Origin of the sequence: Sinorhizobium terangae (assembly GCF_009601505.1) — a bacterium.
GTDB classification, from domain to species: domain Bacteria; phylum Pseudomonadota; class Alphaproteobacteria; order Rhizobiales; family Rhizobiaceae; genus Sinorhizobium; species Sinorhizobium terangae.
Map to the genome: position 1 here is coordinate 1 of NZ_WITC01000078.1, position 100,532 is coordinate 100,532.

Sequence of the window (100,532 nt, forward strand, 5' to 3'; positions counted from 1 at the left end):
TAAAAACATGCAGCAATTCAAAGTGCTACAGCGTCCTTTGCGCGTCTGACGCGCGGCGCTGTAGTGGCGGTCCTTCGGGACTGCACCAAAAAGGACGCCCACGGCGGTCCCCGCTGCGGGCGTCTCTTTTATGTTGTGTGTCCCGAGAAGACCGGCGCTGGCTTTGGCATACCTATCGTGTCGTTCAGCCCGAACAGCACCTGCCGAGCAGCATTACCGCGGCGGGCTGGCGAAGGCGGCGAGCTCAAGAGTTGCCGCAGACGCCCTATTGGTTTGCCATCGTCAGATGCTCGAGGCGTCCGACATGCGGCGGCTGACTGTGAATATCTTCTCGATCTCGGGATGAAGTTCCATGCCGAGGCCCGGACCGGGGGGAACCGTGATCATCCCGTTCGTCACCTCCGGCAGCGCGGTTACAAGATCGCGATACCAGGTGTTGTAGAAGGCCCGCACGCTTTCCTGGACCAGCGCATTCGGTGCATTGAGCGACAGATGGGTCGAGGCGCAGAGCACCACCGGGCCGGTGCAGTCGTGGGGGGCGACCGGCAGGTGCCAGGCTTCGGCCATCGACGCGATCTTGCGGGCTTCCGAGAGCCCGCCGCACCAGGATATGTCGAGCATGACGACGCCGGCAGCGCCGGTTTCAAGATAGTCGCGGAAACCCCACCGGGTGGCGAGCGTTTCGGAAGCCGAGATCGGGGCCGGGGAGACTTCGGCATAGCGCTTCAGGCTCGAAAGGCTGTCCATCTTGATCGGATCTTCATGCCAGAAGGTGTTGAAAGGGGCGAGCGCTTTGGCGATCTGCATGGCCGGCAGCAACTGCCACATGGAGTGGAACTCGACCATGATGTCCATCTTGTCGCCGACGGCCGCGCGGATCTTTTCGAAGGGAACGAGCGCCCGCTTGAGGTCGGGAACCGAGATGTACTGCCCGCGCGTCTTTTCGGCGGCCGCGTCGAACGGCCAGATCTTCATGGCGGTGATGCCGTCTTCGAGCAGCGAGAGCGCCAGTTCGTCGGCGCGGTGCAGGAAGCCGTTCAGGTCGTCATAGTCCTTGCCGGTCGAAAGGCCGTAGTTGGCGGTCGTCTGGCCGGTCGCCTTCTTGATGTATTCGGTGCCGGCGCAGGTGTTATAGGTGCGGATCTCGCGGCGCGTGAAGCCGCCGAGAAGCTGGGCGATCGGCTGCCCCGTCGCCTTTCCGAAAATGTCCCAGAGCGCGATGTCGAAGGCGGAGTTGCCGCGCACTTCGGCGCCGGAGGAACGGAAGCCGATATAGCCGACGAGATCGGCCGCGAGGCGGTCGATCTCCAGCGGATCACGGCCGATCACGCGGGGCGCGATGTACTCGTGGATGTAGGCTTCGACGGTCTCCGCGCCGAAGAAGGTTTCCCCGAGGCCGGTTATGCCTTCGTCGGTATGCACGAGCAGCCAGAGGAGATTGGCGCGCTCGGCGACGCGCACGGTTTCGAGACCTGTGATTTTCATGGGAACTCCAGTTTCTTGGTTCAGGTCAGGCCGGCACGGGCGAGAGCCCTGAGGCTCTCGTCGAAATGCCGGTCCATGATGGTCGAGGCCGCCTGAGGGTCGGAGGCGGCGATCGCCTCGGCGAGGTCGAGGTGCAGGTGGTTCATGGCTTCGCGTTCGTCGTCGGTGGCACGCGCCTTCCAGCCGATCGGCCAACTCTCGACGATCACGCCCTGAAAGGCGCCGATGATGAGGGCGAAGACGGGGTTCTTCGAGGCGCGCGCGATCGCCAGATGAAGGGCGAGGTCGTTTTCCATGACGACGGCCGGCTGGTCGAGGCGGTTCTGCATGGCGCGGGCGAAACCGAGAATCGCGTCCGCCTCCTTGTCTGTGCGCAGCAGGGCGGCGAGCGTTGCCGTACGCCCCTCGATGGTGCGGCGCGCGTCATAGATCTGGCGGATGTCGATCTGGTCGGTGAACAGGCCGTGCCGGAAGGTCATGGCGATGGAACTGTCGTCGAGTTCGGCGACGGTGGGCCGCTTGCCGGCACCGAGGTCGATCAGTCGCATCGCGGCGAGCGAACGAAGGGCCTCGCGAACAACGGTGCGGGACACGTTGAGGCTTTCCGTCAGGGCTGATTCGGAGGGCAGGCGATCCCCCGGCTTCAACTGGCTTTCGCGAATGAAGGCGGAAATCTGCGAGACCGCGCCTGCGACGAGGTCGCCGGAAGATGGAGTGGCCGGGTCCGTTTCGCTCATTCTCTATCCTATGGCTTTTGAAAACCTGTATTATAGGTTTGTGCAAATGCCAAGGGCGAAAGGATAAGGCGAACGTAAAAAGAGGTCAGCCGTCGGCGAAGCCCGCTTGTGGACGTCGCCTGAAAGGTTAGCCCTCAGGTTCGTGGCAAACCGCCTCGATGTTGTGCCCGTCCGGGCCAATGACGAAAGCGGCATAGTAGTTGGCATGGTAGTGCGGGCGCAGACCAGGCGCACCATTGTCCTTGCCGCCCGCCTCCAGAGCCGCGCGATAGAACGCTTCGACTTGCTGGCGGTTCTCGGCCGTGAAGGCCAAGTGAAGATGCGCCGGCTTCTCCTCGGTTTGGTAGAGGCACAATGAAGCCTTGCCCTTTGGGCTAAGCTCGACGCCGTACGAAGGCGGCCCCTCCGCGACAACGGCTACGCCGAGCGGTTCGAGTGCCTTGAGGAAGAACGCTTTGCTCGCTGCATAGTCGCTCACTCCGAATTTGACGTGGTCAAACATGAGGTCTCCTGAAGGATGTGGCCTGCCCGACGGCATGCTCCCCGCTGCGCACCTTATAATGTCTGCTTGCGTGACATAATCCAAGAAATCCTCCCTTGTTTGATCGCCGTAGCCAATTCGCCCCTTTTCAAAGGAACAAGCATGGTGACCTCACCGTTAGACGACAAAGGCCTGCAGCGAGGCACGACCGATGAACATACGCTCCCAAGTCGTTTCGCGAATCTCGCTCTCCCAACTGCCACCGCAGATCTACTACGTGCATCCTTTGGTGTTGAAGGGGCTCGACGCGTGGAGAGAGGTTTTCACGCATGCCAAGGGCCTCGGTTTTGATACAGTGCTGACGGCACCCCTTTTTGAACGCGGCCAATATGCCAGTGTCTTCGTCACCCGGCATTTCGATCGGCTCGATCCTGAGCTGGAACTGGGTCAGTCTGTCGAGGATGGCGTCAGGGCGTTGGTTGAGGCAGCTCGGGAGAACGATCTCAAACTCATGCTCGACCTCGTCGCGGATCGGGTGGCCGCCGACGACAAGCTTGCGGGCGCCATCATCGCCGATCCGCGCGTGGCACCGCAGGAAAGCCGCAGCCGGCGCGTCGAATTCATGGGTGAAGCCAGGTACATCGAGGACTGGCGCCGCCGTATGACCTGGCTCACGGGCCTCGGCATTGCGGGCTATCGCTGCCTGGGGATCGGTCGCCTGGCGCCGGAGGCCTGGTACGATCTTATCGCCTCAGTCCGCAACCTGGCGCCAGAAACAATCTTTCTTGCCTGGACGCCCGGCACCGCGTTCGCAGACCGCAAGGCTCTCGACGGGGCGGGCTTCGACGGCAGCTTCTCGTCGCTTGCCTGGTGGAACCTGGAGGAACGCTGGATCACAGACGAATATCAGATTCAGAGGCAGATCGGGTATCAGGTCACCTTCCCGGAGGCGCCGTTCGGCAGGCGGATCGCCCATGGCAGCGACGGTTGTGAAGTGCTGCAGCGCAAGGCCGTCCGCGCGCTGAAGCTGGCTTCCACATTTGCCAGCGGCCTGATGATTCCGATGGGGTTCGAATATGGTGCTGTCACGCCGCTCGATCCGATGCATGGCGATGGAACCGGCCTGCTCGGCCTTCGCAAGCAGGGCTCGTTCGATCTTTCCGACGATATCCGCACCGTAAACGGCTGGCCCAACAAGACGGCCGCCGGCTTCGCGCGGCAGCCACTCAAGCTGATCTCCGCCAGCCAAACGCCGGCCGTCGCTCTGATGCAGACGGACGAGGCCGACATTCGCTCCTCGCAGAAAGTCCGCGTCGTTGTGCTCAACCGCGACCTCAGGCGCGTCGTCAATGCACCGTTCAACGTGTTGCGGGAGGCAGCGTCCCTGTTCCTCCCGCTCTCCGACCCGCAGGCCAAAGACGAGGTTCTCGATGCCAATCTCAAGCTGAAGCCGGGTGAACTGCGCATTTTCGAAGGACAATCATCCGTTCCGATCATCGATGCGGTTCAAGTAACCAGTGCCGACGAGGCCGCCGCGTCTTCGAGATTGGCAATCGAGAAGATCACGCCAGCGGTCGATGACGGCCGTTTCGTCGTCAAGCGCGTTGTCGGCGAGACGGTGAAGGTCGAGGCAGATATTTTCGGCGATGGCCACGACCCGCTTTCGGCCGCCCTGCTCTGGCGAGCCGTCGACGAAAGCGGCTGGAACGAAGTTCACATGGAGCTGATCGAAAATGATCGCTGGCATGCGGAGTTCACGCCCAGGCGCCTGGGAAGGCACGAATTCGTGATTGAAGCCTGGCGCAGTCAGTTTCAGATCTTCCGCTACGAGTTCACCAAGAAGCACGAGGCGCGGCTCGACCTCCGGCTCGAAATCCAGGAGGGCATCAACCTCGTGGTAGACGCGCTCGACTACGCGCAAGGCCAGCTCAAGAGGCAGCTCAAAACCCTGTTCGACAGGCTGACGGCGGCGCAGGATATCCAGCGCATCGAAATCCTGCTGGCGGCAGAAACCGCCGAGCTGATGGCGGCGGCGGATCGACGCCCCCATCGCCTCAGGTCGCAGACCATCCCTCTTGATGCAGAGCGTCCGGCCGCCGCCTTCGCAAGCTGGTACCAGGTATTTCCACGCTCACAGAGCGGCGATCCGACCCGCCACGGCACATTCGACGACGTCATCAAGCGGTTGCCGGCCATCCGCGCCATGGGTTTCGACGTGCTCTATTTCCCGCCGATTCATCCTATCGGCAAGACCAATCGCAAGGGTCGGAACAACAGCCTGCGCGCGGCGCCGGAGGATCCGGGCAGCCCCTATGCCATCGGCTCGCCGGACGGCGGTCACGACGCGATCCATCCTGAGCTCGGCACGTTCGAGGACTTCCGTCGTCTGGTGGACGCCGGCAGGCACGAGGGCCTGGAGATTGCGCTCGATCTCGCCATCCAGTGCTCGCCCGACCACCCGTGGCTGACACAGCATCCGGGCTGGTTCGACTGGCGACCGGACGGAACCATTCGTTATGCGGAAAATCCACCCAAGAAGTACGAAGACATCGTCAATGTGGATTTCTATAGCTGGGACGCGATCCCGTCGCTCTGGATCGAGCTGCGCGATATCGTGCAGAAGTGGATCGACACCGGCGTCAAACTCTTTCGCGTCGACAATCCGCACACCAAGCCCTTCCCGTTCTGGGAGTGGCTGATCGCCGATATCAGGTCGCGGCATCCGGATGTCGTCTTCCTGTCGGAAGCTTTCACCAAGCCGAAGGTGATGTATCGGCTCGCCAAGATCGGCTTTTCTCAATCGTACACCTACTTCACCTGGCGCAACACGAAGTGGGAGCTCGAGCAATACATGCGCGAGATCACCACGCAGGAACCGAAGGAGTTCTTCCGCCCGCACTTCTTCGTCAACACGCACGACATCAACCCCGACTTCCTGCAGAACGCACCGCGTCCGGCCTATCTGGTCCGGGCGGCACTTGCCGCGACACTCTCAGGACTTTGGGGTGTCTACAATGGCTTCGAGCTCTGCGAGGGTCGGCCGGACGCCAAGCGCAAGGAATATGCCGACTCCGAAAAGTATGAGATCCGCGCCTGGGACTACGATCGGCCGGGCAACATCAAATCCGAGATCACAATGCTCAACCGGATCCGAAAGGAAAACCCGGCCCTGCATTCGCATCTCGGCCTTGAGCTTCTCACCGCCTGGAACGACAACATCATGTTCTACGAGAGGATGAGTCCCGGGCGCGAGAACGCTTTGCTCATCGCCGTCAACCTCGATCCCTACAATGCGCAGGAAGCGGACGTGGAAATCCCGCTCCGGTCGTGGAACCTCCCGGACCATGGCACGCTCGACCTCGAAGACCTGATCACAGGTCGCACGTTCAGCTGGACCGGCAGGGTCCAGCACCTTCGGCTCGATCCGCATGCCGGTCTGCCGTTTGCGATCTGGCGCGTGAGATAAGGCAGGAGAAAGAAAATGGACATGGTGATCACAAGCCGCGACCAGGGGCAGGATCAGACCAGCCCGCAAGAACCCGATCCCCTGTGGTATAAGGACGCGCTCATCTACCAACTTCATATCAAGTCGTTCTTCGATGCCAATAACGACGGTATCGGGGACTTCAAGGGCCTTCACGAGAAGCTCGACCATATCGCTTCGCTTGGCGCCAATACCATCTGGCTCTTGCCCTTCTTTCCGTCCCCGCGTCGCGACGACGGATACGATATCGCCGACTACACCAATGTCAGCACGGACTACGGCACGGTGGAGGAGTTCACGGCTTTCGTGGAAGCCGCGCATCGACGCGGGCTCCGGGTGATCATCGAGCTCGTCATCAACCATACGTCCGACCAGCATCCATGGTTCCAGCGGGCGCGGCGCGCGCCCCCCGGCTCGCCGGAGCGGGACTTCTATGTCTGGTCGGATACCGATCAGAAGTTCCCCGAAACCCGGATCATCTTCCTCGACACCGAAAAGTCCAACTGGACATGGGATCCGGTCGCCGGCGCTTATTATTGGCACCGGTTCTATTCCCACCAGCCCGACCTCAATTTCGACAATCCGTTGGTGCTGGAGGAGCTTTTGGGTGTGATGCGCTTCTGGTTGGAGACCGGCATCGACGGCTTCCGGCTCGACGCGATCCCTTACCTGGTGGAACGAGAGGGCACGATCAACGAGAATCTGCCCGAGACGCATGCGATCCTGAAGAAGATCCGTGCGGCCCTTGATTCCACCCATCCCGGCAAGATGTTGCTTGCCGAGGCCAATCAATGGCCGGAGGACACGCGCGACTATTTCGGCGACGGCGATGAATGCCACATGGCCTTCCACTTCCCGCTCATGCCGCGCATGTACATGGCGATCGCCAAGGAAGACCGCTTCCCGATCACCGATATCATGCGGCAGACGCCGGAAATCCCTGAGACGTGCCAATGGGCGATCTTCTTGCGGAACCATGACGAGCTGACGCTGGAGATGGTGACCGATGAAGAGCGCGATTATCTCTGGAACATCTATGCCACCGACCGTCGAGCCCGCATCAATCTCGGGATCCGGCGCCGTCTTTCGCCGCTCATGGAGCGCGATCGCCGTCGCGTCGAGTTGATGAACGCACTCTTATTTTCCATGCCCGGCACGCCTGTGATCTATTACGGCGACGAGATCGGCATGGGTGACAATATCTATCTCGGCGACCGCGACGGTGTGCGCACGCCCATGCAATGGTCGCCGGACCGCAACGGCGGTTTTTCCAAGACGGATCCGGCACGGCTTGTGCTTCCGCCCATCATGGACCCGCTTTACGGCTTTGAGGCAGTCAATGTCGAGGCACAGGGCGCCGATGCTCATTCGCTGCTCAACTGGACACGGCGCATGCTGGCGCTGCGCAGCAAGCATTCGGCATTCGGGCGCGGTTCCCTAAGGTTCCTCTCGCCCGGCAACAGGAAGATTCTTGCCTATCTCCGCGAATATCGCGAGGACACGATCCTCTGCGTCGCCAACTTGTCGCGCCTGCCCCAGGCCGTCGAACTCGACCTTGCGAACTTTGCCGGCCGCACCCCCATCGAGTTGACCGGCATGTCGCCGTTCCCGCCGATCGGGCAGCTCACCTACATGCTCACTCTGCCCCCCTATGGCTTCTTCTGGTTCCTGCTCGCGAAGGAGGCGGACGGCCCCGCCTGGCGCGCCGAACCACCGGAACAGATGCAGGACATGGTGACTATGGTGGTACGCCGCAACCTGCAGGAACTGGTCGATGAGCCGCGGCTATCAGGCACGCTCTCGAACGAGATACTGCCAGCCTATCTTGGCAGGCGGCGTTGGTTCGGCGCCAAGGGCGAGAAGCTGAGGCATGCCTCGCTCGTCGTCGCCACGCCAATTCCCTTCGCCCGTGACCTCTCGCTTGGAGAGGTGGAAGCCGAACTCGACGGCCGCAAGGACACCTATTTGCTGCCACTTGCGGTGTCGTGGGATGACGGGCAGCCAACGGCGCTTGCGCAACAACTCGCGCTTGCCCGCCTCCGCCAGGGCCGCCGCGTCGGATTTTTGACCGACGGCTTTGCGATAGAGGCGTTGGCACGCAGCGTCATCCGCGGACTGCGCGAACGAGCGGTGATCTCCGACCGGGCGGGCACGCTCGAATTCCTCGGCACGGATCTGCTCGACCGCATGAGCATGAACGACGACCTGCCGGTGCGTTGGCTCTCAGCCGAGCAATCCAACAGTTCGCTCATCATCGGCGAGATCGCGATGGTGAAGCTCATCCGCCACGTCCTGCCGGGTGTCCATCCGGAGGTGGAGATGACGCGCCATCTGACGGAAATCGGATATGGGAACACCGCACAGTTGCTCGGCGAAGTGGGGCACACGACGCCGGACGGCTGCCGTTGCACATTGATCATCGTACAAGGAGCGATCCGCAATCAAGGCGATGCCTGGAACTGGATGCTCAGCAACCTGCGCCGCGCGATCGACGAGGTGATGGTGACCGGTGTCGAGGCAGACATGGCAGATGAGTACTTCAGGCCGCTCGTGGATTTCGCCGCGACGATTGGCAGGCGGCTCGGCGAATTGCATGTGGCGCTGGCACAACCGACCGAAAACGAGGATTTCAAACCGGTCCGCATGTCCAAGGAGGATGCCGGACGGTGGGGCGATGCCGTGAAGAAGCAAATTCAGGAAAGCCTCGCCCTCCTCGAGGAGATCCAGGAAAGCCTCGCTCCAGAAGTTGCCCAGCAGATCGGACCGCTCGTCGCACGACGCGAGGAGCTTTTGAAGTTGGCCGGGCACCTGTCAAAGGCCGCGGCAGGCACGCTGATGACCCGCAATCACGGCGACTTCCATCTGGGCCAGGTTCTGGTTGCGGAAGGTGACGCCTATATCATCGATTTCGAGGGCGAACCCGCCCGCGATCTCGCTGAGCGCCGCGCCAAGACCAATCCGCTGCGGGATGTTGCGGGGCTACTGAGATCGCTGAGCTATCTTGCAGCGGCCGCCAATCTCGAGCGGGAGCTGGTGAGCGAGGTGGACGATCGAAGACATGCCGCGCTCGTGGCGCGCTTCGTCGAAATGGCGGAACCTGCCTTCCTCGAAGGTTATCTCGACGCCATCGGCAAGACGCGAGAACTCAGCTTACGTCCGGTTTCGCGCGGTCGCATCCTCGACCTCTTCCTGCTGGAGAAGGCGGCCTACGAGATCGCCTATGAAGCGCGCAATCGCCCCACCTGGCTGCCGCTGCCGCTTGCCGGCTTCTCGGCTATCGCATCGAGACTCTTGGAGACGTCGCATGAGATATGAGCGCGCAGACCTGATGATCGGCACCGTCGCTGAAGGCCTCCAGGCTCTCGTCGAAGGCCGGCATGGCGATCCTTTCTCCATCCTCGGTCGTCATCGATATGACGATCTCAACGTCGTAAGGGCCTTGCTGCCCGGCGCCGTCTCCGTGGACGTGGTCGAGTCCGATACCAACCGCGCGCTGACGCGGCTGGAGCTGATTCATGAGGGCGGCCTTTTCGCCGGTGCGATCGGCAGCGTGGCCAGTTACCGCCTTCGCATCCACTGGCCTGATGCCGTGCAGGAGACGGAGGATCCTTATTCATTCGGCCTTTTGCTCGGCGACCTCGATCTGCACCTGATCTCTCAGGGCACCCACTACGATCTTGGCCGCACACTTGGCGCCATTCCGATGGACGTCGATGGTGTGCAGGGCGTGCGCTTTTCCGTATGGGCACCGAATGCGCGGCGGGTTTCCGTCGTCGGCGATTTCAACAGTTGGGATGGCCGCCGACATCCGATGCGACTGCGGCCGTCAGCGGGCATATGGGAAATCTTCATTCCGCGCCTCACGCATGGAGAGCGCTATAAATACGAGCTGCTCGACGCTCACGGCAATCTCCTGCCTCAGAAAGCAGACCCGGTTGCCCGCGCCAGCGAAGCCGCACCCTCGACGGCTTCGATCGTCGCGTCGTCCAAACCTTTCCGCTGGAGCGACGAGGACTGGATGCGCGCCCGCCGCGCCGAGCGATCGATCAACGGAGCAATCTCGGTCTATGAGGTGCATCCCGGGTCCTGGCTGAGGATCACCGAGGAGGGAAACCGGCCGCTCGACTGGGTCGAGCTCAGCCAGCGGCTGATTCCCTATGCGCGGGATCTCGGCTTCACCCACATCGAATTCCTGCCGATCATGGAACATCCCTTCGGCGGCTCCTGGGGCTACCAGCCGCTCGGCCTCTTCGCTCCCACCGGTCGTTACGGCACGCCGGAGGATTTTGCCTACTTCGTCGACCGCTGCCATGCCGCGGACATCGGCGTCATCCTCGACTGGGTGCCGGCCCATTTTCCCACCGATGTCTGGGGGCTCGCCCGTTTCGACGGCACCGCGCTCTACGAGCATGAGGATCCGCGTGAGGGCTTCCACCGCGACTGGAACACGCTGATTTACAATCTTGGCCGCAACGAGGTGAAAGGATTCCTGATTGCCAGCGCGCTGGAATGGCTGGAGCATTATCACGTGGATGCGTTGCGCGTGGACGCAGTCGCCTCGATGCTCTACCGGGACTACAGCCGTGAGGAGGGTCAATGGATACCAAATCAATACGGCGGTCGCGAGAGCCTCGAAGCAGTGGAGTTCTTGAAGCACCTGAACAGCATCATCCATCAGCGCTTCCCCCATGCCTTCACCGCCGCGGAAGAGTCGACCGCCTGGCCGGATGTGACCAAGGCGCCCGAGGAGGGCGGCCTCGGCTTTGATTTCAAGTGGAACATGGGTTGGATGCACGACACGCTGCACTACATGCAGGAGGATCCAGTCTACCGCAAATACCACCACGGCGCGATGACCTTCGGCATGATCTACGCCTATTCCGAACGGTTCATGCTGCCGCTCTCCCATGACGAGGTCGTGCACGGCAAAGGTTCCTTGCTCGGGAAGATGCCCGGCGACCAGTGGCAGAGGCTGGCGAACCTGCGCGCCTATTACGCCTTCATGTGGGGTCATCCAGGCAAGAAACTGCTCTTCATGGGCGGCGAGCTTGCCCAGGAAGCCGAATGGAGCCATGACGGCTCCGTTCATTGGGACCTGCTCGACCGGCCCGATCATGCGGGCATTCAGCAACTGATCCGCGATCTTAATGGGCTTTATGTGCGAGAACCTGCGCTTCAGTTCGGCGACCTTGACCCGGCTGGCTTCGAATGGGCGGTTGCCGACGACGCGGAAAACTCCATCTACGGCATGCTCCGCAGCTCACAGGACCGCTCCTCGCATATCCTCATCATGTCCAACTTCACGCCGGTGCCGCGGCATGATTATCGCGTTGGCGTGCCGATAGAAGGACGCTTTGAGGTGGTGCTCAACACCGATGCCGCGATCTATGGAGGATCCAATCTCGGCCAGGCTGAAGCCTGGGCTGAACGCCATCCGGCGCATGGCAGGGACTTCTCCATCCTTCTTACACTGCCGCCGCTCGCGACGATCTTCCTGCGGTGGAAGCGGTAGGAGGTCCGACCGGATGGGCTTGCGAAAGTCATCACGCACTTCAGCGAGGGATCGTCAAACGCGCGTTCGGCGCATCACGCCTTGCTCCTGCACATCATCCCGTATTGGCGAATCGTCTACCTGAATTCGATCGCGGCCGCCCCGCTGGAACGGGCGGTGGGGGCAGCGGTCCCGTCGTCAGCGCTCGCGTGCTTTTTCAGTTCGCTCATGAGATCCCGCACAATCTTCGAAGGCCGCCCGTTTGGCGGCAACAGCAGGAGTGTACGAAAATAGACGGCCCGTTCAAACGGGCGAATGACGATATTTTTGCCGAGAAATGGTTCGGCCGTGATCGGGTTCACTACGCCGCAACCCAGCCCCGCATTCACCATCGCGCATATCGTCGTCGAGTAGGGCGTCTCAAGCACGATCTTCGGCTTCACCGCCTCAGCCTCGAAGATCGCGTCAATCTGCCTCCGGGTGGTGTCCTCCGGGGCGAGTGCGATGAAGGCTTCGCCATGCAGGTCCTGGGGACATATGACCGTCCGCTCCGTCAGGTGGTGATTGGCTGGCAATGCAATGGCCGTGCGATAGTTCGCGAAAGGCTGAGCGTCGACACCGGCCAAATCGATCTCATCGGCCGCCAGGCCGATATCGAATTGCCCGGAGCTAACGAGATCCTTCACCATCGAGGACATTCGGGCCTGGAATGTAATCGCCACTTCGGGGTGCCGTTTTTGAAACGCGTAGAGCGCCTTTGGAACAACATTGGTGCTGAGTGCCGAAAGACTGGCCAGTCGAATTTCCCCGGAGCCGAAATCGCGAATGCGTGCCGCTGCGCTGCGCAGATGAATAAGTCCCGTGAAGGACTGCTCGACCTCGCGAAAGAAAAGCTGCGCCTCCGAAGTCGGCACCAGCCGTCCATTGATCCGATGGAAGAGTGCAAGCCCGGTGCCGCGCTCGAGTTCCTGGATGGCTTTGCTGACAGCCGGCTGCGAAATCCTCAGGACTTCGGCGGCGCGTGAGGCTGTGCCATTGGTCATCACTGCATGGAAAACTTCGATCTGACGCAGATTCATGGATTTCCCTATAACCCACAAGAATAGACGGCATCGATCTTAATATTAGACGGAATAGATAGCCAACTGCTTAAATCCTCCTTGCAACGAAGAGGAGCAGACAGGAATGAAGGATCACACGACGTGTGTGGTGACGCCGAAGGTAAAGACCGATGGCTTCGATCCGCTCGGGGTCGCAGTCCATCGCGGCTCGACGATCACGTTCAGGTCCGCCGAGGAATACGCCAACCGCGCTGCGCGCGGCATGGACGGTTATTCCTACGGCCTGTACGGAACACCAACGACACGCACGCTGGAGCGAAAGATTACTCAATTGGAGCAGGGCGCCAGGACGTTCCTGACACCCTCCGGACAAGCTTCAAATGCAATCTCGATGGTCGCGTTTGTTGGGGCAGGGGACAAGGTTCTCATTGCAGACAACTGCTACCCTCCAGTTCGCGATTTCGCGACCAATGACCTGAAACGTCTCGGGGTGACTGCAGGCTTCTATGATCCCTCCTCGCCGCGCGATCTTGAGCGTCGCATCGACGATCGGACACGAATGGTCTGGTGCGAGTCTCCCGGCTCGACCACAATGGAAATCCAGGACCTGCCAGCAATCGTCGAGATCGCCCATGGTGCAGGTGCGCTTGTCGGATGCGACAACACGTGGGCGACGCCGCTCAACTACAAGCCGCTGTGTCATGGCGTTGATATCGTCACGGAGGCTTTGACGAAATACGTGTCCGGCCACTCCGACGTCCTCATGGGATCCATCACAGTGTCCACAGAGGCCCTCGCCGGTTCGATACGCGGGGTGCTGGGACGATACGGGATCGGGGTGTCACCGGACGACGCGGCGTTGGTGCTGCGCGGCATGGAAACCCTCCCTGTCAGGCTTGCTTATGCATTCGAGTCTGCGTTGGAACTGGCAGCGATTTTCCGTGACCATCCGCTCGTCGATCGTGTCCTGTTCCCGCCGATGCCTGGCTGCCCGGGACATGAACTCTGGAAGCGTGACTTTCTTGGCGCAAGCGGCGTTTTCAGCGTGGTGTTCAAGCCTGAAGTATCCGCCCACGTCGCCGCAACGCTAGACACACTGCAGGTCTTCGCGATTGGGGCATCCTGGGGCGGCACGCGCAGTCTTGTTGCGCCGATGCAGGTGCGGGCAAATCGAAGCGCAACCGAATGGACGGATGACGACCTGCTTCTGCGCGTCAGTGCAGGCCTTGAGGCGCGCGAGGACTTGCGCGCTGACATCGAGCGGATGCTTGCCGCCTTGGAGGAGAAAGCCGCCGTGCGCGGCGCCTGGTAACCGCGCTGGAGAGAGCGCAATACACACTCAACAACAAAAGAGGGGAATGAAGATGAGTAAGAGGATTTCGTCGTTCACAATAAACCGACGCCATTTCCTGGGCGGATTGTCAGGGATTGTCTGTGTCACGGCGGGTGCAAGCTTGCTTCCCCGCATCGCATCGGCAGCAGTGGAGGAGGGCACACTAAAGGTGGCCATCGCCAAGGCTGCCGGCGATCTCAATCCGCACAAATACACCGGCCTCTTTGCCGTGCAGGATCTCCTGTTCGAGCCGCTGTTCAAATACGCTCATGACGGGAGCATCGAGCCCGGCCTGGCGACGGAATGGTCGGTGGAAGACGGCGGCAAGTTGCTGAACATTACGCTTCGCGAGGGCGTGACTTTCCACGACGGGGCGCCTTTTGATGCCGCGGCGCTCAAATGGAATCTCGACCGTTGGATCGGAATCGAAGCCAACAACTGGATGAACTCGTCGCGTCTTTTCGCCGGCCTTGACATCGTCGACGACCATCATGTGCGAATTCTGTTCCGCGAACCGGTGCTTGGTCTCCTGCAGGAGTTTTCCTATGTTCGGCCCGTCCGCTTCCTGAGCCCGCATTCGGTCGGCGAAGATGGAAGCTACAAGGAGCCCATTGGAACCGGTCCATGGCGCCAGGGCAGCAGTAGCAACGAGGCAAGCCTCTTCGAGCGCTACGAAGACTATTGGGGTGACAAGCCCGCCTTCCCGAAACTCGAAGTTAGAGTTCTGCCGGACTCCCGCGGTCGCATGGCAGCGCTCAGAGCTGGTGATATCGACCTGATCGGGGGTGCGTTCGCGTCGCCGCTCACCGCTACGGAGGCGCAAACCCTGAGTGCAGCGGGCGTCCAAGTCGTGATCGATCCGGGCACCACGACGATGGTGATGGCTTTCAATCCCGATCGTGTAGACGCTTTGAAGGATCCCACGGTACGCAAGGCTATCAATATCGGCATCGATCGAACGGCGATCTCCCAGGTTCTTTATCGCGGCCTTGCGGCTTCTACTGGAAACCTGTTCTCGCCGAACGTGCCGATGTCGGGCAACCGCTACGAAACGCCGGTCCGCGACATCGAGGCAGCGAAGGCCCTCCTTGAGGAAGCAGGCTGGACCGGTGAACCGGTGCGTTCGAAGAACGGCCAGCAACTGGCGCTCGAACTCGTCGTCAGCGAGGAGCAGATTCCGGGCTCTCGGTCCGTGGCCGAGGTCATCCAGTCAGAGTTGATGGAGCTTGGCATCCAGGTGACGATCCGCTCGGTCGATCACGCGTCACGGCACAGCGATATCCCCGAACGCAAATTCGATCTCGCCTTCTTTCAGACCTTCGGCGCTCCTTACGAGCCGTTCGGTACGATCGTCGGGCTGTTCCTTTCGACTTACGACAATGGCGTCGACGGAAAGCTGTTCATCGATGCGGAGCATCTTGACCCGCTGGTGACGGCCGCAATGTCTGCGTCGGAAGACGAAATGGGTGCAGCGCTTCAGAAAGTCTACGACTGGCTGCACGATAATGACGCGATCGCACCGCTCCTGCTTGTACCGGGCATCTGGGCCCATTCGGACCGCGTCAGCGGCTTCGAGGGTCCAGCGACCGAATACGACATGCCCTACGAGCACATTTCGCTGGTGGAATGAGGAGGAGACGGTGATCCGCTTTATCGTCAAAAGAGCACGCAATGCCGTCATCCTTTTGTTTCTGGCATCGCTGCTCTGCTTTACGCTGGTGGTTTCAGCGCCAGGCAATGTGGCAATCCTGATTGCCGAGTTGAGGACGCCGACGGCCACCAAGGAGGACATCGCCAAGGTGGCAGAGGAGATCGGCCTCAACAAGCCGCTTCTTATCCGCTACGCCGACTGGCTGACGGGCGCGGCGCAGGGAGATTTCGGGATCTCTTATAAAACCGGCGAGGAGGTCGGTGCGTCGCTCAGAAGCCGGCTATCGGTGACAGCGACGCTCGTCGCCGGAGGGGCGGCCGTCGCCTTCGTGCTCAGTCTCGTCCTCGGATTTGCTGGCGCGCTCGCTGCCCACCGGCTTCCCGACCACCTGACGCGGGGGCTGGCGCTTCTCGGCGCCTCCACGCCCTCCTTCTTCGTGGGAGCGTTGCTGGTCTATGCCTTCTCGGTGTCGCTGCGGCTCTTTCCTACTTTCGGCTACGACGGGTTTGCAAGCTTCATTCTTCCATGGCTCACGTTGGGGTTTCTGCCGGCCGCGGTGCTCAGCCGCGTAATCCGCGTCGGGCTGGAAGAAGTCATGGCGCGTCCTTTTGTCCAGACGGCCATGAGCAAAGGCTTCAGCCGCCCTCGTATTCTCATTCGAGACGCGCTTCCCAACATCGCCCCCACCTACCTTAACGCGCTTGGCACCCAAGTGGGCGTTATGGTGGTCGGAGCAGTGGTTGTTGAGCCGCTCTTTGCCTGGCAGGGGATCGCGGACCTGTTTCTCACCGGTGTGCGTTTCCGCGACTTCATGGTGGTGCAGGCCTGTCTGCTGATCTTCATCACCTTCTTCATCATTTTGAACGTGATCGTCGACATTGCGATGATGCTTACCGATCCTCGTCAGCGTCGTCAGAGGACCTAATCATGAATATTGCTTCCACGTTCCTCGGAGCGCTGAAACGGATGCCGCGCGCAGCGGTAGTGGCCATCGGCTTCTTCGTTTTTGCAGGCGCTTTCGCGCCGTTCCTTGCGCCACACGACCCGAACGCTCAAAACCTGCTGATTGCGGGAGAGGGCCCGTCAACGGCGCATTGGCTCGGCGTCGACCACCTCGGACGCGATACCCTGAGCCGCCTCATAATGGCTGCTCGCACTTCGCTCGTCGGCGTGTGCCTGGTGCTGGCCCTGGCCCATTCGATCGGCATCGCCATCGGCACGATTGCGGGTTATCGGCGCGGCTGGACGGATGAGGTCCTGATGCGCATCGTCGACGTCGGTCTCGCCATCCCCAGCTTGATTGTTTCGCTGGCGGTGATTGGCATCTTCGGGGCGAGCTATTGGAATATGATCCTCGCGCTGGCGCTCGCGTGGTGGCCGGGCAGTGCGCGCATCAGTCGAGCAGTTGCCGTGAACGCCATGAACAGGCCGCACATGGAAGCGCTGCGAGTTCTCGGTGCCAGCCCTTTGCGTATCTATTTCGTTCATTTGCTGCCGGCGACCCTCGGTGCTGTGCTTGTCTATGCCACGGCTGATGCCGGCGCCGTTGCGCTCGCCATTGCCACCTTGAGCTTCCTCGGACTCGGCATCCAGCCACCGACTCCGGAATGGGGACAGATGCTGGTCGACGCGCTTCCGTATCTGGAGGCCGATCCAAGACAAGTGATGCTGCCCGGAATTGCGCTGACCTTGGCGGTGATCGGGTTCAACATTCTCGGCGAAGCCGTTGCTCTGAACCGTGTGCCGAAACCGCTTGGCTCCGCTCTGCTCGCCAGCCGCCGCCGTGTAACGGCACTCTGGACAAAGGAAACTGCCGTATGACCAAGCAACCGCTTCTCGAGGTCACGAACCTTACCGTCGATCTTTTGACAGCACAGACAGCCGTGCGTCCCGTCGATGGTGTCAGCTACAGTCTCAATCGCCGCGAAACCTTGGCAGTCGTGGGGGAGAGCGGCAGCGGCAAGACCGTGATGAATTTCGCCCCGCTCGGCCTTGCGCCTATCGGTGTGGTGGCGGATGTATCGGGTTCGATCCGATTTGATGGAATGGAACTCGTCGGTGCTGGCGAGGACAGCCTTCGAGCCTTGCGAGGCAAATCGGTCGGTTTCATCTTTCAGGATCCGATGAGTGCGCTCAATCCCGCTCGTGCCATCGGAAGGCAGATTGCCGAGATGGCGGAATATCATCTCGGCATGACCGCAAGGGCGGCCGAAGCGCGGGCGCTCGACCTCATTCGCTTGGTCGGAATTTCAGATCCGTCCGCGCGACTGAGGCAATATCCGCACGAACTATCCGGCGGTCTGCGTCAGCGCGTCATGATCGCGATTGCCGTTGCCGCGGAACCCAAGCTTCTGATCGCCGACGAGCCGACGACCGCACTCGATGTGACCGTCCAGGCCCAGATCCTGAAGCTTCTCAAGGAGATCCAGGCAAAACTGGAAATGGCGATGGTGCTGATCACCCATGACATGGGCGTGGTCGCAAGTGCGGCCGACCGCGTCGTGGTGATGTATGCCGGACGCAACGTCGAAACAGGGCCTGTCGAAAAGGTTCTGGTGAGCCCACGGCATCCCTATACGATGGGTCTGATCGACGCGATTCCAAGTCGGTCGGATCCGGTCGGAGCGCCGTTCCGCGGCTTGCCCGGAATGCCGCCGGTGCTTTCTGCGCCCATTCCAGGCTGCGCTTTCGAACCACGCTGTCCACATTCAGTGCCGGCGTGCCGCACACATCGTCCCAAACTCGAACGCACCGTTGATGCGGCCATATTAGCTGCCTGTCCGGTGCTCAACACAAGCTGCAAGGAACGCATCGGATGAAACCTGTTCTGGAAGTTGACCATCTTGTTACGAGTTTCACCGGAACCGTCAGGGGTAAGCCGGTAAAGGCGGTCGATGATGTATCGATCGCTCTTCATCCGGGCGAGATCGTTGGACTGGTCGGCGAATCGGGATGCGGAAAGTCGACGTTGGGGCGCTCTATCGTCGGTCTTGAAACGCCAAGATCGGGAAAGGTCGTCCTGGATGGCGTCGATCTTGGTTCCCTGTCCGGCAAGCGATTACGCGAAGCACGTCGTGCGATCCAATATGTGTTTCAGGACCCCTATGCCTCCCTCAATGACCGCCAGACCATCGGTGAAGCCATTGAAGAAGCACTCATCATCGGCGGGATGACCTCTGCGGAGAAGCGCATAGCACGTACAGCGGAACTGCTCGATCAAGTCGGACTCGCTGCAGCGGTGCGTGACCGGTTCACACGCGAGCTTTCCGGTGGGCAGCGGCAGCGCGTCGCAATTGCCCGTGCGCTCGCGGTAGAGCCGCGAGTGCTGATCTGCGACGAGCCGGTCAGCGCGCTCGATCTGTCAATCCGTGCGCAAGTTATGAACCTGTTCTTGAGTTTGCGGCAGGACCTCGGCGTGGCCTGCCTGTTTATCGCGCATGATCTGGCGCTCGTCCGGCAGGCGGCCACGCGCGTCTATGTGATGTACCTCGGCAAGATCGTCGAGCTTGGTCCCTCGGCAGAACTTTATGAGCGGCCGAGTCATCCGTACACACAGCTCCTTTTGGCGTCGGTACCAGACGCGAACCCGATCGTGGAACGACAGCGCAAGGTTCCACTGATAGCGGGCGAAATTCCAAGCCCGACTAACCCGCCGTCCGGCTGCCGTTTCCGGACACGGTGCCCGCTCGCGGTTGATGCTTGCGCGCAAACGCCGCCACTGCACACGACCGTGTCGCCGGCGCATACTGCCGCCTGCATTTTTGCCAAGGAACTTTACGCCGGCCAAGTGAGTGCGATTCAACTGCCCGCGTGACGGGGATTGGCGAAAAACAGTGCCGGCCTCGCGGGGCCGGCGCTTTTTTCGCTCCTCTGCGTCAGCGCCTGCGTGCGGACGCGTGCGAGAGCATCGCGGTCGTCCCCCGTTGGACCAGCGGCCCATCGACCTTGATCGTCATGGGACGCGGCCTTTTTCCATGGATCGCCATATCGATCAGGATTTCCGCCGCCTTCTGGCCCATTTCATAGTTCGGCAGCACCAGCGTCGAGAGTGGCGGATGCGTGTAGCGCGCAAGTTCCTGATCGTCGTAGCCCATCACCGACAGGTCCTCTGGCACGCGCAGCCCGCGCTCGGAAGCTGCCTCCAGCACGCCGATCGCCATCAGATCGTTGCCGCAGAAGATCGCGGTCGGGGGATTTTCCATGGCGAGCAGATCGAGGCCCGCCTCGTAGCCGCGTAGCGGCAGCCAGTCGCCGTCGCGCACCAATGCCTCGTCGAAGGCGACGTCGGCCGTGGCGAGCGCCTGCTTGTAGCCCTTGAGGCGGTCGACCGCGGCGTCCATCCACGGTTCGCCGTTGATGAAGCCGATGCGTCGATGTCCGAGCGAGGTCAGATGCGCCGTTGCCGCGAAGCCGCCGGCGACCTCCCCCGGCACGATTGCCATATGCTGGCGCGGCTCGGCATAGCAGTTCAACAGCACAGTCGGAATGTTCGCGAGTTCGGGCGGGACGCTCACCTTGCGGGTGAAGATGGTCGCGTAGATGACGCCGGCGATCGCCGGGTCACGCAAAACGGCGCGCAGCACCGCGCTCTCCAGGTCAGGGTTGGAACGGGTCGCGTGGGCGGAGACGAGCAGGCCCTGCTCGAATGCATAGTCGCGAATCCCGTCGAGGCTGACGACCGGATGCGGGCTCGTGGAGATCTCGTCGACGACGAAAGCGATCGTATCCTTCTCGATCGCGGGCGCTTGGGCGAGATCCTGTCTTGTGTTGGGCAGCCTGTAGCCGATCTTTTGCGCTGCCTCGCGCACGCGCGCCCTGGTTTCAGCCGAAATGCGGGCGCCGGACATTTCGTTGAGAACGAGGGACACGCTCGACTGCGACACGCCGGCGATGCGCGCCACGTCCGTCATCGTCGGCCGGCCACCGCTCGCTTCCTTCCGTGTCACGTTGCGCCCGTTGTCTTTTGCCATTTCGGCCCCCTGCCGGCGCTGCAGCGCCGCATTGATTTTTTGCAAGTGCTAATAACTTTAGCCTTGACTGCTAATATTATTAGCGCAAGGTTTGCCCATGTGAAGCACAAAGTGCTCGCATCCGGTAGAGGAGTACCGGCAAACCGGGAGGAGAACTCACGATGAACAGGATTTCACGTCGCGCCTTCATGCTTGCCGCTACGGCGGCCGGCGCAATCGCCGTTGCCGGCACGGTCGCCTTCGCTGAGCTGCCGACGCTGGCACAGAAGGAAACATACAAGGTCGGCTTCGCACAGACGGAGTCCAACAATCCCTGGCGCATCGCCCAGACCAACAGCATGAAAGCCGAAGCTGAAAAGCTCGGCCATCAGCTGGTCTACACCGATGCCGCGGGATCCGCCGCCAAGCAGGTGGCCGACGTCAACTCGATGATCGCACAGGGCGTCGATCTGATCTTCCTCGCACCGCGCGAAGAAAAGCCCCTGATCCCGGCGGTCATGGCCGCCAAGAAGGCCGGCATTCCCGTCATCCTGCTCGACCGTAGCGTCGACCCGGCGCTTGCAAAGGCCGGGGAGGACTATGTCACATTCATCGGCTCGGATTTCATCGAGGAAGGAAAGCGCGTTGCCGAGTGGCTGGTCAAGAATGCCAACGGCAAATCCAAGATCATCGAGCTTGAAGGGACAACCGGCTCATCACCCGCCAATGACCGCAAGAAAGGCTTCGACGAGGCCATCAAGGCGGCAGGTGGTTTCGAGATTGTTGCCTCGCAGACGGGCGATTTCGCACGCGACAAGGGCAGGCAGGTCGCCGAAGCCCTGCTGCAGGCACACCCGGACGCCGATATCGTCTATGCGCACAACGACGAAATGGCGATCGGCGCCATTGCCGCCATCGAAGCGGCCGGCAAGGTTCCGGGCAAGGACGTGCTGGTCCTGTCGATCGACGGCGGCAAGGAGGCGGTTCAGGCCGTGATCGATGGAAAGATCGCGGCGGTCGTCGAATGCAACCCGCGCTTCGGGCCTAAGGCTTTTGAGACGATGCTGCGCTATGCCAAGGGTGAGAAGATCGATCCCTGGGTCATAAATGAGGACAAGTTCTACGACTCGTCCAACGCGGCGGCCGAACTCGCCAACGCTTACTGACACCTGCCTTATCCCGGCCGGCGCGGCAATGCCGCTCCGGCCATTGGCGCGATGCAACGAAAGCTCGGCGTGATACAATCAGCTATGCCCAGGCGGCAATTGTCGGCGGTCGGCGGCAGAAGACAGATCGGCATCCGGAGGGACTAATGCTTCTGTCCATGCAGGGCATTTCCAAGTCGTTCAATGGCATTCCCGCGCTGCGCTCGGCGTCGCTCGAAGTGGGCGAAGCCGAGGTGATGGCGCTTGTCGGGCAGAACGGCGCCGGCAAGTCGACACTGATCAAGATTCTCACCGGCGCCTACCGGCGGGACGAGGGGTCGATCGTCTTTGGCGGAAACGAGGTCTCTTTCTCCATGCCCGCGGAGAGCCAGGCCCAGGGTATCGCGACCATCTACCAGGAGATCAACCTCGCGCCGCAACGTTCCGTTGCCGAAAACATCTATCTGTCGCGCGAGCCGCGCCGGTACGGCTTGATCGATCGCCGGGCAATGCGAGAGGGTGCCACTGCGGTCCTTAGAACCTTCAACCTGGAGATCGATGTCGAGGCGCCGGTCGCGCGCTTCAGCGCCGCCACCCGTCAGATGGTGGCGATCGCCCGGGCCGTCACGCAAAACGCGCGGCTGGTCATCATGGACGAACCGACCTCGTCTCTCGATGAACGGGAAGTGGCCATTCTTTTCGAGACGATCCGAACGCTGAAGCGCCGCGGCGTCTCGGTCATCTTCATCGGCCATCGTCTCGACGAGCTCTACCGGATCTGCGACCGCGTCACTATCATGCGTGACGGGAAGACCGTCGCCACGAGCGCAATGGCGGACATGCCCAAGCTGGCCCTGGTGCGGCACATGCTGGGAAAGGAGCTTGCGGCTTTCGAGGCGATCGCGAAGGACGCCGACGAGAGCACGCAGAGATCCGTGCGATTGTCGGTAGAGAATGCCGGCTCCGGCGTCCGTGTCCGCGATGTCAGCCTTACGGTTCGCGAAGGGGAAATCTCAGGCCTTGCCGGCTTGCTCGGCTCCGGCCGAACAGAAACCGCGAACCTGATCTTCGGCGCCGATCGGATGGAACGCGGCGAAATCCGCTACGATGGCGAACCGCGCTCGTATCGCCAGCCCGCGGACGCCATCGCCGACGGCATTGGGTTCGTTTCCGAAGACCGGAAGGTCGACGGCATCATCCCCGACATGAGCATCCGCGAAAACATGACGCTCGCGCTTTTGCCGAAACTGAACCGCGCCGGCATCATCGACCATGCACGCCAGGACGAAATCGTCGAGCGCTATATCTTGGCGCTCGGGATCAAATGCGCCTCGCCCGACCAGCCGATCAAGGAACTTTCCGGCGGCAACCAGCAGAAGGTCCTGCTGGGCCGATGGCTCTGCACGGATCCGAAGCTCTTGATCGTCGACGAGCCGACCCGCGGCATCGACATCGGCGCGAAATCGGAAATCCTCCGCCTCTTGCGTCGGCTCGCCGATGAAGGTCTGGGGGTCCTGATGATTTCGTCGGAACTCGAGGAACTGTTGGCCGCAGCCGACCAGGTTACCGTCCTCAGCGACGGAACCTCGGTTGCCGTCCTCCCGCGCAAGGACTTGAGCGAGGCGGCGCTTTTCGCCGCCATGGCGCACCAGGTGGAATAGCATGACGACGATCGAAACGCAGGCCGGCGCAAACACCGTCCCCTCGGGCAAACGTTTCTTCAGTTTGGCCGGGCGCTACGGCACATTCGCCGCCTTCCTTGCGCTGATCCTGTTCAACGTCGTCTTCACGCCGAACTTCCTGTCGCTGCAGACGCTCAACGTCAATCTCACCCAGGTTGCGACCATCGTGATCGTCGCGATCGGCATGACGTTGGTGATCGCCACCGGCGGCATCGATCTCTCCGTCGGCTCGCTGATGGCGATTGCCGGCGCCCTTGCACCGATGATCTTCATGGGAACGCTCTTTCCGATTGCCAACATGCCGGTCGCGGTGGCGCTTGCGCTCGTTATGCCGGTCGCCGTCACCGGACTGCTCGGTCTGTTCAACGGCTTTCTGGTCACCCGCTTTGCGATCCAGCCGATCATCGCGACGCTCGTGCTCTTTATCGCCGGCCGCGGCATCGCGCAGGTCATGACCAACGGCAACCTGCAGGTTTTCAGGAACGAAGGTTTCCAGTTCATCGCGATGGGACGCGTCGCCGGCATTCCCGCGCAGGTGATCCTGATGGCGGTGATCGCGGCGATAGCCTGGGCGGCGATCCGCTACACGGTCTTCGGGCGGCAGATCATCGCGGTCGGCGGCAACGAGAAGGCAGCCCGGCTAACCGGCATTCCCGTGCACCGCGTCAAGCTCTTCGTCTACATGATCAGCGGCGCGCTTGCGGGGGTTGCCGGCCTGATCGTCGTCGCGCGCAATTCCGCGAGCGACGCCAACCTCGTCGGTCTCGGCATGGAGCTCGATGCGATCGCCGCAGTCGCCGTCGGCGGCACGCTGCTGACCGGAGGCCGGGCGAATATCATCGGCACGGTGATCGGCGCGCTGGTCATCCAGCTCGTGCGCTACACCCTGCTTGCCAACGGTGTCCCCGACGCCGCCGCGCTGATCGTCAAGGCGGCTCTGATCGTGCTTGCGGTGTTCATCCAGCAGCGCGCCGGAAAGTCGTGAAGGAGGTATCGATGAACGCGTTGCTCAAGGCTCTTGCGCTCAGATCTCCCGGCGACATGGCTCGTCTCGGCGTCATCCTGGCGCTGCTCGGCCTGATCCTGTTCGGAGCGCTGCGCTACGACAATTTCCTGTCTCAATACAACATCCTGAGCTTCCTGCGTTACAACTCGATGTTCGCCCTGATCGCGCTCGGCATGGCCTTCGTCATCATGACCGGCGGCATCGATCTCTCCGTCGGCGGCGCGGCGGCCATGGCGAGCGTTATCGCGGCGCTGTTGTCGCCCCATCACTGGGCGGCAGGTCTTTTCGGCGGTATCGCGGCGGGCCTTGCCGTCGGCGCGCTCAACGGCTTCATCGTCACCGCCATGCGCATCCAGCCCTTTATCGCGACGCTCGCGACCATGCTTGCGGCCTACGGGACCGCCTTGCTGCTTGCCGGCAATCAGTCGGTTTCGGTTTCCTACGACAGCGGCTTCACGGAGATTGGCCAGGGCGATTTTTTGGGCTTTCCCATCCCGGCCTGGATTGGCCTTCTCGCCTATATCGCCGGATGGCTGGTGCTGGAGCGCCTGCCCATCGGCCGTCACATGCTGGCGATCGGCGGCGGCGAGGCGACGGCTGCGCTGATGGGTCTCAAGGTCAGGCGAACGCTCATCGCCGTCTATCTCGGCTCCGGCGCGCTGGCGGGGCTTGCCGGAGTCATACTTGCTTCGCAGTTCGGCGCCGGTCAGCCTACCGAAGGTGTCGGCTGGGAACTCTTTGCGATCGCCTCCGTGGTGGTCGGCGGCACGCTTTTGACCGGCGGCTCCGGCTCCGTCGGCGCGACGCTGGCGGGCGCGCTGCTGCTGGCGATGGTGTTCAACATCCTGAATTTCGAGAACGGCCTCGGGTGGATTTCGCTTTCCGCCTATTGGCAATCCGTCATCCGGGGCGGCTTTCTACTCATCGTCGTTGTCCTTCAGGCACGATTAATGTCGCGCCGAGAGGAAAAGGCATGAGGCGTGGTCGAGACCGACGCTCCGCGCCGGGGAGACCCGAAACGAAGAGGAGATGCAATGCAAACGGCAAATACACACGAAGCCGACTTTGATTTCGCTGCGGCCGTCGAAACCCTGCAGCGGGACGGCGTCACCGGGCTGAAAGGTGCCTTCTCGCGTGAATGGGCGGAGGCGATGCGCGAGGACATGATGACAGCGTTCTGGTCCGCCATTCAGCGGCCGGGCGGCGCCGTCGGTCGTGGCCCGCGGCGTTGGTATGTCGAGATACATCCGCAGGATTTTTCCGGCTTCGTCGATCTCGTTACCCACCCCTTTGTCGTCGGCATGTGCGAGGCGGTTCTCGGCCCCGACTACCAGATCGTCGAAATCGGTTTCGACGTGCCGTTTCAAGGCGCCAAATACCAGCCGTGGCATCGCGACTTCCCTTCGCCGCCCGACACCTATGTCGAGCATCGCATCACTTCGCTTGCCTTCAACCTGACGGGCGTCGACGTCACCGAGGACATGGGCCCGTTCGAGGTCGCTCCGGGCACACAATGGCTCGACGGTCGCGAATGGAAACACGAGATGTTTCCGCCCAAGGAAGAGTGGCCCGAGTTTCAGAAGCTCGCGACCCGCAAATATCCGAAGCTCGGCGATATTTCGTGCCGCTCCGCGCTCACCATCCATCGCGGGACGGAGCACGGCTCCCCGATCGCCCGCCCCGTCATGGTTCTCGGCGCCGACGCACCCGGCGCAGGCCACGCGGAATTGCACGACATGATGGTGACCAAGGACTATTACGACGCCCTGCCGGAGGCGGTGAAGAAACATCTGGTGTGCAGGGTTGTCGAAGAGTTGATCCCGGTCACTCAGAAGCATGATATCGAAGGTTTGGTGATGGGTTCGACACCGACCTGATCGCCTTGCAACACGCAGCGCCGCGCGCCTTATCAGACGAGCGCCTTGAGGGCTTGGCGACTTCAACGGGCGATCGCGTGGTGCCCGTTTACGGACGCTGCGCGCCGTTCGTCTTCACATAGATCGAATAGAGCGACTGGGTGGCGGTGATGAAGAGGCGGTTCTTCTTCGGGCCGCCGAAGGTGAGGTTCGATACCGTCTGCGGCACCAGGATCTTGCCGAGCAGCTTGCCATCCGGTGCAAAGCAATGGACTCCGTCGGCCGCGCTGCACCACAGGTTCCCGACAACGTCAAAGCGGAAGCCGTCCGGATTGCCGCTGTCGATGGAGCAGAAATAGCTGCCGTTGCCCAGTGTGCCATCTCCGGCCACATCGAAAACTCGGATATGGCTCGGGACCTCATGCTCGGCCGATCCGGAGTCGGCGATATAGAGCCGCTTTTCATCTGGCGAGAAGGCGAGGCCGTTCGGCTGGATGAAATCGGTGACCACGGCGACGATTGCGCCCGACACGGGGTCGATGCGATAGACGTTACGCGTCTCCTGTTCGGGCTCTGCCTTGTGGCCTTCATAGTCCGAGATGATGCCGTAGGTCGGGTCGGTGAACCAGATCGAGCCGTCGGAGCGCACGACAACGTCATTTGGCGAGTTCAGCCGCTTGCCCAGGTAGCTGTCGGCGAGCACGGTAATGCGGCCGTCATATTCGGTGCGCGTCACGCGCCGCCCTCCGTGTTCACAGGAGATCAGCCGGCCCTGAAGGTCACGCGTATTGCCATTCACATAATTGGAGGGTGAGCGGAAGACCGAGGCGTGCCCTTCCGGCGACCAGCGCATCATCCGGTCGTTTGGAATATCGCTCCAGATCAGACAATTGAGGTCGGAAAACCAGACCGGCCCTTCCGCCCAACGGCAGCCGCGATAGAGCTCTTCCAGCGCGGCGCTGCCAACGATCAGGGAAATAAAACGTTCGTCGCGGATGTCGTAAAGCGGGTTTTCGGCCAAAGCGCTATTCCTCCCACGTCCTGCTGCCATTTCGCAGCGTCAAATCACACGGGGCCCACCGGCCCGGCTGCGCACAGCGATTGTGTCTGAGGAGTATCAATCTCATTGCTGACACTCAAGCAAGCGCGCGTGCGCCGCGCTCACTCATGGATATCTTTTTCCCCAGATGGTCGTCATGACTTCGAAGCCAGAGCAGTCGCCTCCTGTCTGATGAGCCGCCAGCGTTCCAACTCGAGCATGGCATCGGGGAGGGCGCGGTGGGGCCTTGTCGCTGGCTGCGTACGCGCCGTGACCGCTGACACGATTTCAGCAACGACCGTCTCGGCTACGTCGCGACCAAGCACAGCTCTCGCGGCGTCGGCAAAGGCGTCATCGGACACGTTGAGCCGAAGAGCATGCCGCGGAAAACCCGCGGCTCGCAGGAGCACGCTGAGCCACTTGCCATCCCAGGACGGCGCGCTCGCATACAACCGGTGGCCGGACAGGCTCTCCACCATTTCGGCCGCGATGATGTCGACGGATACACCCTCCGTCTCGAGTTGGCTTCTCGATATCCCGTGCACGGCTTCAGGCTCCGCGGCCCAATCGTCCCATGCGGCAGCCGGGCGGATAAGGCTCGTCCGCGCGTCGCCATTCTCGAACACCCAGGCGACTTCAATCGGAAAGCTGTTTTTCGCAAGCGACGATGCTTCGAAGTCCAGGAACACGATCATTCAAGCTACCTAGAGCCGTCTTGGCGCATGCATCCCCGCATTAAGCCCAACCGGCGCGGCTCGGTCAGGGCACGCAACTGAGCACATCGCTTTCCGGTTCGATCAACCATTTCCGCAAATGATGGTGGCGAGGGAACCCAAGAGGCCATCAAATGGAAATGTGCTTCACGCCGGCTGTTGCAAGCGCTTGATCATCGACAGCATAGTCAAAGTAGTGCGCAGGATACACGGCGAGCTGGGGAAGCACCTCCCGCCAGTCCCGGTCTTGCGTCGCTGCGATCAGCCAGCGCACGGCGCGCCCGACTCCTTCTGCATAGGTTGCTTTGCTCGGAACAGAAGAGGCGCAGACGATCGGCTTTTCGACCGACCACGGCGTTACGCCGCGGGTCGGAGGATAGGGCACGTCGGGAAGCCCCAGAAGATCGGCATGCCGGTCCATGGAATCCATGATCGCGCGAGCAATTTCAGCGACCGTCGGCGCGTCGGCGTCCACGACGTTCAGCACCTGCGACTGGTCGGAGTTCAGCGAGAAACACACCGCCTCAGCGATCGCCTGCGTCGAGGTCGTCTGAAACCGGCTACGGCCGCCATAGGCAAGCGGGATGCGCCTGCGACCATCGAGCAGACGCTTTACGAACCACCATTCCCTCGCGTGCTTGCTGTAAGGGCCGTGGATCGCGCAGGGTCGCAAGATCGTGACCGTAGCGCTCGCTCCATCCAGGATACGACGTTCGATCGCGGCTTTTCTCGTTGAATAGGTCTGTGGTCCCGGTTCCACCGTGCGGTGATTCTCGTGGATCGGCACCGGGAAGGCGGGAAAGCCGCACTGACTTGCCTCGTCAAGCGTCCGGCCCTGCGCATCGCAGTAAACGCTGGCGCTGGAGATCACAGCCAGGCGTCCGACATCATCCTGTAGCTCCAGCAACTGATCAGCATGTCGTTGATCAAAGGCGATGCAGTCGAGTAGCAAATCCGCTCCGCCCGCAAGCGCTTTGCGAAATGCATCGCGGTCCTCGCGATCTACGCCAACGTGCTGCCACGGACCAGAGATTGGCGGCGGCGCTCGACTGACCAGCCGAACCTCCCAACCGTCGCGGGCGAGGCGCTCCGCCACGGCAAGGCCGATCTGACCGGTCCCTCCGATGATAGAAGCAGTGGACATGGCCATATGGTTTCATACTGCGGCATTGCCGTCCATGCATGCTGGTTCTGATTGTCGTTACCATGCGGAAGCGGTCGTGAGCTTACGCCGTGTTATCCTTGGACACGGCGCAGCACCCGCTCGAGCGCATCAGTCAGCACCCGTGTTCCGCCGTGGTCGAAATCTTCGAAAACCTGCTCATTCAAGCCGCCTGGCGTCGAAAACTCACGCCTCAAAATGTCCAGTGGCGTTTGATCGGCGCGGACCGCTGTCTGCGCCAGGCTCGCAAAGAGCGGCGCCAGATAGCTACGTGCCTTCTCGCGGGCCATACCTTTCTCGGCCAGCCAATCGGTCGTGCGATCGAGGATGCCGAAGTAGGTTCCCATCAGGGAACTGGCGACGGCGAGCAGGTCATATTCGTCCTTCGTCTCGCATTCCACTGCACGGCCGATCGCGGCGAAGATCGCGGCAATCCGGGCGTTGGGCGGGTAAATCGCGGTAACGCCTTGCCGGTCGGCGACGAAGGGGAGCGGGATCGCCTGGGTGAGTTCGACCTCTTCCCCGATCCAGGTCATGAGCTTCGAACGATCCGTTGCCGCGATGACGCTGACGATGGTCTGGCCCTGCCGGAACGCCAGTCCGCCGATAACCTCTTCCGCGATCTGCGGCCGGACGGCGAGAAACAGAATGTCGGTCTTATCGACGACTTCCTGATTGTTCTTGGCGATCCGCACCGACGGAAACCGGCCCGCGAGCCGCGCGGCGGTCTCGCGGTTGCGCGGCGAGACGAGGATCTCCGCGACATCAAGATCGGAGCCGGCGATGCCCGTTACCATCGCCTCGGTAATCGCACCTGTGCCAACGAAACCGATACGCATCTATTCCGCTGCCTTTCGCCGCCCGAGAGAGACGTCCGTCGTGTAGTTCTCGCGCATGAAGTCGATGAAGTTCTGCTGGAATTGGCGCGTGTGGGCGTGGGCCAGCTCGTCGGCGAGGTCGACGTTCTTCGCCCGGATCGCCTCGAGCATCTGGTTGTGCTCGTCGGTCAGGAGATAGCCTTCATGCGTTCGTTCCAGATATTCGAAATGCAAGTGCAGCATGCGCTGGCCCTGGTTCAACAGCCGCTCGTAGAACGAAGCAAGGTAGAGATTCTTGCCGGCATGGGCGATCGCCAGGTGGAATTGCTTGTTCGCTTCCGACATCTGCAGGTGGTTGCCGGTTTTCACGGCCGCCTCGAATTCCTTCTGCCGCCTGGCGATCGCCTTCAGATCGGCGTCGGTCCTGAGCTCCGCTGCAAGCCGCGTGTTCATACGCTGCGCGATGTCGAGCGCCTCCACATATTTCGGGAAGGTTGCGACCTCGATCGGGGCCACGATCGTGCTGCGGTTCGACAGCGTGACGACCAGCTCTTCGCCGGCGAGCCTGATCAATGCTTCGCGGACGGGCGAGCGGGACATGTCGAACCGTTCGGCGAGCGTATTCTCGTCAAGGAGCTGGCCGGGGGGCAGCGTGAGCGCCAGGATCTCGTTTCTCAGCGTCTCGTAGACGCTTTTCCAGCCCGTACCCTTGGCCCGCTTGGTTTCCGCTTCGTCAGACACTTAGGTCCCTTTCCCATCATCCGGATTCATAAGGCCAGATTGGTCCTGCGCTGACAATGTAATTTTTCCGCTTGACTTTGTCGACACAAAGACGACATCATCTCGTGTCGACTTAGAGACGACACCAAATCGACGAAGATCGGCTGAAGCCGACGAGAGGAACCGCGCGTTACGCGCACGTCAAACAGAGGAACTGACGATGCTGTCGAAGATGCTTTCGCCCGTCCTGCGGGCGCTGCCTGCGCTTGCCCTGATCACTGGTCTTTCAACCACCACTGCTTCCGCCCAAACGGCCGATGGCTATTGGCAAGGCGTGCAGAAGGCAGGCGTCCTTCGTTGCGGCGCGGCCGTTGCCCCGCCCTATGTCATGCGCGACCCGGCGAGCGGCGAATATTCCGGCTTCTTCGCCGATCTCTGCCGCGAATTCGCGGACGCCTTGAAGGTCAAGCCGGAGTTCGTCGATACGACCTGGGACAACATCGTCGCCGGCCTGCAGGCGGGAAAATGGGATGTGTCGCTCGCGCTGAACAGGACGCCCGCCCGCGCGATGGCCGTGCAGTTCTCGATTCCCGCGATGGAGTACCAGATCTCGCTTGCCTACAATAAGGGGAACCCGAAGATCCCGGCCGGAGCGACCGCGGTTGCCGATATCGACAAGAAGGACGTGACGCTGGCGGTGATGTCGGGGACCGCCCAGGACAAGGCGATCACGGCCGCGGTTAAGAACGCAACGATCCTCCGGTTGCCGGGCAATGACGAAACGCGTCTCGCCGTCGTCTCGCGGCGTGCTGACATCCTCGTCGATGCCTCCGACACCAATCAGCTTTTCACCCAGTCCAACCCTGACTGGGCAGTAGCGCTCAATCCGAAACCGGCGCTGGCAAAGCAAGGCGTCGCCTTCGGCTTGCCGCATCAGTTGTCGGCCGCCGATGTCGAGGTGGTGAACATTTTCCTCGAGGAAAAGGTCGCAACCGGTCACGTGGACGAACTGATCCGCAAGGCTGTCGATCAGGTGTTGAAGAGCACGCAGTGACGACAGCCCGGCCGGGCGCGGGCACCGTGCCCGGCCACGTTCACCCCTTCTTTTGACCAGTGAGATCGGCAATGACCATGTCCTTCAGTGCCCCCCTTGTCAAAATCCAGTCGCTTCACAAGAGCTACGGACCGCACATCCAGGTTCTCAAGGGCCTCGACATCGAAATGAAGCCCGGCGAAAGGGTGGTCGTCATCGGCCCGAGCGGCGGCGGCAAGAGCACGCTGCTGCGCGTGATGATGGGCCTCGAGAAGATCGACCGCGGCTCGATCAGCTTCGGCGGCAAGCCCTATATCTCGTCTCAGGGGACCGACAAGAAAACCGTGATCGACACCGAGGTGCGGCGCTCGATCGGCATGGTGTTCCAGCACTACACGCTGTTCCCGCATCTCACCGTCATCCAGAACCTGATCCTTGCGCCTTGCAAGGTCAGGGGTGAAAACAAGGGCAGTGCCACCAGGCGCGCTGAGGCGCTGCTCGAGCGTTTCGGGCTTGGTGCGAAAGCGGGTGGTTACCCGGCGCAGCTTTCCGGCGGGCAGAAACAACGCGTGGCGATCGCCCGCGCCCTGATGCTCGATCCGAAACTGATGCTGTTCGATGAAGTGACCTCGGCCCTCGATCCCGAACTGGTTGCCGAGGTCGAGCAGGTCATCCTGCAGCTTGCCCGCCAGGACATGCCGATGATGATCGTCACCCACGACATGTGGTTTGCGAAGAACATCGCCTCGCGGGTGATCTTCTGCGCCGGCGGCGTGGTCGTCGAGGATGGGCCGCCGGAGCAGGTGCTCGGCTCGCCCAAGGAAGAGCGCACCCGCGAGTTCATCGATCGCGTCTTCCATATCCGGCACTAGGAGGGCGAGATGGGTTACTCCTTCGACTTCCAGTCCATCTCCTTCGCGCCGCTCTGGGAGGGACTGATCGTCACTCTTGAGCTGACGGTTGCCGCCAATCTGATCGGCGTGGTGCTCGGCTTTCCGCTGGCGCGTCTCATCATGAGCCGCCTCGCGCCGATCCGGCTTCCGGCGATGCTTTTCGTCGAATTCTTTCGCTGCACGCCGGCGATCGTGCAGATCGTCTGGTTCTTCTACTGCGTGCCGATGCTGTTCAACGTCTTTCTCGGTTCGATGACGATGGGCATCCTGGCGCTCGGCCTCAACCTGATGGCTTTCAATGCCGAGGCCTATCGCGCCGCGATCCAGGCCGTTCCGCGCGAACAGCTCGATGCCGGCATTGCACTCGGTCTCAATCCGCTCCAGCGCACGCTCTATATCGTGCTGCCGACGGCGGTTCGCGCCTCTGTCCCCGTGCTGCTCACCAACGGCATCGGCATCTTTCAGCAGACCGCCCTGGTCGCAATCGTCGCCGTGCAGGACCTCATGTACCAGGCGAAGACGCTTGCGACCGAGACCTATCGGCCGATCGAGACCTTCACCATCGTCGCGCTCGTCTACTTCGCCGTCTCGTTCCCCGTCTCCCAGATCGTCGGCTACCTCGAGCGCCGCCGCCAGCTGATGATGAGCTGAGGAGAAGACCCATGGCTCTCGACTTCTCCATCGTCCTTCGCTTCCAGAATGCGCTCGCGCTCGGTCTCTGGATGACGATCAAGCTGACGCTGATCTGTGTCGTTCTCGGCTGCAGCCTCGGTTTCTTCATCGGCCTCGCCCGGACATCGCGCAGCGCCATTCTGCGCGCGGTTTCCAGCGTCTATGTCGAGTTCTTCCGCGGCACGCCGGTGCTCGTCCAGCTCTTCTGGATCTTCTTCTGCCTGCCGCTGATCCTCGGCGTCGAGCTCTCCAATCTAACCTCCGGCGTGATCGCACTCACCCTCTATATGGGTGCGATTACCAGCGAGACCTTTCGGGCGTCGTTGAAATCAATCGGGCCGGAGCAGCTCGATGCCTCTGTCGCGCTGGGCCTTTCGCGCCGCGTCCAGGTAACGAGCGTCATCCTGCCCCAGGCGGTGCTGCGCGCCGTCCCGACGCTTCTCTCCAACTGCGTCAGCCTGTTCAAGGAAAGCGCGCTCGTCTCCGCCGTCGGCATGGCCGACCTGATGTTCGTCGGCCAGAACATTTCCAACAACACGGCGCGCCCGATCGAGGTGCTGACGGTGGTCGCCCTGATCTACTTCGTCATCGCTTTTCCTCTGACCCGTGCCGTCACGCTCGTCGAGCGGCGCGTGCTTGCCAAACTCGCGATCTGATCGCGGCCGAATTTGAAAAGGAGACCTTCGATGAAACTCTCTGGCGTTATGCCCGCCCTCATCACCCCGTTCGACGCGAACAATAGGGTCGACTTCAAGGCTTTTGAAAAGCTTCTGGCACATCTGCGGGAGGCCGGTGTCACCGGCTGGGTTCCGAACGGCTCGACCGGGGAGTATTTCAGCCAGTCCACGGAAGAGCGACGCGATGTGCTGCAATTCGTCAAGGATTTTGCCAGGCCGGGCGAAACTCTGATCGCCGGCACAAATGCGCCCGCCACCCGCGAGGTTATTGAGCAGACCGCGATCGCCAATGAGATCGGCTATAACACTGTGCTACTCGCGCCGCCATTCTACACCCGGCCGACGCAAGCCGAACTGATCCGGCATTATGAAACCGTCCTCGACGCCGTCGACGTGAACCTGGTCCTCTATTCCTATCCGGCCAAGGATGGCTCGGACATCAGTTTCGAGCTGATGGACCATTTCGCCGACAATCCGCGGGTGATCGGGATCAAGGAAAGCTCGGGCGTTTTGCAGCGCGCGATCGACATCGCCAGCCGCTACGAAGGCCGCATTCAACTGGTTTCCGGCTCGGACGACATCGCGCTCGACTTCATGTTCTGGGGAGCAGAAAGCTGGATCTGCGGGCCGGCGAACTGCATGGCCAAAGCCTGCTGCGATCTTGATAGCATCTTCAGATCCGGCGATCTCTCCAAGGCGCGGGCGCAGATGAAAACGCTCTACCGGGCGATGAACATCCTCGAAAGCGGTAAGTTCGTGCAGAAGATCAAATATGGCTGCGAGCTTCAGGGCCTGCCCATGGGCGAGTGCCGCGCGCCGCTCGGACCGCTGACCGACGATGAAAAGGCCGAGTTCCGGGCAGCCATGGAGCCGATCCTGAACTGGTAATCGCCGCCGGAGGGTGTGGAAATTGCCCTCCAGCTCTCCAACCTGTTTTGTCGAGGACAGCTCGTGTCTCCTATCGCAGTCGTCGGCGCCGGTGTGATCGGCGCGACCATCGCTTTCGAGCTTCAGCGTCGCGGACGGAGCGTCGTGCTGATCGACCGGGAAGGCCCCGGCAAGGGCGCTTCCTACGGCAACATGGCCTCGATCGCCGTCACTGAGTTCATGCCCGCATCGCGGCCGGGAATCTGGGCGCAGATGCCGACGTGGCTCCTCGATCCGGAGGGGCCGGTGCGCATCCGGCCGTCCTACCTGCCGAAACTCATGCCCTGGTTCCTGCGCTTCCTGGCGGCGAGCCGGCCGTCGCGCGTGCGAAAATTGGAAGCAGCAGGCGCGGTGCTTTGCCGCCGTGTCCACGAAGACCTCGATTTCCTTCTCAAGGCGGCCAGTCTGTCCGACATGCTGACGGCGGAGGGATGTCTGAGCCTCTATGCGAACGAGGCCGAGTTCAGGGCGGATCGCGAGCATATCGAAGTCCTGGAGCGCTTCGGCTTCCGCCACGAAGTCTTGAGCGGGAACGCGATCCGCGACCTTGAGCCTGCAGTGACGTCAAAAATCGAAAAAGCGGTGCTCTTTCCCGACAACCGTTCGATCCGCGACCCGTACCAACTGGTCGTCAAGCTTAGCGAAAAGTTTCTCTCGTCGGGCGGAAGGATCGAGCAGGGCGAGGTTATCGGCTTCGATCACGGCGGCGGCGTCAAGGCTGTCCGCCTCAAGGATGGCCGCTCGATAGCTGCTTCGGAAATCGTGCTTGCAGCCGGTGCCTTTACCTGCAAGCTGTCGCGGCTGCTCGGCGAGCCGATCCCGCTCGAAACCGAGCGCGGCTACCACACCCAGATCATGGCTCCGGGCATTTCGATGCGCCACTCGATCATCTGGCCGGCGCGCGCCTTCATGGTGACGCCGACGGCCGGCGGCATTCGCGTCGGCGGCACGGTGGAGATGGCTGGGCTCGACGCCGCGCCGGACTATCGGCGGGCGAAAGTGCTCGTCAAGCGCGCGAAGGGGGCCCTGCCGGATCTGCGGGTCGAAAAGGCGACGGAATGGATGGGCCATCGCCCGGCGCTTCCCGATACGGTGCCGATCATCAGCCCTTCGGCAAAGCACCGTGGCGTCTTTTATGCCACCGGCCACGGCCATCTGGGCCTCACCTACGCGGCGACGACCGCGCGGCTGGTCAGCGATCTCGTGACCGGTGCGCCGCCGCCGATCGATCTCAAACCATATCGCGTCGACCGGTTCTGACGTCAGGCCCGCCAGCGAGGAATCAAGGAGTGAACCATGCGCAGTGAACTCTACATCGATGGAAAATGGACAGCGGCATCAAGCGGCGCGATGTTCGATGTCGTCAATCCGGCGACGGAAGAAGTGATCCACGAGGTCGCCGCGGCCACGGCGAAGGACGTAGATCTCGCCGTGAAGGCGGCGCGTCGCGCCTTCGACAAGGATGGCTGGCCGAAGCTGTCGGGCGCGCAACGGGCAAAATATTTGCGCGCCATCGCTGACGGCATCCGGGCGCGACAGGCGGAAATCGCCCGTCTCGAAGTCATCGACAACGGCAAGCCGTTTCCGGAGGCCGATTGGGATGTCGCCGATGCGGCCGGCTGCTTCGATTTCTATGCGGGGCTTGCCGAGCAGTTCGACAACAATCCGGAAGAGCCGATCGCGCTTGCCGATGCTCGCTTTACCTCCAAGGCGGTCAAGGAGCCGATCGGCGTCGCCGGTGCGATCATCCCCTGGAACTACCCGCTTCTCATGGCGGCCTGGAAGGTGGCGCCGGCGCTTGCCGCCGGCTGCACGGTCGTGCTGAAGCCGGCCGAAGTGACGTCGCTGACGGCGCTCGAACTCGCGGCGATCGCCGACGAGACGGGCTTGCCGCCGGGCGTGCTCAATATCGTCACCGGGTCCGGCTCGGTCGCCGGACAGGCGATCATCGACCACAGGCAAGTCGACAAGCTCGCCTTCACCGGCTCCGGCCCGGTCGGCTCGAAGATCATGGCGGCCGCAGCTCGCGACATCAAGCGCGTCAGCCTCGAACTCGGTGGCAAGTCGCCCTTCGTCGTCTTCGACGATGCCGATATCGACGAGGCGGTCGAATGGATCATGTTCGGCATCTTCTGGAACCAGGGGCAGGTCTGCTCCGCCACATCGCGCGTCCTCGTGCAGCAGGGCATCTACGACCGCCTGCTGGCGCGACTTGTCGAAGAAACGAAGAAGATCAGGATCGGCAATGGTCTCGAAGAGGGCGTGCTGCTCGGGCCGCTGGTCTCCAGGCGCCAGCACGAGCAGGTGGTCGCTGCGATCGAAGCGGCGAAAGCTGCCGGGGCGACTGTCGCCTGCGGCGGGAAGCGCCCGGAAGGCTTCGAGAAAGGCTACTATCTCGAGCCGACGATCCTGACCGAAGCGCCGTTGGAGAGTGATGCCTGGCGCGAGGAGATTTTCGGCCCGGTCGTCTGCATCCGTCCGTTCGCAACCGAAGAGGAGGCGATCGAGCTTGCCAACGATTCCCGCTTCGGCCTCGCCGCAGCGGTGATGTCGAAGGACGATGTCCGCGCCGAACGGGTCGCGAGCGCCTTCCGCGCCGGCATCGTCTGGATCAACTGCTCGCAGCCGACGTTCACTGAGGCACCCTGGGGCGGCTACAAGGAATCGGGCATCGGCCGCGAACTCGGCCGCTGGGGCCTCGAAAACTATCTCGAGACGAAACAGATCACCCGTTTTGCCACCGGCGAGAAGTGGGGGTGGTACCTCAAATGAATGGCTCCGTCTCCATGAACTGGACCCGCTCCCTTGACCTGCTGTTGGTCCATTGCCAGGGCGAGATCGGCAAGGTGATCGTCGGTGGTGCGCCGGAAATTCCGGGCGCGACCATGCTCGACAAGATGAACCACATCAACGCGGTCGACGACAGCCTGCGCCGCTTCGTCACGTTCGAACCGCGCGCGAGCGTCGCCATGTCGATCAATCTGCTCGTCGCGCCGACGCGGCCCGGTACCGATGCAGGCGTCATCGTGCTGCAGGCCGACCGTGCCCATCCGATGTCTGGCAGCAATTGCATATGCGTCGTGACCGCTCTGCTCGAAAGCGGCCAAGTTGCTATGCAGGAACCGGAAACGATCGTCCGGCTCGACACGCCGGCCGGCTTGATCGTCGCCCGCGCCGCCTGCCGCGATGGCCGCTGTCTGTCCGTCAGCCTCGACAATGTGCCGAGTTTCGCCGAGGCGCTGGACCGGGAGGTCGAGACGCCGCGATGGGGTCGCATCAAGGCCGATATCGCCTTTGGCGGCGTCTACTACGCGATCGTCGATGTCGACCAGATCGGCGTCGAGATCGCGCCGGCGCATGCGCGCTATCTGGCGGAGGCGGGGATAGAGCTGAAGTCGCTTCTCGCCGAGCAGATGACCGTGCGCCATCCAGAACTTACGGGTATCGACGAGATCGCCTATGTGATGTTCCGCGCACGGGACCCGGACGGCGCCGTGCGCACCTGCACGACGTTGAAGCCGGGGCGCGTCGACCGGTCGCCCTGTGGCACGGGAAGCTCCGCAAACCTGGCGACGCTCCATGCCCGCGGCGAGGTCGCCATTGGAGATCGGCGGATATCGCGCTCGATCATCGGCGGCGAATTCATTGCCGAGGCGATCGGTACGGCGGAGGTCGGCGGCCGACCTGCAGTGCTGCCGCGGATCACCGGGCGCGGCTGGATCTATGGTCGGGAGCAGCTCCGCATCTCCAGCGACGACCCGTTCAGAAGCGGCTTTGCGCTCTCCGACAGCTGGGGACCGCAGGTCGATATGCTGGGCTGAAGGAGAAATGGCGATGTCTGCAAAATCTCTCGCGGGCCAACACGTGCTTGTCACGGGCGCTTCCGGTGGGATCGGGGCTGCGATCGTCGAGCGGCTGGCGAAGGAGGGCGCACGCCCGATCATCCATTACGGCCGCGACAGGGCGGCGGCCGAGGCGCTGCTCGCGCGGATTTCCGGCAATGGGCGGATCGTCCAGGCCGACCTTTCCAACACCGACGGGGCCTTCGAGCTCTGGCGGAAGGCGGAGGTCGAGGCAGGCCGCATCCACGCGCTGGTCAACAATGCCGGCATCCGCACCGAGGTTTCGATCGACGCGGGCTGCGACGCCTGGAGGGACGCCTGGCGACAAGAGTTCCAGGTGAATTTCTTCGCCGCCGCCGATCTCTGCAAGGAGGCACTCAGGCACTTCAAGGCGCATGCCGGCGGCCGCATCGTCAATATGGCCAGCCGCGCGGGCCAGCGCGGCTATGCGGCCGATGCGATGCCCTATGGCGCGACCAAGGCGGCACTGATCAATCTCACGAAATCGATCGCGCGCAGCTTCGGCGGGGACGGCGTCGTTGCGGTGGCGATCGCGCCCGGCTGGGTGAAGACGGAGATGGCCGAGGACTTTGTCGCGAAATTCGGCAAGCAGGCCGCTGTCGCCGACATACCGATCGGCGAGATGGCAGATGTCTCGGAAATCGCCGAGCTCGTTGCCTTCGCGCTCAGGCCATCGCAGCGTTCGCTGAATGGCGCAACGCTCGACGTCAATGGCGGCAGCTACATTCGTTAGATCTCAAGGAGCGGAACATGATGAGATTAGAGGGCAGGGTCGCGGTCGTTACCGGCGGGGGCGGAGGAATCGGTTCCGCCATATCGCGGCGGCTGGCGGAAGAGGGCGCGTTGGTGGTGGTCTCCGACGTCAACGCCGATGCGGGGAGGACCGTCGCCGCCGAAATCGTCGCGGCTGGTGGCTCCGCCGTCGCCATCGCCGCTGACATTTCTCATAAGGAGCCCTGCTTCGGGCTGATCGCCGAGACATTTGCGCTGAAGAAACGCATCGACATTCTCGTCAACAACGCCGGTATAAATCGGCGCGGCAACCTGTTGTCACTGACCGACGACGACTGGCACGCGAGCTTCGCGGTCAATCTCGATTCGATGTTCCATCTCTGCCGCGCCGCCATCCCGCACATGATCGAGGCAGGCGGCGGCGCGATCGTCAACACCGCCTCGCAATGGGGCCTCTACCCGGCGCCGAACCACATCGCCTACAACACCACAAAGGCCGCGGTTGCGGCTTTCACGCAGAACCTCGCCCGCGACTATGCCCCGCACAAGGTCCGCGTCAACGCGGTCTGCCCCGGCGAAATCCACACGCCCATGCTCGAGGCGGGGGTTAAGCGCTCGGGGCGCACTATCGCCGACCTCGACAAGCTTGTGCCGTTCGGCCGGATCGGCAAGCCGGAGGAAGTTGCCGCGCTTGTCGCCTTTCTCGCATCCGATGAGGCAGCCTTCATGTGCGGCTCGCTCGTCGAGATAACGGGTGCTCAGGCGGTTGCTTGAAGTGGCGAGCGGCAGCAACGGGCCGATCATTCAGGTTCCGTCTATCGCAGTCGGCTGGAAGAGACCATCGCTATTCAAGGTCCTCTTGCACAAATTTGCTCGCGACATGGAGATCCGTCGTCTCCAGGCGACCGGGACCCAGGTTGACAAATTTGTGTGGCGTGTTCGCAGGCCCGAAGACGATCTGCCCCGAAGTGGCTTCTAGCTGCTGGTCGCCAACGGTAAACAGAGCCCGGCCTTGGCGAACGATAAAAACTTCATCATACGGATGCTTGTGGAGTTTGGGGCCTCGGCCGATTTCATCAGTTGTGTAGAAGATAACGGAGATGTCGGTGCCAAACACGTTACCTTCGAATCCACCTTTCCAAACGTCCTCCTTTTCAGCCCATTGAGCACGGTTCAGGAGTGCCGGTTTCTTTTGCATGCATGTTCCTCTTGATGTCTCAACACCTCTTCAACATGACAATGCTTCCTCAAGTTACGTTGAGGTCAACGGTTGATTTCAACGTTCCGGTCACTTGGTCGGAATTCCAGTCGCTGCGTGCCTCCGCCGCCAATTTGAGGCTTCTGAGGTAAAGCCGAGTCCCACAGGAGCCGTCACCTGAGGGGAAGGTCCACATCGGGGCCTGGCTGCCGAGCGGTTGACAGAGCCATGCAGGTGGGCGTGAGATGGCTTGAGAACTGTGGCTCCGCGGCGACCGCAAGATTTTATCAGGAAAGAGATCGGGTCGGGCGGAGCTCTTCACATCTTGATGAGGACAAGGCCATCGCAGCTTCCAAGAGGCACCTGACGGCCTCTCAGGCGGGAAGTATCGCCGCAGCCGCAGGCGTCTCAAGATGCGTTCCCATGCATTTCTCGCCCCGCTATCTCGGTCGAGAGCAATTGTTGTTGGACGAGTTTCGGAGGGGACTTACCACAGGACTCGCCACCCTCTGACTACAGCGCCGCGCGTCTTTTCAGACGCACAAAGGACGCTGTAGCCCTTTGAGAAATCATGCTGTCTCATGCATGTCACCCAAAAGTGTGCAGCCGTATCGGGACAGCGACATGCAAGAAAGCCATGGCCTAACGCGTCGCATCAGTCCGATTGAACGCGACGCGCTTCAAGCATGCGACTGTGGGTGGCGATAGTCCCAGACAGCCCAGGCCGACAATGCTGCGACGAGCACGCCGAGGATGACGTGTGTCCACATCGCGTTCATGTTTGCCATGAAGCCGAGCAGCCAGGGAGAAACGATCAGCCAGAGGCCGATCACCATGTTCACCCATTCCTCCCATTCTGCGAAGGCTGAAAGCGCAGCAATCGCCAGCGCGCCGAGCACGATGCCGGCGATCCAGGCATTCCAGGTCGGCACGGCGTCAACCGCAAAACCGATGACCCAGGGAGAGAGGAACAAGCACACCCCAAGGACCAGGTTGGCCCAGTCCTGAGCCCTTTTTCCCGCAATGAGAGTGTTTGGCATGACAACCTCCACGTATGAAGTTTGGCCAAAGCGTCACCCTCGCGTGCGCCTGACGTTTCAGCTCCGCTGCATCGGTCGCACGGTCGCTGTAACGCTTTGAATTGCTAGGTTAATTTTACGCTCAAATCGAGCTCAATTCAAGAATCCCGCAACCCACGAATTTTATGGATTGTTCACCCGAAATCCGCGGCTCAGTTCCCTGATACCGTGGTTGACGTGTTTGTCCCGGCGGATAACCATCGCCAGTGAGCACAGCGGCCACACCGTTCAGAGACCCGCCAACTTGCTCAGGTCGTCGATCGCGCCCGGTGCCGCGGCGAGAACGGCGGCGCCCTTGGTCAGGCGCTCGCCCTCGACGGGGACGGACAGGTACCAGCCGCCCGCTGATGATGGCAATGCCGAAGGCGATTGACGACGTTCGCCCAGCCGGTAGAGGCGATCGCCCGGGAGGCGGTGACATGGTTCGGCAAGGAGAGCGCGGAAGATCCTTCCGCGCCAAATCATCGGTTTGACTGAACGCCGATCTCGCCTGGCGCTCCTCCGTCTGTGGCGGGTAGGCCCCGCAAATTCCGGACGCGCCGGCTGGCAATCGCGATCCAACGGGCGCATGCTGGCCGCTATCGCCCTCGATGATTGGCGATGCGAGCGCGCCGTCGCACTCTTCGCTGCTCGAGGGCGGTCTTCGGAATACTGCATGTTTAAATCGGAGCCGATTTAAACATGCAGCAATTCAGAGTGCTGCAGCGACCGTTCTGCGCCTGAAAAGCGCACGGCGCTGCAGGATCAATCAGAACCCGAGGAGGTTGCTGTGAGCGGGCACGTCTACAAGAAGATAGAGTTGATCGGAAGTTCAGAGGCCTCGGTTACCGACGCCATCGAAACGGCGATTTCACGGGCCTCGAAAACCATGCGCAATCTCGACTGGTTCGAGGTCGACCAGATTCGGGGGCAGATCGTCAACGGGGAGGTGGCGCATTATCAGGTCGTCATGAAGGTGGGCTTCCGCCTCGATGATTGATGCGCGCGGCCGATGGCATCCGGTGCCGGCGACCCTTGCTTAAAAGAGAGCCCTCCCCAACCCAACAAGGGGGAGGGGCTTACGATGCAGCGCCCGCTCCGTCTCGGCCCCGACGGTTCCATGGTTTGAGGGTGCTGGAGATTGGCACCTGCGTTGGCCGCGCGTGCCAAACTCCTCCCCCTTGTGAGGACGGTTGGGGAGGGGTCTTGATTTCGGACGCACCGTAGCCGGTCCCCTTCCTTTACATTTCGGCTTCCCATGCGCACACTCGCGCCCCAGGAAGGCGTTCCGTTGGGAGGCGGTCATGTTTTCACATTCCGACCATATCCGCGAAATCGAGCGCGTCGGCCGTGGCCTTCCGAGCAGTCGCGACGATATGGTCGTCAAATCCTGGCGACGCTGCCTGGAGCATCACCGCCTCGACCCGGCGCAGGCTTGCGAGGCCTATATCGTACCGGAGACGCGGCTCAAGGAGCATCGCCAGCAATCGGAAGACCTGATCACCATCGCCCGCTCCGGTCTCGAGCATCTGTTCCGGCAGGTGGCGGGCCAGAACTATGTGCTCCTGCTCTCCGACCGGCAGGGCGTGACTGTCGAGTTCCTTGGCGACCCGCTCTTCAACAACAGCCTTCGCAAGGCGGGCCTCTATCTCGGTTCCGAATGGTCCGAATGGCGCGCCGGAACCTGCGCTGTCGGCGCCTGCATCGAGACGGGCGAGGCGTTGACGATCCACCAGACCGACCACTTCGACAACACGCACACGCCGCTCTCCTGCACGGCGGCGCCGATCTACGACATCCACGGCGAACTTTCGGCCGTCCTCGACATCTCGCTGTTGAGCTCACCGATCCTGAAGGCAAGCCAGAACCTGGCGCTTCATCTCGTCACCGCCAGCGCAAGGCGGATCGAGCTCGCCAATCTCATGGCTCAGGCTCGGCACCAATGGGTGCTGCGTTTCTCGCGCTCGCCGGAATTCCTCGACGTCGATCCGGAGGCGGCGATCTCGATCGATGGTCTTGGGCGGATTGCCGGCATGACCCATGGCGGGGCGAAGATCCTCGCCCGATCGACCGGGCTTGACTGGCGTGATCCGCGCCAACTCATCGGCGAGCCGGTATCGCGCTTCCTCGACCTGGAGATCGACGACCTTCCCGAGCTCACGCGCCGTCGGCCGACGCAGGAGCGGCTCGTTTTCGCCCGCGACGGCAATGCGCTCTTTGCCCATGCCATCGAGCCGCATTCCGGCATCCGCGCGCCGGGCGTCTCGCGCGCTCAGATCCCGCCGCCGCTGCGCCGGCTCGGCGGCGATGCGCCCGAAATCGTCGCATTGCAGGCAAAGGCCGCGAAACTCGCCCGCACGGGGCTGCCGATCCTCATCCAGGGCGAGACCGGGACTGGCAAGGAATACCTGGCGCGCGCCATCCACGAGGGCAGCGGCCTCAACGGCCGATTCGTCGCCATCAATTGCGCGGCAATCCCCGAGCAACTGATCGAGAGCGAGCTCTTCGGCTATCTGCCGGGCGCCTTCACCGGCGCGTCCGCCAAAGGCCGCAAGGGCCTGATCGAGCAGGCGGACGGCGGCACGCTTTTTCTTGACGAGATCGGCGACATGCCTCTTGGACTGCAAAGCCGCCTGCTCCGGGTGCTGGCCGAGCGCGAAGTGCTTCCGGTCGGAGGCACGGTGCCGCGACCGGTCCAGATCAGGATCGTTTCGGCCTCGCATCGGCCGTTGCAGGCGCTGGTCTCGCAAGGCGCCTTTCGAGAGGATCTCTATTACCGGCTGAACGCTGCAACGCTCTCGGTCCCGCCGCTGAGAGACAGACGGGATTTCGACTGGGTGCTGGAGCAGATCCTGAAGCGGCATTCCGGTGCTCAAGGTGATCTGGCGTTCTCTCCGGCCGCGCTGGTCGCCCTCAAGGCGCATGATTGGCCGGGAAACATTCGCGAACTCGACAACGCCGTCGCGGTTGCGGCGGCGCTAGCCGATGGCTCTGTCATCGAAGTTTGCGATCTTCCGGACTATCTCGTAGCGAAGATCGAGCCGGACGAGGCGGGCAATGCGGGGACGGCGTTAAGCCTGATGCTCGACGCCTGCAACTGGAACATTTCCGAGGCGGCCCGCCGTCTAGGCCTCGACCGCTCGACGGTGCATCGGCAGATCAGGCGCTATCACCTGAAGCCGCATCGGTAAGAGTGGCGTCACCCGATTCTGGAGGGCACCTGCAACAGGTCGGGCGCCTCACTTGTGGCGACCGCATCGAGGCGTGCAACAGTCCTAATTCCTCCTGTTCCTGAAAACATTGCGGTTTTCCTGGCTGCGACGCTTGGCACGGCCATTGCACATCGCTGTTCGACCGCAGCGGCAGCGCTGCGCAGAAATACCCTCGCCGGCGGATGAGGAGTCGCCCGCGAGCCAGGCCCAACGAAGAGGAGGAGATCTCATGCTTGAAGAAAGTCCCAGCACCCGCGTTGACAGCGCGCTCGCCAAGCTCGGCAGGGCGCTCGAACAGGGCGATATCGAGGCCGCCGTCAACCTGTTCCAGGCGGACTGTTACTGGCGCGACCTCGTCACGTTTACCTGGAACATCAGGACGATGGAGGGGCGGGACCAGATCCGCGACATGCTGACGAGCCAGCTCGCAGTGGTGAAGCCGGCGCAGTTTCGTCACGACCCGAACGAACAGGCGAGCGGCGCAGACGGCGTAACCGACGGATGGTTCGAATTCGAGACGGACGTGGCGCGGGGCTACGGCCATATCCGGTTAAAGAACGGTCTGATCTGGACGCTTCTCACGACGATGACCGAGCTTAAAGGGCACGAGGAGCCGAAAGGCCTCAGGCGACCACTCGGCGCCGAGCACGGTCACGACCCCAATCGCCGGACGTGGACGGAAAAGCGCGAGCGGGAGGCGGCCGACCTCGGCTACGCGACGCAACCCTACGTCGTCATCATCGGCGGCGGCCAGGGCGGCATCGCGCTCGGCGCGCGCCTGCGTCAACTGAACGTGCCGGCGATCATCATCGAGAAGAACGAACGCCCGGGCGACAGCTGGCGCAAGCGCTACAAGTCGCTCTGCCTGCACGATCCGGTCTGGTACGACCATCTGCCTTATATTCCCTTCCCGGAGAACTGGCCGGTCTTCGCGCCGAAGGACAAGATCGGCGACTGGCTGGAGATGTATACCAGGGTGATGGAGCTCAACTACTGGGGCTCGACCACCTGCAAATCCGCCAAGTACGACGAGCAGGCGAAGGAGTGGTCGGTGGTCGTCGAGCGCAACGGCGAGGAAGTCGTGCTTCGGCCGAAGCAGCTCGTGCTCGCGACCGGCATGTCGGGCAAGCCGAACATTCCGAAACTCAAGGGCCAGGACGTCTTCAAAGGCGAACAGCAGCATTCGTCTGAGCATCCGGGTCCGGACGCCTATAGCGACAAAAAGGTGGTCGTGATCGGCTCCAACAATTCCGCGCATGATATCTGCGCGGCGCTTTGGGAAGGCGGTGCCGACGTGACGATGGTGCAGCGTTCGTCGACGCACATCGTGCGTTCGGACACGCTGATGGATATCGGGCTCGGGGAGCTCTATTCCGAGCGGGCGGTTGCCGCCGGCATGACGACGCGCAAGGCGGACCTGATCTTCGCATCGCTGCCCTATCGGATCATGCACGAGTTCCAGATTCCGCTTTACGAGAAGATGCGCGAGCGCGACGCCAAGTTCTATGCCGATCTGGAAAAGGCCGGCTTCATGCTCGACTGGGGCGCCGACGGTTCCGGCCTGTTCATGAAATATCTGCGCCGTGGGTCCGGCTACTACATCGACGTCGGCGCCTGCGATCTCGTCATCGACGGCAGCATCAAGCTGAAATCGGGCTCCGACGTCAGCCACCTGACGGAAGATGCCGTCGTCCTGAAGGACGGCACCGAGATTCCGGCCGACCTCGTTGTCTACGCCACCGGTTATGGCTCGATGAACGGTTGGGCGGCCGACCTCATCTCCAAGGAGGTCGCCGACAAGGTCGGCAAGGTCTGGGGCCTCGGCTCCGATACGCCGAAGGATCCGGGTCCCTGGGAGGGCGAGCAGCGCAACATGTGGAAGCCGACGCAGCAGGAGGCGCTCTGGTTCCACGGCGGCAACCTGCATCAGTCACGACATTATTCGCAGTATCTTTCACTGCAGCTGAAGGCCCGCTGCGAAGGCATTCCGACGCCGGTCTACGGTCTCCAGGAGCGTCATCACCTCGGTTGATTGGCGATGCACAGCCTAACTGTCCAGATTGAGCGAAAGCTGTGCGCCGCCACGCTTCAGCACGGGCAGGGGCGGGGTCAATTGAATCCGCCCGAAGATCTGTCTGCGCCGTTCTTCCTCGCGCTCTCGCCGGACGCGAGAAGCAGCAACGACGGCCATGGCGCGGTTTATGACTTCTTCGGCATGGGTCATGATAGCTCTCCGAATGTTCACGTTATGTTCTCATTTGGGAACCGCGTTGTCAACCGCCGTCCACAAGCCTCGTGTGCGTGCTTGGCCATCGTAAGCTGGCACTTGAGAATGCCTATTGAGTGGAGCTTTGGTTCAACTTTTCTGGGCTGATTCACAACCCGAATTGTGGGTCCCGGCAAGTTGCCGGGACCCGTCTCTCATATTTATGCACCGACCCGTACACCGGTACGGCCGATTCGACCCGGATCAGACGAGGTCGAAGCGATCGGCGTTCATCACCTTGTTCCAGGCTGCCACGAAATCGCGCACGAACTTCTTGGGCGAATCCTGCTGTGCGTAGACTTCCGCGATCGCGCGAAGCACGGAGTTCGAACCGAAGACGAGGTCGACGCGGGTGCCGGTCCACTTCACCTCGCCGCTCTTGCGGTCGCGTCCCTCGTACACGCCCTGGGCTTCCGCAGACGCCTTCCACTCCGTGCCCATGTCGAGCAGGTTCACGAAGAAGTCGTTGGTGAGCGTCCCGGGGCGTTTGGTGAAGACGCCGTGCTGGGACTGTCCGATATTCGCGTTCAGCACACGCAATCCGCCGACGAGAACCGTCATCTCCGGCGCCGTCAGCGTCAGCAGCTGTGCCTTGTCGACCAGCAGCTCCTCTGCCGAAACGGCATATTGAGCCTTCTGGTAGTTGCGGAAACCGTCGGCGATCGGTTCGAGAACGGTGAAGGATTCCACATCGGTCTGCTCCTGCGATGCATCCGTGCGGCCCGGCGCGAAGGGAACTTCCACATCATGTCCGGCGGCTTTGGCTGCCTCCTCGATCGCGGCGGCGCCACCGAGGACGATCAGGTCGGCGAGCGAAATCTTCTTGCCGCCGGACTGCGCCTCGTTGAAGGTCTTCTGGATGCCTTCGAGAATCTCCAGCACTTTTGCGAGTTGGACGGGCTGGTTGACTTCCCATTCCTTCTGGGGCTCAAGGCGGATGCGCGCGCCGTTCGCACCACCACGCTTGTCGGAGCCGCGGAAGGTCGAGGCCGACGCCCAGGCTGTCGAGACCAGTTCGGAGACGGAAAGGCCCGACGCGAGGATCCTGGCCTTCAGGCCGGCTATGTCCGCCGCGTCGACCAGGGCATGATCGACGGCGGGAACCGGATCCTGCCAGATCAGTTCCTCTGCCGGGACCTCCGGGCCGAGATAGCGCGAGCGCGGACCCATGTCGCGATGCGTCAGCTTGAACCACGCCCGGGCAAAGGCGTCAGCGAACTGATCCGGATTCTCGTAGAAGCGCCTTGCGATCTTTTCGTAGGCAGGGTCGACCCTGAGCGCAATGTCGGTGGTCAGCATGGATGGCGCGCGACGCTTCGACGGGTCGTGCGCATCGGGTATGGAGCCGGCGCCCGCACCATGCTTCGGTTGCCACTGATGCGCGCCGGCCGGGCTCTTGGTCAGTTCCCACTCGTAGCCGAACAGGTTCCAGAAGAAATTGTTGCTCCACTTCGTCGGCGTCGAAGTCCAGGTGACTTCAAGGCCGCTGGTGATGGTGTCGCCGCCTTTGCCGCTGCCGTAACCGCTCCTCCAGCCGAGGCCCTGCTCTTCGATACCGGCGCCTTCGGGTTCCGGGCCGACAAGCGTGGCATCGCCCGCGCCGTGGGTCTTGCCGAAGGTGTGGCCGCCGGCGATGAGGGCTACGGTCTCCTCGTCGTTCATGGCCATGCGGGAGAAGGTCTCGCGGATGTCGCGGGCGGCCGCGATCGGATCGGGGTTACCGTTCGGTCCTTCCGGGTTGACGTAGATCAGCCCCATCTGCACGGCAGCAAGGGGATTTTCGAGCTCGCGGTCACCCGTGTAGCGCTTGTCACCGAGCCACTCGGTCTCCAAGCCCCAATAGATGTCTTCCTCCGGCTCCCAGACGTCGGCACGGCCGCCGCCGAAGCCGAAGGTCTTGAAGCCCATCGATTCCAGCGCACAGTTCCCGGCAAGGATCATGAGGTCGGCCCAGGAGATGCTGTTGCCGTATTTCTGCTTGATCGGCCAGAGCAGCCGCCGCGCCTTGTCGAGGTTGGCGTTGTCCGGCCAGCTGTTGAGCGGCGCAAAGCGCTGCGTGCCGGAGGACGCGCCGCCGCGGCCATCGCCGGTGCGGTAGGTGCCCGCGCTATGCCAGGCCATGCGGATGAGAAGCGGACCGTAATGACCAAAGTCGGCCGGCCACCAGTCCTGGCTGTCCGTCATCAGCGCGTAGAGATCCTGCTTGACGGCGTTCAGGTCGAGCTTCTTGAACTCCTCGGCGTAGTTGAACGCCTCGTCCATCGGATCGGAGAGCGTCGAATTCTGGTGAAGAATTTTGAGGTTCAACTGGTTGGGCCACCAGTCGCGGTTCGACGTGCCGTGCACGACTGGGCAGCGGCCCGTTTTTTCGGCTTTTGCGTCCATTTTTGTCTCCCATTGCGATTGCGCGAATTTCGCTGGTTCGGTTTCATGGCCAGCGCGAGCGCCAGGCACATGGAATGTTCTTTGCTTGAGGTCCTTCTGGGAAAAGGCCCTCTGACAAAACAGCCTCGGGTACCTACGTTCTGAATGGTCAGGACGCCGATAACTTTCCCGCCGTCGGAATTCGAGGCGGTGATGCGGCTGCAGCTCCTCTGCAGCTTAATCACTCTAGCAAAAGGGTTCCATTAATTTAAGTTGGATTTCCTGATCGCTGCGATAAGATGAAGTTATGATCAATTTCACACTCAAGCAGCTTCGCTATTTCGAGGCATTGGCCCGATACGGCCATTTCGGGCGCGCGGCGGATGCCTGCGCAATCTCTCAACCCGCATTGTCGGTGCAGATCAAGGAACTGGAGGAAGCACTGGGCACGGAGCTCTTTGAACGAGGCGCGCGCCAGGTTCGGCTCAGCAGTTTCGGAGAGGTGCTTGCCCAGCGCGTGCGCGACATCCTGCGCTCGGTCGATGAACTTGCCGATCTGGCGCGCGCTTCGCAGAACCGGCTGGCGGGACGGCTGCGGATCGGCGTCATTCCGACGGTGGCTCCCTACCTGCTGCCCAGGATTATAGGCAATCTCACCCGCATGTATGATGGGCTCGATATCAACGTGCGCGAGACGCTGACGTCGAAGCTGGTTCAGGACCTGTTGGAGGGCCGGCTCGACACGGCCATCGTGGCACTGCCGATCTCCGAACCGTCCTTGACCGAGGTTGCGCTCTTCGAGGAGAATTTTGTGCTCGTTCGGCCGGATGACGACGAGGGAAAGCCGGTGCCCAGTCGCGAAAGCTTGCGTGAAATGCGGCTGCTTCTGCTTGAGGAGGGCCATTGCTTTCGCGACCAGGCCCTGTCCTTCTGCAATATGCGCTCGGCGCTGCCGCGGGAATTGCTGGACGGCAGCTCCCTGTCCACGCTGGTCCAGATGGTCAGCGCCGGCATCGGTGTCACGCTGATCCCGGAGATGGCCGTACCGGTGGAAACGCGCTCGGCATCGGTGTCTGTTGCCCGCTTCGAGAGCCCCCAGCCCTCGCGCACGATCGGCATGATCTGGCGCAAGACGAGCCCCTTGGCCAAGCAACTGCTGCAGATTTCAGAAGTCGTTCGCCAATGCGCGGATAAGATGCCGGCGAGATCCGGATCGGCGGTGAGAGCAGGGTCTGATTGAATCATTGTTACAACTGCCGAGCACCGGACGGCACCCCCCTCTGCCCGGCAGGGCAGAGGGGGGTGTCAACGCCGCCGCGTTCCAAATTTCCGCCGCTGCAGCATGATCCGATTGCGTTTGGATTGCGCTGATGCCCGGCCGGAGTGGCGGCCGGGCATCGGAGACTATGCGTTGAGCGATTTTGAGAACGGCATGACGCGGATCCGCTTGCCGAGCGCCTTGTAGGCGGCATTGGCAACGGCCGGGCCGATCGGCGGAACCCCAGGTTCGCCGATGCCGGAGGGCGGATTGGCCGAGGGCACGATGTGGACTTCGACCTTCGGCATGGAGTCGATCCTGAGCGGCGTATAGACGTCGAAATTGCCCTGATCGACCTTGCCGTCCGTCAGCGTGATTTCCTCGCCCAGAATGGCGCCGAGCCCGAAGCCGATGCCGCCCTCGACCTGGGCGCGGACCTGGTCCGGGTTGATCGCCAGACCGCAATCAACGGCGGCGACCACGCGTTCGACCTTGATGCCGCCATTCCCGTCCGTCGATACCTCGGCGATCTGTGCCACCACGGAGCCGAAGCTTTCTGCGAGGGCGACACCGCGAAAGCGGCCTTCGGGCAACGGCTTCTGCCATTCCGCCTTGTCCGCCGCCAGCTTGAGCACGGTTGCGTGGCGCGACTCTGGCTCGAGCAAGGACAGACGGAATTCCACCGGATCGCGTCCCGCCGCTTCGGCTACCTCGTCGAGGAAGGTTTCGGCGGCAAAGGCGGTATGCGTCGAGCCGACCGAACGCCACCAGAGAACGGGAACACCGACGTCGGTGGTGGTGAGGCCGACTGTCTGGTTGGGGATGCCATAGGGCAGGTTGCTCGCCCCTTCGACCGACGTCGGGTCGACCCCGTTTTTGACCATCCCCTCGAACGCCGTCTTCGCCATGATGGACTGGCCGACGATGTGATTGTTCCAGGCGACGAGCTTTCCGTCCGCATCGATGCCAGCCTTGAGGGTGTGCACATAGGCGGGGCGATAGCGGCCCGCGCGCATGTCGTCCTCGCGCGTCCACTGCACCTTTACCGGGGCACGGAACCCGATCGCCTTCGCCGCATGCACGGCCTCGACGACGACATCGCCGTCGAAGACGGCCCGCCGGCCGAAGCTGCCGCCCGACTTCATGACGTTCAGGCGGACCTTGTCGGGGGCGATTCCGGCGATCTCGCCGGCAAGCTTCTGGTAGACGTCCGGGAACTGGTGTCCGCCCCAGACCTCGAGCGTGCCGTCCTCATTCATGCGCGCGACGGCATTCAGCGGCTCCAGGGCGGCGTGCGCGAGATAGGGGAACTCGAAGCTCGCTTCGATGACCTTCGCCGCCTGCGCAAAGGCGGCATCGGCGTCGCCCTCCTTGCGGGCAACCGCCGCCGGGGTCTTTTTCGCGAGATCGCGGTACGTGGACATGACCGCCTGCGTGCCGCGCTTTTCCGCCGCCGCGTCGTCCCACTCCACCTTGACTGCCTCGCGCCCCTTGATCGCCGCCCACATGTGTTCGCCAATCACCGCAATTCCCCGCGGAGTTTCGACGACGTCGACTACGCCCTTGATGCCGCGGGCGGCAGAGGGGTCGAAGGACTTCGCCTTCGCGCCGAAGAGGGGCGGGTGGATCATCACGGCCGTCAGCATGCCGGGCAGCTTGACGTCGATCGTATATTGCTCCGTCCCGTTCGTTTTGCGGGCGCTGTCGAAACGCTTCAGGCCGGCATTGCCGATCAGCTTCCAGTCGCCCGGCTGTTTGAGCTTCACATCTGTCGGCGCCGGCATCGCCGCCGCCCTGGCGGCAAAGACGCCGAAGCCGCCGCTCTTGCCCGAGGGATGAGCAAGAATGCCGTTCTCGACGGTGATTTCCGCCGCATCGACGCCCCACTCGGAGGCCGCCGCAGCGACAAGCATGGCGCGGGCCGCGGCACCCGCCTTGCGATAGCGCTCCCACGAGGACGCCATCGAGGTCGAACCTCCGGTTGCCTGGATTGCACCGCCGAAGGCGAGATTGCCGTAGGCCTTGATATTGCCGGCGGCACCCTTCACGTCGATCGCCGACCAGTCTGCATCGAGTTCTTCCGCCACCAGCGTGGCGAGGCCGTTATAGGAGCCTTGCCCCATTTCGAACTGCGATGAAAGGACGGTCACCTTTCCATCGCCGTCGATTATCAGATAGGGCGAAAAGGAATGCGCGCCTTCTGCCGATGTCGTCTCGGCGGCCGCCGCCGGCGATGCATGCAGGAGGTGGAAGCCGACGGCGATGCCGGTGCCGGCAGCGAGCGCGCCAATGAGGAACTGCCGCCGCGACGCCTCAACCCGTGCAGCGGGGAGGGTAACCGATTGCATCAGTCTCGGGATCATGGCTCAGCCCTCCAGGCGCTTTGCGGCTTCATGAATGCCGGCTCGGATTCGATGATAGGTCGCGCAGCGACAGAGATTGCCCGCCATTGCGGCGTCAATGTCCTCGTCGCTGGGCTTCGGATTGCTGGTCAGAAGATCTGTCGCCGACATGATTTGTCCCTACTGACAGTAGCCGCACTGCGGCACGTCGAGATCGGCCCAGACGGCCTGGACCGCTTCCGCGACCTTGCCCTTGAGCCCCTCGATGGTGGTTACCTCAGCTCCTTCGATGTCGCCGATGAGCGTCTGGCAGGACCGGACCGGCGCGCCATCGACATAGACCGTGCAGGCGCCGCATTGCGCCATGCCGCAACCGAACTTCGTACCTGTCAGTCCCACAAGATCGCGGATCACCCAGAGAAGCGGCATATCCGCCTCGGCTTCGACCGAGTGCTTGACGCCGTTGATCGTCACAATTGCCATGGTGGTCTCCTCGCGTTGGGCGCAGCTCTCGGCTTGGGAGATGCCGGTTCGTGCGCCGCAGCCATTCGCCAGGCTGCGGCCAGAGCTTAGAAGACCATACCGCGGCCCGGTAGAGTCGATCCTGTCGGATTGTTGCCTATTCCTGTCGACTTGACGCAATTGTGATCATGGTGACGCCGCCACGTCGAGCCAAGCGAATCGATTTGAGTGCCGCACCGCGCCGTTTCTAGTCGATCGAGTCGCGCCTGTTCGGCTCGCTGGAGTTCAGGATCGACCTGATGTCCCTTATCGGCGGATGGCCGAAAGCACGTCGATATTCCCGGCTGAATTGCGTCGGGCTCTCGTAACCGACGCGTGCGGCGGCCGTCGCTGCGTCGAGCGACTGCGACAGCATCAGGTCCCGTGCGTGATGCAGGCGCAGGTGCTTCTGGAACTGCAGCGGGCTCATTGCGGTCATCGCGCGGAAATGGTGGTGGAGCGTCGAAACGCCCATGTTCGCAACCTCTGCCAACTCCTCGACGCGCAACGGCCGGGCATAATTTTCCTTCAACCATGCCACCGCCTTTGCGACGCGGTTGCTGTTGGTGCCGGCGAGCGCGAAGCGCCGAAGCCGCGTCCCTTGCTCGCCGGTAAGCAACCGGTAGAGGATCTCATTGTGAATATGATTGGCAAGGAAAGGGATGTCCGCCGGCGAGTTCACCAGCGAAATCAGTCGCAACAGCGCGTCGAACAATTCCGGTGTCGCGGCGCCGACGACGACGCCGAGGTCGCGTTCGGGCATGTCCGCTGGCTGTATGTCGTGATCGGTGATGATCCTGCGCAGTTTCTCCAGATCAAGGCGCAGGGTCGCGGCCACATAAGGCTCGCCCTCGCTCGCCTCGCAGATCTGGCCGGTCATGGGCAAGCCGATGGCGGTCACGAAGAAGCAGGACTCGTCGTAGACGAGCGTTTCGTTGCCGACCTTGACGCGCTTGCTACCCTTGACGATCAGCGACAGGCTCGGTTCCGAGACACCGGAAAACGGCCCGGCCGGCTCGATGACGCGGTAGAGGACGAGCCCCGGGATCGGATGGCTGTAGCGAACCCCGTCCCACGGCAGTTGCGAGAGCTTGTCGAGAATTCGCGTGCGAAGGGGCGCTGTTTCTTCGCGCAGGTCGCGCTTCTGCATGCTTGCCTCGCTCATTGCCGTATCTTTATTGGGCCGTCTCTTCATTGGCGTTCGACCGCTAAGCTTATCACAATATTTTGATCTCGACACGATTAGGCAACCGCCAACCAGCAATGCTGCCCGATATCTCTTCCCAATTTCAGGCTCGATTGTCCGACGGCGCAGCCCGCTCTGCATAGTCCGCCCGGTTGATGCCGTGGCGTTGCAGCTTGTCATAGAAGGTCTTGCGCGGAATGCCGAGCGCTTCCAGCGTTTCCTTGACGTCACCCCGATGCGCCGTCAGGGCTTCCTTCAGGATCTCGGCCTCGTAGCGCTCCAGCCGCTCCGGAAGCGATGCCCCGGCATCGGCCGCAGGCGGGAGCGGGTTGCCGAGGTTTCCTTCAACACCAAGCGCCACACGCTCCGCAAAATGCGACAGCTCGCGCACATTGCCGGGCCAGGAATGCGACATCAGGTGTTGCTGGACAGCCAGAGACACCGACGGAACGTCACGCTCGAAACGTTCCGCCGCCCGGCTCAGGAAATGCGAGAAGAGCAGCGGAATATCCTCGCGCCGCTCGCGCAGCGGCGGGATCGAAAGCGTCACGACATTCAGCCGGTAGTAGAGGTCTTCACGAAAGTCGCCGCGCTCCGCGGGATCGCCGAGGTCGACCTTGGCGGCGGCAACGACCCGGATGTCGACCGGCCGCGTCTCGTTGGTGCCGAGCGGAGTGATCTCCCGCGCTTCGAGCACGCGCAGCATCTTTACCTGGGTTGCCGGCGGCATCGCCTCGATCTCGTCGAGAAACAGCGTGCCGCCGCTTGCATGCTCGATCCGGCCGATCCGCTTTTTCACGGCTCCGGTGAAGGCGCCCGGCTCGTGACCAAAGAGCTCGCTTTCGATGACCGTTTCGGGGAGCGCGCCGCAGTTGAGGGCTACGAAATTGCCGTTCCTGCGTCGGCTCCACTGGTGAAGCAGGGTCGCGACCACCTCCTTGCCGCTGCCGGTCTCACCGGCGACAAGCACGTCGACGTCGGTGTCGGCAATGTGTTTCAGCGTCTGTCGCAACCGTTCCATCACCGCTGTCTGGCCGATCAGCGGCAGGCTGTCGGAGGCGGCTTCCGCCGCGCGGCGCAGCGCCCGGTTCTCCATCACCAGGCGGCGCTTCTCCTCGGCGCGGCGCGCGCTCTGGACCAGCCGATCGGCGGCAAAGGGCTTGGCGATAAAATCATAGACCCCATCCTGAATGGCCTGCACGGCCATCGGAATGTCGCCGTGTCCAGTGACCAGAATGACGGGAAGATCCGGGTCGAGGGCCGCCACCTTCTGGAAGAAAGCGAGCCCGTCGAGGCCCGGCATGCGGATATCGCTGATGACGACCCCGTCGAATTCGGGGTTGAGCGCGTCAAGCGCCTCGATGGCGCTGGCAAAGGGCGAGACCGTGAATCCGGCGAGCTCCAGGGTCTGCTGCATCGCCTTGCGCAGGTCGCGGTCGTCGTCGATCAGGAACACGGATGCGGCGTCGCTCATTGTGCTTGAGCCTTCTTCAAATGGACTGTGAATGTGGTTCCGGAGGCGCTCGTCTCGACCGCGATGTCGCCGCCATAGTCGGCGACGATCTCCTTGGAGATCGCGAGCCCGAGACCGAGTCCGTCGTCCTTCGAGGTATTGAAGGGCGTGAAAAGCTCATCGCGGATATCCTCCGGAATGCCGGGACCATTGTCCGCGACCGTCAGTTCGATGCCACGCCCGGTTTCCGCGCACCGCACGCTGATCTCGCCGTTTTCGGCGCCGCCGAGCGCTTCCAGCGCATTCTGGAGAAGGTTGATCAGCACCTGTTCCAGGCGAATGCGATTGCCCATGGCTTTGAGCCCATTCGGGGGAAGAGAGATCCTGATCGTGTCCATGCGACCGGCAAAGCGGCTGCGAAGCAGAAGCATCGCCCCTTCGACGACGTCGCGCATCTCGGTCGGCTCGGCGACGAAGTTTCCCTTGCGGGCGAACCGGCGCAACTCGTCGGTGATTGTTCCGACGCGCTCGGTAAGCTCGGCGATGCTGGTGAGGTTTTCCGCCGCGGTCGCGCTTTGGCCGCGATCGAGAAAGGTGCGGGCGTTGTCGGCATAGGCGCGGATCGTGGCGACGGGCTGGTTGATTTCGTGCGCGACGCCGGCGGCGACCTGCCCGAGGATCGCCAGCCGGTTGGCCTGCACGAGATCCTGCTGAACGGCCTGCAGCTTTTCAGTCGTCTGGCGATGGTCGGCGATTTCCGTTTCGAGGCGGTCGCGGGCCATGGTGAGGTCACGCGTCCGCTCCTCGACGCGCGCCTCCAGCTCGTTGCGTGCTGCGCGTTCCGTCGCCGAACGCAGAGCGATCGTCTGGCGCCGGCGCATGAGAAAGGCCGCAAGCGCAAGCAGGGGAACCAGGATCGCGAGCATCTCAAGCCTTGCATCGCGTGCGCCGGCCGACAGTGCCGGGGTAAGCGGCGACAATTGCTCCAGCCGCCAGTTCGTCGACGGCACCAGCGTTTCGACGCGCAGGAACGTCTCGGCGCGGCTGCCTGGAAGCAGGGCATCGAGGGTGGAGGAGCCATCGGCCTTCGCTTCGATCTGGCTGAAGGGCAGCGGCAGCAAGGGCGCGTCGCCGAATTGCAGGCTTTCACGGATCGACGCCAGACGGTCCTCGGGAATTTGCTTCGTCGTCATGAAGCGCCAGGAGGGGATGCTGGTGATGATGACGATGCCCCGTCGGTCGGTGACATAGACGGGCTTGCCCGTGCTCGCCCAGTCGGCTTCGACGCCGTCGAACTCGAGTTTGGCGACGATCACTCCGATCGGCCCCGACGGCCCGTCGATCCGCCGGGAAATGTAGAGGCCCGGCCGCTTGCTGACCGTCCCCATGGCGAAATGCTCCGCCTGGCCATCGCGGATCGCCAGCCGGAAATAGTCGCGAAAACCATAATTGCTTCCGACGAAACTCGTCGGCTCCCGCCAATTGCTCGCGGCGATAGCGACGCCGTCCAGCCCGATCAGATAGACGACCGCTGCGCCGGCACTTGCGGCAAGCTCTTCGAGCTTGCGGTTGATCTGGTCGAGTGAGCGCGCGTCCGGCGTCAGAAGCGACTGGCGGATCGCCGTGTCGTCGGCGAGCACCAGCGGCAGCGCGCGCTGTTTTTCGACGACGGCACGCAGCAGCGATGCCTTGAGGCTGGCATCGATACGGCTTTGTTCAGCGAGCGCGCCGAGCGCATTTGTCCGGCCATATTCGCCTGCGGCGAGGAAGCCGAACGCAAGTAGCGCGACCGCGACGAGCGCGAAGATCGACCACGACCGCCGGGCGCGGCGCTGGAGATCGCCCAGATCATTTTTGAGGGGAATGGTCATGGCGACATTGTGCATCTTTTCGCCCAGCCTGCCAATTCATCTGTGCGGATTTCCGCCCAACTTGGCGTGAATTATGAGGCGCTGAAAACTAAAGAGATTAAGAATCAACGGTTTGTGCGCGCGCCTCTGATCTGGCACGCCTGTTGCAATTCCCTCCGCATGACAGCGGGTGCTGTCGTTCTTCGGAAAAGTGGCCTGGGAGGCCCGGCACATTGCCGGACTAGGCCCCGCGTGGAGGATTATCATGATCGCAGAACATTCCGCGGAGGTCCGCGGCAAGACACCCCTTTATCGGCATCTCTATGTCCAGGTCCTCGCGGCGATCGCTGCGGGAATCCTGCTCGGGCATTTCTATCCGGACATTGGCACCGAGCTCAAACCGCTCGGCGACGCCTTCATCAAGCTCGTCAAGATGATCATCGCGCCGGTCATCTTCCTGACGGTCGCGACCGGCATTGCCGGCATGACCGATCTCGCCAAGGTCGGGCGCGTCGCCGGCAAGGCGATGATCTACTTCCTGACCTTCTCGACCCTCGCGCTCATTGTCGGTCTCATCGTCGCGAATGTAGTTCAGCCCGGCTCCGGCATGCATATCGATCCGGCTTCGCTCGATATGAAGGCGGTCACCACCTATACCGAGAAGGCGCATGAGCAGTCGGTCACCGGCTTTCTCATGAACATCATTCCGACGACGCTGATCAGCGCTTTCGCCGAGGGCGACATCCTGCAGGTGCTGTTCATCTCGGTCCTCTTCGGCATCGCCCTTGCGATGGTCGGCGAAAAAGCCCAGCCGGTTGTCGATTTCCTGCATGCGCTGACGTTGCCGATTTTCCGCCTGGTGGCGATCCTGATGAAGGCCGCCCCGATCGGCGCCTTCGGTGCGATGGCCTTCACCATCGGCAAGTACGGCGTGGCGTCGATCGCAAATCTCGCGATGCTGATCGGCACCTTCTATCTCACGTCGTTCCTCTTCGTCTTCATCGTGCTTGGCGCCGTGGCGCGCTACAACGGCTTCTCGATCGTCGCGCTCATCCGCTACATCAAGGAAGAACTGCTGCTCGTGCTCGGCACGTCCTCCTCGGAGGCGGCACTGCCGGGCCTGATGAACAAGATGGAGAAGGCAGGCTGCAAGCGCTCGGTCGTCGGCCTTGTCATCCCGACCGGCTATTCCTTCAACCTCGACGGCACCAACATCTACATGACGCTTGCCGCGCTCTTTATCGCGCAGGCGACCGATATTCCGCTCTCCTTCGGTGATCAGATCCTCCTGCTGCTCGTCGCCATGCTGAGCTCGAAGGGCGCTGCCGGCATCACCGGCGCGGGTTTCATCACGCTGGCCGCGACGCTTTCGGTCGTCCCCTCCGTACCGGTCGCCGGCATGGCGCTGATCCTCGGTATCGACCGCTTCATGTCGGAATGCCGCGCGCTCACCAACTTCGTCGGCAATGCGGTCGCAACGGTCGTCGTGGCGAAATGGGAAGGCGAATTGGATCAGGCGCAGCTTTCCGCCGCACTCGGCGGTGAGACGGCAACTGACACCATTCCGGCGGTCATCCAGCCCGCCGAATAAGTTGCCTCCCAGGGCAACGCACGACAAGTGCGGCTTGGCGCGGTCTGGTTTCCCAGGCCGCGCTCTTTTTTGCGCAAGGGGACTATTGGCGGCAAGCGACCGCCTCTGGAACGACCCCTCCAAAGGGTCCGTGCAGCTTCCTCAAATCCCGTGCAGCACCTGCGTCGCCTTGACGGCGGCTGACGCGCGGTTTTCGACGCCGAGCTTCACGTAGATCTGTTCGAGATGCTTCGTCACCGTGCGGGCGCTTAAGCCGAGGATCTCGCCGATATCGCGGTTGGACTTGCCCTTGGCTATCCACGAGAGCACCTCGGACTCGCGCTGCGTCAGCAGGAAATGCTGGCGCAGCATCTCGTCGTCGCTGATGCCGTGCTCGGCGGTCAGGCGGAAGAGATATTCGTTCGCGCCGATGGCGCCGAGATAGGAAATCTGCAGGCCCGTCTGGCCCGCCTGCTGCAGCGTGAAACTACCCTGACCGGAGCCTTGCTTTTCCCGTTGCCGCATCCATTCGGCGATGCGGGCGGTCACGACCGCAAGCCCGTCGTCGCTTCCCGTTGCGGCATTGACGAGTCGCGTCGCCTGCGGCGTCGACCAGCGGACGCCGCCGTCGCCGCGCACGGCAAGCAGGTGCCGCCCGGCCGCATCGAGCGCAACCCGTGCGCTCTGGGCGGAACGGGCATTGGAGAGATGGACGCGAATGCGGGCTCTCAGTTCGTCGATGTTGATCGGCTTGGTGAGATAGTCGACGCCACCGGCTTCGAGCGCGCGCACCACGTGCTCCGTCTCGGTCAGCCCGGTCATGAACACCACCGGAACCTGGGTGACGGAGGCGTTTGCCTTCAGCCGGACGCAGGTATCGAAACCGTCCATCCCGGGCATCACGGCATCGAGCAGGATGATGTCGGGGGTGATGCGGTCGGCAATATTCAGGGCGGCGTTGCCGGATGTGGCGATCAGCACCGAAAAGCCGGACTGTTCCAGGGCTTCGGTCAGGAAGCCGAGTGCCTCAGGCGAATCGTCGACCAGGAGGACGATGTCGCGCGGATTGGCGGGTTCAGCCACGGGTCTCGGCCTCCCCTGCCGTCATCTGCCTCAGGAAGGCATCGTAGCCGGAAAGGTCGAAGGCACGGACATAGGCGCGCACCGCTTCCGCAAAAGCCTGGTTCTCGGGGTTCAGGGCAATCTCCGTCAGCTTCGCCTCAATGCCCCGGACGTAGCCGATTTCCCCGAGCCGGATCAATTCCTCCACATGGTGGTGTCCGGGACTGGTCACGGGATCGGCCTTGCCGCCGGCGTGCCTGCCATCGTCCTCATGAATCCATTCGAGGCCGAGATGGATCGCCAGCTTGTCGACGAGCTGGCGGACGCCAAATGGCTTAGCAAGCGTGTCGTTGTGGCCGCTTGCGGCACCGGCGGACGATCCGTCACCGATATTGGCCGACAGCATGATCGCCGGCGCGGTCTGGCCGCTTTCGCGCAATCGCGTCACCAGTTCCCAGCCGTTCATGCCAGGCATGGAGATGTCGATCAGGAACAGGTCGGGCTTGATGTCCTCGATCAGCGCCAGGCAGTCCCGGCCGCTCGCTGCCGTCAGCACGACGAAATCGAGCGGGGTAAGCACCTCGCGCATCAGACCGCGGTGATCCTCGTTGTCATCGACCACGACGACAGTGCGGCGCGCGCCCTTGTAGGAGCGGATCCGGCGCACCGGGTCGTTGAGCGCCGCCGGCCGGTCGACGGCGGAGAGCATCAGGCGGACGCGGAAGGCGGTGCCCTTCTCCCTTTCGCTGGTGACGGAGATCTCGCCACCGAGCGTCTGGGTGAGCAGGCGCGTGATGGTCAGGCCAAGCCCCAGCCCGGGCATGCGATGTTCCGCCTCGCCGCGCTGGAACGGATCGAAGATCCGCGGGAGGTCCTTGTCGCTGATGCCGCGGCCGCTGTCCTCGATCGTGAAGGTGGCGACCTGATTGCGATAGCCGACGTCGAGGTGGATGCGGCCGCGTTCGGTAAACTTCAGCGCATTCGAGAGGAGATTGACGAGGATCTGTCTCAGCCGCTTCTCGTCCGTCCGCACATATTGCGGTAGCGACGCTGCCCGGTCGTGTTCGAAGGCGATGCCCTTGGCCTGGGCTTGCGGGCGGAACATGTCGACGATCTGGTCGAGGAAATCGTGAATGTTGATCTCGTTTGAGTAGACCTGCAGCTTGCCGGCTTCGATCTTGGATATGTCGAGCAGGCCGTCGATGAGGCCCGAAAGGTGATCGGCGCTGCGCTTGATCACCTTGATCGCCCCCTGTCGTGAGGGCGGTATGGTCTCGTCGCGTTCGAGGATCTGCGCATAGCCGAGCACGGCGTTGAGCGGCGTGCGCAGTTCGTGGCTCAAGCCCACGACATAGCGGCTCTTTGCCCGGTTCGCCGCCTCCGCCGCTTCCTTCGCGTTCTGAAGCGCCGCGTCGGTCTTCTTGTGGGCGGCGATTTCCTTCAGAAGCAGTGTGTTCTGGCGCGAGGACTCTTCCTCCGCAACGACGCGGCTGTCATGGGCGAGCACGTAGAACCAGCAGACGACGCCAGTCACGATCGCGAAGACGAAGAAGACGACCGCAATCGTGCGTTCGACGACGGCCGCAGTCTCGGGCGAGGCGGCGGTCGTCTGATGCGCGATCATCGCGAGAATGAGGCCGATGCCGGCGATCGAGAGAATGGCGGAGATCGCGTAGCGGCCGAGCCTCGTGGCGAGCTTTGCGGTCACCGCCTCCGGCAGAATCGTCTTTGCGATCGTCGCGATCTGCGTGTTCAGCCGCGCTTTCGGCTTGCACATGTCGTGGCAGCGGCTATCGAGCGAGCAGCAGAGCGAGCAGATTGGCGCGGCATAGGCCGGACACCAGGCCATGTCCTCCGGCTCGAACGGATGTTCGCAGATCGAGCAGGTGATCTCGCTCTCCCGGAACCAGCTCTTGCGCGGCTTGCGGGCGAGATAGAACTTTCCGTCCGTTGCCCAGGCAATCAGCGGCGAGGCGATGAAGGCCGTGACGAGCGCGATATAGGGGGCGAGGGAGGCGGCGATATCGCCGAAGGCACCGAAATGTGCCGTCAGTGCGAGGATTACCGAGATCCCCATGGTGCCGAGACCGACGGGATTGATGTCGTAAAGATGCGCGCGCTTGAACTCAATGCCGGGCGGTGACAAGGCCAGCGGCTTGTTGACGAAGAGATCGGCCGAGATGGTGCAGAGCCAGGCCATGGCGATGATCGAGAAGATGCCGAGCGTCTCCTCGAGCATCCGGTAGATGCCGAGCTCCATCAGGAGGAGTGCGATCGTCACGTTGAAGACCAGCCAGATGACGCGGCCGGGGTGGCTGTGGGTGAGCCGTGAGAAGAAATTCGACCAGGCAAGCGAGCCGGCATAGGCGTTCATCACGTTGATCTTAAGCTGCGAGATGACCACGAAGGCGACCATCAGAAGCAGTACTGCCGTATCCGACGGAAAAATGTAGCCGAAGGCGGTGTAGTACATCTGTGCCGGGTCGGCGGCGCGTGTCGAAGGCACGCCGGCACTGAGCGCCAGCACGACAAGAAACGACCCCGCCAGCAGCTTCGGTGCACCGACGATCACCCAGCCGGAACCGGCGAGAAAGACCGCGATACGGTGGTGCAGTCTCCTTTGGCCGTCCGGCGGCAGGAAGCGGAGGAAGTCCACCTGCTCGCCGATCTGCGCCATCAGCGCGAAGATCACCGCGGAGGCCGCTCCGAATTCAATGAGATCGAAGGGCGCAATGGTGCCGGCAGGACCGGAGGCATGGTGGATGCCGGAATAGGCAAGCCACAGCCCAACCTTGTCCCAGTCGGCGAGCGCGATGAAGGCGAAGGGCAGGATGTTGAGCACGATCCAGAAAGGCTGCGTCATCAGTTGGAACTTGCTGATGAGGCGCACACCGTGGGTAACGAGCGGGATCACCGCGACGGCGCTGATGATGTAGCCGATCCAGAGCGGCACGCCGAGGGCAAGCTCCAGCGCCCCGGACATGATCGACGCCTCGATCGCAAAGAGGATGAAGGTGAAGCTGGCATAGATCAGCGAGGTGATCGTCGAGCCGATGTAGCCGAAGCTCGCGCCGCGCGTCAGAAGGTCGATGTCGACGCCGTGGCGGATCGCGTAGCGACTGATCGGCAGGCCGACAACAAGGATCATGACGCTTGCCACCAGGATCGCGACGATCGCATTGGTGGTGCCGTAGGACATCGTTATGGCGCCGCCGATTGCCTCCAGCGCCAGGAAGGAGATGGCGCCGATCGCCGTTTGCGAGATGCGCTCGGAGGAAAAGCGCCGCGCGCTCTTGGCGGTAAACCGCAGCGCATAATCCTCGAGCGTCTGGTTGGCGACCCAGCGATTGTATTCTCGTCGAACGGGAATGATGCGCTGGCGTGCGGCCATGTTGCCTCGTCGTCTCTCACATTGCCGGCAGGCGTATGCCTCTTTTCACGGCACATTCAGCCAGTGCGTGAAATTTATGCAATGGGGAAAGGGCGAAAGCAAGCGTCAAACGGTCACCCGCTCTGGGCGGCCGTGTCGATGACGACAAAATCATGCGTGATCGTCGCGGTCTTGGCGAGCATCGCCGACGCCGAGCAGTATTTTTCGAGTGACAGGGCGATCGCCCGCTCCACCTTTTTCTCCGCGAGGCCGCGCCCCTTCACCACGAAGTGCATGTGGATGCGGGTAAAGACCCTTGGGTCGGTCTCGGCTCGTTCCGCTTCGAGCTCGACGGTGCAGTCCTCGACTGCCTCGCGGCCTTTTTCGAGGATGTGAACGACGTCATAGGTCGAGCAACCGCCTGCCCCGATCAACACCAGTTCCATCGGGCTCGGTCCGGGTGTCCTCCCCTCCGAGCCGGAAGCCGTTCCGAATACCAGCTTGTGACCGCTTCCGGACTCGCCGACGAACGTCCGTTCTTCAACCCATTTGATTCGTGCTTTCATGATTTTTCCCTTTTGTTGATGTGCCCATCATAGCCGCCGGCGCTCACGGATTTCCAATAACCGGAAAAATCATGCTGCGGCCAGACGGAATGTCTGATTCGCCGTCAATCGTCTTCGCGAGGCGCGACCTTGACCGCTGCTTCCTCTCTCCGCCGTTCGTCCTGGTCCGCGGGCGGAACTAACGCCTGTGGGTCGAGGTTTTGTGTCCGTTGCTACTCGACCAAAGGAGTGCTGCGATGGCCAGGAAAGCTGCCAGGCCCAATAACGAAAGACCTGCCACCATTTCCGACCATAACGCCGGTTGCGGCAAAGCAGGCATCGCGGAATCCCTCGACCAGGAAACGACTGACTTCGCCGACCTTGCCAGCCGCGGCCTTCCTCTGGCAGCTTGGCAAGTCTCACGGCTGGGCGAAGGAACGCGGCGTCAGGCTGAACCAGCGGGGCTGGACAATGGCGCTGCGCACGCGTGAAAGACCAGCGAAGCGGGCCAGGGCATCGCGGCCAGCCCGAAAAGTAAGCGCCACCGGCGCAGTGTCACCTGCCGGCGGCTTCGTGTTGCCCGTCAGCACAGCGCCGATGGAGGCGCGCTCGGCTCAGGAGCTCCCGGCTGATGGTGCATGGCAGTACGAGCCGAAATGGGACGGGTTTCGCTGCCTTGCCTTCAAGTCAGGTGAAGAGGTCGATCTCCGCGCGAAATCCGGAAAGCCGCTCGGGCGCTTCTTCCCGGAAGTCGTCGCCGTGCTGAGGCAACTGGGCGCCGCGCAATTCGTGGTCGACGGCGAACTGGTAATCGAGGTCGATGGACGGCTTTCCTTCGACGCGCTGCAGATGCGCCTGCATCCGGCGGCGAGCCGCGTTCGTAAGCTGTCGCAGCAGACGCCCGCCAAGCTCATCCTCTTCGACGTCCTGGTCGGCACAGATGGCGCAATCCTCACCGGCGAGCCGCTCGCTGTCCGGCGAGCGGCGCTCGAAACCTTCGCCAGGGAGAACGCCATCACGGACAAGCTCGAGCTTTCGCCATTCACGCTTGACAGGCGTGAAGCCGAGCGCTGGCTCACCGGGTGGGAAGCAGGCGCCACCGATGGCGTTGTCGCAAAAAACCGTGACGGCCCTTACGAATGCGGAGAGCGGGCAATGTTGAAGGTCAAACGCCTGAAGACGGCCGATTGCGTCGTCGGCGGCTTCCGGTACGAAAGCGACAGTGCGAAGATCGGCTCGCTCTTGCTCGGCCTGTACGACGCAGACGGAACGCTGAACCATGTTGGCTTCACCGCGACGATCTCCGACAAAGAACGGCCTGCGCTGACGCGCCGGCTCGAGGCCTTGCGCGAACCACCGGGCTTTACCGGCAAGACTCCGGGCGGCCCCAGCCGTTGGAACAGCGAGCGGAGCGGCGAATGGGAGCCGGTGCGTCCGGAACTCGTCGTCGAGGTAAGATTCGACCATGTCAGCAACCGGCGCTTTCGTCACGGCACAAAGTTGATGCGCTGGAGGCCGGATAAGGATCCGCGCCAGTGCACCTATGAACAGATCCTGCCGCGGTGAGGCGGTGAAGCGGCGCTGTCCCGTGTCATCGCCTGAAGATGTGAACCGCTCCTCCGGCATCGTCGGATACGAGGATGGAACCGTCGGGCGCCTCCTTGACGTCCACTGGCCGGCCGACGTCTCTAAGGAAAGTCGTTGCCGAGACCGGCCGGCCGCCACGGAAGCGCACCCGCACCACCTGATACCCGACCGGAACCGATCTGTCCCAGCTGCCGTGCTGGGCCACCAGAGCGTCGCCGCCGAGGCTGCGGAAGAAATGGATGCCGAGGGCCGCGACGTGCGCCTGAAAGTCGAAGACGGGCGGAATCTGGCGCTCGGGCGGCGATGCGTCCTCAAACCCTTCGAGCCGCGTCTGGCCTCCGAAATACGGAAAGCCGTAAAAGCCGCCCGGCCGAAGCCCGTTGAGCTCATCGGGCGGGATATCGTCGCCCATTCCGTCGGCGCCGTTGTCGGTAAAGTACATGGTGCCGCCGCGCCAGTCGAAGCCGACCGAGTTGCGCACACCCCAGGCGACGCGCCGAAGGTCGGACCCGTCCTGGTTCATGCTGACGATCGTGCCCTGCAGCCCGCGCGGCCGGCAAATGTTGCAAGGCGAGCCGAACGAGACATAGAGCCGGGAATCGGGGCCAACGGCGATATAGCGATAACTATGGGCCCCCGAATTCGGCAGGCCGCGGCGAATATCGCGCCTGCCGGTCAGAGCGCCCCCGCGTCCGATGTCGAACGCGGTTACGCTGTCCCTCGATGCGACGAACAATCGATCGCCAGTGCATGCGACACCGTTCGCAGCGGAGAACCCGCGGGCGACTCGTCGGGCGCCGCCGCCGGACAACGGCACGGCATAGACCGAGGACCCCTTGGTTCCGACGAACACTGTGTCGCCGCAGACCGCCATTTCGCGCGCCGCGGGAACGCGGGCGAGAACGTCCGCGCGTGCCGGGCCGAGAGCGACGCCCGAGGCGAGCGCCGCCAGCGCGAGAAACCGCATTCGACCAGAGAAAAATCCGGCTTTTGAGGAAAAGACGTCCATCGGCGCCCTCCGGATGCAGGCTGAACTTGCTGGAGGGAATTGGAGCGGCTTGCTCTCGATTCAAGCCGGAGCCTGCCGCACGGTTCCTTAGATCCAAGCCGATTTGAGGATAAAACATGCAGCAATTCAAAGTGCTACAGCACGTCTCGTTAGGCGCGCGGCGCCGTAGGCCTCACGGCGAAGTGATCCGGTGATGCTAGGCCCCCCAATGATGCTAGACCCATTGTCGGATCAGCTGTCTACAGCGCCGTGCGTCCTTTGGGACGCACAAAGGACGCTCTAACTCTTTGATTCCACGCATCGTGCTTTCCGAAAATCGGGTCCGATTTTCGGGCCGATGCGCTAGGAGGAGCAATGTGATGCCTGTCCCCTCGATAAGATCGATACTCGGATTAGAGGCCATACTGTTTGCAGCCGCCTCACTCGTCCACGCCGGCATTCTGTATCAAGGCTACGAGCATTCGCGCGCCGCGACCGCGGAGGGCGTGATTGCGGCAGTCCTGATCCTTGGCCTGCTGGCTTGCATCGTCGCGCCAAGGCGGACGCGCCTCATCGCCCTCGCGGTTCAGGGATTTGCGCTTCTCGGGACGTTGGTCGGCGCTTTCACCATCGCCGTGGGGATCGGCCCGCAGACCACGGCTGACAAGACATTTCACATCATCCTGCTCGTGGTTCTGGTCGTCGGTCTTGTTGTGATTTTCAGATCTCCACGCTCTGAACAGGGAGCTTCCTGAATTACTCGGGCAAATCTTCCTTCTTCCCCCCGCCACCTACGTAGAATGGCGTATGTGCAGCGCAGCACGAACATCGGATGATCGGTAAAGCAACGGCCAAGAACAAGCACCGCCCCGTTGCGGCGACCAGAACTAGAGGGGTTCAATCCGATGACTATCAGGGCACGCGTTTGCGGCGCATTCCTCGCTGCCGCCCTTGCGACGACCGCGTTTAATGGCGCCTTCGCCGCCGAGGACACGATCAAGGTCGGCATTCTTCATTCGCTTTCCGGCACTATGGCAATCTCCGAAACGACGCTGAAAGACGCCATGCTCATGCTGATCGATGAGCAGAACAAGAAGGGCGGCCTGCTCGGCAAGAAGCTGGAGGCCGTCGTCGTCGATCCGGCTTCCGACTGGCCGCTCTTTGCCGAAAAGGCGCGTGAGCTCATTTCTGTCGACAAGGTCTCGGCCGTCTTCGGTTGCTGGACTTCGGTCTCGCGCAAATCCGTGCTGCCGGTTTTCGAGGAATTGAACTCGATCCTCTTCTATCCCGTCCAGTACGAGGGTGAGGAAAGCCAGCGCAACGTCTTCTATACCGGTGCCGCGCCGAACCAGCAGGCGATCCCGGCCGTCGACTATCTGATGGAGAACGAAGAGGTCGAGCGCTGGGTGCTCGCCGGCACGGACTACGTCTATCCGCGCACCACCAACAAGATCCTCGAAGCCTATCTGATCTCCAAGGGCGTGAAGCCCGAGGACATCATGGTCAACTACACGCCCTTCGGCCATTCCGACTGGCAGACGATCGTTTCCGACATCAAGAAGTTCGGCTCGGCCGGCAAGAAGACCGCCGTCGTCTCGACGATCAACGGCGACGCGAACGTGCCGTTCTACAAGGAACTCGCCAACCAGGGCGTCAAGGCCGAGGATATCCCGGTCGTCGCCTTCTCGGTCGGCGAGGAGGAACTTGCCGGCCTCGACACCGGGCCGCTCGTCGGTCACCTCGCCGCCTGGAACTACTTCCAGTCGGTCGACAATCCAGCCAATGCCGAATTCATCAAGACCTGGAAGGCCTACACCAAGAACGACAAGCGGGTGACCAACGACCCGATGGAAGCCCACTATATCGGCTTCAACATGTGGCTGAAGGCGGTCGAAAAGGCCGGCACCACCGATACCGACGCCGTGCTCGATGCGATGGTCGGCATCTCCGTGCCGAACCTCTCCGGCGGCTATTCCACGATGATGCCGAACCATCACATCACCAAGCCGGTGCTGATCGGCGAGATCCAGGCGGATGGCCAGTTTGAGACGGTCTGGGAGACCCCCGGCCTCGTGGTCGGCGACGAATGGTCGGATTACCTGCCGGATTCGAAGGACCTGATCGCCGACTGGCGGGCGCCGATGTCCTGCGGCAACTTCAACATCGCCACGGGAAAATGCGGCGGCAAAGGCTCCTGATTTCATGACGAAGAACTTGTTCTCGGAAAGGACCATATCGGCCTTCTTCGACAACGTCGTTTCATGACGAACCGATAGATCGAAATACCCTCCGTCCGGAAGCGTCCATCCGGACGGAGGGGCATTTTCACCGATGCCGCGCTGCAAACCGACGCGAAACCATGCGAGGGGCGAATGTACCGCATCTTACAAACCGTGCTTGTGGCCCTGATCTTTTTGATCGTGATCCCGGCTGCGGGGCTGAGGGCTGAGGAGCAGCTGCGCGATCTCGTGAACGCGCTCGGCACGGCGAAGCTCTCCGACATGGACGAACATATCGCGGCACTCGCGAAGAGCGGCGATCCCAAGATCGTGCCGGTCCTCGAAGCGCTCGGCGACGGCAATCTTTATGCCCGCAAGGCCGATGGCCAGGTGTTCGTGACGCATGAAAGCGCGGCGGACCTGGTGCTAACGGATCCGCTTTCCGGCGAGAGCGTCGGCGAGGCGCCGAAGAGCGCGCTGCAGAAGATCAAGGTCAACAACAGCGTGCGCCGTGCCGTGCGCACGGCGCTCGGCGGTTTGACGCTGCTGAGCCCCGATCGCAGTCAACGCTTCAAGGCCGCGCAATCGGTATTGCAGTCGCCCAATGCGGACGCGCTCCCGACCATCGAGAACGCGCTCGCTGCCGAGAAGGATGCGGCTATCCGCGGATTGCTCGAACGAGCGCGCGCGACGGCGGTCCTCGCTTCCGAGCGGTCCAGCGAGGAGAAGCGGCAGGCCGTTCAAACCCTGAAGCAAAGCGGTGGCCGTGAGGCGCTCTCGATTCTGTCGGCCGCTCTCGGCACCGCCGACAAGACCCTGAAGCCGGAGATCGAGGCGGCGCTTGCGAGCATCGAACAAGTCCAGGCGCTTTGGGCGGCCGGCCAGAACGTTTGGTACGGGCTCTCGCTCGGCTCGGTGCTGCTGCTTGCCGCAATCGGCCTTGCCATCACCTTCGGCGTCATGGGCATCATCAACATGGCGCATGGCGAAATGGTCATGCTTGGTGCCTATACGACCTTCCTCGTCCAGGACGTCGTGCGCACATCCTTTCCGTCCCTTTTCGACTGGTCGCTTGCGATCGCGCTGCCGCTTGCCTTCCTGCTCACCGGCGCCGTCGGTCTGGCGATCGAGCGGGGCGTCATCCGCTTCCTGTACGGCCGCCCGCTCGAGACGCTGCTAGCCACCTGGGGCATATCGCTGATCCTGCAGCAGGCGGTGCGTTCGATCTTCGGTCCGACAAACCAGGAGGTCGGCAATCCCTCCTGGATGTCCGGCGCCTTCGAGCTTGGCGGGCTGACGATCACCTGGAACCGTCTCTGGATCATCCTTTTTGCGCTCACCGTCTTTGCCGGCTTGCTCTTCCTCCTGAAGAAGACGCCGATGGGCCTTCAGATGCGGGCCGTGACGCAGAACCGGCGCATGGCATCTTCGATGGGCATCCGCACGCCCGTTGTCGATGCGCTCACTTTCGCGCTCGGCTCCGGCATTGCCGGCATGGCGGGTGTCGCGCTCTCGCAGATCGACAACGTCTCGCCGAACCTCGGCCAGGGTTACATCATCGACAGCTTCATGGTGGTGGTCTTCGGCGGCGTCGGCAATCTCTGGGGCACGCTGGTCGGCGCCTTCTCGCTCGGCATCCTCAACAAGTTCCTCGAGCCCTATGCCGGCGCCGTGCTCGGCAAGATCCTCGTGCTCGTGCTGATCATCCTCTTCATCCAGAAGCGGCCGCGCGGGCTGTTTGCACTTAAAGGTCGGGCGGTGGAAGCATGATCACCTCGTTCCTCGTCAAGTCGCTCGACCGCACCATCGTCATCGCCGTGGCGATCCTGTTGGCGCTGGCCGTTCTTGTCCCGGCGCTCAATCTGCTAACGGCGCCCAACCATCCGCTGCACGTGCCGACCTATCTGGTCTCGCTCTTCGGCAAGTACCTGACCTATGCGCTGCTCGCGCTAGCGCTCGATCTCGTCTGGGGCTTCTGCGGCATTCTCTCGCTCGGCCACGCCGCCTTTTTCGCGCTTGGCGGTTATGCCATGGGCATGTACCTGATGCGCCAGATCGGCGCGCGCGGCTCCTACGGCAATCCGCTGCTGCCGGATTTCATGGTGTTCCTCAACTGGAAGGAACTGCCCTGGTTCTGGTACGGCTTCGACATGTTCTGGTTCGCGGCGCCGATGGTGGTGCTCGTGCCGGGGCTCATTGCCTTCGTCTTCGGCTGGTTCGCCTTCCGCTCGCGGGTCAACGGCGTCTATCTGTCGATCATCACCCAGGCCATGACCTATGCCCTGCTGCTCGCCTTCTTCAGGAACGACATGGGCTTCGGCGGCAACAACGGCCTCACCGACTTCAAGGACATTCTCGGCTTCAACATCCAGGCGGACGGCACGCGCGCCGCCCTCTTTGCCGCCTCCGCCCTGGCGCTCGCCATCTCGCTCGTCATTACCTCGGGCATCGTGCGCTCCAAGTTCGGCAAGGTGCTTGTGGCGCTGCGCGACGCGGAAAGCCGCACCCGCTTTCTCGGCTATCGCGTCGAACACATGAAGCTCTTCGCGTTCACTGTTTCGGCGATGATGGCCGGCGTCGCCGGCGCGCTCTACGTGCCGCAGGTGGGCATCATCAATCCCGGCGAGTTCGAGCCCGGCAATTCGATAGAGGTGGTGATCTGGACGGCGGTCGGCGGCCGCGGCACGCTGATCGGCCCGATCATCGGTGCAATCCTCGTCAACGGCGGAAAGAGTATCTTCACCGCGGCCTTCCCGGAATTCTGGCTGTTTGCGCTCGGCGGGCTGTTCGTGCTCGTCACGCTCTTTCTGCCGAAGGGCGTGGTCGGCACCGCACAGCAATATCTTGCCCGCCGAAAGGCCTATCGCGAGGCCGCCCGAAAGGAAGGCGAGAACGACAAAGTGGCGAGCCTTGCCGCCGCCGAACCTATGGCCGCGGAGTGATTGTCATGACCGAGAAGAAGCCCAGGAGCCTCCTCTATCTCGACGGCGTCTCCGTCTCCTTCGACGGCTTCAAGGCGTTGAATTCGCTCTCCTTTGTCATCGAACCCGGCGAACTCAGGGCGATCATCGGTCCGAACGGTGCCGGCAAGACGACCATGATGGACATCATCACCGGCAAGACCCGGCCGGACGAGGGCGAGGTCTTCTTCAAGGGCGATATCGATCTGACACGCAAGGACGAGGCGGAGATTGCGCAGCTCGGCATCGGGCGGAAGTTCCAGAAGCCGACCGTCTTTGAGAACCACACGGTCTGGGACAATCTGGAACTGGCGCTGAACCGCAGCCGCGGCGTCTTCGCGACGCTGTTCTATCGCCTGACCGGCGAGGACAGGACCCGCATCGAGGAGATCCTTTCGACCGTGCGGCTCGCGGCGCGCCTCGACGACCTTGCCGCTAACCTCTCACATGGCCAGAAACAATGGCTGGAGATCGGCATGCTGCTCGCGCAGGAACCGGAGCTCTTGCTCGTCGACGAGCCGGTGGCCGGCATGACCGATGCGGAGACGGTAGAGACGGCCGTGCTGCTTAAGGAAATCGCCAGGACCCGCTCGGTCGTCGTCGTTGAGCACGACATGGGCTTCATCCGTGAACTCGGCGTCAAGGTGACCTGCCTTGCGGAGGGCTCGGTGCTGGCGGAGGGCTCGATCGAATTCGTCAGCAGCGATCCGAAGGTGATCGAAAACTATCTCGGCCGATGATCGAGAGCACGTGGAAGGAACAACCCATGTTGAGCGTTGAAAACGTCAGCCTTCACTACGGCGCAGCACAAGCCCTGCGCAACGTCTCGATCAGGGCGGAGATGCGAAAGATCACCTGCGTGCTCGGGCGCAATGGCGTCGGCAAGTCGAGCCTACTCAGGGCGATCACCGGCCAGCATCCGGTGACGAGCGGCACGATCTCCTTCAGCGGCACGCGGCTTGACGGCCTGGCGCCGTTTCACCGGGCAAAGCTCGGCGTCGGTTACGTGCCGCAGGGCCGCGAGATTTTCCCCTTGCTCAGCGTCCGGGAGAATCTCGAAACCGGCTATGCGCCGCTGAAGCGGGCCGAGCGCTCGATACCCGATGACATCTTCAACCTGTTTCCGGTGCTGAAATCCATGCTCAGCCGGCGCGGTGGGGATCTTTCCGGAGGCCAGCAACAGCAGCTTGCCATCGGTCGCGCGCTCGTCACCCGCCCCAAGATCCTGGTGCTCGACGAGCCGACTGAGGGCATCCAGCCATCGATCATCAAGGATATTGGCCGCGCGATCAGATACTTGCGGGATTCGACCGGCATGGCGATCCTGCTCGTCGAGCAATATCTCGACTTCTGCCGCGAGCTTGCCGATCACGTCTACATCATGGACCGCGGTGCTTTCGTGCACGAGGGACCAGCCGAGACGCTGGATACGCCGGAGGCGCGGCGACATCTGACCGTGTGACTGTTTTCCACAGGGTAAATTATTCCAAAAAATTCAGCTCCTTGTCCGTTCTTGAAGCATGCCTTGCCTTCGGAGACCGGGAAAAAATACAGTGTTTCAATCGATTGTGTTTGCGCTACCCGTTGCTTTGAACCATACTGCCGCTGCACTTTTTGTGAAGGCCCATCACAATCCGTTACTGCTGACAGAATTGGCCATTTCGCGTTTCCGGCCTATCCAATCGGAGGAGACCCTAATGACGAATTTCCTGCCCGCCCTTTACGAAGGGCACGCCCCCATCACCCTGCAGAATCTGTTTCGAGATGCACTCGAGGCCTATGACGACTGGGATGAGGGGATGCCTGAACCGACCGTACGCTTCGAAGGCAAGGTCCTGTCCATCAGCGAGATTTTCGACTGGATGAAACCTTGCACCGATATCATGCCCGCCAACATGATCGGTATCGTCACCGATCGGCTTAGCAAGCCCTGGAGCGGCGATGGCCCGCTCGACGAGATGACCTTTTCCACCGCCGCCCGCGTCATGTCCGTTCTGGTCAGGCGCCGGCTGAGGCGCTTCGGGCGCGGTTCGATCGAAGCGTTTGCTGGTCGCTTCAAACCGTCACTTCACGCTGAGTGACAGTACCGACATTGGATCGCACAAACAGCGCGGCCGTCGTGCCGCGCTGTTTCGTTGTCCGGCTGTCGCTGCTTGACCAATGCCTACCGGCAAGGCGGTCGCCGCACGCCAGAGAGTTCTTTCTTTTGATGCCAAGCCGTAAGATAGTCGGATGAGGGGAGCGCTAGGCCATGCGCAATTCTCCCGCGCGGCAAGCATCGCCGATAGGCCAGATTGAGGCGGGGTGTGGCGTCGTCCAACGACAGCGAAGTCAGGAACCGATCGCGGCGTGGCAGCGGCCGTCCGACGCTCGCAGATGTTGCGGGTCTGGCCGGCGTCGGCAGCATCACGGTTTCGCGCGCGCTGCGCGATCCCGAGCGCGTATCGCCGGAACTGCGCCAGCGCATCGCCGCGGCCGTCAATGAACTGGGCTACGTGCCGAACCCGAGCGCGCGTGCGCTGGCCTCGGCGCGCGCCGATGTCATCGGTGTACTCGTTCCGTCGCTGACGAACAATGTCTTTTCCGAAGTCTTGCGCGGCATCCACGATGGTCTGGGGAATTGCCCGCTGCAGATCCAGTTTGGCAACACGCATTATTCCGATGAGGAGGAGGAGCGATTGCTGAGGGTCTTCCTCGGCCAGCGTCCGTCGGCGCTGATCGTTTCCGGCATCGATCAGGGGCCGACGACACGGCAGATGCTGCAAGAGGCCGGCTGCCCGGTTGTGCAGATCATGGAAATTGGGCCGGATCCGGTCGACATGATGATCGGCTTTTCCCACCTGGAGGCCGGTAAGGTGGTGGCGCGACACCTGATCGATGTCGGCTGCAAGCGGATAGGATTTCTCGGCGCCCGCATGGACCCGCGTTCGCGGCGGCGCCTCGCTGGCTACGAAGCGGTGATGCGCGAGGCCGAACGCTTCGACGTGGCGCTCGTGACAACAACCATTTCGCCCTCGAGCGTGTCGATGGGCGTAAGTCTGTTCCACAAGGCGCTCGAAAAGACCCCTGATCTCGACGGCGTCATTTGCAACAATGACGATCTGGCGCTCGGCGTACTCTTCGCCTGCCATCGCGCAGGCTTGAAGGTTCCGGCGCAAATCAGCATCGCCGGCTTCAACGATCTGGAAATGATGGAGGTCGCGTCGCCTTCCATCACCAGCGTGCGCACCCCTCGATACGAGATCGGGCAGCGCGCCATCGCCATGGCGCGGGCCGCCATTGACGGCGAGCGGCCACGGCGAGCAGTCGTAGACCTCGGCTTTGAGTTGAAGATTCGCGAGAGCACCATGCGCGCGGCTGTACCTGCATTCTGACCGCCATGCGCCCAGAATGCGCCGCTTTACAACGCCTGTTGGTAGCGCTACCATCCCCGCTTGTGACGTTTCGGGAGGAGACCTGTCTGACGTCACTGGACTCGCGTATCGACATGTCGTGCCGGATTGGCAACGAGCGTAGGCGCTGTCTGCGGCGAATGCTCGACGTCTCGAGCCTTGTGCGTTCTACTCCATGTTTCCTTAAATCCTAGCCGATTTAAGGGTAAAAACATGCAGCACTTCAAAGGGCTACAGCGTCCTTTGTGCGTCCGGTAAGGCGCGCGGCGCTGTAGTGAACGTACCAGGACGCTTTTCGTGATTCCACCCAAAGCGGGATGTTCTAACGGCCCCTGTTTCGATGCCCTGTCCCGCATAACCACAAATGGGAGGGAATTCGATGACCAGAACATTCGTCAGCGGCATCCTCACGGCCGCTGCGCTCACGCTTCTATCGACGACAGCATATGCCGAACCCGAAATCGTCAGCGGTCCGGCGGCCGAACCGGATTGTTTCGTGCCCTGGACGCCCGAAACGAAGTTCTTCAAGTTCCCGAAGAAAGACGGTCCTTATCGGATCGCGCTCGCCAACGGCTTCATCGCCAATACGTGGCGCATCCAGATGATCCAGACGGCCAAGGCCTATGCCGCGCAACCGGACGTCGCGGCGAAGCTCAAGGAGTTCAAGGTCGTTTCCACCGGTGAGGACGTACCGGCGCAGATATCGGCGATCAACAACTTCATCGACTCCGGCTATGACGCGGTCATCGTCAACGCCCAGAACCCGACCGCCTTCGGACCGGTCATCAAGCGCGCCAAGCAAGCGGGCGTCGTGCTGGTCGCCTTCGACAACATTCTCGATACGCAGGACGCCATTAACGTCAATGTCGACCAGAAGGGCCTAGGCGTGCTCTGGGCAAACTGGCTCGCCAAACATCTTCCGGAGGGCGGCAAAATCCTTGAGGTGCGCGGCGTCGCCGGCACGTCGGTCGATACCGACCGCCACAACGGCATTCACGAAACCTTCGCGGCGACCGGCAAGAAATGGGACGTCGTCGAGGTGATCGGCAAGTGGGACGACCCGACGGCGCAGAAGGCGACCGCCGATGCGATCGCCGTGCACAAGAAATTCGACGGTATCACCGCACAGGGCGGCGACACCGGCGTGGTGCAGGCGATGATCGATGCCGGCCATCCCTTCGTCCCCTTCGGCGGCGAGACGGAGAACGGCTTCCGCAAGTTCTGCGCCAAGCATGCCGGAGAGGGGCTGAAGTGCTCGTCGGCCGGCACCGGCCCGGCTCAGGTGGCCGTTGCCATCAAGACGGCGATCGCCGCACTCGAGGGACAGGTGGTGCCGCAATCGATCAAGCTGCCGCTGGCGATCGTCGAGGATCCGAACTTCAAGGAAGGCCAGGATTTCTATCCCGACCAGTCGGACAACTTCTTCGTCGGCAACGCCTTCCCGACCTGCGGCATCAACTTCACTGCCCAGGAGATCATGGGACAGACGAAGGAAAACCAATAGAGGCCCTTCCTGATCCGCATGCCGCGCTCGGGCGCGGCATGCGCGAAAATTGCGGCAGCCGAGGCGACGGATGACAACGGCAGAGACACAGGCGACGTCCCCGCTCTTCCGGATGGAAGGGGTATCCAAGCGTTATGGCGGGGTGCGTGCCCTCGACAATGCCAAGCTCGACGTCGAAGCGGGCCATATCCACGCGATCCTCGGCGAAAACGGCGCGGGCAAGTCGACGCTGATCAAGATCATGGCAGGCGTGGTGGCAGCGGATGAGGGGCGTATGCTGCTCGATGGCCACGACATCACCTTCCGTTCGCCGGCGGCAGCCTCGGCCGCGGGCATCGCCTGCGTCTTCCAGGAGCTGTCCCTGATCCCCGACCTTAGCGTCGCCGATAATATCGCCATTGCCAATCCGCCGCGCCGCTTCGGCCTGATCGACCGGCGGGCTCAGCGCGCGATCGCGGAAGAGGCACTGGCGCGCGCCGGCGCCGAGGACATTCACCCGCGTGCGGCGGTGAAGGACCTGCCGCTCTCCCGCCGGCAGATGGTCGAGATCGCCAAGGCGCTGGCATCAAAGCCACGCATCCTGATTCTCGACGAGGCGACTTCGGCGCTGACGGCCGGCGATGTCGCCAAGGTGTTTGCGGTGCTGAAGCGCCTGCGCTCCGAGGGTCTGGCGCTCCTCTATATCTCGCACCGCATGCATGAGATCGCCGAACTCGCCGACACCTGCACCGTGTTCCGCAACGGCCGCAATGTCGCAAGCTTTCGCGCCGGCACCCGCAGCAACAGCGAAGTCGTCGAGATGATGATCGGGCGTGAATACAGCAACGTCTTTCCGCCGAAGCCGCAGCGTGCGGCCATCGCCAAGCCGCCCCGCCTCGAATGCCGGAATCTCGGCTGGGGCGACCGGCTGCGCGACATTTCGCTCTCGGTCGCCGAAGGGGAGGTGGTGGGCCTGGGAGGGCTCGACGGCCAGGGCCAGCGCGACCTGCTGCTCGCTCTCTTCGGCGTATTGCGCGGCACCACGGGCTCGGTGCTCATCGACGGCGCACCGATGACGATCGCCAGCCCCGCAGTCGCCCGCACCTCGCGCAGCGCCATGGCGCTTATTCCGGAAGATCGCAAGACTGAGGGACTGATGCTGCCGATGACCGTGCGGGAGAACCTCTCCTTCGCCGCACTCGACCATGTTTCGCGCGGCGGGATTATCGACCGCACTGCAGAAGAACAACTGATCGATGAAATGGTGCGGCTGCTGGTGATCAAGACGGCCGGGCTCGACATCCCGGTTGGCGCGCTATCGGGCGGCAACCAGCAGAAAGTGGTGATTGCCAAGTGGCTGATGCGCAAGCCGCGCATCGTTCTGCTCAATGACCCGACACGCGGTATCGATGTCGGCACCAAGCAGGAGATGTACCAGCTTCTGCGCCGGCTCGCCGACGCCGGCGCGGCGATCCTGTTCTATTCGACCGACTATGACGAGTTGATCGGCTGCTGCGACCGGGTCCTCGTTCTCTATGACGGCCGCATCGTCCGCGAGCTTGAAGGCCGGGATATCACCGAGCATGCGCTGATCGCGAGCGCTCTCAACGTCGACGACGGCGACCGGGAAGGAACGGCGGCATGAGCGAGTGGCGCTACTGGTTGAACGAGCAACGCGGGACACTCATGGGGCTCGCGATCTTTCTTCTGATGTTTGCCGTCTACATCGCGAACCACCCGGCCGGGCTGACGGCCAACGTGGCTCAGACCGCGGCCAACAAGGGCGTGCTGTTCGCCTTCGTCGCCATGGCCCAGACGCTGGTGGTGATCACGGCGGGCATCGATCTGTCGGTCGGCATGATCTTCATCCTGACCAATTGCCTGGCATCATGGATCGTCGTCGGCGAACCGCTGCCGACCGCCTTGGGTGTCCTTGCCGTCCTGGCAGTGGGCATGATTTGCGGCGCCATCAACGGGCTGTTGGTGATCTATGGACGACTGCAGCCGATCGTCGCGACGATCGCGACCGGGGCGGTCTATTTTGGCCTGGCGCTGCTGCTGAGACCCTTTCCCGGCGGCTCCGTCAACGAGGACCTCGCGGATGCGCTGACCGGCCGCCTCTTCGGGGTGATCCCCTCGAGCCTGGTGGCGCTGGCGGCGGCCGTTGCGCTGGTCTGGCTGCCCTTCCGGCGATCGAGGCTTGGCAGGGCCGCCTATGCCGCCGGTTCGTCCGAGCAGGCGGCCTTCATGTCCGGCGTGCCGATCCGGCGCGGCAAGTTTGCAGCCTATACGCTCGCCGGATTGCTCGCGGCGATGGGCGGACTGTTCCTGACCTTCTTCACCTATACCGGCGAGGCGGCCTATGCCAGCGGCAGCGGCTACACGCTCTGGTCGATCGCGGCCGTCGTGCTCGGCGGCGTCTCGCTCTATGGTGGCCGCGGTAGCGCCGTCGGCGCGATCTTCGGTGCCTTCGCCGCCCGCACGACCGGTGATATGCTCTTTGTCTTCGACGTCGATCCGCTGTGGCAGCCGCTTCTCCAGGGTGTCGTCCTGATGATCGCGGTCAGCATCGGCTCCATCGCTCTGCTGCGGGTGCGCAACCGTCTGGACTGGTTCCAATGAGCGACACATCCGAGGACCGTATCTCGATCAGGACGCGCCTGCCGGCATTCCTCCGCCGCGCCGATCCGGCCGTGCTCACCGCCTTCGGCTGCATCCTCCTGCTGCTCTTCCTGAGCAGCCTTTATTCCAGCAATTTTCTGTCACTCGGCTACCTCCTGCAACAGCTCAAGGTCGCTTCATTTCTCGGGGTCGTGGCCGCCGGCGTCATGGTGGTGATTCTTCTCGGCCACATCGATCTCTCCATCCCCTGGGTGATGACGACCGGCGCGATGATGGCCTGTGCCGCCGCCAGCTTCGGAGGCATCGGACCGGTGATCGCCATTCCTTTCGGGATCCTCTGCGGAGCGGCCTTCGGCCTGCTGAATGGCTTTGGCGTCGCCTATCTGCGCATCCCATCGATGATCGTCACGCTTGCGAGCAATGTCGTCGCGCAAGGATTGATGGTCGTCTACACCGGCGGCTTCTCGCCGCAAGACTCCGCGCCGCCGGCGGTGCGCTGGCTCGCGACAGGGTTCGTCATCCCAGGCCTGCCGAATGCCATCCTCGTCTGGATCGCGATCAGCGCCATGATGGTGTTCCTGTTTACACGCACCTCCTTCGGCCGAGCGGTTTATGGTATCGGCAACAGCGAACGCGCGGCCTACCTTTCGGGGATCGACACGCGGCGCGTCGTCATGATCGCCTTTGCGATTTCGGGAGCGCTGAGCGCGTTCGGCGGCGTGCTGCTCGCCGGCTATTCCTCGAAGGCGGCACAGGCGATGGGCGACGCCTATCTTCTGCCGGCGATCGCCGCCGTCGTGCTCGGCGGCACCTCGATCCTCGGCGGTCGTGGCTCTTATCTGGGCACGGTCGCCGGCGTGATCCTGATCACGCTCCTGCAATCGATCCTCTCGGTGATGCAGATGCCGGAAGCCGGCCGCCAGATCGTCTACGGTGTGGTCATCATCCTCATGCTGCTCCTTTACGGCCGCACGCCGCCGAACCGGTGAAGCAACAGCAATTCCAGGAAAGCGCGTAGCGGCTTCCCGTCCGGCATTTTCCGAAATGGCTTGACGCGAATCAGACGATGAATCACCTTCTAACGGAATTGATCGCATATCCCGCATTTCAGCGTAGTTCAGCGACGGGTCTGTAAGGAAATGTTGCGGCCGCATTTGCGCTGCCGCAAGACGGACACCGTTGATCGCCGCCGCAAATGCGATGCGAAACGCGAGAGGGTATTTGGGAATGGACATGGCGGGATCAACGGCGGCGATCGGAGAAGCAGGGGGCTTGAGCGGGGGCTATCGACGACCGGCGGATGAGGCGATCGCGGCGGATGCGCGGGCGCTTTCCGAGCAGTTGAAGGCGATGCGCGAGCGCCTGTTCGCGCCGACGGCGATGAAGACGCTCAGAAGCTTCACCTCCGGCGAGGCCGCCAAGCTGATTGGGGTTTCCGACGGTTATCTTCGGCAACTGTCGCTGGCGGGCGAGGGGCCCCAACCCGACACCGGGTCCGGCGGGCGGCGCTCCTATTCGCTCTCCGATATTAATGCCCTTCGTCGCCATCTCGCCGACCAGGCACTCGCCAAGGGCAATGGTGCCAAGGCGCGCAGCTACCTGAAATGGCGCGACAGTGCCAAGGGCGAACACCTGCAGGTCATCTCCGTCACCAACTTCAAGGGCGGCTCCGGCAAGACGACGTCGTCGGTCCATCTCGCCCAATATCTCGCCCTGACCGGCCACCGGGTGCTGGCGGTCGACCTCGACCCGCAGGCCTCGCTTTCGGCGCTGTTCGGCTATCAGCCGGAACTGGACCTGACCGGCAACGATACGCTTTATGGCGCCATCCGCTACGATGCCGAGGCGCGACCGCTGAAGGACATCATTCGCAAGACCTATTTCGACGGCCTCGATCTGGTGCCGGGCAATCTCGAACTGCAGGAGTTCGAGCACACGACGCCGCAGGCACTGAGCGCCCGCCAGAGCGGCGCGGATGCCGGTCCGCTGTTCTTCGCCCGCGTGCAGTCGGCGCTTGCGACCGTCGCCGACGAGTACGACGTCGTCGTCATCGACTGCCCGCCACAGCTCGGCTATCTGACGCTTTCGGCGCTCTGCGCCTCCACCTCGGTCATCGTGACGGTGCATCCGCAGATGCTCGACGTCGCGTCGATGAACCAGTTTCTCTACATGACCTCGGACCTCCTCGGCGTCGTGCGCGAGGCCGGCGGCGAGCTCAACTTTGACTTTCTGCGTTACCTCGTCACCCGCTTCGAGCCCAATGACGGACCGCAGGCGCAGATCGTCGGCTTCATGCGCTCGCTCTTCGGCGATCGCGTGCTGACGTCGGCGATGGTGAAATCGACGGCGATCTCGGATGCCGGCCTGACGAAACAGACGCTCTACGAGGTCGGCCGGGAGAATTTCACCCGCGCGACCTACGACCGGGCGATCGAGTCGCTGAACGCCGTCAACGGCGAAGTCGAGGCCCTCATTCATGCGGCCTGGGGGCGCTAAGACATGGCTGGCAACAACCGGAAGAACGAATTGCGGGCGCTGTTTGCGGGCGGTGCTCCTGCGGCGGAACAGAAGACCGAGAGCGAGTTGACACCTGTCAACGGGCGGCCGGCCTCCACCCCGGATGCGCCGCGTGCCGCATCAGGAGCGGTCCGGGCGATGGGGCTTTCGCTCGGCAACATCACCCGCGAGGCGGAAGAGGCACGCGTGCTCAGGGAAGCTCTAACGCAGGGTGAGCGCGTCGTGGCTCTCGATCCGGCGTTGATCGAGGGCTCCTTCGTCGAGGACCGACTGACCGACGGCGAGGTGGACGATCCCGATTTTCTGGCGCTGGTCGAAAGCATCCGCGAGAACGGCCAGCAATCGCCGATCCTCGTGCGTCCGCATCCGGAAAAGCAGGGTCACTACCAGACAGCCTATGGCCATCGGCGACTAAAGGCCGTGCGCCGGCTCGAGCTGCAGGTGAAGGCGATCGTCCGGCCGCTTTCCGACAACGAGCTGGTGCTCGCCCAGGGCAAGGAAAATGCGGAACGGCGTAACCTATCCTTTATCGAGCGGGCGCTGTTTGCCGCCACACTCGCAGCCCGCGGCTTCGATCGCAAGGTGATCGGCGATGCGCTTGCCGTGCAGAAAAGCGAGCTCTCGCGCCTTCTCCAGGTGGCCGACAGCGTGCCGCACCATCTCGCCCGCGCTATCGGTCCGGCGCCGAAGGCAGGGCGGGAACGGTGGCTGGCGATCGCCGCGCTGCTCGAAAGGGAAGAGGCGCGCGGACTGGCGGATGAGGAAATCGGTTCGCCGCGGTTCCGCGCCGCAGACACCGACCAGCGCTTCCAGCTTGTCTTCAATCGCCTGTCCGAGGGCGACAAGCCGGAGCCGGAGAAGCCCGAGGAACTGAGAGACGAGGCGGGCCGTGTCTTCGCGCGGCTGCGGCTCGACGGAAAAGCCCCGAGAATCGAGTTCCTGCCCGGCACCCATCCAGCCTTCCTCAAGGAGGCGGTATCGATGCTGGCAAAATGGCACGCGACGTTTGTGAAGAACCAGAAGTTTTAGTTTCTCGACCGGCTTCCCCCGAAAATGCCCCTCGCCAACCCCTCCCCACAGGTGGGAGGGGCTTGGCGCGCGCTGCGATCGCGGCCTTCTTTTTCAGCCTTTGCGCTCGTGGAGGGGCTAAGACAGAGGCGGAAACGGTGCGACAGTTTAAGCCCCTCCCACCTGTGCGGAGAGGTTGGGGAGGGGCTTCCCACCGTACCGTCAGCCGCGTTTTATCACCCAGGACGAATACGGGCCGACACCAAACTCCGCGTCCGGAGCGTCGTCGAGCGTGGAAAGCATCTCAAGGTTATGCCCATCGGGATCCTTGAAATAGACGGAAATGGCAGGCACCCATCCAAGCACCACGGGCTCCACAATCGGTTCCCCATTGAAACCGAGCGGTTGGATGCCGGCCGCGCGCAGGGTTTCGCAGGAAGAGACGATCGTCGCCGCGGGCGCTCGAAACGCGAAGTGCAATTTCATCTGCAGTGGTGCCGTGCCCGTCTCCCAGAGCCCCAGCATTCCTTCCGCTTTTGTGCCGACCCAGAAAAAGGCGCCCCTCCGTTCCGAGAAATCTTTCGCAAATTCGAGCCCCAGTTGGTCGCGATAGAATGCTACCGAGCGGCGCAGATCCCGTACCGGCAGGTGGGTCTCGTAAATGCCTGTTATCGCTGCGCCGATGCTCTCACCTGGATGAAGTTTCGTAGCCATGATGGTCGTTCCGCCCTCTTATTCGTTCGAACAGCATGACAGTGCTTCCTCAAGTATGGTTGAGGTCAAGGGCGATTTTGCCGGAGTTTTCGTCTGCCGATCAGGCGCTTGGCGGGCCTCTCACCAGGTCGCTCTCGAGCCGCAAAGCCGACCCTTAAGGGCTCTACGCTTTGGGGTCGTTGAGGCTCGGAACATTTAGCCTTCGATGATGTTGTGCGTTAATTGGCCCGCATGATGGAGGTGCCAAAACAGACGCCGGGCGGGCTTCAAGGAGAAAGCCATGATACGTCCGCTTCCTTCACTCTTTCTTCCGCGCCGTCGCGTCTTGCAGCTAGGCCTTGGAGCAACGCTTGCCTCGAGCGCAGGCCTCGTGCCAGTTTCTCGTGCCGACGAGCCGACCGACATTATGGACGAGGATATTTTCCAGTTCGCGCTCAACCTGGAGTACATGGAGGCCGAGTATTATCTGCGCGGTACGACCGGAAAAGGGATCGATGATTCTGATGCGGGCGCGGAAGCTGGCCCGGTAACGGGCGGCAAGCAAGTTTCCTTCGATACACCCGCGATCAGCGAGTTCATGCGCGAGGTGGCGGAAAACGAACTGGCGCATGTCCGATTCTATCGCAAGACTCTCGGAGATCAGGCGGTGCCCAGACCAGCCATCGATTTCGATGCGGGCTTTACGGCGGTCGCAAAAGCGGCGGGCCTCGGCGAGAACTTTGATCCATTCGGGAACGAGATGAACTTTGTGCTTGGCGGGATGCTGTTCGAAGACGTCGGCGTAACCGCCTATGCGGGTGCCGCCACAGTATTGAAGAACAAGGATTTTCTGGCCGCTGCCGCCGGCATCCTGGCTGTGGAGGCCTATCACATGGGGATGGCTCGATCCACGCTCTACAGAATGGGCGAGCAAGCCTGGGAGGCGGCGAATGCGGTTTCCGATGCTCGTGACAAAATCGATGGATCGGAAGATAAGGACCAAGGCATCCAGATGGACGGAAAGGCCAACTTCGTTCCTTCGACGCCGGATGCGATAGCCTTCACCCGGACTCCGCAAGAAGTGTTGCGTATCGTGTATCTCACCGACCAGGAAGGCGCGAGCAAGGGTGGCTTCTACCCGAACGGGATGAACGGAATGATCAAAAGCACCTGAACCGGTGCCGCTCAGGCACGAGCAAGATGGCTCCTGCCGTAGCGGCCTCTCGGTCCGGCTTCTGACGATTACGCCTGAGAACCTATCACGGCTCTCCTCCGGCGGTTATGCCCCGGCCGGTTGCAGTTTTCCTCGGTTGATAAAGCGTTTGGCGAGCCTCTGCCCAGGTTTTTCGACCGCAAAAAACGTCATGCAGGCAGCCGCGTAGACCAAAGGCACCAGGATGGCGGTCACCACGGCAAACCGTGCAGCCGGTGTGAGAGTGTCGCCGAAAGCGGTGATGAAATAGGCCGCGATCGGTTGCAGGAAGATCAAGTGCCAGAGATAAGCCCCGAATGAAAGTTCGCCGAGCCAATGGAAGAACCTGTTGCCGAGCGACGAGGAAAACGCGCGAAGCCTAACGCCCACGGTGCTGCCGATCAGGCGATGATAGAGCAGCGCGAAGAAGACGGCGACGAGCGTGACGCGCATCACCATTTTAGTGATGGTCATATCGCCGCCGATCGGCAGAAGAGCAAGCGCCATGGCGGCCCCGCCATGGAGGAAAGCTTTCGACCTGTCCGCGTGAAGGCCAAGAGCCAGCAGCATTCCGCAAAGAAAGATATGCATCTTCAGCGGCAGGAACGCCGGCATTGGGAAGTGGACTCCCAGCACGCTCGACGTCGACACGATCGCGAGGGCGATAATGGCTGTATAGAGCGCGCCCTTCAGCCACCCGCCTTTCTTGAGCAAGAGCATGATGAAGGGAAAGGCCGCATAGAATTGCATTTCGAGCCCTATGCTCCAGTCCGGGAGCGGTGTCCGGTAGGCGTAGTCAGGAGAGAGGCCGAAAAGAAAGCTCGCGTGCATCAGCCCGTTGGTCAATCCGTTGTCGAGATAGCGTTGCGGCGATTGCGGCGCTCTTCCGAGGAATTGGTCGATGACCATTCTCGAATCGAACAGCCAGGCGCCGAGCGCGAAGGCGACGGCCAGAAGAACGTAGTAGAGCGGTGCAATTCTGAGAAAACGACGGATCCAGAAGCGTCCCCAGGTCGAGGTCAGGTCCCACGGCTCCTTGGCGGCACGCAGCTGATAGTGAAACACCATCAGGAAGCCGGAAAGCATGATGAAGAGGTCAACACCGAGATCGGGTTCCGACAGTACCGGCAAGCGCCAACCCGTCAGCAACAGCGCATGGCCGATCATTACCCAGAGCGATGCGAGCCCTCGAAGTCCATCCAGGCAATCGATTCGGATTTTGCGGGGATCATAGTCAGCCATCAGCAATCTTCGTCCTTTTAGCAACTAAAGGTTACTGCCTGCGTGCTATGTTGCGACGCACAAGGGACTGCCTAGAGGCTGACTAAGGCGAGAGTAAGTAATCGGCGAGCGTTGAAAGACCGCCGCAGGCCGCCTGGCCCTGCTTCTGCTCAGACGCGGCTGGCGCGTCTGTCGAGGCTGAAGGCACCCGCGCCAAAGGCGGCGATCTGCAGGAACCCGCCGGTGATGGCGAGATTTTTCATGAAGTGGATCATCTGGTTCTGGTCTGCGAAATTGGTGTGAAATCCGAGAGCCGATGCCAGGGTGAAGACCGCCATGGCGAGTGCCGCCAAGCGGGTCTGATAGCCGAGGACGAGAAGGATGCTGCCGCCGAGTTCCACCACGAGAGCGATTGCATAGGCTACCGTGGGCAGGGGCAGATTGGCTGCCCTTATATATTCGATCGTTCCCGCGGGATCCGCCAACTTTTCGAAGCCGGAAGAGAGGAAGATGGCGGCGAGAAGCAGACGACCGATGAAGGCGAGGGCGCTCTGGAGTGCGAGGTTGTCGGTCATGTCGGGTGCCTTTCTAAGATCAAGAGACCGGCATGCGGGCGGAACACCGCGCACACCTTTCCTCATTCGGCTCTATCGGCGGCAGCGGGTCGGGCGGCGGAAGGATTTGCAACTGCCGCGCGTCACCGCCGTCCGCCGATCCTAGCAATCTGCGTTTGCAAAGATAGCGCGGACGCTTCGAAAATCTTCCCGGTCTGAAACAGAATTTGAACGCTGGCAAAACCCGCCGCGGAAGCCCTGAAAAGCCTCGGTTGCGGTCGGCTTGAAGGGCTCTCGCGGAGCTCCTCGGAGGGTGTGCGGCTCTTCCGGCGACGTGCCTGGAAGGGAGTTGTTAACCTTCATTTCCTATTCGCTTAAGGCAGCCCCTTCGATAATGAATTTCGAGTTTTCAGGCCATGCGTATTCCCCGGACAAATTTCTCGACGGCAGTTTTGTATGATGCAAACCAGGCGGACGAATTCGAGGCTCCGCATCCGGGTGCCCTGAGCAGTGCTCATGGCCACGCGGCAGGGCCAAGCGAACAGGACCACCTGTTCGAGGCGCCGGTAGCGCCGCGGCGGGCGGTGAGCCAGGAAGCCCATGACACAGGCTATGCCGGGCGCGCGGCGCGGCTCTATGGGCAGGGCTCGGCCTATGCCCCGGCCCAGGTCACGGCCTCCACGCGCGATCCGCTGCCAACGCTTGCCGAAATCACCGGTCATGACGGTGATACGACCTGGGAAAGCCATTTCTTCCTGTCGCCCAATGTGCGTTTTACCCGCACGCCCGAGCGCGAATTCATCAAGCGCCGCGCCCCGGCGATCGAGGAGGGCGAAGCGGAAGCAGAGGTGGCGACCGAGGTCGCCTTGACGGATGTCGGGGCCATGGAGCAGGTCAGCGAGGCGGCGGTCGAAACGACCGCGGCGAACGATGTGCCCGCGGTCGAACCCGAGACGCCAAACCACAGTCCGTCCGAACTTCTGCGCGTCCTGATGCAGCAGCTTCCCTCGTGGAGTTCCCGGCAAGTCAACGACCCCGGCGCGCCCGAATCAGCGTTGGCTTCGGTGCCGGCCGCCGCACAGCGACAGACAGTCCCGGCAATGCAACCTGGATCCACACAGGAAGCAGTCGACGTGAAGTTTGGCGACGTACTGCCGGAGGCGCCAGCGGTCACTGTCGGTGCGGCTGCGGAGACAGGCGTTCAGCCCGACTCGCGCCTGGCCTATCTCTCCGATCACGCCTTCTTCGAATTCATGCAGCCCGAGGTCGTGGTCCCCGCCGCTCCCGCGGTTGCCGCGCCCATAGCCGTTGCCCCTGCCGTGGCAACCTCGTCTGAGGTCGCAGTGCAGCCGCAGATATCTGCGCGGCCTGTGGAATTCGCCGCGCTGCCGACGACCGCAATCACCTCGCTGTTCCGGGTCGTCGAATGCCGGCGTCCCGCGCCGGCCGCTGAACTGCCTGCTTCCGCTCCAACGCCTGACGTGATCGACCGGGTCCCGGCCGAGGAAGCTGCGGCGGCAGCCGCACTGGCAGCACAGGCATCCACGCCGGCACCTGCGGAGCCGATCGTGTCGACTGCGGTGCCGGAGACGGTTTCCGAGACGCCGGTGGCAAAAACCATGGTCACCATGCCGGCCGTCGTGCAGCGCTCCTCCCCGTCGCTGCCGCCGATTGGCGCAATCGAGCGGGTCCAGGCAACCGACGCATACGAGTTTCCGTCCGAAGAACTCCTGCAGGAGCCGCCGGAAGGCCGAGGCTTCTTCATGACGCAGGAGCAACTCGAGCAGAACGCCGGGCTCCTCGAAAGCGTGCTCGAAGATTTCGGCGTCAAGGGCGAGATCATCCACGTGCGGCCGGGTCCCGTCGTGACGCTCTATGAATTCGAGCCGGCGCCGGGCGTCAAATCCTCCCGCGTGATCAACCTGGCCGACGATATCGCCCGCTCGATGTCGGCACTGTCGGCCCGCGTCGCGGTCGTGCCCGGGCGCAACGTCATCGGTATCGAACTGCCGAACGCCACGCGAGAGACCGTCTATTTCCGCGAGCTGATCGAGTCCGCCGATTTCCACAAGACCGGTTACAAGCTGGCGCTTTGCCTCGGCAAGACCATCGGCGGCGAACCGGTGATTGCCGAGCTTGCCAAGATGCCGCACCTGCTCGTCGCCGGCACCACCGGTTCGGGCAAGTCGGTGGCGATCAACACGATGATCCTGTCGCTGCTCTACCGGATGAAGCCGGAGGAATGCCGGTTGATCATGGTTGATCCGAAGATGCTCGAACTCTCCGTCTATGACGGCATCCCGCATCTGCTGACCCCGGTCGTCACCGACCCGAAGAAGGCCGTGATGGCGCTCAAATGGGCGGTCCGCGAGATGGAGGACCGCTATCGCAAGATGTCGCGCCTCGGCGTGCGCAACATCGACGGCTACAACCAGCGGGCGGCCGTAGCGCGCGAGAAGGGCGAACCGATCCTCGCGACCGTCCAGACCGGGTTCGAAAAGGGGACCGGCGAGCCGCTTTTCGAACAGCAGGAAATGGACCTGGCGCCGATGCCCTATATCGTCGTCATCGTCGATGAGATGGCCGACCTGATGATGGTCGCCGGCAAGGAGATCGAGGGCGCGATCCAGCGGCTGGCGCAGATGGCGCGCGCGGCCGGCATCCACCTGATCATGGCGACGCAGCGCCCGTCGGTCGATGTCATCACCGGCACGATCAAGGCCAACTTCCCGACGCGCATCTCCTTCCAGGTGACCTCGAAGATCGACAGCCGCACAATCCTCGGCGAGCAGGGCGCCGAGCAACTTCTCGGCCAGGGCGACATGCTGCACATGGCCGGAGGCGGCCGCATCGCCCGCGTCCACGGACCGTTCGTCTCCGACCTCGAGGTCGAGCATGTCGTGGCACATCTGAAGACGCAGGGGCGCCCGGAATACCTCGAAACCGTGACCGCGGACGAAGAGGAAGAAGAGGCCGAAGAGGATCAGGGCACCGTGTTCGACAAGAGCGCGATCGCGTCGGAGGACGGCAACGAGCTCTACGATCAGGCGGTCAAGGTCGTGCTGCGCGACAAGAAGTGCTCGACCTCTTATATCCAACGCCGCCTCGGCATCGGCTACAACCGTGCCGCGTCGCTGGTCGAGCGCATGGAGAAGGAGGGCCTTGTCGGTCCCGCCAACCATGTCGGCAAGCGCGAGATCATCTACGGCCAACGCGACCATTCGGGCACGCCCGACAGCGATGATATGGAGTGAGGTGAAGCGTCGAGGACGTGGCGATCAGAAGTCGTTTGCGAATTAACATCTCGCCGGCCACAGCCTCGAAGCGGGGCATTGCTTGAAATCTGCCCACGGGAGTAATACCTTATTGATAGAGAGTATTACCGAGGTGCCCAGATGACCACGACGGTCACAGCAAAAGGCCAAGTGACGATCCCGAAACCTGTCCGCGATCTGTTGGGGATCGGACCCGGCAGCAAGGTCGACTTTCGCCGCGCCGCCGACGGGAGCATCGTGCTGATGCGTGCCGACAAGGAAAAACCGGCGAGCCGTTTTGCAAAGTTGCGCGGTCACGCAGGCAAGGGGCTCGATACGGACGCCATCATGGCGTTGACGCGCGGTGAGGCATGACGCTCATCGACACCAATGTCTTGTTGGACGTTGTCACAGACGACGCCAAGTGGGCAGATTGGTCGATCGCACAGCTTGAAGCGGCAAGCCTCACTGGGCCCCTGCTGATCAACGATACGATTTACGCCGAGTTGTCGGTTCGATACGACCGGATTGAGGATCTTGATGCGTTTCTCGACGAAGCTGGACTCGAGATGACGCCGATGCCTCGAGCGGCTCTTTTTCTCGCAGCTAAGGTCTTTACGCAGTATCGACGGGCGGGAGGATCAAGGACCGGCGTCTTGCCCGATTTCTTCATTGGCGCACACGCCGCGGTCAGCCAGATCCCGTTGCTGACCCGCGATACCGCACGGTACCGAACCTACTTCCCTTCGCTCGCGCTGATCACACCACGCGCATAAGGCATGCAGGAAACCGCCTCTCGCAGCGTCGAAGATCAGGCCTTTGTTCCTGATACCGCATGCCGTTGCGATCGGCCGGCGCGGCAGCAGCTCTTGAAGGTCTTGCCCGAGCCGCAAGGGCAGGGATCGTTGCCACGCAGCTGCAGGCGGCCGATCAGGGGCAGGAGGACGGCGGACGGCAAAAGTCCGGCGAGCAGGATCGCGAGCCTCGCCGAGATGCCGGGGATCACGAGACGCCGGCCCGCCTTGAAGCCGCGCCAGGCGCGTTCGGCCACGTATTCCGAATCCACTTTGGGCAGGATCTTGAACAGCGCCGCCCTGTTGGCGCCCGATTTTTCGAGGAACTCCGTCGATACCGGCCCCGGGGCGACGCAGGTGACGGTTACGCCGGCCGGGCGCACTTCCTGATGCAGCGCCTCCGAAAAGGAACGGACGAAGCCCTTGCTTGCATAGTACAAGGCCATGAAGGGGCCGGGCGTGAAGCTTGCGACGGAGCCGAGATTGATCACGCCCCCCCTGCCGCGCGCGACCATTGCGGGCAGGAAACGGAGCGTGAGTTCGGTCAAGACGCGGATATTGAGGTCGACCATCCCGATTTGCTCATCGAGCGGCAGCATCGCCGCACCGCCACGCAGGCCGTAGCCGGCGCTGTTGACGAGAACGTCGCATATCAGCCCCTCATTGGAGAGGAAGTCTTCCAGACGCGCCGCGGCATCGCCAGCCATGAGATCCAGAGCGAGCGTGAACGCCTCGCCGCCTGCCTTCCGCACGGAAGCCGCGGTCCCCTGCAGACCTTCTGCCGAACGCGCGACCAGGACGACGGTCGCGCCGTCCTTTGCGGCAGCCTCGGCGATCGCCTTGCCGATGCCGCGCGAGGCGCCGACCACGACGACGGCTGGCCGGAGCTCCTTGCTCGACGTCATGCTGCTGATCCCGATGCGGCCGCATTCGGGGCGGCTCCCCTCTCGGAAAGACCGGCCACTTCATCGGCGACTTCGCCGTTCAGGATCTTCTCGAACCGCTCCAGCGCCCGCGCGACATTGGCGCCGTCCATGACCCGGTGATCATAGTGGATGCGGACGGTCACCAATCCGTCTTCGCTGATCGGACCGTAATTGAAGATCGTCGTGAGCGGCGTCAAGGGATTGAGCGATTCCGCGCCGAGGCCGGAATAGACCGACAGCTGGAAGGTGCCGAAATGGCGTCCGCGCTGGCGGCCGATATTGAGGCCGAGCCACATGAGCAGCCACCGGATCGGCGCTGGTGCGCGGGCGAGTTTTAGAGCACGGCGGAACTGCTTGATCTCCATTACCGGACGTGATCGCGCCGACTGGATCAGCGCCCCCAATTCGCCGATCGAACGGTGCTCGGGAGTCTTGATGGTGGTCAGGAGCACGACCCTTTCGCCTTCATGTTCGCGCTCGTGCGCGATGGAGGCGACGCTTCCCGGATATTCGTAGAGCTGGGGTCTCGGGAATTTGACGTAGGCGCGGCGAAACTCCGGCGTCTCCTTGGAGAGGAGCGCATATCCTTTCAGGAAAAGCACTGTCCAGGACGGCCGGCTTGGCTGTGCCAATCTGGCTTTTTGCAGAGCGCCAAGGTCCATCTGGCGCTGCACCGTGACCCTTGGCACGCCGATCGAAAATCTCATCAGATCCCCGACAAGGCGTCGTGCCGCCGAAAGCTTGAGGGCTCGGCCTCGCATCATGCCACCTCTAATAAAGATAGGGGATAATTCGCTTGGTCCGGTCCATGTAGTCGCGGTACTGAGAGCCGAAAATTTCCAGCATCATGCGCTCCTCCTTTTCCACTCGGAGGACAAAGAGGACGGCAAAGCCCACCAGACCCGCAAGGCCCGCCACCCAGTTCGACAGCAGAAAGGCCTGGCCGACGCCCATCAGCAGGAAGGACGTGTACATCGGGTGACGGACGAGGGCATAGGGTCCGCGGCAAATCAGCTCATGCTTGTCGCGAATCTCCAGAGAAATCGACCAGTTGCGGCCGAGTTCCTTGTGGGTCTTGCGGAAGACCCACATCGCCAAGGCAAAGGTCAAGGCGCCGACGACGACCGCCCATGCGTGCGCTGGATAGTCGGCCGCCTCAGGCTTGCCGGTGGCGACATAAAAGCCGGGCACGATCGCAAGGCCGAACAGCGCCGCTGCAAGGCCGATCGTCTCGGAACGCGAGCGGCGGTTGCTGACGACCCGCACGCGCTTTGCCCGACGCTCATAAGGACGCCGAATGAAGTACCAGGCGATGATGCCGAGGACCCAGATGATTTCGCCGACAGAAGCGACCGTTATGTTCACGCTAGCTCACCACGCTTCGTTGCGATCGCGGCGATCGCAACGGCTGTCAAACATGTGGCCGTACAGTTCCGCTCCGACCGATGAAAGTGCTGCGGCGGCATGATTCCAACCACCGGACGAGCGGCGGAAGGTGCCGGTAGCACTCACCCGCCGTTCATCTGCCGTAGCTTTGTAATGAATTCTTGCGGCCGGAGCCAGATGCCGGGCGTCTTATACCCCATTGAACGCGCAATCTCCGCCACGAAGGCGTTGCAGTTATAGAGGGACGCGTGCCAGAAGCGGGACTTCGCCTTGAGCTTGCGAATGTTCGCGACGACTTCCTGGTACTCGTCCTCCGTCAGCAGAACGCGCCAGCTTGCCGACCGGTATTCTTCTTCCAGGTCGCCGTCGCTCGCTCCGGTCTCGGCTGGGACCGGCAGGAAATGGCCCATGACGTACGGTGCGGTATCGAGCGTCGCCGGGGCGAGTCCCGCAACCTCCGGATTGATCATTGCTCCGGCCTTGTTCGTGCGCCCGAAAATCACATAGGAGTGACCATAACTGAGCGCGTAGCGGGAGCGGAATTCGATGAAGTAGCCGTGCTCGCTCTGCTGAGACTTTCGGGCCAATTTCGCCCCGGTCGCGTCGATACTCGAAACAAAACGCGGTTGGGGAGCCTTGTCTTCGGTTTGACATGCTGCAGTGGCCATTGCGAGCAGGACCACAAGCGATATACGACCTCGTTTAAGCGTCATTACTACGCTCTATCTCCCGAGCTCTGATGAGCGCAAAGTTGAAAGCCAACTCCTGCGAGTCTGTGGCTTCCGCGCTGTAGATCTTAAGCCGGTGTGGCCATGAATAAAAACGTGGGAAGGGTCGCGAGACCCTCCCCGCGCAAAGATCAAATTTACTTATAGACTGGTGCCTGTTCTACCGGCGCTGCCGGTGGCGGGGCCTTCCCCTTGCCTTTGCCAATCGTCCCGCAAGCGCTCAGGCTGGCGACCGAAAACAACGCAATCATCACGATTAGAATTCTGCTCATCAAGAAGTCCTTTCCTCAATACTCGGAATGGGTTATCGAAGGCAACATTTGAAGTAATAGTGGCGATTTGCGACTCGGCCTAGTGCAGAAAGGACACAGTTGCCATCCGGTTTGTCGTTGTCGGACTTTCAACGGTGTCCCAAAAACACACAGCTTCATCATTTATACCGAAAATTGAGGGGAAACACCATCAGATGATCAATACCTCCGTGCCGACGGGCGTGCGGCTGTAAAGATCGACAATATCCTCGTTCGTCATGCGGATGCAGCCGTTCGAAACCGCGTGGCCAATCGTCCACGGCTCGTTCGTTCCGTGCACGCGGAACATGGTGTCCTGCCCGCCGCGGTAGAGATAAAGGGCCGAAGCGCCCAGCGGATTGTGCGGTCCGCCGGAGACGCCGCCTGCATATTGCGCCAGGTGCGGCTTGCGTTTGATCATGCTGGCGGTCGGTGTCCATGAGGGCCACTCCGCCTTGCGGCCGACGACCGCCCTGCCTTTCATCGTCAGGCCCTGTTCTCCGACGCCGATCCCGTAGCGCGTAGCCCAACCGCCCTCTTCGACCGCATAGAGGTAACGCTCGTTCGTGTCGACGACGAGCGTTCCGGGCGCTTCGTATCCCTCGTAGCGGACGTGCCGCCTTCGATAGCGCGGATCGATGCCGGAGGAGTCTCCGAACAGGGATGGAACGGGCACCCCCATTCCTTGCCAGGTTGTACTACATCCAGAGGTCAACAGAGCCAGACCGCTCAAAACGAGCATCCGGCGCGTAATTTGGTCATTGTCCATCTTTACCTGCTGAGCAAATCGGTGCGCCCCGGATTCGTCTTTAACATCGCGGCGCGCGCCGGCCAAGTCTTGCGCATCGATTAAGGCGGCTGGAGAGGATAGAAAGTTGGAAAGGACTACATCTTTGCTTGCGGGCGAAAGCATATGTGGGGCAAGCGTGGTATATCTGTAACGGGGCCCACTGGCTGCTTGCTTAAATCCGAGCCGATTTGAGGATAAAATATGCAGTAATTCAAAGCGCTAGAGCGTGCGTTGCGCGTCTGATTTGAGGCGCCACACTGCTGTTCGGGCGAATGTACGGGAGCGGGATCAACAGGCGTGTCTCGGGAGCTTGCCAGGATTTTCGGGTCGTTGAGGCGGATGCTGCTCTTCAGTGAAACGTCTTGCGGCGCTGTGCCTACTCGATTAGGTCGGGGCAAAACAACAAGGATAGAGAAATGAAACTTGGCTTCGAGGGGAAGGTTGCGGTCGTGACCGGTGCGGGTTCCGGAATTGGCGCGGCTGTTTCCCTGCAACTCGGTAGTGAGGGGGCTGAGGTCGTCGTTGCCGACCTGGATGCTGACGCCGCGCGCCGAACCGCCGCCGAGATTCGTTCGCATGGCGGCAAGGCCCACGACTTCGTCGTCGACGTGGCCGATGCCGAAGCGGTGGAAAACTTGGTGAAGTTCGCCGTCGAGAAATGCGGCGGCCTGCATCTGGCTGTCAACAACGCCGGCATCGATGGCATCCGCAAGGCGACGGGCGACTATCCGCTCGACGAGTGGCACAAGGTGATGAACGTCAACCTGAATGGCGTCTTTTACTGCATGAAGCACGAGATCGCCGCCATGCTGGCTGAGGGCGGCGGCGCGATCGTCAACATGTCTTCCATTCTCGGCTCGGTTGGCCTGCCGACCTCAGCCGCCTATACCGCGGCCAAGCACGGGATCGTCGGACTGACGAAGGTTGCGGCGATCGAATATGCGCGGATGGGCATCCGCATCAATGCTGTCGGTCCCGGTTGGATCGAAACGCCGCTCCTGTCGGAACATGCCGACATCGCGAGCACCCGGCGCATGATGTCGCTGCAGCCGATGGGGAGGCGCGGCAAGCCGGAGGAGGTGGCGTCCCTCGTGTGTTTCCTCCTGTCCGAACAGGCGAGCTTCATCACCGGAAGCATCCATTTGGTGGATGGCGCTTACACCGCGCACTGAGGGGCGGCGCGGTTTCGGCCGTCCCGCGAACTTCTCAGTTGATGCGTACGACGCGAAGCAGCGAAGCGGACCTTGCCTTAATTTGATTGCCGGCTCCTGAGGCGACGGTGCTGACCGCGATTGCCATTCTGCCTTCTGCGAGGGCGACCAAAACGGTGCGGCCACTGTGGGCACATCGCGGTCGTCTCGCCGCCTCGTCATCAATAAAAACGTTTATATTTTCGTTGAAATCGTTTTTATTGCCTGCTAGTGATCATCGAGTTGCCAAGGTCGGGGGAGGAGCATGGCCGCGGACAATCGCACAGCGCGCCATAGTGCGCCGCCGACCATCAAGACGCTCGCCGACATCACCGGCTATTCGATCGCCACCATTTCGAAGGCGCTGCGTGGGTCGCCCGTGGTCGCAGCCGCGACCCGGGAGACAATCTTCAGGGCGGCGCGCGAGGTTGGTTACCAGGCCAATGCGCGCGGCATGGCGCTCAGAACCGGCAGGACCCGCCAGGCGGCGGTGCTAATGCCCGTGACCGCGGCGCAGAACTACGAATGGGACGGCGTCGAATATACCCAGATCCTGAGCGGCATCAGCCAGGCGCTGGAGGGCAGCGATTATCGCATGTCCGTCCATGTCGTACGGGACGCGGCCGATGGCTGCGACGTAGCGCGCCGGGTTATCGACCAGGGCCTTGCCGACGGACTGATCTTTTCAGGCATCCTCGTCGACGATCCGCGCATCGATTTTCTGGTGGAGCGCGGCTTTCCCTTCGTGTCGCTCGGACGTTGTCGCAAGACGCTCGACTATGCCTCTGTCGATATCGACAACGAATGGGCCGCGCACGCCGCGACTGCGAGACTGATTGCCGGGGGGCATCGCCGCATCGCCCTCGTCAATCCCGAGCGGCGCCTTTCCTATGCCCTTGACAGGATAGACGGATTCGCGCGCGCCTTTTGCGAGGCGGGGCTGCGGGCGTCGAGCGACCTTGTTGTCGAAGGGGATCTTTCGACGCATTTCGGCAGGGAAAGCGCCGTTCGTCTTTTGCAGGCGGCGGAGCCGCCGACGGCTTTCGTCTGCATCAACGAATCGACAACGCTCGGCGTGCTCTCGGCGCTCGGCAGTCTCCGGCGGCAGGTCGGCGCCGACATCGACGTCATCGCCTATGACGACATCAATGTCAGCGTCTATTTCACCCCGCCCATCACCACCTTCTACCAGCCGATCGAGGTTCTCGGGCGTACGCTCGGCGAATTCCTGCTGCGGCGCATGGCGGGCGAGGAGCCGAACGCGCTCAGGCAGGTCTTCAGGCCGACGCTGATCGAGCGCCAGCCGGACAATCTCGGCGGGCGTCTCGTCGGGTAGGCAAATCAATTCACAACGGAGGAGAAAGACGTGAAGATATTTGTGATTGCGCTAGCGCTGTCGGCCCTGGCAACCGGCGTGGCTCATGCCGCCGACCTCGGCGGCAAGCTCCTGAAAATCGGCTCGGATACCACATCGCCGCCGATGGAAAGCATCGACCCGGCAACCGGCCAGATCGTCGGCTTTGATGTCGACGTCGTCAACGCGATCTGCGCCAAGATCAACTGTCAGGCGGAATTCGTGACCACGGGCTGGGACGGCATCTTCGCGGCACTCGACCAGGGCAATTTCGACCTCGTCGCCTCCGGCGTCTCGATCACGGACGAGCGCAAGAAGGCTATGGATTTCTCCGAGCCCTACATCGTCAACAGCCAGGCCGTGCTGGTGCGCGTCGAGGATCAGGCCGCGTCCCTCGACGATTTCATGGCCAAGGGCAAAAAGCTTTCCGCCCAGGCCAACACGACCGACGCGCAGGTCGCCGAGGGTGTCGTCGGCAAGGAGAACGTCGTCGCCTATGACAGTTTCAGCGCGGCGATCATCGCGCTCAAAAACAGGGATGTGGACGGCGTCGTCATCAACGGCGCCAATGCGGCGGCCTACGAGCGTGAATTCGCCGGCGAGCTCGTCGTCGGCATCAAGGACCTCGAATCTGACCCGCTCGGCCTCGTCTTCCGCAAGGGCGACACCAATGTCGCCGCCTTCAACGAAGGGCTGAAGATGATCAAGGATGACGGCACGTTGGCTCAACTGGTCGATAAGTACTGGGGCCTCAAGTAAGCAGGCCGCCGACACACCGTCCCGGAGCGCCTTTCCGCTCCGGGACCACCCACAACATCCCCCGGAGGAATGAATGTCGTTCCTGAGAAGCGTGCGGCCCAGCAACCTGATCATTCTGACCGCGCTGCCATTCATCATCTATCTCTTTGCTTCCTCCGGCGACTACCAGCGCTCGCTGAGGGCGATACTCGGCGTCGAGAATGGTTCCTCCGCCTTTGTTCCAGGCTTCCTGGCGTTGATGATTGCGTTTTCGTCCGGCGTCTCCGTCCTGCTCTTTTCGCGGGCGAAGGCGCGTTATGCGCGGCTGGTGACGGCAGCCGCCATTCTCAATCTTGTTGCCGCCATCGTCCTTGTCCTGAGCGGCGCCATTCATCCCTTTATTGCCTCCGTCGCCGCCAATGCCGTCGATCCCTTTACGTCGTCAATCGTGGTCAAGGGCGTCACGCCGCGCCAACTGACGGAGGCGGCCGATCTTGCGGTCCGCAGCGTCGAAGCCATGCTTTTTCCCGCCTATTTCGCGGTGACGCTGCTGGGGCTCGCCCTCTTCTTTGCCGGCATGCGCAAGAGCCTCGCTGCCGATAATCGCCTGCGGCGAGCCGGCGGCTGGATCCTCGGTCTCGTCAACGGCGCGGGTTTGATCTTCGTCCTGTTCTTCGCTCACATCGCCTTTGCCGCCGGCGTCGCGACGACGATCCGCGCAGCCATCACCGCCTATATTCTCGCGGCGATCATAGGGCTCATCTGGGTCGGCTTGCTGCAGCTGCACTATACCGCGCGCACCAGCCTGCTTTTCGCACTCGCGACGCTCGCCCTCGCCCTCGTCTCCGCCTGGTTTCTGCTGCAGCCGCGCCAGGCCTATGTGCTTGCTGGCTCGCTTGACGGCAAGGTAGCGATCGTCAGCAGGACGCCATCCAGCCTGATCACCGCCGTGCGCTTCGGCCAGTACCCGGGCGCACCCGAAAAGGAAAGCGCGGTCAGGACTTTCCTTGGGCCCGCCGAGGCGATCGCGGCGGCGGAAAACAAGGAAGTGACAGCAGCGCTTCTGCCGCGGGCGACGGTTCCGGCCGGCTGGCCCGTTCTCTGGGAGACCGAAACCCTGAACGACAGCGATCGATCGGCGGGCATCACACTTGCGGTGCTCGCGATCATCGTCGGCCTGCTCACCTTCGGCGGCTATCTGCATCGCCGCCACCCGCTGGCGATCGGCTCGGAATTCGTCGTCGACACAATTCGCGGCATACCGATGCTGGTGATCGTGCTCTATGTCGGCCTGCCATTGAGCGGAGCCCTCAAGGACGCCACGCAAGGGGTGCTCGATCCGCCCAACCTGATGCGCGGCATCGTCGCGATGGCGCTTGCCTATTCGGCCTATCTTGCTGAAATCTTCCGCTCGGGCATCAACGCCATTCCCATCGGCCAGATCGAGGCGGCCCGCAGCATCGGCCTCAACCGCTGGCAGACGGCGCGCCTCGTCGTGCTGCCGCAGGCCTTCCGGATCATCATCCCGCCCCTCGGCAACGAATTGATCGCCATTTTGAAGGACACGTCGCTGCTGTCGATTCTGTCGATCCGCGACATCACCCAACGTATGCGCGAGTTCCAGTCAGCGAGCTTTCTGCCGTTTGCGCCCTATAACTCGGCGGCGATCTTTTACATCTTCCTGACGCTTGCCGCGGCAAGCCTCGTCAACGTGATCGAGCGGAAATATGACATCAAGCACCGATAGAGCCGACCGAATCGCTTCGTTTTCGGCCGGATCGCAGATCCGTTACGAACGGAG

General features: G+C 62.4%; 84 protein-coding genes and 2 pseudogenes. 53 read left to right on the forward strand and 33 right to left on the reverse strand.

Annotated elements, in window-relative coordinates; all coding sequences use genetic code 11:
• Positions 1 to 282 precede the first annotated feature (282 nt).
• The 3 genes from GHK62_RS19015 to GHK62_RS19025 all read right to left on the reverse strand — a co-directional run bounded on the left by GHK62_RS19015 (position 283) and on the right by GHK62_RS19025 (position 2,724).
• Complete coding sequence (locus GHK62_RS19015; RefSeq protein WP_153440684.1) at positions 283 to 1,485, reverse strand: mandelate racemase/muconate lactonizing enzyme family protein; 1,203 nt, start codon at positions 1,483 to 1,485, stop codon at positions 283 to 285.
• A 20-nt stretch (positions 1,486 to 1,505) separates the two neighbouring features.
• Positions 1,506 to 2,222: a FadR/GntR family transcriptional regulator gene (locus GHK62_RS19020; RefSeq protein WP_153440685.1), complete on the reverse strand. Its 717-nt coding sequence runs from the start codon at positions 2,220 to 2,222 to the stop codon at positions 1,506 to 1,508.
• 127 nt (positions 2,223 to 2,349) lie between these two features.
• Positions 2,350 to 2,724 carry a VOC family protein gene (locus tag GHK62_RS19025; RefSeq protein WP_153440686.1) on the reverse strand — a complete coding sequence of 125 codons (375 nt, stop codon included), beginning with the start codon at positions 2,722 to 2,724 and terminating at the stop codon, positions 2,350 to 2,352.
• Between the two features lie 190 nt (positions 2,725 to 2,914).
• Here GHK62_RS19025 and GHK62_RS19030 point away from each other — a divergent pair, with 190 nt between their 5' ends.
• From GHK62_RS19030 to glgB, 3 genes are read left to right on the forward strand one after another with little or no spacing between them, the layout of a single operon-like run.
• A complete protein-coding gene (locus tag GHK62_RS19030; protein ID WP_153440687.1) occupies positions 2,915 to 6,169 on the forward strand; it encodes a maltotransferase domain-containing protein in 3,255 nt (1,084 codons plus the stop codon).
• A gap of 21 nt (positions 6,170 to 6,190) precedes the next feature.
• Positions 6,191 to 9,502, forward strand: coding sequence for a maltose alpha-D-glucosyltransferase (gene treS / locus GHK62_RS19035; protein WP_234886964.1), 3,312 nt, complete (start codon positions 6,191 to 6,193; stop codon positions 9,500 to 9,502).
• Positions 9,492 to 11,699, forward strand: coding sequence for a 1,4-alpha-glucan branching protein GlgB (gene glgB / locus GHK62_RS19040; RefSeq protein WP_153440689.1), 2,208 nt, complete (start codon positions 9,492 to 9,494; stop codon positions 11,697 to 11,699). Before treS ends, glgB begins: the two co-directional genes overlap by 11 nt.
• Before the next feature lie 116 nt (positions 11,700 to 11,815).
• Here glgB and GHK62_RS19045 read toward each other — a convergent pair whose 3' ends face one another.
• On the reverse strand, positions 11,816 to 12,757 hold the full coding sequence (locus GHK62_RS19045) for a LysR substrate-binding domain-containing protein (RefSeq protein WP_153440690.1): 942 nt from the start codon (positions 12,755 to 12,757) through the stop codon (positions 11,816 to 11,818).
• A gap of 106 nt (positions 12,758 to 12,863) precedes the next feature.
• On the opposite strand from GHK62_RS19045, the gene GHK62_RS19050 reads away from it, so the two are divergent.
• The 6 genes from GHK62_RS19050 to GHK62_RS19075 are packed head-to-tail and all read left to right on the forward strand — an operon-like array spanning position 12,864 to position 19,537.
• Positions 12,864 to 14,051 (forward strand): trans-sulfuration enzyme family protein, encoded by a 1,188-nt coding sequence (locus GHK62_RS19050; RefSeq protein WP_153440691.1) that lies wholly within the window; start codon positions 12,864 to 12,866, stop codon positions 14,049 to 14,051.
• Between the two features lie 52 nt (positions 14,052 to 14,103).
• Entirely contained in the window at positions 14,104 to 15,702 is a 1,599-nt protein-coding gene (locus tag GHK62_RS19055) for an ABC transporter substrate-binding protein (protein WP_153440692.1), read from the forward strand.
• 10 nt (positions 15,703 to 15,712) lie between these two features.
• Entirely contained in the window at positions 15,713 to 16,648 is a 936-nt protein-coding gene (locus GHK62_RS19060; RefSeq protein ID WP_184108484.1) for an ABC transporter permease, read from the forward strand.
• Positions 16,649 to 16,650: 2 nt separating this feature from the next.
• On the forward strand, positions 16,651 to 17,544 hold the full coding sequence (locus GHK62_RS19065) for an ABC transporter permease (protein ID WP_153440694.1): 894 nt from the start codon (positions 16,651 to 16,653) through the stop codon (positions 17,542 to 17,544).
• A complete protein-coding gene (locus GHK62_RS19070) occupies positions 17,541 to 18,542 on the forward strand; it encodes an ABC transporter ATP-binding protein (protein WP_153440695.1) in 1,002 nt (333 codons plus the stop codon). The genes GHK62_RS19065 and GHK62_RS19070 overlap by 4 nt, the downstream gene beginning before the upstream one ends.
• Positions 18,539 to 19,537: an ABC transporter ATP-binding protein gene (locus GHK62_RS19075; RefSeq protein WP_153440696.1), complete on the forward strand. Its 999-nt coding sequence runs from the start codon at positions 18,539 to 18,541 to the stop codon at positions 19,535 to 19,537. The genes GHK62_RS19070 and GHK62_RS19075 overlap by 4 nt, the downstream gene beginning before the upstream one ends.
• Positions 19,538 to 19,598: 61 nt before the next feature.
• On the opposite strand, the gene GHK62_RS19080 is transcribed toward GHK62_RS19075, so the two are convergent.
• Positions 19,599 to 20,693: a LacI family DNA-binding transcriptional regulator gene (locus GHK62_RS19080; RefSeq protein ID WP_167528301.1), complete on the reverse strand. Its 1,095-nt coding sequence runs from the start codon at positions 20,691 to 20,693 to the stop codon at positions 19,599 to 19,601.
• Positions 20,694 to 20,854: 161 nt separating this feature from the next.
• Between GHK62_RS19080 and GHK62_RS19085 the strand changes: the two genes are divergently transcribed.
• The 5 genes from GHK62_RS19085 to GHK62_RS19105 all read left to right on the forward strand — a co-directional run bounded on the left by GHK62_RS19085 (position 20,855) and on the right by GHK62_RS19105 (position 26,382).
• Positions 20,855 to 21,838, forward strand: a complete 984-nt coding sequence (locus GHK62_RS19085) for an ABC transporter substrate-binding protein (protein ID WP_153440697.1) — start codon at positions 20,855 to 20,857, stop codon at positions 21,836 to 21,838.
• 146 nt (positions 21,839 to 21,984) lie between these two features.
• The gene (locus GHK62_RS19090; protein WP_153440698.1) at positions 21,985 to 23,478 is read left to right on the forward strand and encodes a sugar ABC transporter ATP-binding protein; all 1,494 of its coding nucleotides are present in this window, start codon (positions 21,985 to 21,987) and stop codon (positions 23,476 to 23,478) included.
• 1 nt (position 23,479) lies between these two features.
• Positions 23,480 to 24,484, forward strand: coding sequence for an ABC transporter permease (locus GHK62_RS19095; RefSeq protein ID WP_153440699.1), 1,005 nt, complete (start codon positions 23,480 to 23,482; stop codon positions 24,482 to 24,484).
• 11 nt (positions 24,485 to 24,495) lie between these two features.
• Complete coding sequence (locus GHK62_RS19100; RefSeq protein WP_153440700.1) at positions 24,496 to 25,482, forward strand: ABC transporter permease; 987 nt, start codon at positions 24,496 to 24,498, stop codon at positions 25,480 to 25,482.
• A 57-nt stretch (positions 25,483 to 25,539) separates the two neighbouring features.
• Complete coding sequence (locus GHK62_RS19105) at positions 25,540 to 26,382, forward strand: phytanoyl-CoA dioxygenase family protein (protein ID WP_153440701.1); 843 nt, start codon at positions 25,540 to 25,542, stop codon at positions 26,380 to 26,382.
• Positions 26,383 to 26,470: 88 nt separating this feature from the next.
• On the opposite strand, the gene GHK62_RS19110 is transcribed toward GHK62_RS19105, so the two are convergent.
• From GHK62_RS19110 to GHK62_RS19130, 5 genes are all read right to left on the reverse strand, one after another.
• Positions 26,471 to 27,382: an SMP-30/gluconolactonase/LRE family protein gene (locus GHK62_RS19110; protein ID WP_153440702.1), complete on the reverse strand. Its 912-nt coding sequence runs from the start codon at positions 27,380 to 27,382 to the stop codon at positions 26,471 to 26,473.
• Between the two features lie 173 nt (positions 27,383 to 27,555).
• Positions 27,556 to 28,095 (reverse strand): 3'-5' exonuclease family protein, encoded by a 540-nt coding sequence (locus tag GHK62_RS19115; protein WP_153440703.1) that lies wholly within the window; start codon positions 28,093 to 28,095, stop codon positions 27,556 to 27,558.
• A gap of 148 nt (positions 28,096 to 28,243) precedes the next feature.
• Positions 28,244 to 29,257, reverse strand: a complete 1,014-nt coding sequence (locus GHK62_RS19120) for an NAD-dependent epimerase/dehydratase family protein (RefSeq protein ID WP_153440704.1) — start codon at positions 29,255 to 29,257, stop codon at positions 28,244 to 28,246.
• Positions 29,258 to 29,349: 92 nt separating this feature from the next.
• On the reverse strand, positions 29,350 to 30,114 hold the full coding sequence (locus GHK62_RS19125; RefSeq protein WP_153440705.1) for a pyrroline-5-carboxylate reductase: 765 nt from the start codon (positions 30,112 to 30,114) through the stop codon (positions 29,350 to 29,352).
• A complete protein-coding gene (locus GHK62_RS19130; RefSeq protein ID WP_184108483.1) occupies positions 30,115 to 30,834 on the reverse strand; it encodes a GntR family transcriptional regulator in 720 nt (239 codons plus the stop codon).
• A 199-nt stretch (positions 30,835 to 31,033) separates the two neighbouring features.
• Here GHK62_RS19130 and GHK62_RS19135 point away from each other — a divergent pair, with 199 nt between their 5' ends.
• The 10 genes from GHK62_RS19135 (at position 31,034) to GHK62_RS19180 (ending at position 40,384) form a co-directional block, all read left to right on the forward strand.
• Positions 31,034 to 31,867: a substrate-binding periplasmic protein gene (locus GHK62_RS19135; protein WP_153440706.1), complete on the forward strand. Its 834-nt coding sequence runs from the start codon at positions 31,034 to 31,036 to the stop codon at positions 31,865 to 31,867.
• A gap of 71 nt (positions 31,868 to 31,938) precedes the next feature.
• Complete coding sequence (locus GHK62_RS19140) at positions 31,939 to 32,718, forward strand: amino acid ABC transporter ATP-binding protein (protein WP_153440707.1); 780 nt, start codon at positions 31,939 to 31,941, stop codon at positions 32,716 to 32,718.
• A 9-nt stretch (positions 32,719 to 32,727) separates the two neighbouring features.
• Positions 32,728 to 33,390, forward strand: a complete 663-nt coding sequence (locus GHK62_RS19145) for an amino acid ABC transporter permease (RefSeq protein ID WP_153440708.1) — start codon at positions 32,728 to 32,730, stop codon at positions 33,388 to 33,390.
• Positions 33,391 to 33,401: 11 nt separating this feature from the next.
• Positions 33,402 to 34,067: an amino acid ABC transporter permease gene (locus GHK62_RS19150; protein WP_153440709.1), complete on the forward strand. Its 666-nt coding sequence runs from the start codon at positions 33,402 to 33,404 to the stop codon at positions 34,065 to 34,067.
• Positions 34,068 to 34,097: 30 nt separating this feature from the next.
• The gene (locus GHK62_RS19155) at positions 34,098 to 34,976 is read left to right on the forward strand and encodes a dihydrodipicolinate synthase family protein (protein ID WP_153440710.1); all 879 of its coding nucleotides are present in this window, start codon (positions 34,098 to 34,100) and stop codon (positions 34,974 to 34,976) included.
• Positions 34,977 to 35,039: 63 nt separating this feature from the next.
• Positions 35,040 to 36,275, forward strand: a complete 1,236-nt coding sequence (locus GHK62_RS19160) for an NAD(P)/FAD-dependent oxidoreductase (RefSeq protein WP_184108482.1) — start codon at positions 35,040 to 35,042, stop codon at positions 36,273 to 36,275.
• Positions 36,276 to 36,311: 36 nt separating this feature from the next.
• Positions 36,312 to 37,787, forward strand: a complete 1,476-nt coding sequence (locus tag GHK62_RS19165; RefSeq protein ID WP_153440711.1) for an aldehyde dehydrogenase family protein — start codon at positions 36,312 to 36,314, stop codon at positions 37,785 to 37,787.
• A gap of 14 nt (positions 37,788 to 37,801) precedes the next feature.
• Positions 37,802 to 38,836, forward strand: coding sequence for a proline racemase family protein (locus tag GHK62_RS19170; protein ID WP_167528304.1), 1,035 nt, complete (start codon positions 37,802 to 37,804; stop codon positions 38,834 to 38,836).
• A gap of 13 nt (positions 38,837 to 38,849) precedes the next feature.
• Positions 38,850 to 39,611, forward strand: coding sequence for an SDR family NAD(P)-dependent oxidoreductase (locus GHK62_RS19175; RefSeq protein WP_153440713.1), 762 nt, complete (start codon positions 38,850 to 38,852; stop codon positions 39,609 to 39,611).
• A gap of 17 nt (positions 39,612 to 39,628) precedes the next feature.
• Positions 39,629 to 40,384: an SDR family NAD(P)-dependent oxidoreductase gene (locus GHK62_RS19180; RefSeq protein ID WP_153440714.1), complete on the forward strand. Its 756-nt coding sequence runs from the start codon at positions 39,629 to 39,631 to the stop codon at positions 40,382 to 40,384.
• Between the two features lie 70 nt (positions 40,385 to 40,454).
• On the opposite strand, the gene GHK62_RS19185 is transcribed toward GHK62_RS19180, so the two are convergent.
• From GHK62_RS19185 to GHK62_RS19195, 3 genes and pseudogenes are all read right to left on the reverse strand, one after another.
• Positions 40,455 to 40,808, reverse strand: a complete 354-nt coding sequence (locus tag GHK62_RS19185; protein ID WP_153440715.1) for a cupin domain-containing protein — start codon at positions 40,806 to 40,808, stop codon at positions 40,455 to 40,457.
• A 680-nt stretch (positions 40,809 to 41,488) separates the two neighbouring features.
• Complete coding sequence (locus tag GHK62_RS19190) at positions 41,489 to 41,848, reverse strand: SPW repeat protein (RefSeq protein WP_153440716.1); 360 nt, start codon at positions 41,846 to 41,848, stop codon at positions 41,489 to 41,491.
• 267 nt (positions 41,849 to 42,115) lie between these two features.
• A pseudogene (locus GHK62_RS19195) lies at positions 42,116 to 42,244 on the reverse strand (inositol monophosphatase family protein); the annotation flags it as partial.
• Positions 42,245 to 42,656: 412 nt separating this feature from the next.
• Here GHK62_RS19195 and GHK62_RS19200 point away from each other — a divergent pair.
• The 3 genes from GHK62_RS19200 to GHK62_RS19210 all read left to right on the forward strand — a co-directional run bounded on the left by GHK62_RS19200 (position 42,657) and on the right by GHK62_RS19210 (position 47,110).
• Complete coding sequence (locus GHK62_RS19200) at positions 42,657 to 42,866, forward strand: dodecin (protein ID WP_184108481.1); 210 nt, start codon at positions 42,657 to 42,659, stop codon at positions 42,864 to 42,866.
• A 304-nt stretch (positions 42,867 to 43,170) separates the two neighbouring features.
• On the forward strand, positions 43,171 to 45,057 hold the full coding sequence (locus GHK62_RS19205) for a sigma-54-dependent Fis family transcriptional regulator (RefSeq protein WP_153440718.1): 1,887 nt from the start codon (positions 43,171 to 43,173) through the stop codon (positions 45,055 to 45,057).
• Between the two features lie 250 nt (positions 45,058 to 45,307).
• Positions 45,308 to 47,110 (forward strand): NAD(P)/FAD-dependent oxidoreductase, encoded by a 1,803-nt coding sequence (locus GHK62_RS19210; protein WP_153440719.1) that lies wholly within the window; start codon positions 45,308 to 45,310, stop codon positions 47,108 to 47,110.
• A gap of 15 nt (positions 47,111 to 47,125) precedes the next feature.
• Here GHK62_RS19210 and GHK62_RS33645 read toward each other — a convergent pair whose 3' ends face one another.
• Together GHK62_RS33645 and katG are read right to left on the reverse strand one after the other, a co-directional pair.
• Positions 47,126 to 47,302, reverse strand: a complete 177-nt coding sequence (locus GHK62_RS33645; RefSeq protein ID WP_167528302.1) for a hypothetical protein — start codon at positions 47,300 to 47,302, stop codon at positions 47,126 to 47,128.
• A 246-nt stretch (positions 47,303 to 47,548) separates the two neighbouring features.
• On the reverse strand, positions 47,549 to 49,729 hold the full coding sequence (gene katG, locus GHK62_RS19215) for a catalase/peroxidase HPI (RefSeq protein WP_153440720.1): 2,181 nt from the start codon (positions 49,727 to 49,729) through the stop codon (positions 47,549 to 47,551).
• Between the two features lie 286 nt (positions 49,730 to 50,015).
• On the opposite strand from katG, the gene GHK62_RS19220 reads away from it, so the two are divergent.
• On the forward strand, positions 50,016 to 50,948 hold the full coding sequence (locus GHK62_RS19220) for a hydrogen peroxide-inducible genes activator (RefSeq protein ID WP_153440721.1): 933 nt from the start codon (positions 50,016 to 50,018) through the stop codon (positions 50,946 to 50,948).
• Between the two features lie 164 nt (positions 50,949 to 51,112).
• On the opposite strand, the gene GHK62_RS19225 is transcribed toward GHK62_RS19220, so the two are convergent.
• The 5 genes and pseudogenes from GHK62_RS19225 to GHK62_RS19245 all read right to left on the reverse strand — a co-directional run bounded on the left by GHK62_RS19225 (position 51,113) and on the right by GHK62_RS19245 (position 58,334).
• Positions 51,113 to 53,329 (reverse strand): xanthine dehydrogenase family protein molybdopterin-binding subunit, encoded by a 2,217-nt coding sequence (locus tag GHK62_RS19225; RefSeq protein WP_153440722.1) that lies wholly within the window; start codon positions 53,327 to 53,329, stop codon positions 51,113 to 51,115.
• Between the two features lie 3 nt (positions 53,330 to 53,332).
• Positions 53,333 to 53,791 (reverse strand): annotated as a pseudogene (locus GHK62_RS19230) ((2Fe-2S)-binding protein).
• 226 nt (positions 53,792 to 54,017) lie between these two features.
• Positions 54,018 to 54,974, reverse strand: a complete 957-nt coding sequence (locus GHK62_RS19235) for an AraC family transcriptional regulator (protein ID WP_153440723.1) — start codon at positions 54,972 to 54,974, stop codon at positions 54,018 to 54,020.
• Between the two features lie 124 nt (positions 54,975 to 55,098).
• Positions 55,099 to 56,469, reverse strand: a complete 1,371-nt coding sequence (locus tag GHK62_RS19240) for a sigma-54-dependent transcriptional regulator (RefSeq protein ID WP_153440724.1) — start codon at positions 56,467 to 56,469, stop codon at positions 55,099 to 55,101.
• Positions 56,466 to 58,334, reverse strand: coding sequence for a sensor histidine kinase (locus GHK62_RS19245; RefSeq protein WP_153440725.1), 1,869 nt, complete (start codon positions 58,332 to 58,334; stop codon positions 56,466 to 56,468). Before GHK62_RS19245 ends, GHK62_RS19240 begins: the two co-directional genes overlap by 4 nt.
• Positions 58,335 to 58,563: 229 nt before the next feature.
• Between GHK62_RS19245 and GHK62_RS19250 the strand changes: the two genes are divergently transcribed.
• Entirely contained in the window at positions 58,564 to 59,889 is a 1,326-nt protein-coding gene (locus tag GHK62_RS19250) for a dicarboxylate/amino acid:cation symporter (protein WP_153440726.1), read from the forward strand.
• Positions 59,890 to 60,030: 141 nt separating this feature from the next.
• Here the strand turns inward: GHK62_RS19250 and GHK62_RS19255 are convergent, their stop codons facing one another.
• From GHK62_RS19255 to GHK62_RS19265, 3 genes are all read right to left on the reverse strand, one after another.
• A complete protein-coding gene (locus GHK62_RS19255) occupies positions 60,031 to 60,951 on the reverse strand; it encodes a response regulator (protein WP_184108480.1) in 921 nt (306 codons plus the stop codon).
• A complete protein-coding gene (locus tag GHK62_RS19260) occupies positions 60,944 to 64,321 on the reverse strand; it encodes a hybrid sensor histidine kinase/response regulator (protein WP_153440727.1) in 3,378 nt (1,125 codons plus the stop codon). The genes GHK62_RS19255 and GHK62_RS19260 overlap by 8 nt, the downstream gene beginning before the upstream one ends.
• Before the next feature lie 113 nt (positions 64,322 to 64,434).
• Positions 64,435 to 64,866 carry an OsmC family protein gene (locus GHK62_RS19265; protein ID WP_153440728.1) on the reverse strand — a complete coding sequence of 144 codons (432 nt, stop codon included), beginning with the start codon at positions 64,864 to 64,866 and terminating at the stop codon, positions 64,435 to 64,437.
• Between the two features lie 236 nt (positions 64,867 to 65,102).
• Between GHK62_RS19265 and GHK62_RS19270 the strand changes: the two genes are divergently transcribed.
• Complete coding sequence (locus GHK62_RS19270; protein ID WP_153440729.1) at positions 65,103 to 65,336, forward strand: hypothetical protein; 234 nt, start codon at positions 65,103 to 65,105, stop codon at positions 65,334 to 65,336.
• The gene (locus GHK62_RS19275) at positions 65,317 to 66,411 is read left to right on the forward strand and encodes an ATP-dependent DNA ligase (protein WP_153440730.1); all 1,095 of its coding nucleotides are present in this window, start codon (positions 65,317 to 65,319) and stop codon (positions 66,409 to 66,411) included. Before GHK62_RS19270 ends, GHK62_RS19275 begins: the two co-directional genes overlap by 20 nt.
• Before the next feature lie 25 nt (positions 66,412 to 66,436).
• Here GHK62_RS19275 and GHK62_RS19280 read toward each other — a convergent pair whose 3' ends face one another.
• Entirely contained in the window at positions 66,437 to 67,441 is a 1,005-nt protein-coding gene (locus tag GHK62_RS19280; protein WP_153440731.1) for a PQQ-dependent sugar dehydrogenase, read from the reverse strand.
• A gap of 359 nt (positions 67,442 to 67,800) precedes the next feature.
• Here GHK62_RS19280 and GHK62_RS19285 point away from each other — a divergent pair, with 359 nt between their 5' ends.
• From GHK62_RS19285 to repB, 14 genes are all read left to right on the forward strand, one after another.
• Positions 67,801 to 68,175 (forward strand): hypothetical protein, encoded by a 375-nt coding sequence (locus GHK62_RS19285; RefSeq protein ID WP_153440732.1) that lies wholly within the window; start codon positions 67,801 to 67,803, stop codon positions 68,173 to 68,175.
• Between the two features lie 150 nt (positions 68,176 to 68,325).
• Positions 68,326 to 69,618 carry an urea ABC transporter substrate-binding protein gene (gene urtA / locus GHK62_RS19290; RefSeq protein ID WP_153440733.1) on the forward strand — a complete coding sequence of 431 codons (1,293 nt, stop codon included), beginning with the start codon at positions 68,326 to 68,328 and terminating at the stop codon, positions 69,616 to 69,618.
• A 174-nt stretch (positions 69,619 to 69,792) separates the two neighbouring features.
• Complete coding sequence (urtB, locus tag GHK62_RS19295; RefSeq protein WP_153440734.1) at positions 69,793 to 71,409, forward strand: urea ABC transporter permease subunit UrtB; 1,617 nt, start codon at positions 69,793 to 69,795, stop codon at positions 71,407 to 71,409.
• Complete coding sequence (gene urtC / locus GHK62_RS19300; protein WP_153440735.1) at positions 71,406 to 72,581, forward strand: urea ABC transporter permease subunit UrtC; 1,176 nt, start codon at positions 71,406 to 71,408, stop codon at positions 72,579 to 72,581. The genes urtB and urtC overlap by 4 nt, the downstream gene beginning before the upstream one ends.
• Positions 72,582 to 72,586: 5 nt before the next feature.
• Positions 72,587 to 73,339, forward strand: a complete 753-nt coding sequence (gene urtD / locus GHK62_RS19305) for an urea ABC transporter ATP-binding protein UrtD (protein WP_153440736.1) — start codon at positions 72,587 to 72,589, stop codon at positions 73,337 to 73,339.
• 26 nt (positions 73,340 to 73,365) lie between these two features.
• Complete coding sequence (gene urtE / locus GHK62_RS19310; protein WP_153440737.1) at positions 73,366 to 74,061, forward strand: urea ABC transporter ATP-binding subunit UrtE; 696 nt, start codon at positions 73,366 to 73,368, stop codon at positions 74,059 to 74,061.
• Between the two features lie 235 nt (positions 74,062 to 74,296).
• On the forward strand, positions 74,297 to 74,680 hold the full coding sequence (locus GHK62_RS19315) for a BRA0787 family protein (RefSeq protein WP_153440738.1): 384 nt from the start codon (positions 74,297 to 74,299) through the stop codon (positions 74,678 to 74,680).
• Between the two features lie 225 nt (positions 74,681 to 74,905).
• A complete protein-coding gene (gene gntR, locus GHK62_RS19320) occupies positions 74,906 to 75,973 on the forward strand; it encodes an HTH-type transcriptional regulator GntR (protein WP_184108479.1) in 1,068 nt (355 codons plus the stop codon).
• A gap of 397 nt (positions 75,974 to 76,370) precedes the next feature.
• Positions 76,371 to 77,495, forward strand: a complete 1,125-nt coding sequence (locus GHK62_RS19325; RefSeq protein WP_153440740.1) for a sugar ABC transporter substrate-binding protein — start codon at positions 76,371 to 76,373, stop codon at positions 77,493 to 77,495.
• Positions 77,496 to 77,565: 70 nt separating this feature from the next.
• On the forward strand, positions 77,566 to 79,119 hold the full coding sequence (locus GHK62_RS19330; RefSeq protein ID WP_153440741.1) for a sugar ABC transporter ATP-binding protein: 1,554 nt from the start codon (positions 77,566 to 77,568) through the stop codon (positions 79,117 to 79,119).
• A complete protein-coding gene (locus GHK62_RS19335; RefSeq protein WP_153440742.1) occupies positions 79,116 to 80,096 on the forward strand; it encodes an ABC transporter permease in 981 nt (326 codons plus the stop codon). The genes GHK62_RS19330 and GHK62_RS19335 overlap by 4 nt, the downstream gene beginning before the upstream one ends.
• A complete protein-coding gene (locus GHK62_RS19340) occupies positions 80,093 to 81,085 on the forward strand; it encodes an ABC transporter permease (protein ID WP_153440743.1) in 993 nt (330 codons plus the stop codon). Before GHK62_RS19335 ends, GHK62_RS19340 begins: the two co-directional genes overlap by 4 nt.
• Before the next feature lie 238 nt (positions 81,086 to 81,323).
• Positions 81,324 to 82,592, forward strand: a complete 1,269-nt coding sequence (repA, locus tag GHK62_RS19345) for a plasmid partitioning protein RepA (protein ID WP_153440744.1) — start codon at positions 81,324 to 81,326, stop codon at positions 82,590 to 82,592.
• 3 nt (positions 82,593 to 82,595) lie between these two features.
• Positions 82,596 to 83,642, forward strand: coding sequence for a plasmid partitioning protein RepB (gene repB, locus GHK62_RS19350; protein ID WP_153440745.1), 1,047 nt, complete (start codon positions 82,596 to 82,598; stop codon positions 83,640 to 83,642).
• 201 nt (positions 83,643 to 83,843) lie between these two features.
• Here the strand turns inward: repB and GHK62_RS19355 are convergent, their stop codons facing one another.
• The gene (locus tag GHK62_RS19355) at positions 83,844 to 84,335 is read right to left on the reverse strand and encodes a VOC family protein (protein WP_153440746.1); all 492 of its coding nucleotides are present in this window, start codon (positions 84,333 to 84,335) and stop codon (positions 83,844 to 83,846) included.
• A 280-nt stretch (positions 84,336 to 84,615) separates the two neighbouring features.
• Between GHK62_RS19355 and GHK62_RS19360 the strand changes: the two genes are divergently transcribed.
• Complete coding sequence (locus tag GHK62_RS19360; RefSeq protein WP_153440747.1) at positions 84,616 to 85,488, forward strand: ferritin-like domain-containing protein; 873 nt, start codon at positions 84,616 to 84,618, stop codon at positions 85,486 to 85,488.
• A gap of 105 nt (positions 85,489 to 85,593) precedes the next feature.
• Here the strand turns inward: GHK62_RS19360 and GHK62_RS19365 are convergent, their stop codons facing one another.
• Positions 85,594 to 86,748, reverse strand: coding sequence for an acyltransferase family protein (locus GHK62_RS19365; RefSeq protein WP_153440748.1), 1,155 nt, complete (start codon positions 86,746 to 86,748; stop codon positions 85,594 to 85,596).
• Positions 86,749 to 86,897: 149 nt separating this feature from the next.
• On the reverse strand, positions 86,898 to 87,302 hold the full coding sequence (locus tag GHK62_RS19370) for a DoxX family protein (protein WP_153440749.1): 405 nt from the start codon (positions 87,300 to 87,302) through the stop codon (positions 86,898 to 86,900).
• Between the two features lie 395 nt (positions 87,303 to 87,697).
• On the opposite strand from GHK62_RS19370, the gene GHK62_RS19375 reads away from it, so the two are divergent.
• The 3 genes from GHK62_RS19375 (at position 87,698) to GHK62_RS19385 (ending at position 91,311) form a co-directional block, all read left to right on the forward strand.
• Entirely contained in the window at positions 87,698 to 90,535 is a 2,838-nt protein-coding gene (locus GHK62_RS19375) for a DNA translocase FtsK (protein ID WP_153440750.1), read from the forward strand.
• 141 nt (positions 90,536 to 90,676) lie between these two features.
• Entirely contained in the window at positions 90,677 to 90,910 is a 234-nt protein-coding gene (locus tag GHK62_RS19380; protein ID WP_153440751.1) for an AbrB/MazE/SpoVT family DNA-binding domain-containing protein, read from the forward strand.
• On the forward strand, positions 90,907 to 91,311 hold the full coding sequence (locus GHK62_RS19385; RefSeq protein WP_153440752.1) for a type II toxin-antitoxin system VapC family toxin: 405 nt from the start codon (positions 90,907 to 90,909) through the stop codon (positions 91,309 to 91,311). Before GHK62_RS19380 ends, GHK62_RS19385 begins: the two co-directional genes overlap by 4 nt.
• A gap of 35 nt (positions 91,312 to 91,346) precedes the next feature.
• Here the strand turns inward: GHK62_RS19385 and GHK62_RS19390 are convergent, their stop codons facing one another.
• The 6 genes from GHK62_RS19390 to GHK62_RS19415 all read right to left on the reverse strand — a co-directional run bounded on the left by GHK62_RS19390 (position 91,347) and on the right by GHK62_RS19415 (position 95,428).
• Positions 91,347 to 92,234 (reverse strand): SDR family NAD(P)-dependent oxidoreductase, encoded by an 888-nt coding sequence (locus tag GHK62_RS19390; protein ID WP_153440753.1) that lies wholly within the window; start codon positions 92,232 to 92,234, stop codon positions 91,347 to 91,349.
• A complete protein-coding gene (locus GHK62_RS19395; protein WP_153440764.1) occupies positions 92,231 to 93,016 on the reverse strand; it encodes a hypothetical protein in 786 nt (261 codons plus the stop codon). The genes GHK62_RS19390 and GHK62_RS19395 overlap by 4 nt, the downstream gene beginning before the upstream one ends.
• Positions 93,017 to 93,026: 10 nt before the next feature.
• A complete protein-coding gene (locus tag GHK62_RS19400; RefSeq protein WP_184108498.1) occupies positions 93,027 to 93,614 on the reverse strand; it encodes a protein-S-isoprenylcysteine O-methyltransferase in 588 nt (195 codons plus the stop codon).
• A 149-nt stretch (positions 93,615 to 93,763) separates the two neighbouring features.
• Positions 93,764 to 94,354 (reverse strand): hypothetical protein, encoded by a 591-nt coding sequence (locus GHK62_RS19405; protein ID WP_153440754.1) that lies wholly within the window; start codon positions 94,352 to 94,354, stop codon positions 93,764 to 93,766.
• 152 nt (positions 94,355 to 94,506) lie between these two features.
• Positions 94,507 to 94,641, reverse strand: a complete 135-nt coding sequence (locus GHK62_RS34370) for an ABC transporter (protein ID WP_153440755.1) — start codon at positions 94,639 to 94,641, stop codon at positions 94,507 to 94,509.
• A gap of 190 nt (positions 94,642 to 94,831) precedes the next feature.
• Positions 94,832 to 95,428, reverse strand: a complete 597-nt coding sequence (locus tag GHK62_RS19415) for a L,D-transpeptidase (RefSeq protein ID WP_153440756.1) — start codon at positions 95,426 to 95,428, stop codon at positions 94,832 to 94,834.
• A gap of 437 nt (positions 95,429 to 95,865) precedes the next feature.
• Here GHK62_RS19415 and GHK62_RS19420 point away from each other — a divergent pair, with 437 nt between their 5' ends.
• The 4 genes from GHK62_RS19420 (at position 95,866) to GHK62_RS19435 (ending at position 100,478) form a co-directional block, all read left to right on the forward strand.
• Positions 95,866 to 96,621 (forward strand): SDR family NAD(P)-dependent oxidoreductase, encoded by a 756-nt coding sequence (locus GHK62_RS19420; RefSeq protein WP_153440757.1) that lies wholly within the window; start codon positions 95,866 to 95,868, stop codon positions 96,619 to 96,621.
• A 283-nt stretch (positions 96,622 to 96,904) separates the two neighbouring features.
• Positions 96,905 to 97,975: a LacI family DNA-binding transcriptional regulator gene (locus GHK62_RS19425; RefSeq protein WP_153440758.1), complete on the forward strand. Its 1,071-nt coding sequence runs from the start codon at positions 96,905 to 96,907 to the stop codon at positions 97,973 to 97,975.
• Between the two features lie 30 nt (positions 97,976 to 98,005).
• Positions 98,006 to 98,752: a transporter substrate-binding domain-containing protein gene (locus tag GHK62_RS19430; RefSeq protein WP_184108478.1), complete on the forward strand. Its 747-nt coding sequence runs from the start codon at positions 98,006 to 98,008 to the stop codon at positions 98,750 to 98,752.
• Positions 98,753 to 98,825: 73 nt separating this feature from the next.
• The gene (locus GHK62_RS19435) at positions 98,826 to 100,478 is read left to right on the forward strand and encodes an amino acid ABC transporter permease (RefSeq protein WP_153440759.1); all 1,653 of its coding nucleotides are present in this window, start codon (positions 98,826 to 98,828) and stop codon (positions 100,476 to 100,478) included.
• Positions 100,479 to 100,532 lie beyond the last annotated feature (54 nt).

Coding starts and splice junctions, on each gene's coding strand:
- GHK62_RS19015 (WP_153440684.1), bottom strand. CDS start 1,485: ATGAAAATCACAGGTCTCGAAACCGTGCGCGTCGCCGAGCGCGCCAAT.
- GHK62_RS19020 (WP_153440685.1), bottom strand. CDS start 2,222: ATGAGCGAAACGGACCCGGCCACTCCATCTTCCGGCGACCTCGTCGCA.
- GHK62_RS19025 (WP_153440686.1), bottom strand. CDS start 2,724: ATGTTTGACCACGTCAAATTCGGAGTGAGCGACTATGCAGCGAGCAAA.
- GHK62_RS19030 (WP_153440687.1), top strand. CDS start 2,915: ATGAACATACGCTCCCAAGTCGTTTCGCGAATCTCGCTCTCCCAACTG.
- treS (WP_234886964.1), top strand. CDS start 6,191: ATGGTGATCACAAGCCGCGACCAGGGGCAGGATCAGACCAGCCCGCAA.
- glgB (WP_153440689.1), top strand. CDS start 9,492: ATGAGATATGAGCGCGCAGACCTGATGATCGGCACCGTCGCTGAAGGC.
- GHK62_RS19045 (WP_153440690.1), bottom strand. CDS start 12,757: ATGAATCTGCGTCAGATCGAAGTTTTCCATGCAGTGATGACCAATGGC.
- GHK62_RS19050 (WP_153440691.1), top strand. CDS start 12,864: ATGAAGGATCACACGACGTGTGTGGTGACGCCGAAGGTAAAGACCGAT.
- GHK62_RS19055 (WP_153440692.1), top strand. CDS start 14,104: ATGAGTAAGAGGATTTCGTCGTTCACAATAAACCGACGCCATTTCCTG.
- GHK62_RS19065 (WP_153440694.1), top strand. CDS start 16,651: ATGAATATTGCTTCCACGTTCCTCGGAGCGCTGAAACGGATGCCGCGC.
- GHK62_RS19070 (WP_153440695.1), top strand. CDS start 17,541: ATGACCAAGCAACCGCTTCTCGAGGTCACGAACCTTACCGTCGATCTT.
- GHK62_RS19075 (WP_153440696.1), top strand. CDS start 18,539: ATGAAACCTGTTCTGGAAGTTGACCATCTTGTTACGAGTTTCACCGGA.
- GHK62_RS19080 (WP_167528301.1), bottom strand. CDS start 20,693: ATGGCAAAAGACAACGGGCGCAACGTGACACGGAAGGAAGCGAGCGGT.
- GHK62_RS19085 (WP_153440697.1), top strand. CDS start 20,855: ATGAACAGGATTTCACGTCGCGCCTTCATGCTTGCCGCTACGGCGGCC.
- GHK62_RS19090 (WP_153440698.1), top strand. CDS start 21,985: ATGCTTCTGTCCATGCAGGGCATTTCCAAGTCGTTCAATGGCATTCCC.
- GHK62_RS19095 (WP_153440699.1), top strand. CDS start 23,480: ATGACGACGATCGAAACGCAGGCCGGCGCAAACACCGTCCCCTCGGGC.
- GHK62_RS19100 (WP_153440700.1), top strand. CDS start 24,496: ATGAACGCGTTGCTCAAGGCTCTTGCGCTCAGATCTCCCGGCGACATG.
- GHK62_RS19105 (WP_153440701.1), top strand. CDS start 25,540: ATGCAAACGGCAAATACACACGAAGCCGACTTTGATTTCGCTGCGGCC.
- GHK62_RS19115 (WP_153440703.1), bottom strand. CDS start 28,095: ATGATCGTGTTCCTGGACTTCGAAGCATCGTCGCTTGCGAAAAACAGC.
- GHK62_RS19120 (WP_153440704.1), bottom strand. CDS start 29,257: ATGTCCACTGCTTCTATCATCGGAGGGACCGGTCAGATCGGCCTTGCC.
- GHK62_RS19125 (WP_153440705.1), bottom strand. CDS start 30,114: ATGCGTATCGGTTTCGTTGGCACAGGTGCGATTACCGAGGCGATGGTA.
- GHK62_RS19135 (WP_153440706.1), top strand. CDS start 31,034: ATGCTGTCGAAGATGCTTTCGCCCGTCCTGCGGGCGCTGCCTGCGCTT.
- GHK62_RS19140 (WP_153440707.1), top strand. CDS start 31,939: ATGACCATGTCCTTCAGTGCCCCCCTTGTCAAAATCCAGTCGCTTCAC.
- GHK62_RS19145 (WP_153440708.1), top strand. CDS start 32,728: ATGGGTTACTCCTTCGACTTCCAGTCCATCTCCTTCGCGCCGCTCTGG.
- GHK62_RS19150 (WP_153440709.1), top strand. CDS start 33,402: ATGGCTCTCGACTTCTCCATCGTCCTTCGCTTCCAGAATGCGCTCGCG.
- GHK62_RS19155 (WP_153440710.1), top strand. CDS start 34,098: ATGAAACTCTCTGGCGTTATGCCCGCCCTCATCACCCCGTTCGACGCG.
- GHK62_RS19165 (WP_153440711.1), top strand. CDS start 36,312: ATGCGCAGTGAACTCTACATCGATGGAAAATGGACAGCGGCATCAAGC.
- GHK62_RS19170 (WP_167528304.1), top strand. CDS start 37,802: ATGAACTGGACCCGCTCCCTTGACCTGCTGTTGGTCCATTGCCAGGGC.
- GHK62_RS19175 (WP_153440713.1), top strand. CDS start 38,850: ATGTCTGCAAAATCTCTCGCGGGCCAACACGTGCTTGTCACGGGCGCT.
- GHK62_RS19180 (WP_153440714.1), top strand. CDS start 39,629: ATGATGAGATTAGAGGGCAGGGTCGCGGTCGTTACCGGCGGGGGCGGA.
- GHK62_RS19185 (WP_153440715.1), bottom strand. CDS start 40,808: ATGCAAAAGAAACCGGCACTCCTGAACCGTGCTCAATGGGCTGAAAAG.
- GHK62_RS19190 (WP_153440716.1), bottom strand. CDS start 41,848: ATGCCAAACACTCTCATTGCGGGAAAAAGGGCTCAGGACTGGGCCAAC.
- GHK62_RS19205 (WP_153440718.1), top strand. CDS start 43,171: ATGTTTTCACATTCCGACCATATCCGCGAAATCGAGCGCGTCGGCCGT.
- GHK62_RS19210 (WP_153440719.1), top strand. CDS start 45,308: ATGCTTGAAGAAAGTCCCAGCACCCGCGTTGACAGCGCGCTCGCCAAG.
- GHK62_RS33645 (WP_167528302.1), bottom strand. CDS start 47,302: ATGACCCATGCCGAAGAAGTCATAAACCGCGCCATGGCCGTCGTTGCT.
- katG (WP_153440720.1), bottom strand. CDS start 49,729: ATGGACGCAAAAGCCGAAAAAACGGGCCGCTGCCCAGTCGTGCACGGC.
- GHK62_RS19220 (WP_153440721.1), top strand. CDS start 50,016: ATGATCAATTTCACACTCAAGCAGCTTCGCTATTTCGAGGCATTGGCC.
- GHK62_RS19225 (WP_153440722.1), bottom strand. CDS start 53,329: ATGATCCCGAGACTGATGCAATCGGTTACCCTCCCCGCTGCACGGGTT.
- GHK62_RS19235 (WP_153440723.1), bottom strand. CDS start 54,974: ATGAGCGAGGCAAGCATGCAGAAGCGCGACCTGCGCGAAGAAACAGCG.
- GHK62_RS19240 (WP_153440724.1), bottom strand. CDS start 56,469: ATGAGCGACGCCGCATCCGTGTTCCTGATCGACGACGACCGCGACCTG.
- GHK62_RS19245 (WP_153440725.1), bottom strand. CDS start 58,334: ATGCACAATGTCGCCATGACCATTCCCCTCAAAAATGATCTGGGCGAT.
- GHK62_RS19250 (WP_153440726.1), top strand. CDS start 58,564: ATGATCGCAGAACATTCCGCGGAGGTCCGCGGCAAGACACCCCTTTAT.
- GHK62_RS19260 (WP_153440727.1), bottom strand. CDS start 64,321: ATGGCCGCACGCCAGCGCATCATTCCCGTTCGACGAGAATACAATCGC.
- GHK62_RS19265 (WP_153440728.1), bottom strand. CDS start 64,866: ATGAAAGCACGAATCAAATGGGTTGAAGAACGGACGTTCGTCGGCGAG.
- GHK62_RS19270 (WP_153440729.1), top strand. CDS start 65,103: ATGGCCAGGAAAGCTGCCAGGCCCAATAACGAAAGACCTGCCACCATT.
- GHK62_RS19275 (WP_153440730.1), top strand. CDS start 65,317: ATGGCGCTGCGCACGCGTGAAAGACCAGCGAAGCGGGCCAGGGCATCG.
- GHK62_RS19280 (WP_153440731.1), bottom strand. CDS start 67,441: ATGGACGTCTTTTCCTCAAAAGCCGGATTTTTCTCTGGTCGAATGCGG.
- GHK62_RS19285 (WP_153440732.1), top strand. CDS start 67,801: ATGCCTGTCCCCTCGATAAGATCGATACTCGGATTAGAGGCCATACTG.
- urtA (WP_153440733.1), top strand. CDS start 68,326: ATGACTATCAGGGCACGCGTTTGCGGCGCATTCCTCGCTGCCGCCCTT.
- urtB (WP_153440734.1), top strand. CDS start 69,793: ATGTACCGCATCTTACAAACCGTGCTTGTGGCCCTGATCTTTTTGATC.
- urtC (WP_153440735.1), top strand. CDS start 71,406: ATGATCACCTCGTTCCTCGTCAAGTCGCTCGACCGCACCATCGTCATC.
- urtD (WP_153440736.1), top strand. CDS start 72,587: ATGACCGAGAAGAAGCCCAGGAGCCTCCTCTATCTCGACGGCGTCTCC.
- urtE (WP_153440737.1), top strand. CDS start 73,366: ATGTTGAGCGTTGAAAACGTCAGCCTTCACTACGGCGCAGCACAAGCC.
- GHK62_RS19315 (WP_153440738.1), top strand. CDS start 74,297: ATGACGAATTTCCTGCCCGCCCTTTACGAAGGGCACGCCCCCATCACC.
- GHK62_RS19325 (WP_153440740.1), top strand. CDS start 76,371: ATGACCAGAACATTCGTCAGCGGCATCCTCACGGCCGCTGCGCTCACG.
- GHK62_RS19330 (WP_153440741.1), top strand. CDS start 77,566: ATGACAACGGCAGAGACACAGGCGACGTCCCCGCTCTTCCGGATGGAA.
- GHK62_RS19335 (WP_153440742.1), top strand. CDS start 79,116: ATGAGCGAGTGGCGCTACTGGTTGAACGAGCAACGCGGGACACTCATG.
- GHK62_RS19340 (WP_153440743.1), top strand. CDS start 80,093: ATGAGCGACACATCCGAGGACCGTATCTCGATCAGGACGCGCCTGCCG.
- repA (WP_153440744.1), top strand. CDS start 81,324: ATGGACATGGCGGGATCAACGGCGGCGATCGGAGAAGCAGGGGGCTTG.
- repB (WP_153440745.1), top strand. CDS start 82,596: ATGGCTGGCAACAACCGGAAGAACGAATTGCGGGCGCTGTTTGCGGGC.
- GHK62_RS19355 (WP_153440746.1), bottom strand. CDS start 84,335: ATGGCTACGAAACTTCATCCAGGTGAGAGCATCGGCGCAGCGATAACA.
- GHK62_RS19360 (WP_153440747.1), top strand. CDS start 84,616: ATGATACGTCCGCTTCCTTCACTCTTTCTTCCGCGCCGTCGCGTCTTG.
- GHK62_RS19365 (WP_153440748.1), bottom strand. CDS start 86,748: ATGGCTGACTATGATCCCCGCAAAATCCGAATCGATTGCCTGGATGGA.
- GHK62_RS19370 (WP_153440749.1), bottom strand. CDS start 87,302: ATGACCGACAACCTCGCACTCCAGAGCGCCCTCGCCTTCATCGGTCGT.
- GHK62_RS19375 (WP_153440750.1), top strand. CDS start 87,698: ATGCGTATTCCCCGGACAAATTTCTCGACGGCAGTTTTGTATGATGCA.
- GHK62_RS19380 (WP_153440751.1), top strand. CDS start 90,677: ATGACCACGACGGTCACAGCAAAAGGCCAAGTGACGATCCCGAAACCT.
- GHK62_RS19385 (WP_153440752.1), top strand. CDS start 90,907: ATGACGCTCATCGACACCAATGTCTTGTTGGACGTTGTCACAGACGAC.
- GHK62_RS19390 (WP_153440753.1), bottom strand. CDS start 92,234: ATGACGTCGAGCAAGGAGCTCCGGCCAGCCGTCGTCGTGGTCGGCGCC.
- GHK62_RS19395 (WP_153440764.1), bottom strand. CDS start 93,016: ATGCGAGGCCGAGCCCTCAAGCTTTCGGCGGCACGACGCCTTGTCGGG.
- GHK62_RS19405 (WP_153440754.1), bottom strand. CDS start 94,354: ATGACGCTTAAACGAGGTCGTATATCGCTTGTGGTCCTGCTCGCAATG.
- GHK62_RS34370 (WP_153440755.1), bottom strand. CDS start 94,641: ATGAGCAGAATTCTAATCGTGATGATTGCGTTGTTTTCGGTCGCCAGC.
- GHK62_RS19415 (WP_153440756.1), bottom strand. CDS start 95,428: ATGGACAATGACCAAATTACGCGCCGGATGCTCGTTTTGAGCGGTCTG.
- GHK62_RS19420 (WP_153440757.1), top strand. CDS start 95,866: ATGAAACTTGGCTTCGAGGGGAAGGTTGCGGTCGTGACCGGTGCGGGT.
- GHK62_RS19425 (WP_153440758.1), top strand. CDS start 96,905: ATGGCCGCGGACAATCGCACAGCGCGCCATAGTGCGCCGCCGACCATC.
- GHK62_RS19435 (WP_153440759.1), top strand. CDS start 98,826: ATGTCGTTCCTGAGAAGCGTGCGGCCCAGCAACCTGATCATTCTGACC.